The sequence below is a fragment of the Ramlibacter sp. PS3R-8 genome (assembly GCF_037572435.1).
Classification (GTDB): Bacteria; Pseudomonadota; Gammaproteobacteria; order Burkholderiales; family Burkholderiaceae_C; genus Ramlibacter.
The window spans coordinates 393,342-504,179 of record NZ_JBBHGT010000002.1 but is presented as its reverse complement, the minus strand read 5'-3'; the positions used below and the strand labels follow the sequence as shown (position 1 = coordinate 504,179).

The following is a 110,838-nucleotide window of genomic DNA, read 5'->3' as shown; positions in this document are numbered from 1 at the left end:
CCGCCTTCAGGCCGAGACGCGCATCGTCAGTACCGGCGTTGCGAAGCTGGACGAGATGTTGGGTGGCGGGCTCGCCTGCGGCACCAACACCCTGTTCAGCGGTCCGTCCGGCGTCGGCAAGACCACCAGCGCCGTCGCATGCGTGCTGGCGGCGCTCCAGCGTGGCGAGAAGGCCTCGTATTACCTGTTCGACGAAGGCTTGTCGACGCTCGTGATCCGGGCCAAGGCCCTGGGCCTCGACATCGAGCCGTACATCACGAGCGGCCAGTTGCGCGTCGTCCCGCTCGACCCCGCCGAAGTATCGGCAGGAGAGTTCGCCCACATGGTGCGTCACGCGGTCGAGGACGACGAATCGAGCGTCGTGGTGCTCGACAGCATCAATGCCTACCTGCAGGCCATGCCGGGCAGCAAATACCTGCTGCTTCAGATGCACGAGCTGCTCACCTATCTGAACCATCGCGGCGTGGTCACGATCCTCATCCTCGGACAGCACGGCGTGCTGGGGGACGTCCGCAGCGAAGTGGACATGAGCTATCTCTCGGATGCCATCCTGCTGTTCCGCTACTTCGAGGCCCGCGGCAAGCTGCTCAAGGCGGTGTCGGTGGTGAAAAGCCGCACCACCCACCACGAACAGACCATCCGCGAGTTCCGGCTGGGCAGGCGGGGGCTGGAGTACGGCCACGAACTGACCGATTTCGAGGGGGTGTTGACCGGAGTGGCCGCGTACCGCGGCAGCCTCCCGCTCCTGGGCGACAGCGACGCGGACGCGCGCGGGACACGCTGATGGAGCTTCGCGTCCTCATCCATGCGCCACGGGGTCGCGATGGCGCCGTGGTCCATGGTGTCCTCACGCACCAGGGCATCGAGTCGTTCGTTTGCGCCACGGAAGACGAGTTGATCCAGTGCCTGGAGGAGGGCGCCGCTGCATTGATCCTGACGGAGGAAGCGCTCCCCCAGCTGGTGGCCGACGCCCAGTTGCTCGATTGGTTGAAGAACCAGCCGCCCTGGTCGGATTTTCCCTTCGTCGTGCTGGCGACCAAGCGCGAGGGGCGGCGGCCGGACAAGGAATTCCGCTCGCTGCACAGCCTGGGCAACCTGGTGCTGCTGGAGCGGCCGCTGAATGCGGAGACGCTGACCAGCGCCGCCGAATCCGCGGTGCGGGCACGCCGCCGGCAATACGCGGCGCGCGAGCGCCTGGAGGAATTGAAGCGCACGCGCATCGAGCTCGAACGCCTGAACGGCGAGCTGGAGGACCGCATCCAGCGCCGCACCAAGGAGCTCGCCAGCGCCAACGACCGCCTGATGAAGGAGATCAACGAGCGCGAGCGTGCGCAGGCCGCGCTGACGCAGGTGCAGAAGATGGAGGCGATCGGCCGGCTGACCGGCGGCATCGCGCACGACTTCAACAACCTGCTGCACGTGGTGAACATGAACCTCGAGCTGGTCTCCCTCTATGCCAAGGAGGAGAAGGTCAAGCCCGTGGTGGATCGCGCCAAGAGCGCTGCGCGCCGCGGCGCCCGCCTCACCAACCAGCTGCTGTCCTTCGCGCGCAACCAGTCGCTGATGCCCAAGGTGACGCGGGTCAACCAGCTGATCGTGGGGATGAAGGACCTGCTGGAGATCTCCGTCGGCTCCGGCGTCGAGGTGGAGTTCGACCTGTGCGAGGAAGAGGCCACCGTGCTGCTGGACCCGAGCCAGCTCGAAATGGCGGTGCTGAACCTGGCCGTGAATTCCAAGGACGCCATGCCCGAAGGCAAGCTGAAGATCACGACCGGCACCCGCTACATCGACAACGACCCGGACGTTCCGGATGGCGACTACGTGCTCCTGTGCGTGAAGGACACGGGCCCCGGCATCCCCGCCAATGTGCTGCCCAAGGTGTTCGACCCGTTCTTCACCACCAAGCCGGTGGGCAGCGGCACCGGCCTGGGCCTGAGCCAGGTCTACGGTTTCGCCCGCCAGTCCGGCGGCATCGCCCGCATCCACAGCATCGAAGGCCAGGGCACCACGGTGGAAATGCTGTTCCCCCAGGCTGACGAAGAGGGCGAGGAAGAGGTCGTGGTGCGCGAATCCGCCGTGCCGGCGCGGGCCGGTGCCTGCCACATCCTGGTGGTGGAGGACGACCCTGACGTTCGCCGCGTGATCGTGGAATGCCTCAGCCTGATCGGCTACAAGGTGACCGAAGCCGCGAATGGCGCCGAGGCGCTGGTGCAGCTGCGCGCGATCAAGCCGGACCTGCTGGTGGTGGATTACGCGATGCCCGACATGACCGGCGCAGAGGTGATCTCCGAGGCCCGCAAGCTGATCGGCGACGTGCCGGTGATCCTGGCGACCGGCTATGCGGACATGGCGGCGGTGGAGCGCCTGGCCGGCAAGCCGCGCCTGCTGCGCAAGCCCTTCGACATCGCCCAGCTCGGCGATGCAGTCAGTGCGATGCTGGAGTCGGCGAAGGACAAGGCGGAGGCGTGAGCTCCGACGCCGGGGTCCGCTGCTCGCGGAACCCGGCCTGCGACGACGCCGGGGTCCGTTGCTCGCGGAACCCGGCCTGCGAATATGCGGGGCCTGTAGGCCGGGTTGCGGCGAAGCCGCACCCCGGCAACCTAACGCTTGCGCATCGCCATGCTGCCGATCATCAGCCCCACCGCAAAAAACGCGTAAACGTTCGCCATCTCGGGGCGGCCCAACCGATGCTCGAAGCCCGGCGTCAGCCGTTTCGGGGTGAGCTGGTAATCGACGAAGCAGGCCACGCCGCTGGCGGCAACCGCACCCAAGGCGGCGGGCAACGGCTTCTTGGCGCGTTCGCGCGCACCCCAGGCCTTGGCGTGGAGCACGCCCCACATCACCGCGGCGGCGTGGTGGGTCAGGTAACCGGTCAGCGTGTACATCACGCTCGGCTCGTCCTGGCGCAGCGCGCGATCGCCGAAGAACCAGTGGCTCACCGCGTTGACGGGCGCCGCGATGTCGCCGCGCCGCGAGCCGCTCCAGGCCAGGTAGGCCGCGGACAGGATGCTGGCCAGGCTGCCGGAGACTGCGCCTTCGCGCAAGGCTTCTTTCCAGGTGGTCATGGCCCCAGTCTAGGCATGCCCGCGGCGTTCGTGGGGCCGGGCTCTCAAAGGGTAACGACCCCGCGCGGGGCCAGTGCTGGCTAGACTGCAGAGAACGGACTCTCCATGCGAATCCTCCTTACCGGTGCCACCGGTTTCATCGGCCGCGCTGTCGCGGACGCGCTGGAGCAGCGCGGGCACTCCATCGTGCGCGTGCAGCGCGGCGCCGGGCGGCCGGGGCAAGAGGTGGTGCAGGCCGACTATGCGCAAGTGCCTTCGCGCGACTGGTGGCTGCCGCGCCTGGCGGGCGTCGACGCGGTGGTCAACGCCGTGGGCATCCTGCGCAACCAGCCTGGTCAGACCTTCCAGGCACTGCACTGCAATGCGCCGGCCGAACTGTTCCGCGCGTGCGCCGCGGCCGGCGTTGGCACGGTGGTGCAGGTCTCGGCATTGGGCGCGGAAGAAGGCGCGCGGTCCGGCTACCACCTCAGCAAGAAAGCGGCGGACGATGTGCTGCGGGGGCTGCCGCTGCGCGGCGCGATCGTCCAGCCCTCGCTTGTCTACGGGCCGGGCGGCAGCAGCGCCGCGCTGTTCAACAAACTGGCGGTGGCGCCGGTGCTGCCGTTCCCGCAGGGTGGCCGCATGCTGGTGCAGCCGGTGCACATCGACGAGGTGGTGCAGGGCATCGTGCGCCTGCTCGAGGCGCCGCAGCCGGGCATCGAAACCCTGGCCTTCGCCGGACCGCGGCCGATCGCGCTGTGCGACTACCTCGGCGAGCTGCGCCAGGCGCTCGGCGAGCGCGGCCGCCAGTGGATCGTGCCGGTGCCGGACGCGTTGTTCCGTGCAGGGGCTGCGGCGGCAGGGCACCTGCCGGGCAGCATGCTGGACGCGGAAACGGCGGACATGCTGCTGGCGGGCAACGCGACGGACGAAAACGGGCTGGCCGACCTCTTGCCGCAGCCACTGCGCGCGCCGCGCGAGTTCATCCGGCCCGAAGCGCGCGAGCCCGCGCGGCGGCAAGCCGTGCTCGATCTCTGGCTGCCGGTGCTGCGCGTCGCGCTGGCCCTGATGTGGATCTGGACGGCCATCGTCTCCTTCGGCCTCTACCCCGTGCAGGACAGCCACCAGCTTCTGGCCCGGGTGGGACTGCATGGCGTGCTGTCGACGCTGGCGCTGTATGGCGCCGGCGCGCTCGACCTGCTGCTCGGCGTGCTCACGCTCGCCGCGCCGTCGCGATGGCGCCGCGCGGTATGGCTCGCGCAACTGGCGCTGGTGGGCGGCTACACGGTGCTCATCACGTTCTTCCTGCCCGAATACTGGCTGCATCCCTACGGCCCGGTCTCGAAGAACCTGCCCATCCTTGCGGCCATCCTGTTGCTGTGGGCACTGGAGCCCCGGCGCGCCTGATGGACTACCTCGTCCTGAAATGGATCCACGTGCTGTCGTCGACCGTCCTGTTCGGCGCCGGTGTCGGATCGGCCTTCCACCTGTTCGCATCGACCTTGCGACGGCAGGTGGGCGGCATCGCGATGGCCACGCGCAACGTCGTGCTCGCCGACTGGCTGCTGACCACCCCCACCGCCATCCTGCAGCCGGTCAGCGGGCTGGCGCTGGTGCACATGCTCGAACTGCCGTATGCCACGCCGTGGGTCGCCTGCTCGCTGGCGCTCTACGCGATCGCCATCGCCCTGTGGCTGCCGGTGGTGGTGATCCAGATCCGCATGCGCAACGTCATGGCGCAGGCGCAGCGCACCGGCGGTCCGGTGCCCGCGGCGTACGACCGCATGTTCCACTGGTGGACGGGCCTGGGCTGCGCGGCCTTCGTCGTCTTCCTCCTCATCTTCTGGCTGATGGTGGCCAAGCAAGTGCCTTGGGCCGGGTAACGCGAACGCATGGAAAACGATGAATTGCTGGACTGCCTGGTGATCGGCGGCGGCGCGGCGGGACTCACGGCTGCCGTCTACTTCGGCCGCTACAAGCGCCGGGCCGTGGTGCTGGACGACGGCGGCAGCCGGCTGCAGCGCATCCCGCGCACGCGCAACGTGCCCGGCTTTCCCGATGGCATCGAAGGCCCCGACCTGCTGCGGCGCATGCGCGAGCACGCCGCCAGGTACGCCGTGCCCGCCGAGCAGACGCGCGTGCGGTCGCTGCGGCGCCTGGACGACGGGACCTTCCGCGCCGAGAGCGCCGAAGGATCGTGGCGCGCCCGCTTCGTGCTCTTGGCCACCGGCGCGCGCGACGTCGAGCCTGAGATCGATGGGATCGCAGAGGCCCTGAAGGTGGGCCAGGTGCGCTACTGCCCCATCTGCGACGGCTTCGAAACGCAGCGCCAGCGGGTGGCGGTGCTGGGGCGGGCGGGCCACGGGCTGCGCGAATCGCTTTTCATCGCCAACTGGGACAACCAGGTGACGTGGCTTTCGATGGCGACGCAGGAGGAAGTGGGCGCGCCGGATCTCGCGCGGCTGCGCGAGGCCGGCGTGCGCATCGCCGACAGCCCGCCGCACCGGATCGACTGCGGCGTGGACGGCGTCGGCGTGCGGGTGGAACTGCAGAACGGCCAGGTGCTGGAGTTCGACACGCTGTATCCCGCCCTCGGCCTGGTGACCGCCTGCGAACTCGCCACCGCGCTGGGCGCCCGGGCGCGCGACAATGGCCAGCTCGAAGTCGATGCGCACCAGCAGACCACGGTGGACGGCCTCTACGTGGCCGGCGACGTCGCGGTGGACCTGAACCAGATCAGCGTGGCCACCGGCCACGCCGCGATCGCCGCCACCGCGATCCACAACCGGCTGTAGTCGGGCGCCGAGATCGTTGAATACGGGAGCGGGTACCGGACGCAGAGGACGCAGAAGTACGCAGAGGACGCAAAAGGAAACCAGAGAAAGTTCTTTGGGTTTTGGTTCTTGTTCTGGATGTCTTTTGCGTCCTCTGCGTAACCTCTGCGCCTTCTGCGTCCGGTTGTTGGGTTTGGCCTTGGCGCCCAACCCACGTTGAATGCGGTTTAGCATGACGACAGAACGAACGGAGACACCATGAAGATCACGAAGGTCGAACCCTTCATCCTGCACGTGCCCGTCACCGGCTCGCAGATCGCCGACAGCACGCACAGCATCACGCATTGGGGCGTGGTCGGCGCGCGCGTCGACACCGACGCGGGCCTGTCCGGTTTCGGCTTCACCGGCACCCACGCCTACCTGCCCGGAGACCAGCTCATCACACGCTGCATCGAGACCTGCCACGCGCCCCTGCTGGTGGGCGAGGATCCGCGCGACGTGCAGCGGCTGTGGCTCAAGCTGGCGCGCAATCCCGCATTGCAGTGGATCGGCCGCGCCGGGATCACCACGCTGTCGCAGGCCGCCATCGACATCGCGCTGTGGGACCTGAAGGCCAAGGCCGACAACGTGCCGCTCTGGAAGCTGCTGGGCGGCCAGGTGCGCGACAAGGTCCGCGCGTACAACACCGACATCGGCTGGCTGTCGATCGGCGACGAGCAACTGGTGGCCGGTGCGCGCGGGGCGGTGGAGCAGGGCTTCAGCGGCATCAAGATCAAGGTGGGCTCCACCGTGGAGCGCGACCTGCGGCGCCTGGCCGCCGTGCGCAAGGCGATCGGACCCGACGTGACCCTGGCCATCGACGGCAACGGCAAGTGGGACCTCGCCACCTGCCTGCGGTTTTGCCACGGCGCGGAAGACTCCGACGTGTACTGGTTCGAGGAGCCGCTCTGGTACGACGACGTGAAGGGCCACGCGCAGCTGGCGCGCGCCACCCGCATCCCCGTGGCGCTGGGCGAACAGCTGTACACGCAGGACGCGTTCTCGGAGTTCTTCCACCAGCAGGCGATCCACTGGGTGCAGCCGGACGTCACGCGCATGGGCGGCCTGACCGAGGTGCTGCGTGTCTGCGAAACCGCCAACAGCCACCGGCTGCCGGTGGCGCCGCACGCGGGGGACATGAGCCAGGTGCACGTGCACCTGAGTTATGCGCATCCGGCCTGCCAGGTGCTGGAATACATCCCCTGGATCAAGGACTGCTTCACCGAGCCCGCCGACGTGGTGGACGGCTTCTTTCGCCTGCCCCAGGTCCCGGGCGCCGGCACCACGCCGACTCCGCGAGCGTGGGAGCGTTTCCGCCAACCGGCCGCCTGACGCGCATGGTCCCCGGCAACGAATCGGAACTCGGCAAGCCGACGGAGCCGTGGCGGCGGCGCATGCACGAGGTGATCTTCGAGTCGGAGACGCCGGCCGGCCGGGTGTTCGACAAGGTGATCGTCACGGCGATCCTGGTGAGCGTGGCCGTCGTGATCGCCGACAGCGTGCCGGCACTCAGCGCGCGCAACCGCGGCACCTTCAACGCGGTGGAGTGGTTCTTCACGCTGCTCTTCACCGTGGAGTACATCGCCCGCCTGGTGAGCGTGAAGCGGCAGTTGAAGTACGCGCTCAGTTTCTTCGGCATCGTCGACCTGCTGTCCGTCCTGCCCACCTACCTGGCGTTCTTCCTGCCGGAAACGCATGCGCTGATCGACGTGCGGATCCTGCGGCTGCTGCGCGTGTTCCGCATCTTCAAGCTCACCGACTACGTCGTCGAGTACCAGATGCTCGGCGCCGCGCTGGCCGCAAGCCGGCGCAAGATCATGGTGTTCCTGTCCGCGGTGCTGATGGTCGTGCTCGTGCTCGGCACGGTGCTGTACGTGGTGGAAGGGCCGAAGCACGGCTTCGTGGACATTCCGACGTCGGTGTACTGGGCGATCACCACGATCACGACGGTGGGTTTCGGCGACATCACCCCCAAGACCGACGTAGGCCGGGCGATCGCCTCGGTGATCATGCTGATCGGCTGGGGCACGCTGGCGGTCCCCACGGGGATCGTGACTGCCGAAATGACCGCGCTGCGGTACGCGCCGCCGCTGCCGCTGCTGCATGCCTGTCCGGGCTGCGGCGCCACCGGGCATTCGGCCGACGCGCGGTTTTGCCGCGCATGTGGGGTGCCGCTGGGGCATGCGGCGGGAGATGGGGTAAACGCGCAGGCGCCTCCTCCACCGCCGCGCTAAGGTTCGCGCTCCACCTCCGAGGAGCGTCCCATGCGCCAAGTCCTTGTCCTTGCAGCCGGCATCGCCCTAGCGGGCGCGGCCTGGGCCCACAACTGCCCGAACGAGATGAAGGCGATCGACGCCAAGCTGTCGACCAAGCCCACCCTGAGCAAGGCGAACGCCGACAAGGTGGCGGCCCTGCGCAAGAGCGGCGAAGAGCACCACAAGGCCGGCAAGCACGATGCGTCCATGAAGGACCTCGCCGAGGCCAAGAAGCTGCTCGGGATCTAGGCGATCTTCGCCCCGCGCTCCTGCAGCAGCTCGCGCAGGATCGAGCGGTGGCAGCGGTTCTCGTTCTCGCAATAGCAGCCGACCGCCAGGCTCGCCTGGTGCGACAGCGCGGCCAGCAGGTCCAGCAGGTGGCTGGCATCGGGCTTCTTCATCTCCGCGACGTACTTGCGCCGGAACGCCGCCCATTCCTTGGCGTCATCCGCGGCAAGCGCCTGGGCCACCAGCTCCGCGGTTGGCGCGAGGTTCGGCAGCCAGACATCGTAGAAGTCGCGGCTGGCGAATTCCTGCTTCGGCACGCCGCGCGGCGGTCGCCGCACGGTGCCCAGGCGCAGCCCCTCGCCGGGAGCGCGCGGCGTGCCGAGCCGGACGATGCGGATGGCCATGCGTCCCCGGCGTGATCAGCAGTCGTCCGGCAGCCCGAGCGCGGCGCTGACCAGGTCGCGCAGTTCCTGGGTGCTCGCGCTCTTGGACACCGTCGGGTAGTCGCCGAAGACGCCGTCGAGGTCCGCCACCTCTTCCGGCGTGACCAGCGCGGTCAGGTAGATCAGCGGAATGCGCGCCGTGCGCGGCTCCTGCGACAGCGCAAAGGCGACCTCGTCGCCCTGCAGGCCCGGCATGTGGATGTCGCACAGGATGACGCCCGGCTTTTCCTCGCACGCCCGCCGCACGGCGGCGGCGGGATCCGTCAGGCCGACGACGCGGAAATCCTGCCCGAGCCGCCCGGCGATGGCCCAGGCCACGGCCTCGTCGTCGTCGACGACCAGGACGCAAGGCTTGGCCTTCTGTGGATCGGGCAGGGTACGCATGGCTGCAGCGTCGATGATACTTTGGTGTATGGTGCCCGGCACCTGACCAGAAGGTGCACTACAGGAGACCGGCGGATGTTTTCGACGACGATTGCAGGCAGCCTGCCCAAGCCGGGCTGGCTGGCGGAGACGCAAAAGCTGTGGCCGCAGTGGCGTGCCCAGGGTGACGAGCTGCGCCAGGCCAAGGCCGACGCGACCCTGCTCTGGCTGAAGGCGCAGGAGGACGCGGGGCTGGACGTGGTGACCGACGGCGAGCAGTCGCGGCAGCATTTCGTGCACGGCTTCCTGGAGCGGGTCGATGGCATCGACTTCGAGCACAAGGTGGAGATGGGCATCCGGGCCGACCGCTACAAGGCGATGGTGCCCCAGGTGGTCGGGCCGCTGCGCCTGAAAGGGCGCGTCCACGCCGCCGAGGCGCGACTGGCGCGGGCGCACACGCGCAGGAAGCTCAAGTTCACGATGCCGGGCCCGATGACCATCGTCGACACCGTGGCGGACCGCTTCTACGGCGACCGCATGAAGCTGGCCTTCGCATTTGCCGAGCTGCTCAACGAGGAGGCGCTGGCGCTGGAGGCCGACGGCGTGGACATCGTCCAGTTCGACGAACCGGCCTTCAACGTGTACATGAAGGACGCGGCGGACTGGGGCGTGAAGGCGCTGGAGCGCGCGGCCCGGGGCCTCACCTGCACCACCGCCGTCCACATCTGCTACGGCTATGGCATCCAGGCCAACAACGACTGGAAAAAGACGCTGGGCGAGGAATGGCGGCAGTACGAACAGGTGTTCCCGGCCCTGGCCGCCAGCAGCATCGACCAGGTCAGCCTGGAGTGCTACCAGTCGCATGTGCCGCCCGACATGATGGCCTTGCTGAAGGGCAAGGACGTGATGGTCGGCGTGATCGACGTTGCCAGCGACGTCATCGAAACCCCCGAGCAGGTGGCCGACACGATCGGCCGCGCGCTGAAGTTCGTGCCTCGCGAGCGACTGATGCCGTGCACCAACTGCGGCATGGCGCCGATGGCGCGGGAGGTGGCGCTGCGCAAGCTGGAGGCCCTGGCCCAGGGCGCCGCGCTCGCCCGCGAGCGCTACGGCTCATAGGCCGGGTTGCGGCACGGCCGCACCCCGGCAAGCGACGCTCACCCCTGCGGCCGCGCCGGCAGGCTCCTCAAATACAAATGGAGCGCCCGCACATCGGTCTCGTTCATCTCGCGCAATGATTCGAACGGCATCACCTGGATCTTGCTGCCGTCCGGACGCAGTCCGGTCTTGAACATCCGCAGGAAGGCTTCCGGCTGCGCATACCGCGCCATCCCCGAGTCCGCCACCGGCCGAAGGTTGGCAGCCGCCGGCCAGTCCGGCGGGCTGCCGGGAATCCTGCCGCCGAGCAGCTGCTCGCCATGGCAGCCCAGGCACATGTTGGCGACGTAGGCACCGTGCTGCAGGTTCACGCCTTCGGCCACCGGGCGCGCCGGGGGCACGCTGTGGTCGATTTTCGCGGCGGCATCCTGGATCGCGCCGAAACCGTACAGCACGCGGGCGGGCAGCGGCAGCCGGACCTCCGCTGCCGTGCCCTGAGCCGGCGGCAGGGACTTCACGTACCCGACCAGCGCGGCGAGGTCGGCGTCGGTGAATCGGTTGTAGTCCTCGCTGGGCATGATCATCAGCGGACGTCCGCCGGGCGCGACGCCATGGCGGATGGCGCGCACCCAGTCCTCCGGCCGGTACGACGCAACCACACCGCCGCTGCCGGTCGTGATGTTGGGACCCTTGATGCGCAAGTCCCTGCCGTTGTCGACGAACACGCGGCCGGCGCCGGTGGCCCCATGGCAGTCGACGCAGCCGCGCGAGGCGAACAGGTACTTGCCGCGCACCAGCGCGTCAGCATCGCCGGGCAGCGCCACCGGCTGCACCTGCACGGCCACCTGCCGCGCCATCCGCCGGTCGGCCAGCTGCAGGCCCGCGAACACCGCGCCAGCGGCGAGGATGACGAGCACTGCCGCGGCGATGGCGCCGCGTTTCAACCATTTGCCCATGGAGAGTCTCCAGTCCGCGTTGTCGGGTTGAACGGAAGAAAGGCGATTCTATGCAGCCAGCTGAGCAGTGGGAAGTCCCTGCCCAGCCTGGCATCCGCACGGTCGACCGGGGCGCGCCGGGCTGCCGTGTCGGCGCTGTCCGACAGGCCGCAGGGAAAATCGCTCCCCCGCACTTCGCATGCGCCTACACGGCGCAGGGCAGGGGCTTGGGTAGAACACAGCCGTACCCAAGGGAGCTTGCTCATGAGCACAACGATCCGAACGGCCGCGCACCTGGTCCTCGCCCTTGCGGCGCTCGCCGCCGGCGCCCCCGCCCTAGCCCAGAAGGGCGCCGACTGGCGCAACCTCACGAGCGGCGCTCCCTTGCGTCCGGGCGTCTATGGCCGCATCGCCGTGCGCGACGCTGCGGCCCCGCCGCCCGTGATCTACCCCCAGCCGATGGTGGCCAGCGAGGACATCGGGGCGCCGCGCGAAAAGCCGGTGTACCTCTACGTTCCGCCCGGCCAGGTGCGCAAGTGGAAGCAGAACTGCGCCAAGTGGTCTGCCTGCGATGCGCCCGTGCTGTTCGTCCGCGTCGACGACAGCCCCAGCCGCTGGGGCCAGTGGAAGCAGTTGCGCGAAACCCAGGTGGCCTGGCAGGACCGCGACTGATACGCTCACCCGCATGTCCCTGAATCCATCGCCCGCGCGCGGCGCGCAGCGGGACGTCGAACGCACCGCGCTGGCCAGGCGCTTTGCCGAGGCCCGCGCGCACAGCCTGGGCCTGGCCGCGCCACTGTCGGCCGAGGACCAGTGCGTGCAGTCCATGCCGGACGCCAGCCCGACCAAGTGGCACCTGGCGCATACCACCTGGTTTTTCGAGGCGCTCGTGCTGGCGGCGCACAACCCGCACTACCGGCCGTTCGACAGCCGCTGGTTCCACCTCTTCAATTCCTATTACGAATCGCTCGGTCCGCGCCACCCGCGGCCGCAGCGCGGCCTGCTCACCCGCCCCGGCCTGGCGGAAGTCCACCGCTATCGGGAGCACGTCGACGCCCGCATCGAGGAGTTCATCGCCACGGCCGACGCGGACGCGTGGCGCGCCGCGGCGCCGATGCTGGAACTGGGCCTGCAGCACGAGCAGCAGCACCAGGAATTGATCCTCACCGACATCCTGCATGCGCTGTCGTGCAATCCCCTCCTGCCGGCATACCGCGCCACCGACGCCAAGGTGCTGCGCCTGGCTGCCGGCAGCCAGCTGCGCTGGCTCGCCGGGCCCGAGGGCGCCGTGGACATCGGCCACGACGGCGCCGGCTTTGCGTTCGACAACGAGACCCCGCGCCACCGCGTGTGGCTGCAGCCTTATCGCATCGCCGATCGGCTGGTGACTTGCGGCGAGTTCGCCGACTTCATCGACGACGGCGGCTATCGCACGGCGTCCCTGTGGCTGTCCGACGGGTGGGCGACGGTGCAGGCGCAAGGCTGGCAGGCGCCGGCCTACTGGATCGCTCCCGGGGACCCGCGGGCGCCGGCCAGCCATTGGCAGGTGTTCGGTCTCGACGGCCTGCGGCCGCTGGACCGCGCCGCTCCGGTCGCACACCTGAGCCTCTACGAAGCGGCCGCGTATGCCGAGTGGGCCGGCGCGCGCCTGCCGACCGAAGCGGAGTGGGAAGCTGCGGCGGACCTGCCGGCTGTGCGTGACATGCACGGGCAGGTCTGGCAGTGGACCCGCTCTTCCTACGACCCTTACCCCGGCTACCGGCCCTGGGCCGGCGCCATCGGGGAATACAACGGCAAGTTCATGGTGGGCCAGGTGGTCCTGCGCGGCAGCAGCGTCGCCACGCCACCGGGCCATGCGCGCTTCAGCTACCGCAACTTCTTTCCGCCGGCCGCGCGCTGGCAGTTCAGCGGGCTGCGCCTGGCCAGGGACGGGGCATGACGAACAACGCGTTCGCGCGGGACATGGCCACCGCGCTGGCCGGGCGTCCGCGCAGCATCTCCCCCAAGTACTTCTACGACGCCGAAGGCTCGCGCCTGTTCGACCGCATCTGCGAACTGCCCGAGTACTACCCGACGCGCACCGAGATCGGAATCCTCGAGCGCAGCGCGGGCGAGATGGCGGCGCTGGCCGGCGCGGGCGCGGAGATCGTCGAGTTCGGCGCCGGCTCCCTGCGCAAGGTGCGGCTGCTGCTGCAGGCCTTCGACCGGCCGGCGCGCTACCTGCCCATCGACATCTCGGGCGAGCACCTGCGCGACGCCGCGGCCATCCTGCGCGCGGAATTCCCCGGACTGGAAGTCCAGCCGCTGGTAGGCGACTACACGCAGTCGCTCGCGCTGCCGGCCCCGGTCGGCCATGGCAAACGCATCGGCTTCTTCCCGGGGTCCACGCTGGGCAACTTCACGCCCGACGAGGCGGTGGCCTTCCTGCAGCGCGCGGCGGCCGTCCTGCAAGGCGGCGCGCTGCTGCTCGGCGCGGACCTGGTGAAGGATCCGCACGTGCTGCACGCGGCGTACAACGATGGGCAGGGTGTCACGGCGGCCTTCAACCTGAACCTGCTGGCCCGCGCCAACCGCGAGCTGGGCACGAACTTCAACCTGGCGCGCTTTCATCACTATGCGTTCTACAACGCGGCGCTGCAACGCATCGAGATGCACCTGGTCAGCCGCGAGCGCCACAGCGTGACGCTGGCCGAAGAGCGCTACCTGGTGGAGGAGGGCGAGAGCCTGCACACCGAGAATTCGTACAAGTTCACCGTGGACGGGCTGCGTGCGATGGCCGTGCGCGCCGGCTTTCGCCCCGGGCCGGTGTGGACCGATCCGGAGCGGTTGTTCAGCGTCCATTGGCTGCACGCACCATGAGGAGAAGCGGATGAAAGCAGTGTGGAAGGGCGTCACCATTGCCGAAAGCGACGACATCGTCGTCGTGGAGGGCAACCAGTATTTCCCGGCGAGCGCGCTCAAGCGCGAGTACGTCACGTTCAGCAACCACCACACGTCCTGCGCCTGGAAGGGCCAGGCCAGCTACTACTCGCTGATGGTGAATGGCGAGCTGAATCCGGAGGCGGTCTGGTACTACCCCGACCCGAAGCCGGAGGCGGAGATGGTCAAGGACCGCGTGGCGTTCTGGAAGGGCGTGGAGATCAAGGAGTAGAAGTGCTCCGCAGTCCTCGCCTGCGCGGGGACCCAGCGAATCCCCGCGCAGGCGGGGATCCAGCTTGCATTTCGGTAAGCTCGGGACATGGTCCTGAGCCCCGCCTACACATCCGCCGACCAACTCGACGCCCAGCTTCGCCGGCACGGCTATGCGGTGCTGGCTCCCCAGGCCGTGTGCGAATGGGCGGGCTGCACGCTCGACGCGTTGATGGCGCTGCGCGCTTCGTGGAATGCATTGCCCCCCGACGGCTACCTGAAGGACGGCGGCCGCTACCGGCGGCGCCGCCACTCCTGCTTCGTCGCCGACGGTGAGCGGCTCTCGCAAGCACCGCATCGCGCGCACTGGCAGCCGGTGGAATACAACGCCTTGCATGGCGGCATGCAGCGCTGGTTCGAGCCGGTGGCGCCGGAGGTGGTGGTGCAGCCGGCGTGGTCCGCGCTGATGCGGGCGATGGCGCGCGTCAGCACGGCCTTGAAGGGGCCGCGTCCCTGGTATGTCGAGGCGCACCAGTTCCGCATCGACACCGCAGGCGGCATCGGCCGGCCGACGCCCGAGGGCGCGCACCGCGACGGCGTCGACGTGGTGGCGGTGTTCCTGGTGGACCGCCAGGGCGTCAAGGGCGGCGAGACCCGCGTCTTCGAAGCGGATGGCCCCGCCGGCCAGCGCTTCACGCTGACGGAGCCCTGGAGCCTGTTGCTGCTGGACGATGCAAGGGTGGTGCACGAGACCACGCCGATCCAGCCGGAGGCGGCAGCGGGCTACCGCGACACGTTGGTGGTGACGGCGCGCGCTGGCGGTTTCCAGGGCGATTGACGGCGGAAGGGACGCTCCGAGGATTTCAACGCAGAAGGAAAACCAAAGGAATTCAAAAGACGCAAAAGAAGAAAAGGTTTTTTTCGCGTCTTTTGTATTTCTTCTGCGTCTTCTGCGTTGAACTCCATCGCTTGTCCGGACGTCGTTTCCGTCACGCGTCACGCGTCACGCGTCACGCGTCACGCGTCACGTACATCCGCCACCGGATTGCTGCCGAAATCCGGCCGCTGCAGGAAGGCCAGCACGCGAGCAGCGGCATCGGACGGGGACGCGAGCATGCCCTTGTCCTTCATGCCGACGAAATTGCCCATGTCGGGAAAGCGCCGGGGGTCGGCGCTGCGCAACTGCACCTGCATGTCGGTGTCGATCACGCCCGGCGCCAGCGAACAGACGCGCGCGCCGTTCGGCAGCGCTTCCTGCTCCAGCGCGACGCAGCGCGTGAAGTGGTCCATGCCCGCCTTGGCGGCGCAATAGGCGGCCTGTGCCGCCATCGCACGGCGGCCGAGGCCGGACGAGATGTTCAACACCTTGCGCGGCACCTTCCAGCCGGCCGTGGCGCGCAGGAAGGCGCCGGCCAGCAGCATCGGCGCCTCCAGGTCCACCCGCATCGCCTCCACCAGCTGGTCGGCCGGGATGTCATCCACGGGAGCGATGCGCGGGATGAGACCCGCGTTGTTGATCAAGGTGACGGACGTCAGGCGGCCGGCATCCTGCGCCTGCAGCCAGGTCTGCAGGCGGGCCGCCGCGGTTTCGGCACGCGCCAGGTCCTGCGGCCACTGTTCGCACGCCCGGCCCGCGGAGATGGCCTGTGCCGCCAGGACTTCGCTCGTCTTGCGCGAAATGCACACCAGGTCGTGGCCCTGGGTCAGCAGCTGCTGCGCCATGGCAAGGCCCATGCCGCGCGATGCGCCGGTGAGGATGGTGAGATGTCGCAGGGTCATGCCCGATCCTATACCGCCACGGCGATGGGGAAGCTCGCCTGCAGCCCGTCGCTGCCGGCCCGGAAAGGCACGGTGACCAGTGCGCGGTCAGCGCCGAGGTTGCGCCAGAGGAAATCGCGCTCGTTGTTCGGGTCGCCTTCCACATACAGCTGCGTGGTGAGCAGCTCGCGCCGCGCAAGCCTGACCTTGACGTGGATGTGCGGCGTGCGTCCCGTGTACGGCACCGGCTTGATGGTGCGGAAGCGATAGCGCCCGTCGCTGCCCACCGTGACGCGGCCGAAGCCCTGGAACGACGCATCGGCGCGGCCGCCGTCGCCCGGATGGTGGTAGCGGCCGGTGTGGTCGCATTGCCAGATCTCCACTTGCGCACCGCCCACGGGCTTGCCGTCGAGGTCCGTCACCACGCCGTCCACCCAGGCGGGCTGTCCCTGCGCGTAACTGAGCCTGCCGTTGCGCAGCAGGTCCGCATCGGAGTCGGCAGGCAACGCCACCGGGTAGAACGGCCCTTCGGTCTGGGCCGGCGTCGGCCGCCGGTGTGGGGCGGGTTGCGCCTGCGCGCCTGTCCAGCAGAAGGGCAGGGCCACCAGCGCGGCCGTGACGCGGCGGCGGGGGAGCAGGGACATGGCGTTCTCCTAGAACGGTGCGGGACTCTCGAAGACCAGCGGCTCGCCCGCGTCCGGGTGCGCCAGCTGCAGCCGGGTGGCGTGCAGCAGCAGGCGCGGCGCGCGGGCCAGCACCTGCGGCGAAGCGTACAGCGCATCGCCGAGGATGGGGTGGCCGATGGCCTGCAGGTGCACCCGCAGCTGGTGGGTGCGCCCGGTGAGGGGCTCCAGCCGCAGCCGGGTGCTGTCCGCATCGCGCGCGGCCACCGCATAACGCGTCTCGCTGGGACGGCCGTGTTCGGCGTCCACCTTCTGCATCGGCCGGCGCGGCCAGTCGGCCGCGATCGGCAACGTGATCGCCCCCGCGTCGTCCCGGACCAGGCCGGCAACCACCGCCTCGTACTGCTTGTCGACCTTGCGTTCGGCGAACGCGCGGCCCAGTCGCCGCTGCATGGCGATGCCGCGCCCCATCACGAACAGGCCGGAGGTCGCCATGTCCAGGCGATGGACCACCAGCGCATCGGGCCAGAGGCGCTGCGCGCGCAGCGACAGGCAGTCCTGCTTGTCCTCGCCGCGCCCCGGCACGGCCAGCAACCCCGCCGGTTTGTCCAGCACCAGCAGGTGCTCGTCCACGTACACCAGTCCTTCCGATAATGCGTCCATGACCGCGACCTTCTCCTCGATTCCGTTTTCGCTGCAGACCATCCTGCTGCTGGTGGCCTCGAACCTGTTCATGACGATGGCCTGGTACGGCCACCTCAGGAACCTCGCCACCGCGCCCTGGTACCTGGCGGCCCTGGCGAGCTGGGGCATCGCGCTGGCGGAGTACCTGCTGCAGGTGCCCGCCAACCGCATCGGTTTCCAGCAAGCGGGATTCAGCATCGGCCAGCTCAAGATCATGCAGGAGGTGATCACGCTCGCGGTTTTCGTGCCCTTCGCGGTGTTCTACCTGAAGCAGCCGCTGAAGCTGGATTACCTCTGGGCGGCGCTGTGCATGGCGGGCGCCGTCTATTTCATCTTCCGCAGCCCCTGAGCGGACCGGCGGGTACACTCGGCGCCGGTCCGACACAACAACACGCGAGCCATGCTCTTCAAGAAACTGCTCCCGAAAGAAGGCAACTTCTTCGAAATGTTCAACCAGCATGCGGAACACATGGTCGAGGCCGCGCATGCCTTCGCCAAGCTGGTGGCGAACTACGGCGACGTGAACCAGCGCGAGCAGTACACCCGCGAGGTCGACCACGCGGAGCGCGCCGCCGACAAGGTGACCCACGAGGTCAACCGCCTGATCCACTCCACCTTCATCACGCCCATCGACCGCGAACAGATCCATACGCTGATCAATACGATGGACGATGTCGCCGACCTGATCCAGGATTCGGCCGAAACCATGTCGCTGTACGACGTGCGGCACATGACCGAGGAGATCTCGCGCCTGACGGACCTCAGCGTGCGCTGCTGCGAGCGCGTCAAGGAGGCCGTCGGTTTCCTGAGCAAGCTGTCGGACCATGACACCGCCGTCGCGGCGCTGAAGACCTGCGAGGAGATCGACAAGCTGGAGTCGGACGCCGACCGCGTGATGCGCTCGGCCATGAGCAAGCTGTTCCGCGAGGAGCCGGACGTGCGCGAGGTGATCAAGCTGAAGACGGTCTACGAGCTGCTGGAAACGATCACCGACAAGTGCGAGGACGTGGCCAACGTCGTCGAAGGCATCGTGCTCGAGAATTCCTGAGGCCGCCCGATGGAAGTCACGCAAGCGGCCCTCTGGGTCGTGGTCATGCTGGTGGTCGTCGCGCTGCTGTTCGACTTCATGAACGGCTTCCACGACGCGGCCAATTCGATCGCCACCGTCGTGTCCACCGGCGTCCTGAAGCCGGCGCAGGCGGTGCTGTTCGCCGCCTTCTTCAACTTCGTCGCCATCTTCATCTTCCACCTGAGCGTGGCGGCCACCGTGGGCAAGGGCATCGTGGAGCCGGGCGTGGTGAACACCCACGTGGTCTTCGGCGCGCTGGTCGGCGCGATCACCTGGAACGTGATCACCTGGTGGTACGGCATCCCCAGCAGCTCCTCGCATGCGCTGATCGGCGGCATCTGCGGCGCGGTCATTGCCAAGGCGGGCGCTGGGGCCCTGGTTGCCGCGGGCATCTGGAAGACGGTGATCTTCATCTTCATCTCGCCCGCGCTGGGCTTCATCCTGGGTTCGCTGATGATGGTGCTGGTGGCCAATCTGTTTCGCTCCAGCCGGCCGTCGAAGGTGGACAAGTGGTTTCGCCGGCTGCAGTTGTTGTCCGCGGGCGCATACAGCCTCGGTCACGGCGGCAACGATGCGCAAAAGACGATCGGCATCATCTGGATGCTGCTGATCGCCACCGGCTACGTGGCGGCCGGGCAGTCGGCGCCGCCGACCTGGGTGATCATCTGCTGTTATGTCGCCATTGCGGCAGGCACGATGTTCGGGGGCTGGCGCATCGTCAAGACCATGGGCCAGAAGATCACCAAGCTCAAGCCGGTGGGCGGCTTCTGCGCCGAGACCGGTGGCGCGCTGACGCTGTTCCTGGCCACCTCGCTGGGCATTCCCGTCTCGACCACCCACACCATCACCGGCGCGATCGTGGGCGTCGGCTCCACGCACCGCATGAGCGCCGTGCGCTGGGGCGTCGCCGGCAACATCGTGTGGGCGTGGATCTTCACGATCCCCGCGAGCGGCTTCGTGGCGGCGATCGCGTACTGGATCTCGCTGCAGATCTTCTGAAGCAAAGGCGGGGTCGCTGCGCGAACCCGCCCTACGCGAGACGGCCGGAATTCAATGGCGGGGTCGCTGCGCGAACCCGCCCTACGCGAGACTGCAGATCTTCTGAAGCAAAGGCGGGGTCGCTTCGCGAACCCGCCCTACGCGAGACGGCCGGAATTCAATGGCGGGGTCGCTTCGCGAACCCGCCCTACGCGACGGCCGGATTTGGTAGGGCGGGTTCGCGCAGCGACCCCGCCAACCTTCGCCCCTACTGGCTGATCGCCCGACCCTCTTCGACCTGGCTCTGGAAATACGCCTGGAAGCTGATGGCGATGCTGGTCATGAGCACGGCGGCGCCGAGCATCAGGGACAAGGCGACCGCCCAGATCGTCGGCCAGCCGGTCTGCCCCGCCGGCGCCTGCGCATCCGCTCCGGGATTGAAGCGCGCATTCCACTCTTCGGGTTTGCGAAGGCCATAGACGATGGCCGTGAGGCAGCAGCCCGCCACGGTAAACCCGAGCAGCGGCGTGAGCACCCAGCTCAGGGGATCGTCCTGGCCCAGGCTCCCCATCCGCAGCACGCCGTAGGCTCCCAGCAGCGTCGGCAGGGGCAGCAGCCACCCGAGCCAGTCGCCGGCGCCGTGCAGGTAGAACCGATGCAGCCCCAGCGGGCCGCCAAGGAAAGCCAGCCAGGTCGCGACGGTCTTGTTCTTCATGGAGATGGCGCTTCCGGCGCCGTGCGGCTGCCTTCGCCAAGCGCCTTCTCCATCATCACGATGTCCAGCCAGCGGCCGAACTTCCAGCCGCAGGACTGGATGGTGCCGACGTGGCGGAAGCCCACCGCGCGATGCACGCCGATCGAGCGTGCGTTGGCGGAATCCCCGATCACGGCGATGAGCTTGCGCAAGCCGATCGCCTCGGCTTCCCGGGTCAGCTCGGTCAGGAGCTTGTTGCCGATGCGCTGGCCGGCTGCGTCGGGGTGCAGGTAGATCGAGTCTTCCGCCGAGAAGCGGTAGGCGGGGCGGGGCTTGAACCACTGGCAGTAGGCGAAGCCGAGCACCTGCCCGTCGTTCTCCGCCACCAGGTAGGGCAGGCCCTTGGCAAGCACGTCGGCGCGCCGCGCCGCCATCTCCGTTTCGTCCGGCGGCGATGTCTCGAACGTGCCGGTACCGTGGGTCACATGGTGGGCGTAGATCGAGGTGATGGCAGCGATGTCCTGCTCGGTGCTCGTACGCAAAGTCAGCATAAGGTGGGAAGACGTTATAATCGTGGGCTTTTCGGCGTGTCGCTGGCCGGGTGGCCAGTCGCGTGTCTCAACGCCTGAAGAACATTTTGGATGCATGCCCGAGGGGCAGCAACCAACCACCCGAAGGATAAATCATGGTCGTCATTCGACTCTCCCGCGGCGGCGCGAAAGCCCGTCCGTTCTACAACATCGTCGTCGCCGACAAGCGCGTGCGCCGTGACGGCCGCTTCATCGAGCGGCTGGGTTTCTTCAACCCGCTGGCCAAGGACGGCGAGGAAAAGCTGCGCGTCGCGCAGGACCGCCTCACGTACTGGCGTGGCGTGGGCGCCCAGGCGTCCCCCACCGTGGAGCGCCTGCTCAAGCAGGGCACGCTCCCGGCGACCGCCGCTGCCGCTGCCGCCTGAGGTAGCTTCCGTGGCCGCGTCCGGCCGTCCGGTAGCAGCCTCGCTACCCGCGGAGATCGAACCGGCGGAACTTCCCGCCGATGCCATCGAGGTCGGGCGCATCGCCGATGCCTGGGGGGTCAAGGGCTGGTTTCGCGTCCTGGCCCACAGCGCCGATCCGCAGGCGCTTTTTTCCACCACGCGCTGGTACCTGCAGCCGTCCGAGAGGGGCGCCAAGACCTTTTCGGGCACGGTGTTGCTGCGCGTGCGCGAATCCAAGGAGCACTCCGACTCCGTGGTCGCGCGCGCCGACGGCGTGGAGGACCGCTCCGCCGCGGAATTGCTGCGCGGCGCCCGCGTGTTCGTGCCCCGTTCTTCCTTTCCCACTGCGGGCAAGGACGAGTTCTACTGGGTCGACCTGCTCGGGCTGGACGTGGTCAACCGCGAAGGCCTGGCCCTGGGCCGCGTCAAGGAAATGCTGTCCACCGGTCCGCAGACGGTGCTGGTGATCGAGTACGAGGCCGGGGGCCAGCCGCAGGAGCGGATGATCCCGTTCGTGTCAGCCTACGTGGACGGCGTCGACCTCCCGGCGCGCCGCATCACGGTCGACTGGCAGGCCGACTACTAGTCCGGCGCATCCCATGCGCTTCGACCTCATCACCCTGTTCCCCGAACTGTTCGCGCCGTTCCTGGCCGCGGGCGTGACCCGCCGCGCCTACGAGACGAAACTGGTCGACGTGCGCGTGTGGAACCTGCGCGATTTCGCCGAAGGCAACTACCGTCGGGTGGACGACCGCCCGTTCGGCGGCGGCCCCGGCATGGTGATGCTGGCCGAGCCGCTGGCGCGCTGCCTGGCCGCGGTGCGGGCCGAACGCGCCGAAGCCGCCCCCGTGGTGCTCTTTTCCCCCGTCGGCCAGCGGCTGGACCACGCCGGCGTGGAGAGCTGGTCCGCGAGCGCCGGCGCCGTCCTGGTCTGCGGCCGCTACGAAGGCATCGACCAGCGTTTCATCGACGCCCACGTGGACGTGCAGCTGAGCCTGGGCGATTTCGTGCTGTCCGGCGGCGAGGTGGCCGCCATGGCGCTGCTGGACGCCGTGGCCCGCCTGCAGCCGGGCGTGCTGAACGACGCCGGCAGCCACCAGGAGGACAGCTTCAACCCGGCGCTCGACGGCCTGCTGGACTGCCCGCACTACACCCGCCCCGAGGAGTGGGAGGGCCGCAAGGTGCCCGAGGAACTGCTGTCCGGCCACCACGCGCAGATCGCGGCTTGGCGGCGCCAGCAGCGCCTGGCCCTCACGGCCAGGCACCGGCCGGACCTGATCGAGGCGGCGCGCGGGCAGGGCCGGCTGACCCGCCTGGACGAGGCATTCCTCGCCAAGCTATAATCTCGGGCTTCCCGATCCTCTGTCCGGCCGTCCAAGCCGCAACGCCACCCGCTGCAGGGTGCGCAAGCTGCAGCAGCCTTCATGGCCGCTGCGTGCGAAGCAGGACCTTCCGTGTAGCGCGGACACGATCGACGTGAGACTCGCATGAACCTGATTGAGACCCTCGAACAAGAGGAAATCGCCCGCCTGGGCAAGAAGATCCCCGACTTCGCCCCCGGCGACACGGTGATCGTGTCGGTCAACGTCGTCGAAGGCAGCCGCAAGCGCGCGCAGGCCTACGAAGGCGTCGTCATCGCCAAGCGCAACCGCGGCCTGAACAGCGCCTTCACGGTGCGCAAGATCTCCAGCGGCGAAGGCGTCGAGCGCACGTTCCAGACCTACAGCCCGCTGATCGCCGGCATCGAAGTCAAGCGCCGCGGCGACGTCCGCCGTGCCAAGCTGTACTACCTGCGCGAGCGCAGCGGCAAGTCGGCCCGCATCAAGGAAAAGCTGGCCCAGAGGGGCGCGAAGACCGCGGTCGCCGCCGAATAAGCGACGTCCCGCTTCCCGCCAAGACCGCCGCCGGCCCCCGCTTGCGGCGGTTTTCGCATTCAGCGCCACCATGCCCATCGATCCGTCCCCCGCCATCCCGCCGGACACGCCGCTGTCCAAGCTGCCGAACTTCGACCCGCGTGAGGTCCCGGTGGTCGGCGTCGACGCGCACCTGCCTCCGGTGCCGCCCGCGCAGCTGCGGCCGGACGCGCTGCGCCTGCGCTTTGCCCGGCCGCCGGCATGGGAGCAGGAGCTGCGCTCGGAACCGCGCTTCACCGATCGCCAGCCCGCGCACGCGGCCGTGCTGGTGCCGATCGTCATGCGCGAGCGGCCGATGGTGCTGTTGACGGAGCGCGCCGTGCGCATGACCACCCATTCGGGGCAGGTCGCCTTTCCGGGTGGCAAGCGGGACGACACGGACCTCGGCCCGGCGGACACGGCGCTGCGCGAGGCGCACGAGGAGATCGGCCTCGATCGCGGCCTGGCGGAAGTGCTGGGCGACTTGCCCACCTACACCACCGGCACGATGTTCATCGTCACACCCGTCATCGCCCTGGTGCAGCCGGATTACCGCCTTGCGCTGAACGCCCTCGAGGTGGCCGATGCCTTCGAAGTGCCGCTCGACTTCCTGATGGATCCGGCCAACCACCGCCGGCACATCATCGAATTCAGCGGGACGCGGCGCGAATGGTTTTCCATGCCGTACGCGGAGGCTGGCAAGGAGCGGTTCATCTGGGGCGCAACGGCGGGCATGCTGCGCAACTTCTACCGTTTCCTGGCCGCCTGAGAAACACGAAGGCGCGGCTATCATCCGCGCATGTCCTTCTTCGCGATCCTGTTCGCCCTGCTGATCGAGCAGGTGCGGCCGCTGGGACCGCACAACCCCATCCACTCCGGCCTGCGGGTCTGGGCGCGTTGGGTCAGCCGGAATTTCGACGCCGGCGGCCCGCAGCATGGCTGGGTGACGTGGCTCCTGGCCGTCGCCGGGCCGGCCGTGCTGGCGCTGGCCATCCACTGGGCCTTGCTGCTGTGGGTGGGCTGGCCCGCCGCCGTGGTGTGGAGCGCGGTGGTCCTGTATGCGACGCTCGGCTTTCGCCAGTTCAGCCATCACTTCACCGCGATCCGCGATGCGCTGGAGGCCGGCGACGAGACCCGCGCGCGCACGCTGCTGGCGCAGTGGCAGCGGGTGGACGCCAGCGAGTTGCCGCGCAGCGAGATCGTGCGGCATGTGATCGAGTATTCGGTGCTGGCCGCGCACCGCCATGTGTTCGGTGTGCTGGCGTGGTTCTCGATCCTTGCCGCCCTCGGCTTCGGTCCGGCGGGCGCGGTGCTGTACCGGATGGCCGAATTCGTGGCGCGCTACTGGCGCCATCGCAGCCGCATGGAGGTTCAGCCGGCCAGCGAGGCCCTGCAGTCAGCGGCCGCGGGGGCATGGAAAGTGGTCGACTGGCTGCCGGCGCGGATGACGGCGATGGCGTTCGCCGTGGTGGGCAGCTTCGAGGAAGCAATCGACAGCTGGCGCCATTTCTCCGCGCGCTTTCCCGATGACAACGACGGCGTCGTCCTCGCGGCGACGTCGGGCGCGGTGAACGTGCGGCTGGGCGGCGAGGCGCTGCGGCCGGCCTTCGGGCCCAACACCACCGGCGGTTTCCAGGCGGCGGGCGATAGCGCCGCTGCGCCGCTCGACACCGACAGCACGCCCGGTCGCGAGGCCGAGATCGCGCACCTGCGCAGCGTGGTGGGGCTGGTGTGGCGCTCGGTGGTGCTGTGGATGGTGCTGCTGGCGCTTTTGACGCTGGCGCGGCTGATCGGGTGAACGCATGTCGGGGTGCGCTGCGCGCAACCCGACCTACGCCGGATCCGTAGGTCGGGTTCGCGAAGCGACCCCGACACCCCCGTAGGTCGGGTTCGCGAAGCGACCCCGACACCCCCGGCAGGTCGGGTTCGCGAAGCGACCCCGACACCCCGGTAGGTCGGGTTCGCGAAGCGACCCCCGACACGCCGCAGGTCGGGTTCGCGAAGCGACCCGACGCGCATCACGCCGCCGTCGACGCCCGGCTCATCTGCGACTGCGCCCACCGCACGATGTCGCCCGCGCCCATGGCGCCGGCCTGCCGCGCCACTTCCTTGCCGCCGACGAACAGCACCATCGTCGGAATGCTGCGGATGTTGAGCTGCGCGCCGACTCCTTGCGCCTCGTCGGTATTGACCTTCACCAGCTGGGCTCTCGGCTCCAGCTGCGCGGCGGCCTGCTCGAAGGCCGGTGCCATCGAGCGGCACGGCCCGCACCAGGGGGCCCAGAAGTCCACCAGCACCGGCAACTGGCTGCGCGTGATGTGGCGATCGAAGTCGGTGGCGCTGAGGTTCACCGGGTGGCCGGTGAAAAGCGCCTCGTGGCACTTGCCGCAGTCGGGTGCGCTCGCCAGGTCATCGGTGTGGACGCGATTGGTCGTGTGGCAGTGCGGGCAGACGACGTGCAGCAGATTCATCGGTGGTGGGCTCCTTCTCCCACCAAGATAGGGCTGCACCAGCGGCGTACAAGAGCCTGTTGCGCTTAGTAGCGCGTTTGCGAAAGCTCTTCGAACAGCGTGCGATAGATGCGATGACGGCTGGGCTCCACCTGGTCCTTGCGCGCGCCCGGCTTGTCGGCCAGGGCAGCCAGCACGCCGCAGCCCGGCTCGTGCAGGTGCGTGCAGTTGTAGAACTTGCAGTTGGCAACGTGCGGTTTCAGGTCGGGCATGAATCCGGCGAGCTGCATGCGGTCGATGTGGTGCAGCCCGAATTCCTGGAAGCCGGGCGAGTCGATGATGGCCGTGGTGCGCGCGTCGTCGGTCCAGTACCAGGTGGTCGCGGTCGTCGTGTGCTTGCCGGAGTTGAGCGCCTGCGAGATCTCGCCGGTGAGCGCCTGGGCCTGCGGCACCAGCAGGTTGATCAGCGTGCTCTTGCCCGCGCCCGAAGGCCCCAGCACCAGCGTCGTCTTGCCGCGAATGTGCTTGAGCAGGTGCTCGTGGTCGGTGTCCTTGGACAGGCGCAACGACAGCGGCAGCACACCGTAACCCATGTGCTGGTAGGGCAGCAGGCGGGTCCAGGCCCGCTCGAAGGGCTCGACCAGGTCGCTCTTGTTCAAGGCGATCAGCGGGGCGATGCGCTCGGCCTCCGCGGCAATGAGCGCCCGGGCGAGCTGCATCTCGGAGAACTCGGGCTCGGCGGCGATCAGCACCAGCACGAGGTCCAGGTTGGCCGCGAACGACTTGGTGCGGACCTCGTCCTGCCGGTAGAACAGGTTGCGGCGCGGCTCCACCCGGGCGATCACCCCCTCGTCTCCCGTGATGCGCCACTGCACGCGGTCGCCTACGACCGTTTCGTTCTTCTTGCCGCGGGCGTGGCACAGGCGGCGCACGCCATCGGCCGATTCCACGAGGCAATGGCGGCCGTGGGTGGCCACCACCAGGCCGGCGTGCGCATCGCCGGTATCAGCCAAGGCGGCGGTCCGTCATGCGAGGAGTCCGTCGGTGCGGGCAGCACACGCGAAGTCGGTGTCCGAGATTCCGTGCACGTCATGCGTGCGCCAGCGCACCTCGCAGCGGTTGTAGTGCACCGACAAGTCCGGATGGTGGTCCAGCGCATGGGCCACGAAGGCCAGCGCGTTCACGAAGGCCATCGTTTCGTAGTAGTTGGCGAAACCAAAGCTGCGCTCGATGGCGACGTCGTCGCCGTCGCCACTCAGGCGCCAGCCGGGCAAGTCGGCCAGCCGCCGGACGATTTCGGTGGGCGTCAGCGCGCGGCGCGGTTGCGCCGCGTCCCGCACCTGCAGCAAGGGGTCGGTCATGCCGGTGCTCCCAGGCGCGCCAGCCGCTCCGAGGCGGGCGGATGCGAGTAGTAGAACTGGACGAACACCGGGTCCGGCGTGAGCGTCGAGGCGTTGTCTTCGTACAGCTTCAGCAGCGCCGTGCCCAGGTCGGAACCGCTGGTCTGCTGCGCGGCGAAGGCATCGGCCTCGAACTCGTGCTTGCGCGACAGGCGCGCCATCACCGGCGAGATGAAATAGGTGAACACCGGAACCGCCAGCATGAACAGCAGCAACGCCAGCGCGTCGTTCGGGCCGTCCAGGTTGGGCCGCACGCCCAGGCCCGTGTAGAACCAGGCCCGTGACGCCAGCCACCCGAGCAGGGCGAATCCGGCCAGGCTGAGGGCGAACATGGCCACGATGCGCTTGACGATGTGCTTGTGCTTGAAATGCCCGAGCTCGTGGGCGAGCACCGCGTCCACCTCGCCGGGCGACAGCTTGTTCAGCAACGTGTCGTAGAAGACCACGCGCTTGGCCGCGCCGAAACCGGTGAAGTACGCGTTGGCATGGGCGCTGCGCTTGCTGCCGTCCATGACGAACAGGCCCTTGGCCGCGAAGCCGCAGCGCTGCATCAGCGCGGTGACGCGGGCCTTCAGCGTCTCGTCTTCCAGCGGCTGGAACTTGTTGAACAGCGGCGCGATGAAGGTGGGGTAGATCACCAGCAGCAGCAGGTTGAATCCCATCCACACCGCCCAGGCCCACAGCCACCACAGGTCTCCGGCCGCGCCCATCAGCCACAGGATCAGCGCTGCGATCGGCAGTCCCACCAGCGCACCGATCGCCGTGCCCTTCACCGCATCGGCCAGCCACAGTTTCCACGTCATCTTGTTGAAGCCGAATCGCTCTTCCACCACGAAGGTCTGGTACAGCGTGAAAGGCAGGTCGAGCAGGCCGCTGATGACCGCAAAGCATGCGAGCAAGGCGAGTTGCTGGGTCATCCCGGTGCCGAGCCAGGAGACCAGTGCGCGGTTCAATGCGTCGACGCCGCCCAGCAGCGTCCAGGCCAGGAGCACCGTGGCGCCGAAGGCCGTCTCGAGCAGGCCGACGCGCGACTTGGCGACCGTGTAGTCGGCCGCTTTCCGGTGGGAGGCCAGCGAGACGGTGCCGGTGAAAGCCGCCGGCACCGCGTCGCGATGACGCGCCACGTGGCGCACCTGGCGCGTCGAGAGCCAGAACTTCACGGCCAGGCCCGCCAGCAGGAAAGCGGCGAAGGCGAGGGTGAGCGAGGAGGAGGGATCCATGCCTGCAATGGTAGGCCATCGGCGACAATGCACCCATGGCAGACAGCAATGCACAGTCCCCCGACACCCTGGCGAAGAGCGACCAGAATCTCGTGTGGCTCGACTGTGAAATGACAGGGCTCGACCCGGAGCGCGATCGCATCATCGAGATCGCCGTCGTGGTGACCGGCCCGCACCTGGAGCCCCGCATCGAGGGTCCCGTGATCGCGGTCCACCAGAGCGATGCACAACTGGACCTGATGGATGCGTGGAACAAGGGCACCCATGGCAAGAGCGGCCTCATCGACAAGGTGCGCGCCTCGACGGTGACGGAGGCCCAGGCCGAGCAGCAGGTGCTGGAGTTCGTGATGCGCTACGTGCCCAGGCACGGGACGCCCATGTGCGGCAACACCATCGGCCAGGACCGGCGCTTCCTGGTGAAGTACATGCCCACGCTGGAGGCCTGGTTCCATTACCGCAACCTCGACGTCAGCACGCTCAAGGAGCTGGCGCGGCGCTGGCGGCCGGAGGTGCACACCTCGTTTCGCAAGCGGCAGCTCCACACCGCACTGGCCGACGTGCACGAGTCGATCGACGAGCTCGTGCACTACCGCGAGCACTTCCTGAAGCTCACCTGACGCGGTCCGGAACGCGGGGATGCGGGAAAACCCGAAACATGCCATAATCGTCGGCTTGCTGCTTTCAAGGCAGCTGATACGCGCATCCGCCTTCTCGCACTGGCCCGCTCTCACGAGCAGATAGGGCCGCAGGCCCCACAGCCTGTTTGTCGTTGGAATGGTTGATGTTCTCCAACCATTCTGATGACGGCGCGCCCGCCCTGGGCAGCGCCGCGGGAAAACACATGACCGACTTCATTCAAGACCCTTCCGTGGCCCAAGACGCCACTTTCGCACCCATGGACGCCGCTCCGGCAGCCATCGAGGCGACTCCCGCTCCCGTGGCCAATGGCTTCGTGACCCTGGGCCTCGCGCCCGAACTCATCGCGGCCGTGACCGACCTGGGCTTCACCCAGCCGACCACGGTGCAGAAGCAGTGCATCGGCCTCGCGATGGCGCGCGAGAAGGTGGACGGCCAGGCGTACAACGACCTGATGGTGTCCAGCCAGACCGGCAGCGGCAAGACCGCGGCCTTCCTGCTGCCCGTGCTGCACACGCTGCTGGCGCAACAGGCCGCCGCCGAGACCGCCGAGAAGAAGGCATACGACGACGCCATCGCCCGCGGCGAGACGCCGCCCAAGCGCGTTCGCAAGAACCCGATGAATCCGCGCACCTTCAAGGCCGCCGCTCCCGGCGCGCTGGTGCTGTGCCCGACGCGCGAACTGGCGCAGCAGGTCTGCGCCGATGCGATCGACCTGGTCAAGCATTGCAAGGGCCTGCGCATCGCCAACGTGGTGGGCGGCATGCCTTACCAGATGCAGATCGCACGCCTGCAGAACGCCGACCTGGTGGTGGCCACCCCTGGCCGCCTGCTGGACCTGCAGCGCTCTGGGCAGATCAAGCTGGACCAGGTGCAGTTCCTCGTCGTCGACGAAGCCGACCGCATGCTGGACCTGGGTTTTGCCGAGGACCTGGAAGCGGTGCACCAGATGACGGCCAACCGTCACCAGACCATGATGTTCAGCGCCACGATCGCGCCGCGCATCCAGCAGCTGGCCACGCGCGTCATGCGCAGCCCGCAGCGCCTGCAGGTGGACTCGCAGACCGAAGCGCATGCCAACATCAAGCAGGTGCTGTTCTGGGCCGACAGCCCGCAGCACAAGCGCGCGCTGCTGGACCACTGGCTGCGTGACGCCGGCATCGACCAGGCCATCGTGTTCGCCAGCACCCAGATCGAATGCGACAACCTCGCCGGCGACCTGCAGCAGGCCGGCTTCAGCGCCGTGGCGCTGCATGGCGCCCTGTCGCAAGGCATCCGCAACCGCCGGCTGATGGCGCTGCGCCAGGGCCAGGTGCAGATCCTGGTGGCGACCGACGTCGCCGCCCGCGGCATCGACGTGCCGACGATCACGCACGTGTTCAACTTCGGCCTGCCTATGAAGAGCGAAGACTACACGCACCGCATCGGCCGCACCGGCCGCGCCGGCCGTGACGGCCTGGCCGTCACGTTCGCCGAGTTCCGCGACCGTCGCAAGATCGGCGACATCGAGCATTACAGCAAGCAGCGCTTCAATGCCGAAGTGATCCCCGGCCTGGAGCCGAAGCAGCGCTTCCAGCCGACGTCGGCTCCGCGCGGCGGCTACGCCGGCAAGCCGGCCCGTGCCGGCGAGCGTCGTCCGGGTGGCGGGGACCGTGGCGGCTACGGCAAGCCGGCGCCTTCGTTCGGCGCCCGGTCGTTCGGCCCGCGTGAAGGCGGCTTCGGCGGCCGCGACCGTGGCGGCGACTTCGGCGGCCGCGGCCGTCCGGTGCGCTGACCGTCAGCTCTCATGAAAAGCGGCCTTCGGGCCGCTTTTTTTTGAAGCCGGACAACCGGACGCAGAAAGCGCAGAAGTTACGCAGAAGACGCAGAAAAAACAAAAAGGCTTTTGGATGTCCTTTTGCGACTTCTGCGTAACTTTTGCGTCTTCTGCGTCCGGCTGTCAGTCTGCTTTTCAGCCCGCCTCGAATGCTTCCCGCAAGCGCTGCCCCGCGAACGCCTGCGCCGCCTTGGCATCCTGCACCACCGCGGCCATGCCGAAGAATTCGTGGGTCACGCCTTCGTACACGCGGCGCTGCACGGGGACGCCGGCGCGCTGCAGGGCGGCTTCGAGCATCGCGCCGTCGCTCAGGAGCGGGTCGATCGCCGCATTGATGATCGTCACCGGGGGCAGTCCCTGCAACTGCGCGCGCACGAGGTCGAGGTGCGGATCCCGCAGGTCGGCCGGGAACCGCGCCGCCTGGTTCAGGAACCAGCGCATCATCGGCCGGTTCAGCGGCTTGGCATCCTGGAACTGCACGTACGAAGGGGTGTCCAGCTGGGTCTGCGCGATCGGGTACACCGAGAGCACATGCACCGGCATCTGCAGCCGCGCCTCGCGCGCCGCGATGGCAGTCGCGACGGCCAGGTTGCCGCCTGCGCTCTCGCCGGCCAGCGCCACCCGGCGCGGATCGCCGCCGATGGATGCGGCATTGCCCAGCGTCCAGCGGTACGCGGCGAGCGCGTCGTTCCATTGCACGGGCAGCTTGCTCTCGGGGGCGCGCCGGTAGTCGATGGAGACGACCACCGCATTGGCTTCCTTGGACAGGCCGCGCGCGCCGCCGTCATAGACCTCCTTGTCCGCGATGACGAAACCGCCGCCGTGGTAATAGACGACGACCGGGAAGGGGCCGCTGCCTGCGGGGGTGTACACCCGCGCCGGGATGGGTCCCGCCGCGCCGGCGATCATCCGGTCGACGTGCCGCACGCCGGGGACCAGCACGGCGGGATCGGCGGAGCGGCCCTGTTGCCGCAGCACCATCTTCACAGCGTCCGCCGGCGTCGGCTGTCGCCGCGCTTCCTCGGGCGTGAGGCTCGCAAGCGGTTTCGGGTTCAGCGCGGCATGCGCGTCCAGGACGGCTTGCATGTCGGCATCCATGCCCGATACCGACGATCGTGGCGCGGGTGCAGTGGGGGCAGCCGGCGAGGCCGGTACGGCACCTTGCAACGGCGGCGCGCCCAGGGTCGTGGTGGGCGGGGCTACTGCTGCACAGCCGGCAGCCAGCAGGATCGCACCCAGGAGCGTGAGCCGGATTGGAAGGGATGGGTTGGTCTTCACGGAGCTTTCATGTCATGCGACGAAGCTCCTTGATACGCCGTCCGGGGCCCGGCGCCGTCGGCGCCGCGTTGACACGCCTGTAGGCGTGCGCTGGCGCAATCACGCTCAGGTGATCGCCGCCCGCCCCGTCTCCGGCCAGCGCAGTTTCAGCAACAGCCACGCGAACAGGCCCACGCTCATCATCAGCAGGGACGTGATCGCCAGCTGGCGCGTCGAATGCATCACCAGCGGCGCGATCACGCCGGCCACGATGCCGTTCGACGTGGATCCGATGAAGGCCTGCAGCGACGACGCCATGCCGCGCCGGTCCGGGTGCAGGTCCAGCACCAGCAGCGTCACCACCGGCACCATCAGCGCCCAGCCGAACGAGAAGACGCCGATCGGGATGAGCGACCACGCCACGTGCGGCGTGAAGAGCAGGTTCGCCGTCACGTTGGCGATCGACACCAGCACCATCACGGTGAAGCCGTAGCGGATCTGCCGCTTGGGCTGGACGCGCCCGGCCAGGCGTCCGCTGGCGAACGATCCCACCATGATGCCGCCGATGGTGACCAGGAAGAACCAGAAGAACTGGGTCGGCGCCAGCTGCAGGTGGTCCCCCAGGAACGCCGGTGCGGCCAGCACGTACAGGAACATGCCGTTGAAGGGGATGCCGCTGGCCAGCGCCAGCAGCAGGAAACGCGGGCTCGATCCGAGCTGCCAGTAGCCGCGCATCAGGTTGCGCACGTTGAACGGCTGGCGCTGCGTGACGTGCAGCGTCTCCGGCAGCAGCTGGTAGTTGGCGATCCAGAGCGCGACGCCGACCGCGGTGAGAAACCAGAAGATGCTGTGCCAGCCCAGGTGCACGAACAGCCAGCCGCCGATGATGGGTGCGATCGCGGGCGCCACGCCGAAATAGATCGTCACCTGGCTCATGACCTTCTGCGCCTGCTCCGGCGGGAACATGTCGCGGATCACGGCGCGCGACACCACCCAGCCGGCGCCGGTGGACAGGCCCTGCAGCGCACGGAAGAACACCAGCTGGCCGATGGTCTGCGACAGCGCGCAGCCGACCGAGGCGAGCGTGAACACCGCGATGCCCCACAGCACCACGGGCCGCCGCCCGAAACTGTCCGACAGCGCGCCGTGGAACAGGTTCATGAAGGCGAAGCCGAAGAGATAGGCCGACAGCGTCTGCTGCATCTCCACCGGCGTCGCGCCCAGCGCCTTCGCCATGCCGGAGAAGGCGGGGATGTAGGTGTCGATGGAGAACGGGCCCAGCATGCCCAGCAGGGCAAGCAGCAGCGCGAGCGCCCAGCGCGGCGCGGTCCAGATCTGTTGTGCGTTCGGGTTCAGGCGAGCGAGTCTACATCGACAGCTTGTCGAGCATTTCCGTGGTCACCAACACGATCCCGCCGTCCGAGCGGTGGAAGCGCCGGGCGTCGGCTTCCGCGTCTTCGCCGATCACGGTGTTCTCGGGAATCCGGCAGCCGCGGTCGACGACCACCCTGGTCAGGCGGCTGCCGCGGCCGATCACGGTATCCGGCAGCACGACCGCCTCGGTGATCGTGCAGCAGGCGTCCACCCGCACGTTGGAGAACAGCACGGCACGGCGGATGTTGGAGCCGATGACGATGCATCCACCCGAGACCAGCACGTTCGACGTCTCCCCGTTCAGGCCGTGCTGGTCCGGGACGAACTTCGCCGGCGGCAACTGCTCCTGGTAGGTCCACACCGGCCAGTCGCGGTCGTAGAGGTTCAGCTCCGGCAGGTCGGAGGCCAGGTCCAGGTTCGCGGCCCAGAATGCGTCCACCGTGCCGACGTCGCGCCAGTACGGCCGGTTGCGCGTGCTCGATGGAATGCTGGACAGGTTCAGCGGGTGGGCGAGCGCGCCGCCCTCGGCCACCACGCGGGGGATCACGTCCTTGCCGAAGTCGTGGTCCGACTTGTCGTCGGCGAGGTCTTCCTCCAGCAGCTTGTACAGGTACTCGGCGCCGAAGACGTAGATGCCCATGCTGCCCAGCGCCTTGTCCGGTTTGCCGGGAATGGCGGGCGGGTCCGCGGGCTTTTCCAGGAAGGCGGTGATCCAGCGGTTCGCGTCCACGTGCATCACGCCCAGCGCCGTGGCCTCCATGCGCGGCACCTCGATGCAGCCGACCGTGCACTTGGCGTTGCTCTCCACGTGGTCCAGCAGCATCAGCGAGTAGTCCTGCTTGTAGATGTGGTCGCCGGCCAGCACCAGGATGTACTCCGGGCCGTAGGCGCGCAGGATGTCGATGTTCTGCGTGATGGCGTCGGCGGTGCCGCGGTACCAGTACGCCTCGTTCACGCGCTGCTGCGCCGGCAGCAGGTCGATGAACTCGTTGGCCTCGCCGCGCAGGAAGTTCCACCCGCGCTGCAGGTGCCGCAGCAGCGAGTGCGACTTGTACTGGGTCAGCACGCCGATGCGGCGGATGCCGGAATTGATGCAGTTGGACAGCGCGAAGTCGATGATGCGAAACTTGCCGCCGAAGTACACCGCGGGCTTGGCGCGGCGGTCCGTCAGGTCATGCAGGCGCGAGCCGCGCCCGCCAGCGAGCACCAGCGCAACGGTGCGGCGCGGCAATTCACGGGCCAGGACCTTTCGTTCCATGGCCGACTCGCCGCCGGCGCCGCCGACCGCATCCAGAATGCTCAAGTTCTCCTTCATGCCGTTCCCCGTTAGCGCGAGAGTGACTGTCGGTCACGGCCGTGACCGGCCATGTAGGACGCTGCCGCCTTCGGCCGGCCCGGCGATGGCCAGTGCCTCGCGCGAACCCCGATTGACGCTGGCCGGGCCGCCCCGTAGCCTTCCGCGACCCTTACCCAGGAGACACCATGCGTCCGATCCGGAGAATGTTGACCGTTGCCCTGCTGCTGTCGGGCTTCATCGCGCTGCCCGCTGTCGCCCAGTCCGACTACCCGAACAAGCCGATCCGCTGGATCGTGGCGTATCCGCCGGGAGGCACCACCGACTTGCTGGCGCGCCTGGTGGGCCAGCACCTGTCGCAGAAACTCGGCCAGTCCGTGGTGATCGAAAACCGCGCCGGCGGCGGCAACAACATCGGCACCGAGATGGCCATCAAGGCGCCCCCCGATGGCTACACGATCTTCCTGGTGAACCCGGCGAATGCGATCAACGCCACGCTTTACTCCAAGCTCAACTTCGTGTTCCTGGACGACCTGGTCCCGATCGCCGGCCTGGTGCGGGTGCCCAACGTGATGACGGTCACGAAGAACTTTCCGGCCAAAACGGTGGCCGAGTTCATCGACTATGCCAAGAAGAATCCGGACAAGGTGAACATGGCTTCGTCCGGTTCGGGCACCTCGGTGCACCTGTCAGGCGAAATGTTCAAGGCCATGGCGGGCATCGACATGAAGCACGTGCCCTACAAGGGCGCGGGCCCCGCGACGGTGGACCTCATCGGGGGCCAGGTCGACGTGATCTTCGACAACATGCCATCGATCATTTCCCACATCCGGGCCGGCACGGTGCGGGCGCTGGGCGTCACCACGGCGCAGCGTTCGCCGGCGCTGCCCGACGTGCCCGCCGTGGCGGAGACGGTGCCCGGCTACGAGGCCAGCGCCTGGTTCGGCGTCGCCGCGCCCAAGGGCACGCCGGCGGCCGTCATCGCGCGATTGAACCGGGAAGTGAACGCCGCCCTCGCCGACCCCGTGATGAAGGCAAAGCTGGCGGACCTGGGCGGCGTGCCGATCCCCGGGACGCCTGAGCAGTTCTGGGCCCTGCACCGCATGGAGACCGAAAAGTGGGCCAAGGCGGTCCAGTTCTCGGGCGCCAAGGCGGAATAATTCGCTGGTACCGACTGTTTCACGCTGTGTCGGCTCCGTCCTACGACGGCATCGGAAAACTACGTCGACACTTGCGGCCGGGCCCGATCTCCGGCGGAGGTCGGCCGTGTCTGCACCTTGTGTTTGCCCCCACGGCTGGTTTGTGCGCTGGATGCGCACGGCGCCCAGGCATTCGATGTAATACGGAGTCAACATGGACCAGGCCGTCACGCCTCCCGCCCTGAAGAAGAAGAGCCCGGCCAAACCCGCGGCGCGACCCGCGGCCAAGTCCGCCAAAGTCAGCATCCCCCGCATCCAGACACTGCCGGCAGACGGCTCGGATGCCCGTGCCATGCAGGTGCTTGCCGCAATGATCTCCTTCGCCAACGGCGAATTCGACGTGCGCTTGCCGGTGGCGTGGCCTGGCGTCGACGGCCGCATCGCCGAAGCGTTCAACCAGAGCATCGCGAACGCGGAGCGGATCACGACGGAGGCCGCGCGCCTTTCCACCAGCGTCGGCAAGGAAGGCCGCCTCACGCAGCGGATCTCCGCTCCCGGTGCGATCGGCAGCTGGTCTGGCCAGGTGGATTCCTTCAACACCCTGATCGACGACCTCGTGCGGCCCACGGCCGACATCGCCCGCACGATCGGCGCCGTGGCCAAGGGCGACCTGGGCCAGCCGATGGACCTGCAGGTGGACGGCCGGCCGCTGAAGGGCGAATTCCTGCGCTCGGCCAAGCTGGTGAACAGCATGATCGAACAGCTTTCCGTGTTCACGTCCGAAGTGACGCGGGTGGCGCGCGAAGTGGGTACCGAAGGCAAGCTGGGCGGCCAGGCCAAGGTGAGGGGTGTATCCGGCGTGTGGAAGGACCTCACCGATTCGGTGAACCAGATGGCCGGCAACCTGACCGCGCAGGTTCGAAACATCGCGGACGTGACGATCGCCGTGGCCAACGGCGATTTGTCCAAGAAGATCACGGTGGACGTGCGCGGCGAGATTCTCCAGCTCAAGGAAGCCACCAACACGATGGTGGACCAGCTGCGGTCCTTCGCTTCGGAAGTGACGCGCGTGGCGCGCGAGGTGGGCACCGACGGCCGCCTGGGCGGCCAGGCGGTGGTGCCGGGCGTGGCCGGTACGTGGAAGGACTTGACCGACTCGGTCAACTCCATGGCCAACAACCTCACCTCGCAGGTGCGCAACATCGCGACGGTGACGACGGCCGTGGCCCGGGGCGACCTCTCGCGCAAGATCACGGTGGACGTGAAGGGCGAGATCCTGGAGCTGAAGGAAACCATCAACACGATGGTGGACCAGCTGAACGGCTTCTCCTCCGAAGTGACGCGGGTGGCGCGCGAGGTCGGCACCGAAGGCAAATTGGGCGGCCAGGCTCAGGTGCCCGGCATCGCCGGCACCTGGAAGGACTTGACCGACTCGGTCAACTCGATGGCCTCGAACCTGACCGGTCAGGTGCGCAACATCGCGGGCGTGGCAACGGCCATCGCCAAGGGCGACCTGTCCTCCAAGATCACGGTGGAAGTGAAGGGCGAGATCCTGGCGCTGAAGGAAACCATCAACACGATGGTCGACCAGCTGAACTCCTTCGCCGGCGAAGTGTCGCGGGTGGCGCGGGAAGTGGGCACCGAAGGCAAGCTGGGCGGCCAGGCGCAGGTGCCGGGCGTGGCGGGTACCTGGAAGGACCTGACCGACAACGTGAACTTCATGGCGTCCAACCTCACCGGCCAGGTGCGGAACATCGCCGAGGTGACGACCGCCGTGGCCAACGGCGACTTGTCCAAGAAGATCACGGTGGACGTGAAGGGCGAGGTGCTGGAGCTGAAGAACACCATCAACACGATGGTGGACCAGTTGAACGGCTTCGCATCGGAAGTGACGCGGGTGGCGCGCGAGGTGGGCACCGAAGGCAAACTGGGTGGCCAGGCGCAGGTGCCAGGTGTGGCGGGCACCTGGAAGGACCTGACCGACAACGTGAACTTCATGGCGTCCAACCTCACCGACCAGGTGCGGAACATCGCCGAAGTGACCACCGCCGTGGCGCGCGGCGACTTGTCCAAGAAGATCACCGTCGACGTGCGCGGCGAAATCCTGGAACTGAAGAACACCATCAACACGATGGTCGACCAGCTGAACGGCTTCGCCGGCGAAGTGTCGCGGGTGGCGCGTGAAGTGGGTACCGAAGGCAAGCTCGGTGGCCAGGCGCAGGTGCCCGGCGTCGCCGGTACCTGGAAGGACCTGACCGACAACGTCAACTCCATGGCCAACAACCTGACCGCGCAGGTCCGCAACATCGCGGACGTGGCGACGGCGGTGGCCAACGGCGACCTCTCCAAGAAGATCACGGTGGACGTGAAGGGCGAGATCCTGGAGCTGAAGAACACCCTCAACACGATGGTGGACCAGCTGAACGGCTTCGCCTCGGAAGTGACGCGTGTCGCGCGCGAGGTGGGCACGGAAGGCAAATTGGGCGGACAGGCCGTGGTGCGGGGCGTCGCCGGCACCTGGAAGGACCTGACCGACAACGTGAACTCGATGGCCAACAACCTGACCGGTCAGGTGCGGAACATCGCGGAAGTGACGACGGCCGTGGCGCGGGGCGACCTCTCGCGCAAGATCACCGTGGAGGTGAAGGGCGAAATTCTCGAACTGAAGAACACCATCAACACGATGGTGGACCAGTTGAACGGCTTCGCATCGGAAGTGACGCGGGTGGCGCGCGAAGTCGGCACCGAAGGCAAATTGGGTGGCCAGGCCCAGGTGCCGGGCGTCGCGGGGACGTGGAAGGACCTGACGGACTCCGTGAACTTCATGGCGTCCAACCTGACGGCGCAGGTGCGCAACATCGCGGACGTGGCCACCGCCATCGCCCGCGGCGACCTGTCCAAGAAGATCACCGTGGACGTGCGCGGCGAAATCCTTCAGCTGAAGCAGACCATCAACACGATGGTGGACCAGCTGAACTCCTTCGCCGGCGAAGTGTCGCGGGTCGCGCGTGAAGTGGGCACCGAAGGCAAGCTGGGGGGCCAGGCCGCCGTGGAAGGCGTGGCCGGCACCTGGAAGGATTTGACCGACAACGTCAACTCGATGGCTTCGAACCTGACGAACCAGGTGCGCAACATCGCGGAAGTGACGATCGCCGTGGCCAACGGCGACCTCTCCAAGAAGATCACCGTGGACGTGCGCGGCGAAATCCTGGAGCTCAAGGAAACCATCAACACCATGGTGGACCAGCTCAACGCCTTCGCCGCCGAAGTGTCGCGGGTGGCGCGGGAAGTGGGTACCGAAGGCAAGCTGGGTGGACAGGCGCAGGTGCCGGGCGTGGCCGGCACCTGGAAGGACTTGACGGACAACGTCAACTCCATGGCCAACAACCTGACCGGCCAGGTGCGGAACATCGCGGACGTGGCGACGGCCATCGCGCGGGGCGACCTGGGCCGCAAGATCACGGTGGACGTGAAGGGCGAAATCCTGCAGCTGAAGGAAACCATCAACACGATGGTGGACCAGCTCTCGGCGTTCGCCTCCGAAGTGACGCGGGTGGCGCGCGAGGTCGGCTCCGAAGGGAAATTGGGTGGCCAGGCCGCCGTGCCCGGCGTCGCCGGCACCTGGAAGGACCTGACCGACAACGTGAACTCGATGGCGTCCAACCTGACCAACCAGGTGCGCAACATCGCGGAAGTGACGATCGCCGTGGCCAACGGCGACCTGTCCAAGAAGATCACTGTGGACGTGCGCGGCGAAATCCTGCAGCTGAAGGAAACCATCAACACGATGGTGGAGCAGTTGCGCTCCTTCGCCTCCGAGGTGACGCGGGTGGCGCGCGAGGTGGGCACCGAAGGGCGCCTCGGCGTGCAGGCCGTGGTGCCTGGGGTGGCCGGCACCTGGAAGGACCTGACCGACTCGGTGAACACCATGGGCGCCAACCTCACCTCGCAGGTGCGCAACATCGCCGAGGTGACGACGGCCGTGGCGCGGGGCGACCTGAACCGCAAGATCACGGTGGACGTGAAGGGCGAGATCCTGGAGCTGAAGAACACCATCAACACGATGGTCGACCAGCTGAACTCCTTCGCCGGCGAAGTGACGCGGGTGGCGCGGGAAGTGGGCACCGAAGGCAAGCTGGGCGGCCAAGCCGAAGTGTCCGGCGTGGGCGGCACCTGGAAGGACCTGACCGACAACGTGAACTTCATGGCGTCGAACCTCACGGAGCAGGTGCGCGGCATCGTGAAGGTGGTGACGGCGGTGGCCAACGGCAACCTGACGCAACGCCTGACGGTGCAGGCCAAGGGCGAAGTGGCGGCGCTGGCGGACACCATCAACGGCATGACCGACACGCTCGCGACGTTCGCCGACCAGGTGACCAACGTGGCGCGCGAAGTGGGCGTGGACGGGCGGCTGGGCGGCCAGGCCAACGTGCCCGGCGCCGCCGGCACCTGGAAGGACCTGACCGGCAACGTGAACCTGCTGGCGGCCAACCTGACCACCCAGGTGCGCGCGATCGCCGAGGTGGCGACGGCCGTGACCAAGGGCGACCTGACGCGTTCCATCCAGGTGGACGCCAAGGGCGAAGTGTCCGAGCTCAAGGACAACATCAACACGATGATCTCCAACCTGCGGGAGACCACCGAATCGAACCGCGAGCAGGACTGGCTGAAGACCAACCTGGCGCGCTTCACCGGCATGCTGCAGGGCCAGCGCGACCTGAACACCGTGGGCAAGATGCTGCTGTCGGAACTTGCGCCGCTGGTGAACGCGCACCAGGGCAGCATCTACCACAGCAGCATGCAGGAGACGGGCGAAGGCCAGCTGGTGCTGCTGGCGACCTATGCGCAATCGGGCAGCGTGGCGCTGTCGCAATCGATCCGTACCGGCGAGGGCCTGGTGGGCGAGTGCGCGCTGCAGAACCGCCGCATCCTGCTGGCCGACGTGCCGTCCGAGTACGTCAGGATCGGCTCCAGCCTCGGTGAAGCGAACAAGCTGAGCGTCGTGGTGCTGCCGGTGCTGTACGAGAACCAGACCAAGGCCGTGATCGAGCTGGCCTCGCTGCATCCGTTCACCGAGGTCAACCTGAACTTCCTCGACCAGCTTGCGCTGGGCATCGGCGCGGTGTTCAACACGATCGAAGCGACGATGCGGACCGAGGGCCTGCTCAAGCAGTCGCAGGAACTCACGGTGGAACTGCAGTCGCGCCAGATCGAGCTGCAGCAGACCAACGAGGAGCTGGGCACCAAGGCGCGCCTGCTGGCCGAGCAGAACGCGGAAGTCGAGCGCAAGAACTCCGAGGTGGAGCAGGCGCGCGGGGCGCTGGAAGAGAAAGCGTCCGAGCTCGCCCTCACTTCGAAATACAAGTCGGAGTTCCTGGCGAACATGTCGCACGAGCTGCGCACGCCGCTCAACTCCATCCTGATCCTGTCGCAGCAGCTCGCCGAGAACGCGCCCGGCAACCTGTCGACCAAGCAGGTGGAGTTCTCGCGCAACATCAACTCCTCGGGCAGCGACCTGCTGAACCTGATCAACGACATCCTCGACTTGTCCAAGATCGAGTCCGGCACCGTGACGGTGGACATCGAGGAAATCCCCTTCGGCGGCCTGCGCGACAGCATCGACCGCAACTTCCGGCACGTGGCCGAAGCCAAGAACCTGCCGCTGCACATCCGGTTCGACGACGACCTGCCGCGCTCCATGGAGAGCGACCCGAAGCGGCTGCAGCAGATTCTGAAGAACCTGCTGTCCAACGCGGTGAAGTTCACGTCGCAGGGCAAGGTGGAGGTCCGTGTCGGCCTGGCGACCAGTGGCTGGAGCGCCGACCACCGGGTCCTGAGCAAGACCCAGCGGGTGATCGCGTTCGCGGTGCAGGACACCGGCATCGGCGTGCCGCAGGACAAGCAGCGGCTGATCTTCGAGGCCTTCCAGCAGGCCGATGCCGGCACGTCGCGCAAGTACGGCGGCACGGGCCTGGGCCTGGCCATCAGCCGGGAGCTGGCCATGCTGCTGGGCGGCGAGATCAAGCTGCACAGCGTGCACGGCGAGGGCAGCACTTTCACGCTCTACCTGCCGCTGAACTATTCGGGCGCGGATGCGCCCACGCTGGAGCGCAACAACAAGCTGGCGGAAGGGCCGTCGGTCATCACCCTGCCGGCGGCGCGCGACGAATACATCGCCGATGACCGCGACGAGATCGTCCCCGGGGAGCCGGTGATGCTGGTGATCGAGGACGACCCGCACTACGCGCGGGTGCTGCTCGGACTGGCCCGCGACCACGGGTTCAAGGGGCTGGTCGCCACCAAGGGCGTCCTGGCGCTGTCGCTGGCGCGCAAGTTCAAGCCTTCGGCGATCTCGCTGGACATCTTCCTGCCAGACATGCTGGGATGGACGGTGCTGAACCAGCTGAAGCTGGATCCGGAACTGCGGCACATCCCGGTGCAGGTGATCTCGATGGAAGAGGAGCGGCAGCACGGTTTGTCGCACGGCGCGTTCGCGTACCTGGTGAAGGATTCGACGACCGCCGGGCTCGAGTCCGCCTTCGAGAAGCTCAAGGCGTTCACGGTCCCGCGCACCAAGCGGTTGCTGGTGGTGGAAGACAACGAGATCGAGCGCGACGCCGTGGTGGAGCTGCTGGCGCACGACGACATCGAGATCGTCACCGCCGGCCTCGGCGACGAAGCGCTGGGGCTGCTGCGGTCGGAGCAGTTCGACTGTGTCGTGCTCGACCTGCGGCTGCCCGACATGACGGGTTTCGAATTGCTGGAACAACTGCACCAGAACCCGGAGCTCGCGACCGTCCCCGTGGTGGTGTTCACCGGCAAGGACCTGAGCCAGAGGGAACAGGCGCGCCTGAACGCGATGGCCAAGAGCATCGTGCTGAAGGACGTGCGTTCGCCGGAGCGGCTGCTGGACGAAACGGCGCTGTTCCTGCACCGCGTGGTCACGGACCTGCCTGCCGGCATGCAGGCCATGCTCAAGCGCCTGCACAACTCGGCCGAAGTCCTGCACGGACGCAAGGTGCTGGTGGTCGACGACGACGCGCGCAACATCTTCGCGCTGACCTCGGTGCTGGAGAACCACGAGGTCGAAGTGCTCAGCGCCACCAACGGGCGTCACGCGATCGACATCATCAAGGAGACCCCGGACCTGTCGATGGTGCTGATGGATATCATGATGCCCGAGATGGATGGCTACGAAACCATGCGCGAGATCCGCAAGGACCCCGCGTTCCGCACCCTGCCGATCCTTGCGCTGACCGCCAAGGCGATGAAGGGCGACCGCGAGAAGTGCCTGGAAGCGGGCGCCAGCGACTACATTTCGAAGCCCGTCAACACGGACCAGCTGCTGTCGCTCATGCGCGTCTGGCTCTTCCGCTAATCCCATGTCCGAACCCGACACCGTCAACATCCTCATCGTCGACGACGAGCCGCGCAACCTGGCGGTCCTGGAATCCGTGCTGGACGATCCAGGTTACCGCCTGGTGCGCGCGAAGTCGGGGGACGAGGCGTTGCTGGCGCTGATGGCCGACGAGTTCGCCGTGCTGGTGCTGGACGTTCGCATGCCCGGCATGACCGGCTTCGAGCTGGCGCAGATGGTCAAGGAGCGCAAGAAGACCGCGCGCGTCCCCATCATCTTCCTCAGCGCCTATTACAACGAGGACCAGCACGTGCTGGAGGGCTACGGCTCCGGCGCGGTGGACTACCTGCACAAGCCGGTCAATCCGTCGGTCCTGCGCTCCAAGGTGTCGGTGTTCGCCGAACTGCACAAGAAAAGCCGCCAGCTCGAGGCCGCCAACCGCCAGCTCAGCGAGCTGAACGCGTCGCTCGACCAGCGGGTCACCGAACGCACGCGGGAACTGCAGGCCAGTGAAGCGCGCATGAGGGACGCGAACCGGCGCAAGGACGAGTTCCTCGCCACGCTCGCCCACGAGCTGCGCAATCCGCTTTCGCCGATGCGCAACGCCGTCCACTTCCTCAAGCTGCGCGGCCCGGGTACGCAGGACGTGCAATGGTCCGCCGACGTCATCGACCGGCAGGTGTCGGCCATGGGCCGCCTGATCGACGACCTGATGGACGTCAGCCGCATCAACCAGGGCCGCATCGAGTTGCGGCGCGCCGTCGTGTCGCTGGACGAAGTGCTGCAGGACGCGCTGGAAACCATCCAGCCGCAGATCGACGGTTCCGGACACAAGTTGACGGTCATCCAGCCGCCCGGCCAGCTCATGGTGGATGCCGATCGCGGCCGCCTCGCGCAGGTCTTCATGAACCTCTTGAGCAACGCGGCGAAATACACCGATCCGGGCGGGCAGATCGAGGTGCGGGTGATCAGGGAATCCGGTCACGCGGTGGTCTCGTTCCATGACAGCGGCATCGGCATCCAGGCACATCGACTCGATGCCGTGTTCGACATGTTCTCCCAGGAGGAACCGGCGATCTCGCGTTCGCGCGGCGGCCTCGGCATCGGCCTGTCGCTCACGCGCAAGCTGGTGCAGATGCATGGCGGCAACGTCACCGCGATGAGCGACGGTCCGGGCAAGGGCAGCGTGTTCGTGGTGCGGCTGCCGCTGGTGGCCGCGAGTCCGGCGCCCGAGACGCCCACCCATCATGCCTCTCCGGCGGCGGCCGCCGGCGGACTGCGCATCCTGGTGGCCGACGACAACCGCGACGCGGCCGAGACGATGTCCGTGCTGCTCGAGGTGATGGGGCACGAGGTGAGGCGCGCGCACGACGGCCAGGCCGCGGTGGAGACGGTGGCCGACTTCGACCCGCAACTGGTGTTGCTGGACATCGGCATGCCCAAGTTGAACGGCTACGATGCCTGCAAGGCGATCCGCCAACGGGACGCCGGCGCGGCTCGCACGCTGGTGGCGGTGACCGGCTGGGGCCAGCCGCAGGACCTGAAGAGTTCCAGCGACGCGGGCTTCGACCATCACCTGGTCAAGCCGGTCGACATCGAGACGCTGGCGCAGCTGATAGCCGACCGCGTGGCGGCGGGAGGCTGAAAGACGGGTCGGACAGCCGGACGCAGAAGGCGCAGAAACTACGCAGAAGTCGCAGAAGGACTTCCGGGATTCATTCAGGAATTTTCTGCGTCTTCTGCGTAACTTTCGCGTCTTCTGCGTCCGGTTGTTCTGTCTTCCGCAGCGCCAGAGAACCGCTCGCGCACCAGCGCCTGCGCCAGCGCCGCCGCGTGCATCCGCAACTCCGGCACCGCCGTGGCTTCCCACCATTGCGCCTTGAGCAGCGGCCCCACGTAGCGCACCCGCGCATGCAGGCTGCCGTCCGCCTTCTGCAGCCGGTAGCCAACGCCGACGGCCAGGCCCAGGCCCAGCGTGTCCACGCGCACCGCATGCTGGCTGCGCAGGCTGTCCATCAGCTCGTCCTGTACCCGCCGCAGGTCCATGGACGGCCCGGTGCAGTTGACGACACGGTCGAATTCGACATGCACCACATTCCTTGCCCCGCGCGGGCGCCAGGCCGCCTGGACGGTTGAATCGCTGGCGGTCAGGGCCCCGATCCGGCCGGCCACCACGCTGACCTGCGGCAATGCAAACAGCACGCGCAGGCCAGATGCCGTGGGAGGTCGGCGGTTGCGGCGGAAAGTTGCCGAAGGCCAGCACCACGTCGTCGGCGTCCAGGGTCGAGCCGTCGCGTCGGCCGCGTCGATGCCCGTGCGGCCGGCGGGCACGTTGAGCAGGTGGCTGGCCGAGCGCGTGCCGTACGCCATGTCGCGGGCAAAGCGGGCGTGGCGGTTGAGAAGGTGGATGGTGGCGGGTTCGCGCAGGGTCTTCAGGAGCTGCACGGCCACGGTCACGCCCGAGAAGCCCGCGCCCACGACGGCGATGGTGGTGGTCATGCGCAAATGCGGGGGAAACGGCTACTCTAACCGAGCATGCGGGGCCACCCGCCGTCCATCCATGGGAGGTGTTTCCATGTCCCGGTTTCCCTGGCGCGCCGCCGGCAACCTCATGCTGGCATGCCCGGTGATCGCATTCGCAGCCGCGGCCCATGCCCAGGCCGGTGATGCGGCGAGCTATCCCGGCCAGCCGGTGCGCATCGTCGTTCCCTTCGCCCCGGGCGGCGGCACCGACGCCACGGCGCGCCTGCTGGCCCAGAAGCTGGGCGACAAGTGGGGCAAGCAGGTCATCGTGGAAAACCGGCCGGGCGGCAACACGGTGATCGCCACGCAGGCCGTCGCGCGGGCGGCGGCCGATGGCCACACGCTGCTGTTCGCCAACTCCACCTTCGCGATCAACCCGATCCTCTCGGCCAACCTGCCGTACGACGCGTACCGGGACTTCGTGCCGATCACCAGCGTGGCGGGCGGCCCGTTCCTGATGGTGGTGCATCCCAGCGTACCCGCCGACAACCTCAAGGGCATGCTGCAGGTGCTGCGCGAGGGCAAGCCCGGCGAATGGAACTTCGCCACGGTCGGGGGCAGCGGCATCGGCCGCATCGCCGGCGAATTGTTCGCGCTGCAGTCGGGCGTGAAGCTGCAGCACATCTCCTACCGGGGCGCGGCCCAGGTCACCACCGACCTGCTCGCCGGAACCGTGAAGCTCACCATCGACCCGCCCAATACCTACATCGCGCATGTCCGCAGCGGCAAGCTGAAGGCGCTGGCGGTGACGGGCAAACGGCTGGCATCGCTGCCCGACGTCGCCACCTTCGCCGAGCAGGGCATGCCCGAGTTCGACGTGCGCTTCTGGTACGGCCTGCTGGCCCCGGCCGGCACGCCGAAGGCGGTGGTCGACCGGATCTCCGCGGCGGTGAACGAGATCCTCGAACAGCCGGACGTCAAGGAGCGGCTGGCCGCCCTGGAACTGGAGACCTTGCCGTCGGACCCGGGGCAGTTCCAGGCTTACTTGCGCACGGAGACGGAGAAGTTCACTCGGGTCGTCAAGGCAGCGAACATCAAGGCGGCGGAATGAACGCAGCCACGCGCACGCGTTCCGGCCGCACGCCGATCCCCACCATCCGCGCCGGCAGGCGCCGCAGCAGCGGCAGCCGCTGCAGCAGCCGTACCGCGATCGGCGGCTGCGCCGGCGCCTCGCTGCGCGCGAGCAGCGGCGACAGCACCTCGTTCTGCACGGCCACCTGCGCGCGCTGCGTCACGCGGGCCGGCCATTGCCTGCGCTTCTGCACGGCCCGCAGGTCCTCGGTGCGCAGCGTTCCCTGGCGCAGGCGGGCGGCCAGCAGGTTCGCCGTGGCGACGGCATCCTGGATGGCGAGGTTGATGCCGACGCCGCCCACCGGCGACATGGCGTGCGCGGCATCGCCGATGCACAGCAGGCCGTCGCGCCACCATTGCGGCATCTCGGCGATCTGCACGCTCAGCAACTTGACATCGTCCCAGCTTGCGAGTGCGGTCACTTCGGGCGTGAGGAAAGGCGCGGTGCGGGCGACGCGCCCGCGGAAGGCCTCGATGCCTTCCTGCTGCAGCGCCGCCAGCGAGCCCTTGGGGATGACGAAGGCGCACTGCCAGTAGGTGTCGCGGTTCAGCGTGACGAGCATCGCGCCCGGCTGGATGACGCCGCCGGTGCGCGACGGGTGCGTGGCGGCGTCCCGCGGCAACCGGAACCAGAGCACGTCGATCGGCGCCCCGAGGTCGACACTCGCCAGCCCGGCGCTGGCGCGCAGCGTGGTGTGGCGGCCGTCCGCGGCGACGACGAGGTCGGCGCGGATCGCGTACTCGCCGTCCTTGTCCTGCACCCGCACGCCGACCACCTTGCCGTCCTCCTCGATCACAGCAGTGGCCCGCGCGCCCATGCGCAGCGTGAAGCCGGGCAGCAAGTTCGCGTGGTCGGCCATGAAGTCCAGGAAGTCCCATTGCGGCACCAGCACCAGGAACGGACGGGCCGCAGGCAGGTGCCGGAAGTCCGCGATGGTGACGACCTGTCCGTAGACCTCGCCGGTCAGCTCCTCGATCTCCTGGTGCGGCAGTTCGAGGAATTGCTCCAGCAGCCCGAGATCGTCCAGCACCGTCAGCGTGGAGGGGTGGATGGTGTCGCCGCGGAAATCGCGCAGGAAATCGTCGTGCTTCTCCAGCACGGTGACCTGCACCCCGGATCGCGCGAGCAGGTAGCCCAGCATCATTCCCGCGGGGCCGCCCCCTGCAATGCAGCACTGCGTGCGGCGGTCGGTGGCGGGGTCCATGCGCGGCATGGTAGCCCAGCCGCCGGCGAGTCGGCGAGCTTCCTCAGGAATTCCGCAGGTGGTCCGCTTCCGCCCGCACCGCATCCCCATGCTGGTCCAGCGCGGGGGCGGAGAAGGGGGCGGGGCCGGGCGTGCGACCGAACACCCACGCGCGGGTGAATCCGCGATACCGGCCGACCACCGGATGGTCGAACGCGCCGATCATGCCCTGGGCGACGACCTGCGGAAAGTCGAACATGTCCTCCACGGTGCGCGCCGCGGCGCAGGGCACTTCCTCGCCGAACAGCGCCTCCCATTCCAGCGCCGTGTGCTGTGCCAGGGCCTCGTGCAGGCGCGGCACGATCTCCCCCTGGTACTGCGCGCGCTTGCGCACGCTGTCGTAGCGCTCCACCAGCAGGTCGGGCAGTCCCGTCCGCTCGCACAGCGCCTGCCAGAAATGCGGCGTGTTGGCCGAGATGTACAGGTAGCCGTTGCGGGTGGGGTGGATGCCGGTGACGCCGCCCGATCGCATGTCGCGACCCACCTCGCGCGGTTCGTTGTCCGCCCACACCAGCCGTGCCGACTGCATCGCCAGCGCGGAGCGCAGCAGCGAGACACCCACGTACTGGCCGTAGCCGCTCCTCTCGCGCTCGTACAGGGCCGACGCGATGCCGCCCGCCACCAGCGCGGCGGCGTAGTAGTCCACCACCGAGCCGTAGAGGATCTCCGGCGGGCCGTCCGCCGCACCCTGCTGCGCGCACATGCCCGTCATCGTCTGCAGCACCTGGTCGTAGCCCGCCTTGTCGCTGAGCGGGCCGTCCTCGCCATAGCCGGTGACGGCGCAATAGACCAGCCGCGGGTTGTGCGGGCGCAGTTGCTCGTAGGCGATGCCCAGCCGCGGCGGCACGCTCGGGCGGAAGTTGTGGACCAGCACATCGGCGCTGCGCACCAGCGCGATCAGCCGCTCGTGGTCGCCGGCGTCCTTCAGGTCCAGCACGACACCGATCTTGCTGCGGTTCACGCCGAGGAAGGCGCGGCTTTCGTCTTCCAGGGTCGAGGGGTACTTGCGCAAGTTGTCGCCGGCGGGCGGCTCGATCTTGATCACGTCCGCGCCCTGGTCGGCCAGCAACGCGCAGCCGTAGGGCCCGGCGATGTAGGCGCTGAGGTCGAGGACGCGGATGCCGCTGAGGGGGCCCGCGGTGGCGGTGACCATGGCGTGGCTCACGGATTGGAGAGCAGGCCGAGGCGGCGGGCCGTGGCCACGATCGCCTGGGCGCGCTGGAGGAACGGGCGATCGATCATGCGGCCGTCCACCACGTAGGCGCCGGCGCCGCGCGCGTCGGCGTCCGTCGCCGCCGCGGTGACTTTGACCGCATGGGCGATCTCGGCGTCCGTCGGGCGGAACGCTTCGTTGGCCAGCGCCACCTGGCTGGGGTGGATGCAGGTCTTGCCGGTGAAGCCGAGACGCCGCGCCAGCTGCGCTTCGGCCAGGAAGCCGTCGGAATCCTGGATGTCCGCGAAGGCCCCGTCGTAGGCGCCCACGCCGGATTCACCAGCCGCCAGGCGGACCGCGATCAGCACGTGCTGCACGGCCGCGATTTCGCGCCGGTCGATGCCCAGCGGCTCGAACAGGTCGCCCAGTCCCACCTGCAGGCCCATGACCCGCGCATCGGACTTCGCCAGTTCGGCCGCCCTGCGCAGCGCGCGCGGCGTCTCCACGTTCAGCAGCAGCCCCACCGGCTGCGTCACGCCGTTGGCGCGCTCGGCCCGCCGCACGACCTCCAGCGCGGAGCGCACGTCGTCGCGGCTTTCCGGCTTGGGCAGGTTCAGCACGTCGAGGCCGGGGCGCACCACGGCGGCAACGTCAGCCTCGAAGTGCGGCGTGTCCATGGCGTTGACGCGCACGATCACCAGCTTGCCGCGCGCATCCTCGTGCTCGCGCAGCCAGGCGGCCACGAGTTCGCGGGCCTGCGCCTTGCGGGCTTCGGCCACCGCGTCTTCCAGGTCGATGGAGATCGCATCCGCTTCGCCGTGCAGGGCCTTGGCGAAGAGCTCCGGGCGTGAGCCGGGGACGAAAAGCTTGCTCCTCATGTCTTGCCTTGTCCTGGTTGGGGCACCAAGGATAGCTTCGTTCTCACAGGCGGACCACGCGCCCTTCGCGCACCTGCTCCAGCCGCGTGATGCCCAGCAGTGCCATGTTGCGGTGGATCTCCTCCTGCAACAGCCCGATGGCGTGCCGCACGCCGGCTTCCCCGGCGACGGCCGCGGCGTAGAGGAACGGCCGGCCGACGAACACGAAGCTGGCGCCCAGCGCGACGGCCTTGAGCACGTCGTTGCCGCGGCGCACGCCGCTGTCCATCATCACCGGCAGCTCCGGCACAGCCGCCACGATGCCTGGCAGCACCTGCAGCGGGGACAGCGCGCCATCGAGCTGGCGGCCCCCGTGGTTGGAGACGATGATGCCGTCGGCGCCGCAGTCGCGCGCCTGCCGCGCATCGTCGGCGCTCAGCAGGCCTTTCACGACCAGCCGGCCTTTCCACTGCGCGCGGATCAGTCGCAGGTGCTCCCACCCCAGGTGGTCGCGCGCGCCGAAGTCGCGCACCACGTTGCGCGCCAGGATCGGCGCACCGCGCACGGCCTGTGAGTTCTCGAAGTGCGGCATGCCGTGATGCAGCAGCGTCCGCAGCGCGGTGCCGACCAGCCAGCGCGGATGCGTCAGCCCTTGCCAGGCCAGCGCGGCGCTGGGGCGCAGCGGGCTGGAGAAGCCCACCCGCACGTGGTTTTCGCGGTTGCCGGAGACGGCGGTGTCGGCCGTGACCACCAGCGTGCCGTAGCCGGCGCGCGCCACGCGGTCCACCAGCGCCTCGATGCGCGCCGGCTCTCCCGGCACGTAGGCCTGGAACCAGGCCTCGGGGTTGGCGGCTCGGACGTCCTCCAGCGCGATGAGTCCGGTGCCGCTGCACAGCATCGGGATGTTGGCGGCGCCCGCCGCCCGCGCCAGGGCGATGTCGCCGCGGTAGGCGCTGAGCGCGCACATGCCCATGGGCGCGATGCCGAACGGCGCGGACCAGGTGCGTCCGAACAGCGTGGTTGCCTGCGTCCGATGGGCCACGCCCTGCAGCACGCGAGTGACGAAGCCGTAGCGGTCGAATGCGCTGCGGTTGCCGCGCAAGGAAGCATCGGTCTCGCAGCCGCCGGACACGTAGCCGAAGATCGGCTTGGGCAGCGCGCGCCGCGCCTGCGGTTCGAAATCCTCCAGGCACAGGATGCCGCGCAGCCGCCGCGGCGTGCCGGCAGCGACGGTGCGCGTGCCGCCGGCGGCCGGCGTGAAGTGGGTCGCAGTCATCCCGCGCACGGTGCCTTATTCGGGCTTGATGTCGGCGGCCTTGGCCACCTGCTTCCAGCGCTCGATCTCGGCGGCGATGAAGGCCTCGAACTCCGCCGGCTTCATGGCCGCCGGCTCGGCGCCTTCCTTCAGGAAAAACTCCTTCATGTCGGCCGACAGCACGATCTTGTTGATCTCTGTGTTCAGGCGGTCCACCACCGGTTGCGGCGTGCCGGCCGGTGCGAGCACGCCCCACCACAGCTCGCTGGCGCTGCCCTTGTAGCCGGATTGCTCCAGCGAAGGCAGGTCCGGGGCGACGGGCGAGCGCGTGGCGGTCGTCACCGCCAGGGCGCGCACGCGGCCCCCCTTCACCTGCCCCAGGATCGACGGCGCGCTGGCCACCAGCACCTGGATCTGGCCGCCCAGCAGGTCGTTGGTGGCGGGTCCCATTCCCTTGTACGGGACGTGCGTCATCTTGATGCCGGCCGCATCGATGAACAGTTCGGTGGCGAAGTGGTTGATGCTGCCGGCGCCGGACGTGCCGTAGTTCAGCTTGCCCGGGTTCGCCTTGGCCGCGGCCACCAGGTCCCCGATCGTCTTGTACGGAGAGTCGTTGGCCACGGTCACCAGCAGCGGGCCCTTGCCGAGCATCGCCACCGGCTTGAAGCTCTTGATGGCGTCGTATTGCAGGTTGGTGCGGATCGCGGCGCCGGTGGTGAAGGTCGACGACAGCACGACCAGGTTGTAGCCGTCCGGCGCGGCCTTGGCGACGAAGCCGTTGGCCAGGATGCCGCCGCCGGCGGGCTTGTTGTCCACGACGACGGGTTGCCCCAGCGCATCGGACAGCTTCTTGCCGATGGCGCGGGCGAAGGTGTCGTTGGAGCCCCCGGGGGCGCTGCCCACCACCAGCGTGATGGGCTTGGTCGGCCAGGCCGGTGCCTGCGCCAGCGCGGCGAAGGGCAGGGCGCAGGCCAGCGCCAGGGTGGTGCGGATCGCGAAAATCTTCATGGGTCTGGTCTCCTGTGGTGTCGTGGGGATCGCGCTCACTCGATGCGGATGTTGGCTTCGCGGATCAGCGTGCTCCACTTCGCGTGCTCGGAGCGGATGTGCGCGGCGAACTGCTGCGGCGTCCCGGGCGTCGGCTCGCTGCCTTCCTGCACCAGCTTGTCCTTCACCTCCGGGCGGGCCAGGATCTTCACCGTTTCGGCGTTGATCTTCGCCACGATGTCGGCCGGCATTCCCGCCGGCCCCACCAGGCCGAGCCAGGTGGTGGCGTCGAAACCGGCATAGCCCTGTTCTGCCACGGTGGGCACGTTGGGCAGCGCGCTCACGCGTCGCGCGGAGCTGACGGCCAGCGCGCGGATCTTGCCGCCGGCGAGCTGGCTCATGACGGAGACGGTGTTGCCGAAGTAGGTTTCCACCTGGCCGCCCAGCAGTTCGTTCATGGCCGGGCCGGCGCCCTTGTACGGCACCTGCAGCACCTTGATGCCCGCGCGGCGCTCCAGCAGCTCGCCGGCGAGATGGCCCACGGTGCCGTTGCCGGCCTGCGCAACGCCCACCTGGCCGGGGCGCGCCTTGGCCGCCTGCACGAAGTCGGCCAGCGTCTTGAACGGCGAATCCTGTCGCACCACCAGCACCACCGGCTGCTCGGCCACCGAGACGATCGGGGTCAGGTCCTTGAGCGGATCGAACGGCATCTTCGCGTACAGCGAAGGATTGATGGCCAGGTTGGAAGCCTGGCCCATGGCGATCGTGTAGCCGTCCGGCGCGGACTTGGCGACGAAGTCGATGCCGATGTTGCCGCCCGCGCCCGGTTTGTTGTCGATGACCACGGTCCACCCCAGCAGCGTGGTGAAGCGCTCGGCCAGCAGGCGCGAAGTGGCGTCGGTGCCGCCGCCCGGCGGGAAGGGCACCACGAAGCGGACCGGCCGGCCCGGCCATGCGGAAGGCGCCTGCGCGAAGGAAGGCGATGCCGCTGCGGCGAGCGCGGCGGCGAGAAGGTGGCGTCTTTGCATTGTTGTCTCCTGGGAACGTTTATACGTGAAGCCTCAGACCGGGCAGCCCTTCTGGCGCAGCAGGGCGGTGAATCGCTCGTCCGGCGCTCCGGCGCGATTGCCGGCGCGGATCTTCTCCTCGCGCGCGGCATGGGCGCGGACTTGCGGCAGGAGCGCGGCGACTTGCGCGGCTGGCACGCAGACCACGCCGTCGGCGTCGCCGAGCACCAGGCCGCCCGGCGCCACGCTCATGCCGGCACAGGCGATGGGCACGTTCACTTCGCCCGGGCCGTCCTTGCTGGGGCCCCGGTGCGTGTGGCCGCGCGCGTACACGGCGATGCCGCCTTCGGCCCATTCGGACAGGTCGCGCACCGCGCCGTCGACGACGAAGCCGGCAATGCCGCGCGCCACCGCGGTCGTGCGCATCAAGCCGCCGATCAGGGCCTGGGCGAGGTCGGCCGCACCGTCGATGACGATCACGTCGCCAGGATGCGCCATCTGCATGGCGACGTGGATCATCAGGTTGTCGCCGGGCCGCACGCGCACGGTGATGGCGGGCCCGCAGAGCGCGAGCTTGAGGTCCCGGTGGTAGGCGGTGAGGCCGAGCGCGCCGACGCCACGGCCGAGGCAGTCGCTGGCGTGGGCGGCGGGCACGTTGCGAAAGGCGGCGACGAGTTCGGGGTCGAGCGAGTTCACGCGCGGATTCAACGCGTAGCCGGCGGGCCAGGTGGCTTGGGTCATGTCAGGTCAGGGCGGTGGTTCGGAGGACTTGGGGGTTGACGCAGCTGCGCGCGTCCGGCGGCCGGCCTTGCAGGAACCCCAGCACGTTGCGGGCGGCGCCTTCGGCCATGGCGTCCAGCGCGGCGGGGGTGGAGCCCCCGACGTGGGGCGTGAGGACCACGTTGGGAAGTTCGGTGAGCGCATGGCCGGCGGGCAGCGGCTCGACGCTCATGGTGTCGAGGCCGGCGCCCGCGAGGCGGCCGTCGCGCAGCCGGGCGATGAGCTCGGCTTCATCGACCACCTCGCCACGCGCCGTGTTGACCAGCAGCGCGCCCGGCGGGAGCAGGTCGAAGGCCGTCGCGTCGATGAGGCCGCGCGTTTGGCCGGTCAGCGGCACGTGCAGGCTCAGCACGTCGCTGTGCGCCAGCAGCGCCTGCAGCGTGCGATGCAGTTCAACCCCGGGCACGGGCGAGCTGGCGGCCAGCATCGGATCGTAGGCATGCACTTCCATGCCAACGGCCTGGGCAATGCGCGCGACGCGCTGGCCCACCTGGCCGAAACCGACCAGGCCCAGCCTGCGTCCGCCGAGCTGCATTCCGTCCTGGGCCCGGGTCCAGCGTCCCGCGCGCAACTCGGCGTCGAGCCGATGGATGCGGCGTGCCGCGGCAAGCATGAGGCCGAAGGTGAGCTCCGCCACCGACTGCGCATTGGCACCCGGCGTGACGTACACCGGGATGCCACGCTGCGTCGCCGCGTCGACCGCGATGTTGCTGACGCCCACGCCGTGCTTGGAGATCACCTTCAAGGTCGGGCAGCACGCGATGGCCGCCGCGGTCAGGTCCACGGTGCGCGAGATCACCGCATCGAAAGGCGTCGCCGTCATCTCCCGCTCCACCTCGGCGGTACTGTTGGCGTCGCGCAGGAAGGCGATCGTGCAGCCGTGGCGCTCCAGCCATTGCAGCCCGGAGGGGGCGAGCCGGGGCGCCGTCACGAAAACCTTGAACGTCATGGCGGCCGATTCTGGCGGCGGCCATTCATTCCGTCCATTCGATAATGATGATCGATTCATCACCAAAGGCGATCGATGGACCTGCACCTGCGCGACCTGCGCTTCTTCGAAACGGTGGCGGAGCTGGGGCACATGGGCCGCGCCGCCAAGGAGGTCGGCCGCTCGCAGCCGGCGCTGACCAAATGCATCCAGCGGCTGGAGGAGGTGATGGGCAGTCCGCTGTTCGAGCGCGCGGGCCGCGGCATCCGGCTCACGCCGGTCGGCGAGGTGCTGCACGCCCGCTGCCGGCTGCTGCGCGCCGCCAGCGACGAGGTGGTGCGCGAGGTGCGCGACTTCGCGCAGGGTTCCGCCGGCCACGTCACGCTGGGCAGCGGGCCGATCGCGGCCGAGCACCTGATCCCCGAACTCTGTCGCGCGATCCTGGCCCACGCACCGCGGGTGAAGGTGGACGTGGTCGTCGGGCCGAGCTGGGAACTGCGTTCTCAACTGCGCCAGGGCAAGCTCGACCTGCTCGTGGGGCTGGCCGTGGACAGCGACCCCGAACTGGTGTCGCACGCCCTGGTGGAGGACGTGGTGGTGGTGGCCGCCAGCGCAAAGCATCCCGTCTTCCGCCGCCGCAACGTGGACATGGCGACGTTGCTCGAATACGGCTGGGCGCTGCCGAGCGCCCACATCCCCAGCCGCCAGTGGCTGGACCTGGCGTTCAGCGCCCGCGGCCTGCCGGAGCCCGACGTCAAGCTGGAAAGCGGATCCATCGCGCTGCTGCCCCGCATGGTGGAGCGCACCGACCTGCTGACCTTCGTCTCGCGCCACACGCTGGCGCTGGAGCGCAGCGCGGCGCTGCGCGAGGTGAAGCTGCCGGCCACGACGCTGCGGCGCAACCTGGGCGTGACGCACCGCCGCACCGGCTACCTGTCGCCGGCGGCGGAAGGGGTGCTGAAGTTGCTGCGCAAGCAGGGCAAGGCGTTCTTCTCGCGCACGGCCCCTTGACGCTGGTGGCCGTCCCCGCGACAGTTGTCACCGGCCGAGAACAAAACCCTTGGAGACAAAGCGATGCAGTCGCACCGGACCAGGCTCTTCTTCGTGGCACTTGCCATCGCACTGGCCGGGCACGCCGCCCAGGCCCGCGTCACGCGCATCGTGATCGACGAGACCCGGCCCCTGCCCGCCGCGGATTCCGGCGGCGTCGCGTTCGAGCAGGTCGCGGGCCGCGCCTTCGGCGAACTCGATCCCAACCTGCCCGGCAACGCGCTCATCAACGACATCCAACTCGCGCGCGAGCCGGACGGCAAGGTGCGCTACGTCGCCACGTTCGTGCTGACCAAGCCCGTGGACCTGGCCCGCTCCAGCGGCCTGATGTGGCACGAAGTCCCGAACCGCGGCGTGCGCCGGCCCAACGTGGCGGCCGAGCGCGCCAATGGCGACATCGACCTCACCAGCGCCTGGCAAGGTGACAACGCCGGGGCGACGGCAGTGCGGCCGAACGCGGCGGTGGCATCGCCGCACTGGCTGCAGCTGCCGATCGCGCGCAACACCGATGGCTCCGCCATCACCGGCGAGGTGTTCGGCCGCATCGTCAACCGCAGCGGACCTGGCTCGCAGCCGCTGATCGTCCAGACCAACCCGGTGCCGTACAAGCCTGCGAGCCTCGACACGCGCCAGGCCCGGCTGGTGTCGCGCGCGGCCGAATCGACCCGTGGCGAAGTGATCGGCGAGACCGTGATCCCGTCCACCGAGTGGGCCTGGGCGAAGTGCGACGCGGCCAACCCCTTCCCCGGCACGCCCGACCCGACGCAGGTCTGCCTGAAGAACGGATTCGATGCCGCCAGGCTGTACCAGGTGGTGTACCGCTCGGCCGAGCCCTACGTGCTGGGCATCGGCTTCGCGGCATGGCGTGACGTCGGCATGTTCTTCAAGACCGCCCGCGCGGACGACGGCGGCACCCCGAACCCGGTGGCCGGCGCGGTGACGCACACGATAGGCCGCGGCGTCTCGCAGTCCGGCAACTTCCTGCGCGGCTGGCTGCACCTGGGCTTCAACCAGGACGAAGCGGGACGCCAGGTGCACGACGGCCTGTGGCCGATCATCGCGGGCCGCCGCATCGCGCTGAACTTCCGCTGGGCCCAACCCGACGGCGTGCTGGAGCTGTACCAGGCGGGCAGCGAAGGCCCGCAATGGTGGCTGCGCCATCCGGACCCGGTGCGCGGCGGCGCGGCCGCCGGCTTGCTGGACCGCTGCCTGGCCAGCCGCACCTGCCCCCGGATCATCGAGCACTTCGGCTCGGCCGAAGTGTGGGCGCTCAAGCTCACGCCGGAATGGATCGGCACCGATGGGAAGGCGGACCTGCCGCTGCCGCCCAACGTGCGCCGCTACTACATCGCCAGCAGCAACCACGGCGGCGGCGCCGGTGGTTTCGACACCAGCCTGCCCGGCGTGGCGCTTCCGACGACGGGCGCCGCCTGCCCGGGGAACAACTACGGCACCGGCATCCTGCCGGCCAATCCGGTGCCGCACACCGAGACGGTGAATGCGCTGCGCGTGCATTTCCGCAACTGGGTGATGCGTGGCGTGGAGCCGCCGCCGAGCCGCTGGCCGACGCTGGCAGCGGGCACGCTGGCGCCGGCGAACAAGCTGGCGCTGGGCTTTCCCAGCTTGCCGCAGTTGCGGCCGACGGTGCCGGAGCCGGACTTCATCATGCCGGTGCTGGATTACGACTGGGGGCCGGGCTTCCGCCCGGTCGACGGTTCGGGTGTGGCAAGCAACGCGCCGCCGCCGATTCGCCAGGTGTTGCCGATGTACGCACCGAAGGTCGACGCCGACGGCAATGAACTGGGCGGCGTGCCGGTGGTGCTGCTCGATGCGCCGCTGGGCACCTATCTCGGATGGAACATCACGGCCGGCGGAGCCCGGCCCTTCCACCAGGGGCAGATCTGCAACTACGTCGGCGGCATGGTGCCGTTCGCGCGGACCCGCGCGGAGCGCGAAGCGGCCGGCGACCCGCGGCTGTCACTGGAGGAGCGCTACGCCAGCCACGACGGATACGTCACGGCCGTGCGGACGGCCGCCGGGCGGGCCGTGGCGGCCGGCTTTCTGTTGCGGGAGGATGCGGAGCGGCTGGTGCAGCAGGCGCAGGCGAGCGCGGTGCTGCGCTGACCGCGGGCGCGCGACTCAGAAGCCGACCTGGTCCGCGCCCTTGAGTTGCAGCATCTCGCGCGCCTCGTCCGGCGTGGCGATCTCCAGGCCCAGGCCCTCGATGATCTTGCGCGCCTGCCGGACTTGTTGCGCGTTCGATTCGGCCAGCCGCCCCTTGCCGGCCCACAGCGAATCCTCCAGCCCGACGCGCACGTTGCCGCCCATGGCCGCGGCCATCGCGGCCACCGGCATCTGGTTGCGGCCCGCGCCCAGCACCGACCAGCGATAGCTGTCGCCGAACAGGCGGTCCGCGGTGCGCTTCATGTGCGCCACGTCTTCGGGATGCGCGCCGATGCCGCCCAGCAGGCCGAACACCGTCTGGATGAACAGCGGCGCCTTCACCAGCCCCTCCTGCCAGAAGTAGTGCAGGTTGTAGAGGTGGCTGGTGTCGTAGCACTCGAACTCGTAGCGCGCCTGGGTTTCGTTCAGCGTGTTCAGCGCGTAGGCGATGTCCTTGAACGAGTTGCGAAAGACCAGGTCTCGCGAATTCTCCAGGAACTGCGGTTCCCAGTCGTGCTTGAATTCCTCGAAGCGCCGCAGCATCGGGAACAGGCCGAAGTTCATGGAGCCCATGTTCAGGCTGGCCACCTCCGGCTTCCAGACGGCCGCGGGGCGCACGCGCTCCTCCACCGTCATGTAGGGCGCGCCGCCGGTGGTGAGGTTCACCACCACGTCGGAGCGCTTCTTGATGTCGCGCAGGATGGGCTCGAACGCCTCCGGGCTCTGGTCCGGCCGGCCATCGATCGGGTTGCGCGCATGCAGGTGCACGATGGCGGCGCCGGCCTCGGCCGCGCCCACCGCCGCATCGGCGATCTCCCGCGCCGTCACCGGCAGCGCCGGCGACATCGACGGCGTGTGGATCGAACCGGTGACCGCGCAGGTGATGATCACCTTGCTCGTCATGATCACTCCACCTTCACGTTGGCGTTCTTCACCAGGTCCACCCAGAACTTGCCGTCGTCCACGAGGAAGCTCCTGAAATGGTCCGGGGACGTGGAGATCGACACTTCCGTGCCCTCGCGCGCCAGCGCGGCCTTCACCGACGGCTGCTGCATCGCGGCGACGGTCGCCTCGTAGACCTTCTTCACGATGGCGGGGGGCGTGGAGGCGGGCAGGAACATGCCGTACCAGAACTCGATGTTGTATTCCGGCAAGCCGGCTTCCTTCATGCCCGGCAGGTCGGGCACGAGCGGCGAGCGCTCGCGCGTGCTGACCGCGATCGCGCGCAGGCGGCCGCTGCCCGCATGCGGCAGCACCGAAGGCGAAGTGCCGAAGGTCAGCTGCGTGTCGCCTGCCATCACCGACTGGATCGCAGGCCCGCCGCCCCGATACGGCACCAGCGTCATCTGGGTGCCGGTGAGCATGGTGAACAGCGCGGCGCCGAGATGCGGCGCGGAGCCGTTGCCGGCGGTGGCGCAATTGAGCTTGCCGGGATCCTTCTTCGCCGCCGCGATCAGCTCCCCCACCGTGCGGAAGCCGGTGTTCGGGTTGACCGCCAGCACCAGCGGCGAGGTCGTGATCTTGGTCACGGGAAGAAGGTCCGACGGCATGTAAGGCAGCTTGGGAATCAGCGCCGGATTCACCGAGATGCTGCTGGGGCTGGCGATCAGCAGCGTGTAGCCGTCGGCTGGCGACTTGGCCACGATGTCCGCCGCGATGCTGGAGCCGTTGCCCGGCCGGTTTTCCACCACCACCGGCTGGCCCATCGCCTTGCTGAGCGATTCGCTCATGGAACGCGCCACGTAGTCGGCCGCGCCGCCGGGCGTGAAGCCGATCACCAGGCGAATGGGCTTGGACGGGTAGGCGGCGGGCTGCGCCCACGAGAGGGGAGCGGAGGCGCCGAACGCCATGGCTGCCACAACATTCCTGCGCTTCATTGCGGGTCTCCTGTGAGGGTCGGTTTGCCGGAGGGAATGCGCAGCACGATCTTGCCGATGTGCGCGCCGTCTTCCATGCGGGCTTTCGCGGCCGGCAGCTGCGCGAAGTCCACCACCTGGTCGATCTGCGGCTGGATGCGGCCCGCGCCGATATGCGGCAGCACTTCGGACACGAAGCGCGGCACGGGGGCGGCGCGCTGCTCCTTGGTGCGCAGCTTGTTGGACACACCGAAGAGCGTCAGGCGCTTCGCATGCAGCGCTTCGAGGTCGATGTCGGCGTGCACCACCCCATCGACGTAACCCACGGTGGCCAGCCGGCCCTCGAAGGCCAGGCAGCGGATGTCTTCGGCGAACACGGTGCCGCCCACGGTGTTGACGACGAGGTCGACGCCCTTCTGCGCGGTGGCCTCCATGACGGCCGGCGCGAAGTCGGGCGCGCGCGTGCACAACCCCAGCTCCAGCCCCAGGGGCTTGAGCTTCTCCAGTTTCTGCGCCGAGCCCGAGGTGCCGATGACACGCGCGCCGAGCACCCGGCCCAGCTGGAGCGCGGCGACGCCGACGCCCGACGAGACGCCGTTGATCAACAGCCACTGGCCGGTCTTCATCCGGCCTTGCAGCACCAGCATGTCGAAGGCGACGAGGAACACCAGCGGGATGCCGGCGGCCTGCTCCCACGACAGCGTGGCCGGGATCACCATGGCTTCGGCGGCCTCGATCAGCGCGTATTCGGAGAAGGCCCCGGTGCAACGCCCCATCACGCGGTCGCCGGACCGGAAGCCCGTGACCTCGGCGCCGACGGATGCGATCTCGCCCGCGCCCTCGCCGCCGATGGCCTTCCAGGTGCCCGCCTTGCCGTGCAGCCCATGCCCGAGCAGGAACTCCCCGCGGTTCAGGCTCGCGGCACGCATGCGCACCAGCACCTGGCGCGGCCCGGGCGTGGGCACGGGACTGTCACGCAGCTCGAGCTGCGTGTCCGTGTCGGTCATCTGCATCCACCAGGATTGCATGTCTTTTTTCCTTGGCCTAGCGGCCGGTGAACACGGGCTTGCGCTTTTGCATGAAGGCGGTGCGGCCTTCGGTGTAGTCGGCGCTTTCGAAGCAGCCGCGAATGAGCGAGGTGCACAGGTCCATGTCGAGATCCGGCGAGGGCTTGAGGATCTCGCGCATGATCGCCTTGCCCGCCATCACCGTGAGCGGGGCGTTCTCCGCGAACGCAGTGCTGTATTCGGCGAGCAGCGCGTCCAGCGCCTCGCCTGCGGCGGTGCGCGAGACCAGGCCGATCGACCTGGCTTCCGCGGCGTCGATGCGGCGCCCGGTGAAGAACAGGTCCTTGGCGGCGCCGGGGCCCACCAGGTCCACCAGGTTCTTCATGGCCGAATAGCGGTAGCCCAGGCCCAGGCGCGCCGCGGGAATGGAGAATACGGAGTCCGTGGCGGCGATCCGGATGTCGCAGCTGATCGCGACGTTGACGCCGCCGCCGATGCAGTAGCCGCGGATGCAGGCCAGGGTGGGCTTGGGAAAATCGTAGATGCCCATCAGCGTCTTCTCGGCCATCTTCTCGTAGTAGGTGACCGCCTCCCGCGCGGCCCGCATGTCCTCGAACTGCGAGATGTCGGCGCCCGAGACGAAAGCCTTTTCGCCGGCGCCGGAGAACACGATCAGGCGCACGCGGTCGTCGTCGCGCGCCAGTTCGAGCAACGGCGGCACGGCTTCCCACATGTCCACGGACAGGGCGTTGTGCTTGGCCGGGTTGTTGAAGCGGATGTGCAAGGCGCGCCCCTCCAGCCAGGACTGGACGCGCTCGGTGCTCGAGGTGTAGACGGGTTCGGCCATCAAAAGACTCCGTTGGTTTTCATGCGGGTGAGATCTTCGCGGGTCAGCCCGAGCTCGAGCAGGATTTCTTCCGAGTGCTCGCCCCGCCTCGGGGCGGCTCGCGCGATGGTACTGGGCGTGCGATCCAGCTGGACCGGCTGGCCCACCAGCCGCTGCGGGCCGTGCCATTTGGACACGACGTCCTTCACCATGCCCAGGTGCCGGATCTGCGGCTCGTCGAACACCTGGCGCATGTCGTTGATCACGCCGCAGGCGACGCCGCCTTCGTTGAATTGCTGGATCCAGTAGGCGCGGTCCTGGTGCGCGAGGCGGCGATTGATCTCGGCATTGAGCGTGTCGCGGTTCACCGAGCGCGAGGACTTGTCGTGGTAGCGCCCGTCCGTGATCCACTCCGGCGCACCCAGGATGTTGCAGAAGCGCTCCCAGATCTTGGAGCCGAAGACGGCGATGTTCATGTAGCCGTCGCGCGCCTTGTACACGCCGGTGGGGATGCTGGTCGGGTGGAAGTTGCCGGCCTGCGCGGCCACTTCGCCCTCGATCAGGTAGCGCGAGGTCTGGAAGTCCATCATGTAGACCATCGATTCCAGCAGCGAGGTGTGCAGCCACTGGCCCTTGCCGGAGGTCTCGCGCTCCAGCAGCGCGACCAGGATGCCTTGCGCGGCGAAGATGCCCGCGCAAAGGTCGGCGATCGGGATCCCCACCCGCATCGGCGCTTCGCCGGGAATGCCGGTTACCGACATCAGGCCGCCCATGCCTTGGGCGATCTGGTCGAAGCCCGGGCGCTGGGCCAGCGGCCCGTCCTGGCCGAATCCCGAGATGCTGGCGTAGACCAGCCGCGGGTTGTCCACCGCCAGCGATTCGTAGTCGATGCCGAGCCGGAATTTCACGTCCGGCCGGAAGTTCTCGACCACCACGTCGGCGCCGGCGATCAGCCGTTTCAGCGTGGCGATGCCCTCGTCCTGCTTGAGGTCCAGGGTGATGGAGCGCTTGTTGCGGTGCGTGTACTGGTAGTCGGAGCCGTCCTGGCCGCCCAGCGTGTCGTCGCCGCGCATGTGCTCGGGCATCTGCACCTGGATCACGTCGGCGCCCCAGTCGGCCAGTTGCCGGCAAGCCGTGGGCCCGGCGCGCACCTGCGTCAGGTCGATGACGCGAAAGCGCTGCAGCGCGGAGGAGGCTGGCTGGTGCGGCATGGGAAAGGCGTTCCTGCTATTTCAGATTGCGAACCACGGCCTGCGTGAAGCTGGCCGTGGTGCCCTTGCCGCGGATGTCGCCGGTGCGCGCCTGCGCATCCGCCAGCGCCGCCGTCGTGGCCTGGGACATCGAATGCGCCATGCGCACGGCGCCGGGGTTGCTGCGGCTGTGGCCGAGCCACTCGAACATCATGCGGGTCGACTCGATCATGGCATAGGGGTTGGAGATGCCGCGGCCGGCGATGTCGGGCGCCGAGCCGTGGGTGGCCTGGGCCATCACCACGTCGCCGTCGCCGATGCACAGTCCCGGCGCCATCCCGAGGCCGCCGACCAGGCCGGCAGCCTCGTCGGAGAGGATGTCACCGAACATGTTCGTGGTGACCACCACGTCGAAGCTCTGCGGGTCGCGCACCAGGCGCATGGCCATGGTGTCCACGATCACGTCGTCCACCAGCACGTCCGGGTACTCGGGAGCCAGCTTCCGGCACTCCTCGACGAACATGCCGCAGCCGAGCTTGAACACGGTGTCCTTGTGCACGTAGGTCAGGTGCTTGCGGCGCTGGCGTGCCAGTTCGAAAGCGGCGCGGGCCACGCGACGGCTGCCCGTGCGGGTGATGACGCGCATCGACAGCGTCACCTCGTCGTTCGGCCGGAATTCGGCGTTGCCCACCAGCATGTTGCGGTCCGGCTGGAAGCCCTCGTTGTTCTCGCGCACGATCACCAGGTCCACGCCGTCGTGCAGGCAGCCGATGCCGGGATACGAGCGGGTCGGGCGCACGTTGGCGAACAGATTGAATTGCTTGCGCAGGATCGGGTGCGGATTGATCGCGTTCGGCAGCTTCGGGTAGGCGCGGTGCCCGATGGGGCCGAGGATCCAGCCGTCCAGCGTCTTCAGCGTGTCCATCGTTTCGGGCGGCAGCGTGTGCCCGTGCGTCTGCAGCGCGCGGGCGCCGATCGGCAGCGGCTTCCAGTCGATGGCGACGCCGTGCAGTTCGGCGGCGGCGCGCGCAATTTCGACGGAGGCCGGCACGATCTCGTGCCCGATGTCGTCGCCGTCCAGGACGCCGATGCGCAGGGAGGTGGGGGAAGTCATGGCGGGCCATCTTCGGCGTGGCGGCTCTTGCTGTAAATTGCAAGTTTTGGAGGGTTTGTTGCATGCCTTGCATGAATCGATGCCCATGCTGAAGCCGTCGCTGGCCGACCTGCGCGCCTTCGTCACCGTCGCCGAGCTGCGCAGCTTCGCCGCGGCCGCGAAGGCGCTCCACCTCTCGCAGCCCGCGCTGTCGCGGCGCATCTCGCACCTGGAAGAGCTGCTCGGCGTCCGCCTGTTCGACCGCACGACCCGCAGCGTGGAGGCGACGTCGCTGGGACTGCGCTTCCTCGAGCAGGTGCGCGGGCTCGTCGGCGACCTCGACCGCTCCGTGCTGAGCCTGCGCGACGCCGCCGAACTGGAGACGGGGGACGTGACGATCGGCTGCGTGTTCTCCGCCGTGCACCATTTCCTGCCGCCGGTGGTTCGCGCTTTCCGCGCGCGCCATCCGCGCGTGCTGGTGCGCATCGTCGAGGCCGGCGCCGACGAGGTGCTGGCCAGCGTCAAGCATGGGGAGGCCGACTTCGCCATCAACTACATCGGCATGCAGGACCCGGACATCGAGTTCACGCCCTTGCTGAAGGAGCCCTACGTGCTGGCCTGTCCGGCCGGCCACCCGCTGGCGAAGCGGCGCTCGGTGAAGTGGGCGGAACTGGCGGACTATCCGCACGCGCGCGTGTCGCACGCATCGCGCAACCGGCTCCTCATCGACCAGGCCCTGGCCGAGCTGCCGCCGCTGCCGCGCCCCATCGTCGAGGTGCGGCACGTGTCGACCTTGCTGGGCATCGTGGAGATGGGCATGGGCGTGGCCGTCGTGCCGCAGCTCACGCTGCCGCGCGCGCCCGCGCCGGTGGTCGGCGTGAAACTGGTGGACCCCGCCATCAGCCGCACGGTGGCGATCGTTCGCCGCAGCGGCCGCAGCCTGTCGCCGGCGGCGGCCGCGTTTGCCGCGCTGTTGACGCAGGCCGGGCGCGGCGCGCTGAAGGCGCCGCAGCGCAAGCGCCCCGCGAACTGAAGGCTCAGGGTTTCTCCGCGCAGCGCGGGCGGTCGCCGGCGCATACCTTTGCGGCCATGCTCCGCCGTCACCTCCTTGCCGCCGCCCCGCTGCTTTGCGCTCCGGCGTTCACGCTGGCGCAGCGCGGCTATCCGGACCACGCCATCAAGGCGATCGTGCCCAACGCCCCCGGCAGTTCCGTCGACACCATCGGCCGCGTCGTGTGTGCCGAGATGGCGCGCGTGCTGGGCCAGCCCTTCGTCGTGGACAACCGCGCCGGTGCGGCCGGCGCCATCGGCGTGGAAGTCGCGCGCGCCGCGGCTCCCGATGGCTACACCGTGCTGGTGGGCTCGAGCAGCGCCATCTCGGTGGCGCCTTTCCTGCAGAAAGCCGTGAGCTACCAGCCGCTGCGGGACTTCGACCTGGTGACGCTGCTGGCGCTGTTGCCCAACGTCCTGGTGTGCAACACCGCCTTGCCGGTGCAAAGCGTGGCGCAATTGGTGGCGTGGGCCAAGGCCAGGGGCGGCACCAGCAACATGGCATCGGCCGGCGTGGGTTCGGTGAGCCATCTCGCCGGCGTCGCCTTCCAGTCGGCCGGCAACTTCAAGTCGCTTCATGTCCCGTACAAGGGTGGGGCCCAGGGCGTCGCTTCGGTGGTGTCGGGCGAAACGGACTGGGTCCTCACGCCGGCTCCGGCGGCGATGTCGCTGGTGGCCGCCGGGCGCCTGCGCCTGCTCGGGCACAGCATGGCCGCTTCGGCGCAGCCGCTGGGGGCCGCCGTCCCCGCGATCGGGTCGGAGCTGAACGGATTCGAGTTCGCCAGCTGGATCGGCCTGATGGCGCCCAAGGGGCTGCCTCCCGCCACCAGCGAAGTGCTCGCCCGGGCCGCGGCGACTGCGCTGCAGCGCCCCGAGGTGCTCAAGGCCTTCGAGACCAACGGCGCCTCGCCGCACGCTTCCACCGTCGAGGAATTCCGCGCCCACCTCACCCGCGACATGGAGGCCAACCGGCGGGCCATTGCCGCTGCGGGAATCCAGCCCGAGTGATATTCTTTCGCGATGCGCATGCTGGGGTTCCTGAAGTCGTCCAAGGGTGATGGCGCAGCCGCGTCCGACACCGGTTTCGACCCGAGCACCACCAAGCACTTCCAGGTGAAGATGCGCCGCGCCCCGCAGTGGTTCTGCTCCTTCCTCGCCGGCAACAAGCGGGAGAGCCTGCGCTTTCGCGACGAGCTGGCAATGATGCGGGGCGCATGGCCGCTGCTCATGAAGCAGCGCCGCGGCGGCAAGTGGACGCCGGAGGACAAGCAGCAGCTCAAGGCGATGGTCCGCTCGGCTTCTTCGGTGAGTCCCTACCTGTTCATCTGGGCGTTGCCGGGCTCGATGCTGCTGCTGCCTTTCCTGGCCTGGTTCCTCGATACGCGGCGCAAGCAGCGGCGCTAGGACGCGCCCGATCGCTGGCGCGGCGGATGGATCAGCGTTCCGCGATGTAGTGCTGCGTGGTGACCGGCTCACCCTCGCGCAGGAACTCCTTCACCCGCGCCTCCACGTCCTGGTCGGCCAGCGTCGCGCGCGAGCGCTGGTGCAGGTACTCCGACCAGGACGCGACGATGAAGCGCTCCACGTAACGCGACGGATCGCCGAGGTCGCGGTAGACGCGCCAGAGAGAGGCGCCGTCGCGCCGGCGCGAGGCCCGCAACTGGCTCACCGCATGCAGGAATTCCTGCGCCTCCCCCGGGCGGATGCGATAGCTCACCTCCACCGAAATCGGCCCGTCGTCGGGCATCGGCTGGTCCTGGATGAACGTGTCTTCCCACGACGCGACCGGCGTCACCTCGTGGGCATCGCCCATGCGCAACGGGAAGGGCCGGGCCAGCGCAATCCCCGCGACCATCGCAAGGGCGGCCAGCCCGAGGGCAACGCCCAGGCCGGCCAGGCCCGACACCGCGCCCCAGAAAGCCGAACCGATCGCGAACGAACCCAGCGCGCTGACCGTGTGCAGCGCAACGGCGCGGGAGCGCACCCAGGGCGGCGCGCTCGATTGGGTCGCGGTGTTGAAGGTGGCCATCACGCACATCCAGGCGGCGCCGCCGATGGCCAGCGCCACGAACACCGCGGCCGGCACGCGCACGAACGCGGACACCAGCATCACGCCGGCGAAGATGCAGCAGCCCATCGCGACCAGCCGCTCCAGCCCGAGGCGGGCCCGCAGCTTGCCCAGCACCAGGCCCGCGGCGACGGCGCCGGTCCCCAGGCAGCCCATGAGGAAGCCGAAGCCCGCGGCGCCGAGCTGCAACTGCTGCGACGCGATGGCGGGCAGCAGCGCCCAGAGCGCAGAGCCGGCGCCGCTGTAGGCAACGGTGCGAACCAGTTGCGCAAGGATCATGGGAGAGTGGCGTGCGTAGCGCAGCCCTGCCACCGTACCGCTCCACAACCGCTCGGCCGGCAAGGGCGACTTGGCGTGTTCCGCCGGCGGCCAGCGGCGCACCGCCTGCATCATCACCAGTGCGGTCAGCAAGGCCACCCCGAACACCCAGCCGGCGCCGAGCCACGCGAAGATGAAGCCCGCAATGGAAGGCCCGAGCGCCCGCGCGCTGTTCCAGGCGATCGACATCGCGGTGATCGCCTGCGCCATGTCCTCGCGCGGCACGGTGTCGGCCACGCTGGTGTTCCACGCCGGCGAGAGCAGCGCGGTGCAGCAGCCCGCGGCGAAAGTGAACAGCAGCAGCGTGGCCGGCCCCGCCCAACCCAGCAAGGCCAGCACCGACAGCAGCATCACCACGCCCACCTGCACGCCCAGCGAGCGCAGGATCAGCTTGCGCCGATCGGTCGTGTCCGCCAGCACCCCCGCGGGCAGCGCCAGCAGGAACATCGGCAGGAACACAGCGGTCTGCACGAGCGCGGCCAGGAACGACGAACCCGTCAGCTCCACCATCAGCCACGAGGCGGCCATGACCTGCATGGCGTTGCCCGTGAAGTAGATGGCGCTGCCGGCCCACAGGCCGCGGAACGCCGGCAGCCGAAGGGGGGAGAAGAGGGAGTTGGGGCCGGTGGACATCGATGGGCAGTCCACCCGATTATGGGAGCCGCGGCCGGGAGTCCGGCACGGGCAGTGCTATCGCGTGCTGTTGCCGATGTCGCGCAGCCACGCCGCCAGCGCGGACGTTTCCGTCTTGTCGAACACCGCGTCGGCGCCGAGGGCGATGCAGTGCTGGCGGATCCCCTCGCTGGCGTAGCCGCTGAAGACGGCGATCTTTCCGGCGCGGGGCTGGGCGCGGGCGCGGGCGATCACGTTCATGCCGCTGCCCTGGTCCAGCACCAGGTCCAGGATCAGGGCGTCCCATGCACCCGGGTGCTCCTGCAGCCAGTGGTTGGCCTCGGCTTCCGTGCGAGCGGTTTCCAGCACCTTGAAGTCGCCCATGGTCGAAAGGTAGTCGGTGAGCGCGCCCTCGACCTGCCGCAGATCCTCGACCAGGAAGATGGAAAGCGTCATGGCCGCGCCTCGTCCCCGGCCCGCGGGCGAACGCCCCGCGGGACCGCGCCTCGCGATCGGTCCTTCTTCATTACGCGCATTGTCACGAGATGTGTGTTACCGGGGGTAGGACGCGGTCTGGAAAGGGAATCGGCCGACGTGCGGTCAGCCGTTTCGCTGCCCATCAGGTGCCGCAGAAAGTCTGGTAGCCAGCCGTGACGGCGGCCGGCGCGGGCTCCGCATAGGCGGCGCGTCCAGGATGTTCATCGAAGGGCTGGCGCACTGCGTCCAGCAGGCTGTCGAAAGGCGCCATGTCGCCGTCCTGCGAAGCGGCCCGCAACGCCGCTTCCACGTGATGGTTGCGCGGGATGACCCAGGGGCTGGCGCGCCGGACGCGCTCGGCGCGCAGCTGGGGCGTGACGTCGGCCTCGCTTGCGCAGCGCCGTTGCCAGCGGCCGATCCATTCGCGCGCCGCCGCGGGTTCCGCGAACAGGCCCAACAGCGCGGCTTCGTCGCCCGCCGCCGCGTCGGCGAGGCGCCTCCAGCCGAGAGTGAAGTCGACCTGTTGCGTCTCCAGCAGGCGCAGCCAGTCGTCCGCCAGCCCGGCGTCTTCGTCCGCCGCGGCCTCCAGCCCGAGCTTGGCGCGCTGGCCGCGCAGCAGCGCCGCCTGGTACAGCGCCTCGAAGGATTTGAGGACTTCGGTGGCGCGGTCCACGGCGTCCTGCGCTGCAGCCTCGCCCCCGTCCGCCACCACCAGCGGCAACAAGGCCTCGGCCAGCCGCGCCAGGTTCCACTGCGCAATGAGCGGCTGGTTGGCGTAGGCGTAGCGGCCGTTGCGGTCGATCGAGCTGAACACCGCCTTGGGGTCGTACGCCTCCATGAAGGCGCAGGGGCCGTAGTCGATGGTCTCGCCGGAGATCGTCATGTTGTCGGTGTTCATCACGCCGTGGATGAAGCCCACGTTCATCCATTGCGCGATCAGCACGGCCTGGCGTTCGACGACCCGGCGCAGCAGCGCCAGGTAGCGATCGGACGAGCCCGCCAGGTCGGGGTCATGGCGGGCGATGGCGTATTCGGCCAGCCGGCGCAGCTTGTCGATGTCATTGCGCGCGGCGAAGAACTGGAAGGTGCCCACGCGCAGGTGGCTGGAGGCCACGCGGGTCAGCACTGCGCCGGGCAGCAATTGCTCGCGCACCACTTCCTCGCCGGTGCCCGCAACCGCGAGGGCGCGCGTGGTCGGAATCCCGAGCGCATGCATGCCCTCGCCGATGAGGACTTCGCGCAGCATAGGGCCGACGGCGGCCCTGCCGTCGCCGCCACGCGAGAACGGCGTGCGCCCTGATCCCTTGAAGGCGATGTCGCGCCGCTGTCCGTGCCGGTCCACGACTTCTCCCAGCAGGAGCGCGCGGCCGTCCCCCAGCTGCGGGGAAAAGCCGCCGAACTGGTGCCCCGCATAGGCCTGCGCCAGCGGCAGCGCGCCTTCGGGCACGCTGTTGCCGGCGAACACGGCGGCGCCCTCGGGCGTGCCCAGGGCATCGGCGTCCAGCCAAAGTTCCGCAGCCAGCGGGCGGTTCAGGAACAGCAGTTTCGGCGTGCGCACCTGCGCCGGCTGCCAGGCCGTGTACAGGCCGTCGAGGTCGCGGGCGAACGTGTTGTCGAAACTGAAGAGGGAAAGCGGGGGCTGCATCGTCCCCACTGTAGCGAGGATTCACGCAAGCCGGGTTCGGCGCTGGCCCGACCCCGGCGCGCGCCCAGTCAATCCGCCCCGACCTGCAGCCTGTTCGGTTGCCGGCGTTCCACCTGGTACTTCAGCAGCGCCGCCACGCGATACACCGCGTGCGCGAACTTGCCGTAGGGCAGGGTGAGGAACAGCGCCATCACCGTGCCCAGGTGCACCGCCAGCAGCAAAGCCATGGCGCCGGTGTCGCGCAGTGCCAGCAGGGCCAGGCCGGTCAGGCTGGTGGCGAACAGCAGCACGATGAACGCGCGGTCCATCGGCCGTTGCGCCGGGTCGCCGTGCAACGGATGCCGGCGCAGGTTCAGCCACAGCAGGCCGGCCGGCCCGATCAGCAGGCCGATGCCGCCGACCGTGCCCAGCACGACCGGCAAGCTGGTCGCCGGATACGGCGCGGGCTGCCGCAGCACGTAGTGGTAGAGCGTCGCGACACAGGTCGCCGCGAAGCACAGCATGAAGCCGTAGAAGGTGAAGTGATGGAAGCGCCGGCGCCACAAGGTGAAGGCGTCGTCGGACTCGTTGCAGCCGTCCCCATGGCCTCCGTCGAGATAGGTCAATGCCAGCGCGTTGCGGGCCGCGGCCGTTGCGGCAGGCGCGCTGACCGGGCCCGGCGACTGGCTGCGCCAGAAACGCGCCGCGCCGATGCCCAGCGCGAGCACGGCGAAGGCGAAAGCCGCGCCGAACATCCACGCCATCGTGTTGTGCGGGAAGACCGCGTAGAAGTTGCCGGCGAGCGGCTCGTGCCAGAGGCTGCCGCGCATGGCCAGCAGCAGCACCAGGAACAGCGCCAGCGCACCGGCCGTGGCGAGCGCGAAAGTCAGCCCGTTGCGGCGGTACAGCGCACCGAACGCACGAGGCCAGGCATAGCCCGAGTAGGTTTCCTGCCGCACCTGCGCCATCGCCCGCGGCACATTGACCGCGAAGTCGTGCGGCGGCGCGTACTGGCAGGCGTGCAGGCAGGCGCCGCAGTTGTGGCACAGGTTCGCCAGGTAATGGACGTCGCCGGCGCCGAAGGCCAGCCGTCGCGTCATCGCGGGAAACACCGCGCAGAACGTTTCGCAATAGCGGCAGGCATTGCAGATCTGCATCTGGCGCGCCACTTCGTCCGCCGCGGCGCTGCCGCCCCCGGGCTTGAACTCGTTGTTGGCGAGCGCTACGGCCTCGCGCGCCAGGGCGTCAAGCGACTGCATGGGCGGGCTCCTTCAGCGCTGCGCGCGCGGCCTCGCTCCCGGCGATGCGGCCGAAGGCCGTGCCGATGCTCATGCCGACGCCGGCCGTGTAGCCCTTGCCCAGCACGTTGCCGGCCATCATCTCGCCGGCCACGAACAGGTTGTCGCTCGGCGCGCCGCCGAAGGACACACGCGCCTGCGCGTCGGTCTTCAACCCGAGGTAGGTGAAGGTGATGCCGGGCCGCAAGGCATAGCCGTAGAACGGCGCCTGGTCGATGGGGCGCGCCCAATGCGTCTTGGGGGGAATCAGGCCTTCGGTGTGGCAGTCGTCCAGCATGGTGTGGTCGAAGTTGCCGACCCGGCAGGCGGCGTTGTAGTCGTCCAGGGTGCGCATGAAAACCTGTTCGGGAAGCCCGAGCGCGCGGGCGAGCTCGGGCAGGGTGCCGGCCTGCACGCCGGGAAACACCGGCGGCATGAAGCGGCCGATGGCCTTGCTGTCGATGATGCAGTAGCCGATCTGGTCCGGCTGCATCGCCACCAGCCGGCCCCAGATGGCGTAGCGCTTGGGCCAGAAGTCCTCGCCCTCGTCGTAGAAGCGGACACCGTCCCGATTGAGCATGACGCCGAGCGACACCGCGTCGACCCGCGTCACGATGCCGCCGTCGTACAGCGGCGCGCGCGCATCGATGGCCACGCAATGCGCCTGCGTCGGGTCGCCGATGATGTCCGCGCCCTGCGCCGTCATGTGCTTGAGCAGCACGCCCTGGTTGAACCGGGTGCCGCGGATCAGGAAGTTGTCGGCCGGCCATTCGCCGCGCTCGTTCTGGCCCCAGGCGTCACGCAGCCATTCGCGATTGGACTCGAAGCCGCCCGAGGCCAGTACGCAAGCCTTCGCCTCGAAGCGTTCGCCATTCGCGTAGGCTGCCAGGAAGCGGCCGTCGCGCAGCTCCAGCCGGTCCACGGGGGTGTCGTAACGGATGTCCACCCCCAGGTTGCCGGCGCTGCGGTAATAGGCGTTGACCAGGGCCTTGCCGCCGCCCATGAAGAAAGCGTTGGTGCGCGACAGGTGCAGCGTCCCCACGAGGGACGGCTGGAAGCGCACGCCGTGCTTGCGCATCCAGGGCCTGCAGGTCGATGAAGCGCGGATCACCAGGCGTGCTAGCTGCTCGTCGGTGTTGCCGCCGGTGACCTTCAGCAGGTCCTGCCAGAACTCCTCTTCCGGATAGGCATCGAGCAGCACGTCCTGCGGCGCGTCATGCATGCAGCGCAGGTTGCGGGTGTGCTGCGAGTTGCCGCCCCGCCATTCGCGCGGCGACGATTCGAGCAGCAGGACGCTGGCGCCGGCTTCGCGGGCCATGAGCGCTGCGCAGAGGGCGGCGTTGCCGCCGCCGATGACCAGGACATCGTGCATGGGGGGCGAGGGTACACCGTGCGCAAATCCTGGATCCGCGGGCTCGACAGCAGCGACAATCCGCGCATGGCCCAAGGCAAGCGCATTTCCGCCGGCATCCCACGCGATGCCCTCCAGGTGATCCAGGACATGGGCACGGCGGCGCGGCTGGCCCGCGCCGCCGCCGGCGAAGGGCAAGCCACCGCTGCCACGCGGCTGGGCGTCCACGTCCAGACGATCGGCCGCATCGAAGCGGGTGAACCGGGCGTCGCGATCGGCCACGTGCTGGGCCTGCTGGCCGTGTACGGCATCACCGTGAAGCTGCCGGAATGACTCCCATCGCCGTGATCGACTTCGAAACCACCGGCTTGTCGCCCACCAGCGGCGACCGTGCAACCGAGATCGCCATCGTGCTGCTGGAGGGAACGAAGGTGGTGGCCCGGTTCCAGTCGCTCATGAACGCAGGCGTGCGCATTCCGGCGTTCATCGAAAGCTACACCGGCATCAGCAACGACATGATCCGCACGGCGCCACCGGCCGCGCAAGTCATGGGCGACGCGGCGCGCTTCGTGCGCGGCGCGCGCCTGGTCGCGCACAACGCGTCGTTCGACCGTCGTTTCTGGTCGGCGGAGCTGTCCCGGCTGGGCGACGGGCACGAAGACCACCCGTTCGCCTGCACCATGCTGCTGTCGCGCCGGTTGTACCCGCAGGCTGGCAGCTATCGCCTCGGCTCCCTGGCTGCGTTCCACGCCATCCCGTCCGCCGGGCGTGCCCACCGGGCGATGGCGGACGCGGAGGTGGCCGCCGCACTGCTTTCGCGCATCCGCGGCGACATCCAGCGCGATTACGAAGTGCCGGAGGTTTCGCACGACCTCCTGGTGAAAGTGCAGCGCTCCCCGCGCAAGGATGTTCCCAAGGCGATCCAGGGGTATTTCGAAGAACTGCGGAAGATTGAAGCGAGTACAAGCAATGAACCATCCCGATGACGAAACCTGGCGTGCCCGCGTCCACCTGGCCGCGGCGAACCGCCTCGCGGTGTACGACGACCTGGAAGAGGGCATCGACAACCACTTCACGATGCGCGTGCCCGGCCAGCAGGATCGCTACCTGGTGCTGCCGTTCGGCCTGCACTGGTCCGAGGCGCGGGCCAGCGACCTGATCGTGTTCAACGAGGCGGGCGAGGTGCTGGAAGGCAGCGGCAGCCTGGAGCTGAGCGCCCTGAGCATCCACGCCCCGCTGCACAGGATCACCGGCGCGAACGTCATTCTCCATACCCACCAGACCTGGGCGCTGGCGTTGAACATGCTGGAGGACAACCGCCTGCTGCCCGGAAGCCAGACGGCCGCATTCCTGACGCGCAACATTGCCTACGACGACGGCTACACCGGGCTGGCCGATTCGCTGAGCGAAGGGGCGCGCCTGGCGTCCGCGCTGGGCGACAAGCACATCCTGTTCATGAAGAACCACGGCGTCCTTGCGGTGGGCGACAACGTCGCGCAGGCCTACCGGCGCCTGTACAAGCTGGAGCGCGTCTGCCGTGCGCAGATCCTGGCCATGTCCGCCGGCCGGCCGCTCGCGCTGCTGGAAGAGGCGATGGTGGAGCGGGTGGAGGCGCCGAACCCGCGCAACAGCCACTCGCAGGCCGAGCGCGAAGCCCTGTACTTCGCGGCCATGATGCGGGTGCTGGATCGGGAGATGCCGGGGTACGCCGACTAGGCGTTCCATGGGATGTCACGCAGCGGGCGAAGCGCCAGCGCGCAGGAACTCGCTCAGGCGTGACGCCGCCTCGCCCATCCCGCCCTGCGGCTGCAGTATGCCGATCGGCTGCATCGCCACTCTCTTGCCGACTTGCAGTTCGATGAGTTCGCCGCCATCGAGCAACGGCCGCGCCAGGGTGAGCGGCAGGTACGCGAGCAAGTCGCGATTGCGAAGCAGCCAGGCCATCATGGGCTGCGAACGCGTGACGACGGAATACACCGGCGGGGGTTTCGGAAATTTCTGGACCAGTTCGTCGAACCGGGCCCGGGCAGCGAATCCCGCCGGCAGCAGCAGCCAGGCGTGCGCGGCCAGGTCCGCCAGGGAATGCTTCCCGCGCCGGGCGAGTGGATGCTGCACGCGGCAGACGATGGCCAGCCGGTCCTCGCGCACGGGATGGAACTCCCAGCCCTCGGGGATCACCGGCGGCTTCCGGCAAGCGACGAGGTCGACTTCGCCGCGCGCGATGGCGAGCAGCTGGTCATCGCTTTCCGATTCGCGCAATTGCACCTGGACGCCGGGGAAGCGGTCGCTGAAACCGGCCAGCGCACCGACCAGGAGGCCATTGATCGACGCGGCCGAGCCGATGAGGCGGACGGTTCCATGGCCCTGCATCTGCCGCGCGACCACGATGTCCGCGCTTTCCCAGATCCCCATCATCAGCTGCCGTGCGACCGGCAGGAGGTCCTTGCAGGACGGAGTGGGCCGGACGCCGCGCGCATGCCGCTCGAACAGCGGCACTTCGAGCAGGTTCTCCAGGTAGGCCAGCGCCTGGGTGACGGAGGACTGCGTCATCCCGATCGCATCCGCGGTGCGCTGGACGCTGCCCAGCTCGGCCAGTTGCAGGAGGATCTGCACGTGGCGGAACTTGCCGCGTGCCAGCAGGCGGTTCAGGAGGGCCGAGGCTGAATCGGGCAAGGTATCGGCAAGTCTAATGCCTGCCTCGGCGAATTAATTGGCACCCGCGAGGGGCGCGCAGCAAGATGTGCGATCACCAACCGGGCCCGCCCGCGGCAAGAGCGCGGGACCGGCGGCCCCATCGAAGGAGACAAAGTGAAATCCCTGGTTCGATCCCTCGCCGCGGGCGCCCTGGCCTGCCTCGCCGCCGCTTGCGCGGTCGCACAGCCGGCGGACTGGCCGGCCCGGCCCATCCGCATCATCGTGCCCGCACCGGCGGCCGGTCCCTTCGACCGGGTGATCCGCCCGATCGCCCAGCACATGACGCAGACGCTCAAGCAATCCGTGGTCGTCGACAACCGGCCCAGCGCCGGCAACATCGTCGGCACGCAGGCCGGCGCGACGGCCGCGCCCGACGGCTACACGCTCACCATGACGGGCATGCTCAACACCATCGCGCAAAGCATGTACGACAACGTGCCCTTCGACATCGTCAAGGACTTCGAACACGTCGGCGCCATCGGCGGCGGCGCGCAGTGGCTGGTGGTGCGCAGCGACGCCGGCATCAGCAGCCTGCAGGACCTCGTGCAGCAGGCCAGGCGCGAACCGGGCAAGATCAACTACGCAAGCTCGGGCGCGGGCAGCACGGGGCACCTGGTGATGGAGCTGCTGCAGCGCGCCGCGGGCATCCAGCTCACGCACGTTCCCTACAAGGGCGGCGCGCCCGCGCTGCAGGACGTGCTGGCCGGCGTGGTGCCGGTGATCGTCATTCCCTCGAACGCGGCGCTCAGCAGCGTGCAGGCCGGCAAGCTGAAGGTGCTGGCCGTCTCCTCCGAAACGCGCAGTCCGCTGGTGCCCAACGTGCCGACCTTCGCCGAGCTGGGCTACAAGCAACTGTCCCTGACCTCCTGGGTCGGGCTGTCGGCGCCAAAGGGCACGCCGGCCGCGGTGGTCCGCCGGATCCACGCTGCCCTGGCCGCCGCACTGCAGGACCCCGCGCTGTCGAAGCAGCTGGAGTCGGAAGGCATGATCCCCTTCAGCACCACGTCCGAGCAATATGCGCAGCTGGTGCGCGAGGACACGCAGCGCTGGGGCCAGCTGGTTCGCAGCCTCGGCATCAAGGCGAACTGAGGAAGCCTTCATGCCTTTCGTGGAATCCGGCGGCCGCCGAATCTATTACGAACGCCACGGCGACGGCGGCCCGGCCGTCCTGTTCTGCCATGGCGCGGGATCGAACGCCGCCACGTGGTGGCAGCAGCTGCCTGCCTTCACTGCGCATCACGCCTGCATCACGATGGACATCCGGTGCTTCGGGCGCTCGGTGGCACCGGTGCAGGAGTTCACGTTGGAGAATTTCGTCGCCGACGTGGTCGCCATCCTCGACCACGAGCGCGTCGATCGGGTCACGTTGGTGGGACAGTCCCTGGGCGGGATGATCGGGCTGAAGCTGGCCTTGACGCACCCGGCGCGGCTGGCAGCCTTCGTCGGCTGCGACACCTCGCTGGCCATCGACCATCCGGTCCTGCTGGAGACCATCGCCAGGCGCCAGATCACGCACCGCGCCGTGACGATCGAACAGCGCTCGCTGGGCGCGTGGTTCCTCGAGAACCACCCCGACAAGGCAGCCTTGTACGCGCAGATCAACCACTTCAATCCCAGCGCTTATGGGATGTCCGCTGCGGAGTGGGGCGGCGCGCTGGCGGCGCTCATGGGGCCGGAGCGGCGCATTCCGTTGGCCGCCCTGCGCGACGTGCGCTGCCCCACGCTGCTGCTCGTCGGCAGCGAGGACCCCATCGTGCCGGTGGCGGTGATGCACGAGGTCTCCGGGCTGATTGCCGAAAGCGAGGTGGCCGTGATCGACGATGCCGGCCATTCCGCCTATTTCGAAAAGCCGGCCGAATTCAATCGGCAGGTGCTGGAATTCATCCGGCGGCGGGCCGGCTACTGAGGAGCCATTGTCGGCACAGCGACGTGTCGCTCGGGAAGTGGGCAGAATCGGCCAAACACTGATTCGACCCATCGAAAGGATTCCCAAGTGAAAACGCGCGCCGCCGTCGCCTGGCAGGCCGGCCAGCCCCTCACCATCGAAGAACTCGACCTCGACGGCCCGCGCGCGGGCGAGGTTCTGGTGGAAGTGAAGGCCACTGGCATCTGCCACACCGATTACTACACGCTCTCCGGGGCCGACCCGGAGGGCCTGTTCCCCGCCGTGCTGGGCCACGAAGGCGCCGGCGTCGTGCTGGAAGTCGGCGCCGCCGTCACGTCGCTGAAGCCGGGCGACCACGTGATCCCGCTGTACACGCCGGAATGCCGGCAGTGCAAGTTCTGCCTCTCGCGCAAGACCAACCTGTGCCAGCTCATTCGCGGCACGCAGGGCAAGGGCCTGATGCCGGACGGCACCTCGCGCTTTTCGCTCGACGGCAAGCCCATCCTGCACTACATGGGCACCTCCACCTTCAGCAACCACATCGTCGCGCCGGAGATCGCGCTGGCGAAGATCCGCCCCGATGCGCCGTTCGACAAGGTCTGCTACATCGGCTGCGGCGTCACCACCGGCGTCGGCGCCGTGATCTGGACCGCGAAGGTGGAGGCGGGCGCCAACGTGGTCGTGTTCGGCCTCGGTGGCATCGGCCTCAACGTGATCCAGGGCGCGAAGATGGTCGGCGCCGACAAGATCATCGGTGTCGACCTGAACCCGGCGCGCGAAGCGATGGCCCGCAAGTTCGGCATGACGCATTTCCTCAACCCGAAGGATCACGCCAACATTGTCGATGCCATCGTGCAGCTCACCGACGGCGGGGCCGACTACAGCTTCGAATGCATCGGCAACACGAAGACGATGCGGCAGGCGCTGGAGTGCTGCCACAAGGGCTGGGGCCAGAGCATCATCATCGGCGTGGCCGAAGCGGGCGCGGAGATCAGCACGCGGCCGTTCCAGCTGGTGACCGGGCGGCAGTGGAAGGGCTCGGCCTTCGGCGGTGCGCGCGGCCGCACCGACGTGCCGAAGATCGTCGACTGGTACATGGAGGGCAAGCTGAACATCGACGACCTGATCACGCACAAGCTGAAGCTGGAGGACATCAACAAGGGCTTCGAGTTGATGAAGTCCGGCGAATCGATCCGCTCGGTGGTGGTGTTCTGATGGCGCCAGTCACCACGCTGGAGGAGCACCGCTGCTTCGGCGGTGTCCAGGGCTTCCACGAGCACGCGTCCACGGCGATCGGCCTGCCGATGCGCTTCGGCGTCTACCTGCCGCCGCAGGCCGTCGAAGGGCCGTGCGCCGTGCTGTATTGCCTGGCTGGCCTCACCTGCAACGAGCAGACCTTCGCCATCAAGGCCGGCGCGCAGCAGCATGCGGCGCGGCACGGGCTGGTGCTGGTCACGCCCGACACGAGCCCGCGCAACACCGGCATCGCGCAAGCGGATGCCGACTGGGACTTCGGCACGGCGGCCGGCTTCTACCTGGACGCCACGCGCGAGCCGTATGCGCGCCACTGGCGGATGGAAAGCTGGTTGATGGAGGAGCTGCCGGCCGTGCTTGCGGCGCGCTTTGCCGTCGACATCGCACGCTGTGGCGTCCTGGGCCACTCGATGGGCGGCCATGGCGCATTGACGCTGGCCTTGCGCCATCCGGGCCGGTTTCGCAGCGTGTCCGCCTTCGCGCCCATCTGCGCGCCGAGCGAAGTGCCCTGGGGGCAGAAGGCCTTGCGCGGCTACCTTGGCGACGACCAAGCCGCCTGGTTGCGGCACGACGCGGTGCGCCTGGTCGAAAACGGCGCCCGCGCGCCGCACCTGCTGGTCGACCAGGGTTCGGAAGACCCTTACCTGGCCACGCAATTGCGGCCCGAGCGGCTGGAGCAGGCCTGCACGCAGGCGGGGCAGCCGCTCACGCTGCGCCGGCATGCAGGCTACGACCATGGCTACTTCTTCATCCAGGGCCTGGTCGGGGAACACCTTGCGCACCATGCGCAGGGCCTGGGCCTGCGCGGATGACCGCGCCCTGGCTGGCGCTGGCCGTCACGACGGCGATCCAGTCGCTCGTCTCGATGGCCGTGCTCACGTTGCCCGTGATGGCGCCCGCCGTCGCGCAGGCATTGGGCACCTCCGCCACCTACACCGGCCTCTATGTCGCACTGGTGTATGTGGGGGCGATCGCGGCCAGCCTGGCAGCCGGCAATGCCGTGGCCCGCTTCGGCGCCATCCGCGTCAGCCAGGGCGGCCTGGTGCTGTGCGCCGCGGGACTGGCGCTGAGCGCGCTTCCAGCGCTGCCGGCCATTGCCGTCGGCGCGGTGCTGATCGGCCTGGGTTACGGTCCCATCACGCCGGCCAGTTCGCACCTGCTGGTGCGCACGACGCCGGCCCGCCGGATGTCCGTGGTGTTCTCCATCAAGCAGACGGGCGTGCCCCTCGGCGGCGTGCTGGCGGGCGCCATCGTGCCGGGCGTCATGCTGTGGGTGGGCTGGCAGGCGGCATTGCTGGCCGTCGCCGCGGCGAACCTGGTGTGTGCAGCACTGGCGCAGCCGTTGCGCGCGGACCTCGATGCCGACCGCGACCCGGGCCGGCGCCTCGCACTGGGCAACCTCGCGGGGCCGCTGCGGCTGGTGCTGTCCTATCCGGCGCTGCGCATGCTGGCGGCGTGTTCCTTCGCCTTCTCGATCACGCAGCTCTCGTTCACGGCCTACCTGGTGACTTATCTCGACGCAACCCTGGCCTATGGGCTGGTCACCGCCGGCCTGGCGCTGTCCTTTGCGCAGTTCGGCGGCGTCGGCGGCCGCGTCTTCTGGGGCTATGTCTCCGATCGCTGGCTCGGGGCTCGCTGGATGCTGGCGATCCTGGCCTTGCTGATGACGGCGGCGGCGCTTGCCACGGCGCTCCTGCGTCCGGGGCTGCCGCTGGCCCTGGTGCTGGCCGTGCTGGTCGTCTTCGGCGCTTCCGCCATCGGCTGGAACGGCATCTACCTGGCGGAGGTGGCGCGCCGCGCGCCCGCGGGCCAGGCGGGCATGGCCACGGGAGGCACGCTGGCTGTCACTTTCTTCGGGGTCGTGCTGGGCCCGCCGCTCTTCGGCGCGCTGTCCGGCCTGTTCGGCACGTACCGGGCCGGCTTCCTGGCGCTGGCAGTGATCACCGGCGTCTGCGCGATCGTGCTGGCGTGCGGCCGCCGGTTGTTGCCGTCCCAGGCACCCGCAGGACCAGGCGACGCACGATAAGCTCAGCAGTTCGCCGCCGCCACGCGCCTTTGCCCGACGGGAAGGCCGTCTGGTAACAGGCTTCACGACTGTTGCAGGCGCCGAAGCGTGGCATTGGTTCCTTCGACCTAGCACGGAGCGCACGGCCGAGTAGCGAGTCGCTCAAAATAGGCCCTGCGCTCCTGCTATCCAGCCGCGGGGGCATCATTACGGAGACCCATGGACCTCGAGTACCAAGCGCAATGGCCTGAAACCGCCGACTGGCGGCGGAATGCTTTGCATGAGCTCGAGGGCGACTGGAGGCTCAAGGCCAAGTTCCTGGCGTTGTCGTACCTGCGGGCCAGGGCCCTCTCGCCGATCCATCGCGCGACGCCTGGCAGTTCGCTGCATCGCTACGTCGAGGAACGGCCGGACACGGCGGGCTTCATCGTTTGGCCGTACCAGTGCGCGAGCTGGCGGCCCGCGGAGCGGATCCGGCGCGTGACGCAGCACTTCGCCATCCTCGACGAGATCGGCGCGCCTTTCCCATTTTCCGTGCGCGACAAGCTGCTGCTGTGGGACCTGGACGCCTACAGCCCCGGAGTCCGGATCCTGCTGGAGCAGCCCAAGTGGCTGTTCCGCGAAGGCTTGCTGACGCTCAGCCTGTTCAGCGGCGACCACAGGGCCTATTCGCTGGCCTTCTCCCTGTTCAGGGACGGCGATCGCGTCGGCATCTTCATCGGCGGCCTGCAGGGGCGCAGCACGGAAGGCGCGCTGCAGCGGTACAAGGACATGACCAAGAGCTTCCACGGGCTGCGGCCGCGAGACCTGCTCCTCGATTGCCTGCGCATGCTGGCGCCGGCGCTGAAGGCGCAACGCATCCTGGCCGTCTCGGACGATCATCGCTACACACGGCACCCTTACTTCGGCGGCCGCAGCCGGTCGGACCACGCGGACTATGACGAAGCCTGGACAGACCGGGGGGGAACGCGCGTGGATGCGAGTCACTTCGAGCTGCCGATGGCGTCAACCACGCGGGCGCTGGAAGACGTTCCCAGCCGCAAGCGGGCCTTGTACAGGCGCCGCAGCGAGATGCTGGAAAGCCTGCAGAAGGGAAGAGCAGTGCTCTCGGAGGCGCAGGTCCTTCGTTTCGAAGCCACTTGACGCCCATGGCGTTGCGCGTCCGATCCACATTGGCGGCAGCCTGCCTGGCCGCGGGATTGGGTGGCGCCGCGATCGCGCAGAACGCGCCCCGCGGGGTGGACATCGGCGTCAACATCGAAGGCATCGAGGACTGGGCGCGCCTCTCGCCTTTCGTGGACCTCATGAAGGGTTCGCGCGCCTGGGGCCTGCCCGAAGAGCCGTGGAAGGAGGGCGTGCGCACCGATGCGCAGGGCTGGCCCTTGCAGGATGCCGGCGTCGTGGTGAAAGTCCTCCACCCGGATGCCGGCGACCCGAAGGCAGCGGCAAGGACGCTCGAAAATGGCGTCCACCAGTTGTCCTTCCAGGGCCGCGCCAAGGTGGCTCCCGTCGCATCGGAGGGCGTGACCGTGCGGAAGGTCGCGTACGACGCCAGGACCCGCCAATCGACCGCCGAAGTGGTCATCGGCCCCCAGGCCACCCAGCTGATGCTCTCGTTCACAGGTACCGACGGTGGCGTGCGCGACGTGCGGCTGGTTCCCTCCGGCACGCCCGCGAGCCAGACGTTCAACCCGGCGTTTCGCGCGGCCATCGAACCGTTCGGCACGCTGCGGCTGATGGACTTCCTGAAAACCAACGGGAACCCGTCTCGCAACTGGGCCGAGCGCACGACGCCCGCGGCCGCCACCCAGTCGGGCGAGCGCGGCGCCGCGTACGAGTACGCCGTGCAGATGGCCAATGAACTGGGCAAGGACATCTGGATCAACGTTCCCGCGCTTGCCGACGACGCCTACGTGCGTGCCCTGGCGGAGTTGCTGCACCGGACGCTGGCTCCCGGGCGCGTCGTGTACGTGGAGTACAGCAACGAGCTGTGGAACTCGCAGTTCCCGCAAACCGCGGCGAACCGCGATGCCGCGGTGGCGGAGGCGGCGGCCGGCGACACCACGCTGACGAAAGGGCGAAAATGCACGGCGCAGCAGCTGAAGTCAGCCGCCGGCGATTGCAACCCCGATTGGGCGGGCTATTTCCGCGTGGGCAAGCGAACCGTGCGCATCGCCCAGATCTTTTCCGAGGTGTTCGGTGCGGGCGCGCTGAACAACCGGGTGCGGGTGGTGTATGCCACGCAGTTCTCCCACCGCAACCTCGCCGAGCAGGTCCTCAAGAACATCGCCACTTATCGCGGCAAGCCTGCATCCTTCCTGTACGGGGTGGCCGGTGCGCCGTACTTCTATCTCGACGAGGCACTTGCCCGGTCTCCGCGGCTGGATGCGGCAACGATCCACGCGTCGATGAACCAGTCGCTCGAGCGCGACGTGCTGCCCTTCCTGGCATCCGGGATCGCGAAGGGCGGGACGTTCACCAAGGGGGTCCCCTACCGGGGCGAAGACTGGAGCCAGCCCTCGCTGAAGGCGCTGGCCGACTACTACGGCATCAAGAGCATGGCCTACGAGGCGGGGCCGGACTTTCGCCAGGTCGAGGCGAGCCTGCCCGCGAAGTTCGCCGCGAATGCGGACGCGCGGATGGGCGCGAGCATCGACCGGCTGCTGCGGCAATGGTTCGGCTGCGGCAACGGGCTGTTCATGCACTTCACCCTCACCAGCGGGTATGGCCGCCACGGTTATTGGGGGCTGACCAATGACCCGCGCGACCTGAAGACCGCCAAGTACGAAGCCGTGGCGAGCGCTGCACGGCGCCCGGCCACGGACTATCGAAGCTGCAATTAGCTCAGCGGCAGCTGGTCAGCGTCGCGCGGTCCCGCAGTGCGATCTCGCGCGCCGCGGCGTACTTGGGACCGGCGGGTTCCAGCGGGTCGTTCGTCAGGCCCCAGTAGCCGTACCGGTCCCAGGAGGAGGTCAGGCTGAAGTGCATGAAGAGGTCGTTGCCGCACCCGAACCACTGTGCCAGCTCGTTGCGCACCAGCGCGCCCATCTTCACGTCCCGGTTGGCGGCGATCTTGGTCGTCGCGTTGGCCGGGTTCTGGCGCAGGTCCGGCCCGCCTTCGTAGGCGATGCTCTTGAGCCCGTAGAAGTCCGCCAGCGCCTTGTGTGACGCGCCGCTGTTGAGGCCACCGCGGTACGCCTTGCGCACGAACGCGCCGTTCTCCAAAGCGCCTGCGGCGAAGTAGGGCTCGTTCTCGGAGTTCAGCGAAGACTGCAGGCTCTGCAGGATCTGCTCCTGGCTCGCCCACTCCGAGCTGGCCAGTTGCTCGGACAGATAGAAGTAGGGGGCGGTCGCGACCGCATAGAACTTCGACGACGGCTGGCCGCGGTAGGTGGCGATGTTCTTGAGGACCTGCTCGGCAATGCCGGGGCTGGCGAACTGGGTTGCGTAGACCACCCGCACCCGATTGTTCATCGCCGCCGCGCCGAACACGTCCGCGAAGATGTCGCTGATCTGGACCACGCGCTTGCCGATGCGGTTGTAGCCCGCGTGGTACTTGTTGCATTCGCCGACGTTGGCATTGAACAGCTCCCGGGTGCACAACCGGCCGTTGGTCAGCGTGCGGTCGCCTTCGACCGCTTCGCGCACGGCGGCTTCCAGGTTCTCCGTGGCCTGGGGGAAGATGAAGTTCCACAGCTCGTTGCTGTACTCCACGTAGACGACGCGGCCAGGGGCGAGGTCGCGCCGCAGCAGCAGGGCCAGCTGGCGAACATAGGTGTCATTCGCTCCCGAGGGGATGTTGATCCAGATGTCCTTGTCGAATTCGTTGGCGATCTGGATGGCGTACTCGATGGCCCCGCCCTTGCGCGATGCCTGGGTGGCGGAGGCCGGCGTGGTGCGCTCGCCCCAGCCGCGCACCGGATTGTCGTTGGTGCGCAGGAAGTCCATCAGGCGCAGCACGCCGAAGGGCTGCATGGCTTCCCGGAACTCGTTGGTGAACGTCTCCGTCGCCCCGTAACCGGGACGGCGCAGCGAAACGTTCTTCACGCCGCCGCGCGTGTTGCGGAAGGTCAGCATGATCGCGTCCGCACCCGCGCCGACGACGACGTCCGCCGTGGATCGGTTGGCGGCCGCGTCATAGCGGTAGCCCCTGACCGTGACGTTGACCGAGGTCGTGGCGACCGTGGCGCGCCCCTTGAACTTGAGCTTGTAGACACCGCGGGTCAGGTAGCGATAGGCCTTGCGCTCGTCGCCCGGCTCGAAGGTCCGGACGTTGACGATCACGCCGGCGTCCCCGGTGGGCCAGCCCAGCGCGTCCACCTCTGCGCGTTCCTCCCACGGGGCGTCCACGGTGCCCCAGGGCCGCGCCGTCTTCATCAGGTCCACGAAGGGCTGCAGGCGGGCCCAGTCATACAGGCCTTCCAGGTTCACCCCGACCGGCGCCCGGCCCGATGCGGCAGCCAACGTCGGCGCACGCAGCAGGGCGGCGCGTTGGGCCCGCTCCTGTTCTTCGGCGGGCTCCAGGTCTTCCTCCGCTGCGGCCGCTGCCGGGTCGGCAGCTGCACCGTCCACCGCGTCCGGGGCTTGCTGTGCAGCCATCGCTGCCTTGGGCGCGTTCGCTGCCTTGGCGGCATCAGCGGCCTGCGCGACTTCGGTTTCGCCCCCACCGCCGCATCCGGCCAGCAGTCCGAGCAGGAGAGCCGATGCGAACGCTGCCTTGCGTGCCCAGTCGAGCTGATTGCGGGAAAAACTTAGCCCGACGTTTCGATTCAGTTCCATGTAGCAGTGGAGCCGTCCTGTAGGACGCGGCCTTCTGTTGAAGTAGGGGCGCATCATACGAAGCGATACGGACGAGGCAACCCTTCTGCAACCTCGCGCTACACAACTCACAAGGTCGAGCCTGGATCCGATGCTCGATCGAAGAAAAATTCACGGGATGTGGTGGCGATCCGTCAACCACAAGGGGCCGTCGGGCGGCGGACTACATGGCCACGGGCAGTTGTCCGACGCGTTTTGGGCGCGCCGGGCCAAAATCTTCGGGTTCTCCCTGTCCTCGAGGGCCGTCGAAGGCCCCGGAGACCTGTTTGCGCGTTTGCCTCTACCTTGGCGCCGCGTCGGCCGGTGGGACCGGTATTGCGGGACGGCGCTCAGTGACTTGACCGTCCGCGTCGAGGTGCGGACCGTCCCACTGGTGCGCGAAGCCGAACAGGCCGAAGGCCCCGGCGAACAGCACGAGCGACAGCAGTTCGCCGCGCACGGACAGCAAGCCCAGGCGCGGCTGGAACAGCAGGAGTCCGGCGAAGCTTCCTGCCAGCTGGCCCAGCGCGACGCCCCACATGGCGCCGGTGGTGCCGTAGAGCCGGTAGCCGATGACGATGGCCACCAGGATGCCGAACAGCCGGATGGCTTGTTCGGCGGCCATGAGGTTCGGGCGACCGAGCAGCAGGTACATGTAGGGGACGACGGAGTAGCGGGCTCCCACCAGCGTGATCGCAAGGATGCGCAGGAACTCGCCCGCCTGCAGGTAGCGGTCGTCGTAGAGGATGCGGACGACGTCCGGCCCGAACCAGAAGAGGAAGGCCGCCACCAGCAGGCAGAACGCGTCGGTGGGGATGCGTGAGCGGTGATAGGTGCGTGCCAGGCCGCCACTGTCACGCTCATAGGCGCGCGTGATGGCGGGAAACGTGACGCGGCTGGAAATCCGCGAGACGACGTCCGATACGGCGCCGGCGAGGAGGGCGGCGATCGCGAACTGCCCCATGGTGTGCGAGCCCAGCAGCCACGCCAGGATGAGCTTGTCGAGGTTGGCGGCCAGGAAGGTCAGCGCCGACGACACGATGATCCAGTTGCTGATGCTGACGACCTCGCGCGCCACCGGCATCGAGATGAACAGCCGGTTGTGGATGCCGCGTGGCAGCAGGTGGCTGGCCGCCACCTTGACGGCGCCGGCGACGATGGCGCCCACCAGCAGGACGTAGACGGTCGGATGCACGAACGCGATGGCCGCCATCGCAACGACGCCGGCGACCTGGCTTCCCAGTTCGATCAGGACCACCGGGCGCAGCAGCATCTCCTTTTCCGCGGTCGCCAGCTTGGTGGATTCGAGCCCCCAGAGCACGCCGCTGAGCGACAGGCCGGCGATCAGGTAGGGAAGCACGGGGCTTCCGTAGGTGCTGCCGACTCGCGTGTAGCCCGCGCTTTGCGCCAGGCCGAGGCCGAGTGCGATGAGCACCATGAGTCCGGCCACCAGCAAGCCCTGCAGCACCTGCATGGTCCAGACCGTGTTGATGAACTCCGGATCCGCGGCCCGGTTGCTGCGCACGATCACTTGCCGCAAGCCGAGATCGGAGAACATCACGACGCCGATCGACACCACCGTCGCCACTGCCATGACGCCGAACGATTCCGGCGCCAGCAGGCGGGTGAGCACCAGGTTGCCCAGCAGCCGCAGCACCTGACTGGAACCATGGCCGACGAGGGTCCACAGACCCGCGTTCATGGCTGCTTTCAGGATGCTTGGCTGTTGCATAACCTGCTATTCTGTTGCATACCTCGCTATTCTCAACGCCGCGCTTGGCCCAGCCTCTCGTCGTTGATAGTCCTTTCGCCCTAGCCCGGCCTCTCCGCGTTCGTGTCAGAAACCCACCGCGCCGTCATCGTCCTCCTGATCCTCGGCCTGGTGGCCTGGCGCCTCGCGCGCCCCCTCGGATCGGAACAGCTCCCCGGCGCCCATGGGTTGCGGCGGGGATTGTGGTTCGCACTCACGATCATCGCATTCGCCCTGGGTGACTTCTGGGTGTTTTCAATGCTGGCGCTCGGCCTGCTCATCTGGGCGAGGTCGCGCGACGTCAACCTGCCGGCATTGTTCCTGGCTCTTCTGTTCGTCGTGCCGCCGTCCCGGCTGGACATCCCGGGTTTCGGCCTCATCAACTTCTTCTTCAGCCTGAGCTTCCCGCGCCTGCTGTCGCTGGTGCTGTTGCTGCCGCTGTTCCTGCGGCTGGTGCGCCAGCAGCGCGCGCCGCAGCGGGGCCTGCCGCGCCTGGCGGACCTGTTGTTCATGGGATACCTCGCTGTCGAACTGGTGCTGCTGGCTCGCGAGGACTCGGTAACCTCCGCGGCCCGGGGCGCCTTCTACGTCTTCATCGACCTGTTCCTGCCGTATTACGTCTTCAGCCGGGCGTTCGACAACCTGGCAAAGATCCGGGACGCCATGGCTTCGCTGGTCATCGCGGGTGTGGTGTTGTCATTGGTCGGCCTGTTCGAAGCCGCCCGCTACTGGCTGCTGTATGCCAGCCTGGTGCAAAGCTGGGGGTCGCCCGAACAGTTGCTGTACCTCGACCGCAGCGGCTTGCTGCGGGGGATGGGCAGCACCGGGCATGCGATCGCGCTCGGCTACCTGCTGGCGGTCTGCCTGCTGCTCTACCTGCCGCTGCGCGAACGGATGCGGCCCGGCTGGCAGGCGAACGCCTTGCTGCTGTTGCTGTGCGGCGGTCTTTTTTCGGCGCTGTCGCGCGGGCCCTGGGTCGCCACCGCGATCGGCTTGCTGTTCTACGTGGCCCTGGGGCCGCGCCCGGTGCGCAACGTCTCGCTGTTCGCCGGCGGCGGGGCGGCGGCAGCCGTGGTCGCGTCGCTGCTGCCGGGCGGTGGCTTCATCATCAACCTGCTGCCCTTCGTCGGAACCGTCGAGACGTCGAACATCGACTACCGGCAAAAGCTGGTCGAAAACTCCTGGAAGCTGATCTGGGAGAACCCGGTGTTCGGGTCGACCGACTACATCGAGCGGCTCGCGGCGATGGGCATGGTCCAGGGGCAGGGCATCGTCGACATCGTCAATACCTATTTGCAGATCGCACTGCAAAGCGGCTTCGTGGGGCTGACCTTCTTTGCCGGCGTGCTGCTGGCGGCCCTGCTGTCCGCACTGGCCGCGCGCAAGCAGGCCGTGCGGGCCAAGCAGGAGGACGCGGTGGCCCTGGGGCGTTCGCTGGCCGCTGCGCAGGTGACGGTGATGATCACCATCTTCAGCGTCAGCAGCATCGTGGTGATCCCGTGGGTCTTCTGGTGCCTCGCGGGGATGCTGGTGGGCTACGCGCGCGTCGTCCAGGCGTCAACGCGCGCCGAGCGCACCGCGCAACCGGCTTTGCGGTTCGCCTGAGCCGGCCGCGGCCGGCGCTGACTAGCCCGCGTGGGTGGTGGGGCCGCGCCGCCGCGTCGCGAACTCGCGCGCCACCAGCACGAAGAAATACAGGTCGCGCGTGTAGCGCCCGATGAGCCGGCGCGGCTCCTGCGACAGCCGATAGGCCCATTCCAGGCCCGTGCGGCGCATCCATTGGGGAGCGCGCTGGACGGTGCCGGCGCAGAAGTCGATCGCCGCCCCGACACCCAGGAACACGCCCTTGTCGAACTGGGACAGGTGCTTGTCGATCCAGACTTCCTGCTTCGGCGATCCCAGACAGACGAAGATCAGGTCCGCGTCGCTGGCCCGGATGGCCTGCACGATCTCGGCGTTCTGCTGGGGGTCATGCTCGAAACCGAGCGGAGGGCAGAGCGTGCCGGTGATCCGCAGGCCGGGATAGGCCTTGACCAGGTTGGCCGCCGCCCGCTGAGCTACACCCGGCATGCCACCGAGCAGGAACACCTTCAGGCGCCGCTGGGCCGCGATGCCGCACAGCACGGGCATCAGGTCGGAGCCGGTGACCCGTTCCTTCAGCGGCGTCCCCAGAAGGCGCGAGGCCCAGACGACCGGCATGCCGTCCGGCACCACCAGGTCGGCGCGGGAATAGGCCGCCCTCAGCGCGGCATCTTCTTCCAGGTTCACGACCTGGTCCGCGTTCGGGGTGACGACGAAAGAGGGGGTGGGACGGACGGACAGCCGCACCACCTCTTGAACCGCTTCCTCGAAACCGTGGCGGTGGATCAGCGCGTGACCCAGCGCAAATCGACCGGATGCCGCCATGGACCATCTCCCTGTGATTGAACTTGAGTCATGGTATGGCTGACAACGAAATGTCGATTGGTCCCATTGGGCCATCCGCGTGTAGGCCGACGCCTCGATTCGCGTGAAGGGCGGCCGATCCCCCCGTGAAACGGGTCCTTGGGCGCTATCCTTCGTTGTGGCTCATGCAGTCATACCCAGCCGTGCCCGTCCTCCCTGCGCCTGAGCTTGGAGACCCGGCACGCCACAGGAGATTCAACGGTGTTGCGAAGCGAGGATGAAAGCCAAGTCATGATCGAAGCCCTGCCCACCCGGCCGGCGAGCGCGGGGATGCGCGTCGTCGACGTGCTTCTCGTGAGCTTCAATTCGGCTCATTTGATCGACGATCTGCGCAAGACGCTCGAACAGGCCGAACGCGAAGGCTTCACCATGCGCGTGCTGGCCGTGGACAACGCGTCCTCGGACGGCTCCGGGGACAAGCTGCGCAGCGCCCTGCGCTGCGAGGTGTTCATCCAGAACACGCAGAACGTCGGCTTCGGGCGCGCCAACAACCAGCTGCTGGAGCACGTGCGATCTGATTACGTGCTGCTGCTGAACACCGACGCATTCATGTCGCCCGGCACCATCGGCAAGTCCCTGGCCTATATGGACGCGCATCCGCGCTGCGGCATCCTCGGCGTGCGCCTGACAGACGCGGACGGCAGCTTGCAGCCGTCGCGCCGGTCCTTCCCGACGCCGCTGACCACCTTCCTGCGGCGCACCGGACTGCAGCGGGTGCTGCCGGTGCGCGGCGCGCGGCTCGACAGCGAGGAAGACCATGCGCAGGAGGCCGAATGCGACTGGATCACCGGTTGCTATTACCTGGTGCGGCGCGCGGTGCTGGACGAGATCGGGCTGTTCGACCCGCGCTTCTTCCTGTATTGCGAAGAGGTGGACCATTGCCGGCGCGCGCGCGACGCCGGCTGGAGCGTCGCGTACCTGCCTTCGGCCAGCGTCGTCCACCTGGGCGGCGAGAGCGCCAAGTCGGTCTCGGCGCTGTCGCGCGAGCGGCAGATCTCCGCGATCCAGACCGAGAGCGAGTTGCTGTACACGCGCAAGCATTTCGGCCTGGCCGGCGTCTGGGCGCACCTGGCGCTGACATTGCTCGGCGACACCATCCTGGCGCTCAAGGACTTGTTGAAGGGCGCCGCGGCGTCCGCGTGGCAGCAGTTCCGCTGCAGCCGCGTCACTTTCCAGCTGGCGCGGAGCACCAGGCTCGGCAGCCGGCCCACCCGGTAGGCCGCCATGAATCCGCGTATCGGCGTAGTCGTCATCGGGCGCAACGAGGGAGAGCGCCTGCGCGTCTGCCTCGCCGCCATTCCATTCGAAGCCTGCCAGGTCGTCTATGTCGATTCCGGTTCGACCGACGGGTCGGTGGAGCTGGCGAGGCGGTTCGGCGCCCACTGCGTCGCGCTGGACATGGCGCAGCCGTTCACGGCCGCCCGGGCCCGCAACGCCGGCGTGCGCGCGCTGCTCGAGCTGCTCCCGGCGGTGGAGTTCGTGCAGTTCCTCGATGGCGACTGCGAACTGCAGCCGCAGTGGCTGGCCGAAGGGATCGCTTTCCTCCTGCAGAACCCGCAAGTCGCCGTCACCTGCGGCCGCCTGCGGGAGCGCGACCCCGAGCGCTCGGTGTTCAACCGCCTTTGCGACTGGGAGTGGGAGGCGCCGCCGGGGGATTCGAAGGCCTGCGGCGGTAACGCGCTGATGCGCCTGTCCGCCTTCCAGCAGGCCCATGGCTTTCGCGAGCAACTGATCGCCGGCGAGGAGCCCGAGCTGTGCGTGCGCCTGCGCCGCGCCGGCTGGCGGGTGCACCGCCTGGCCGCGGAGATGGCGCTGCACGATGCGGCCATGACGCGCTTTACCCAATGGTGGCGGCGCACCATGCGGGGCGGCTTCGCGTTCGCCGAGGGCGCGTGGCTGCACGGCATGGAAAGCGAGCGCCACTGGGTGCCCGAGACATTGCGCGCGGTGTTCTACGGCGGGGTGCTGCCGCTCGCCATCGCGCTGCTGTCCGTCCTGGCCAGCCCGTGGTTCCTGCTGCTGCTGCTGGTGTACCCGGCCCAGGTGCTGCGCCTGGCCCGCCAGCGCGGCGGATACACGCGCGCCTTCTACCTGGTCCTGGCCCGGTTTCCCGAGTTCGTGGGAGTGCTCAAGTTCGTCCGCACGCTGCTGGGGTCGGGTCCGGCGCGACTGATCGAACACAGATGATGCGCGTCGCCTACCTCATCAACCAGTACCCGAAGGTCAGCCACAGCTTCATCCGCCGGGAGATCCTCGCGCTGGAGGCCTTGGGCACCAGCGTGCTGCGCGTCGCTTCGCGCGGCTGGAACGATGCCGTGGTGGACCCCGCCGACGAGGCCGAACGCGGGAAGACGAAGTACCTGCTGCAACATGGCGGCCCGCTGCTGGCCGCGTCGCTGCGCGTGTTCCTCGATTCACCGCGGCTGTTCCTGCAGGCGGCCCGCTGCGCCATCGGCATGGCGCGGATGTCGCCGCGGCCCTGGCCGGTGCACCTGGCCTACCTGTTGCAGGCATGCCTGCTGCGCGAACTCGCACGCCGCGAAGGCGTGGCGCACGTGCATGCGCACTTCGGCACCAATGGCGCGGAAGTGGCGATGCTCTGCGCCCGGCTCGGAGGTCCGCCTTTTTCCTTCACCGTCCACGGACCCGAGGAATTCGACATGCCCGGCGGCCTGCACCTGGGCGAGAAGGTCCAGGCGGCGGCATTCGTGGCGGCGATCAGCTCGTTCGGGCGCAGCCAGCTTTATCGCTGGATTCCGCACGCGCAGTGGCCCAAGGTGCAGGTCGTGCGCTGCGGGGTGGATGAAGCGTTCACACAGGCCCCGCACTCGACCGCCCCCAACTCGCGCATGGTGGTGTGCGTCGGCCGGCTGTGCGAGCAGAAGGGGCAGATGCTGCTGCTGTCCGCCGCGCGCGAGATGGCCCAGCGCGGCGAGGACTTCGAGCTGGTGCTGGCCGGCGACGGTGAAATGCGCCCGGAGCTGGAGCGGCTGATCGACGCCTACGAATTGCGCGGCCGGGTCCGCATCACCGGATGGGTGAGTGGCGAGCAGGTGCGCTCGCTGCTGCTGCAGGCGCGGGCCCTGGTCCTGCCCAGTTTTGCCGAAGGGTTGCCCGTCGTGATCATGGAGGCGATGGCGCTGGGGCGTCCGGTCGTCACCACCAGCATCGCCGGCATCCCGGAACTGGTTCGCGATGGCAAGGAGGGGTGGCTGGTGCCGGCCGGGGACTGTGGCGCGCTGGTGCATGCGTGGACGGAGCTGATGCGCGCCGACGCTTCGCAGCTGGAGGCGATGGGCAGCAGCGCGCGCGAGCGCGTGACCAGGCGGCACTCGGCGGCCGGCGGAGCCCGCAAGTTGTTGCAGCTGTTCGAGGGGACCGCATGAGTGCCATCTTCTTGGCCGTCGGCGGCGCGTGGATCCTGTTGGTCAGCCTGCTGGTGATCGCGCTGCTGGTGCAGGTGCTGGCGGGCTGGCGCTACCGGCCGCCGGCGCCGGTGCGGCGTGACGCCGCGCTTCCCTCCTATGCCGTCCTGATGCCCGCACACAATGAAGAGGGCACCATCGGGGCGCCCATCGCCGCCGTCCTGGCGCAACTCGCTCCCGGTGGCCGGCTGCTCGTGGTGGCGGACAACTGCTCCGACGCCACCGCCGACGAGGCGCGGGCCGCCGGCGCCGAAGTCGTGGAGCGGCAGGACCCGGTGCGCGGCAAAGGCCATGCACTGGCCTTCGGCGTCGCCCACCTGGCGGCGAACCCGCCGCAGGTCGTGCTGGTCATCGACGCCGACACCACCCCCGCTGCCGGAGCGCTGAACGTGCTCGCCTCGACGGCGTTCGAGACGCAGCGGCCGGTGCAGGCGCTCAACCTGATGCTGGCGCCCGAGGGCAGTTCGCTGCGCATCCGCATGGCGGCCTTCGCCTGGGCGATGCACAACCAGGTGCGGCCGTTCGGCATGCACCGGCTGGGGTTGCCCTGCCAGCTGATGGGAACGGGCATGGGGTTCCCTTGGTCCTGCGTCGCCGGCAATGCGTTTGCAAGCGGCCACCTGGCGGAGGACCAGCAGCTCGGATTGAAGCTGGCCGCCGCCGGACAGCCCCCGCTGCTGTGCCCCGGCGCACTGGTCGAAAGCTGGTTTCCGCAGGAGAATTCGGCGCTGGACAGCCAGAAGAAGCGCTGGGAACACGGACACCTGTCGCTGGTGACGGCCGTTCCGCCCTTGCTGTGGCGGGCATTGCGCACGCGCAACGGGGCGGCCTTCGCGCTGGCGGTGGACCTGTGCATCCCGCCGCTCGCGCTGCTCGCCCTCCTGGTGTTGGTCGCATGCGGCTTCGGCGCCTGGTTGGCCGGCGCCGGCTGGCAGGGCAACCTCGCCGCGGCGCTGTCGGCGCTGGCGTTCCTGGCCTTCGCGGTGTCCGTGCTGCTCGCGTGGTACAGCGTCGGGCGGCGCTGGGTGCGCCTGTCGGAGCTGGCGACGGCGCCAATGTATGTGCTGAAGAAGATCCCCCTGTACGCCGGTTTCGTGTTCAAGCGCCAGAAGGAGTGGGTGCGCACGAGCCGGCAGCGGTAAGCCATCCCCTCGAACAGAAGAAGAATGCAAGAGAAGATCCTCAAGCCGGCGGTCATCCAGCGGCGCAGCAGCATCACGGACCTCCAGGCCATGCTCGATGGCATGGTCGTCATCGGCCTTTGCTACCTGCTGATCACGTACCACATCGGCGCGCTGACGGCGCACTACACGGTGTTCGTCTTCCTGCTGCTGTGCGCGCTGGGCCTCGTCTACAACGCGTTCGGCATCTACCGCAAGAACATGACGTTCACGCGCAAGGCCCTGGACCTGTTCCAGGCCTGGACACTGACCTTCTGCATCCTGATCGCGCTGGGGTTCCTGACCAAGCAGACCGAGACCTTTTCGCGCTTGCTGCTCGGGGAGTTGTTCGTGGCGGGCTACGCCTGCCAGGCCGCGCTGCACTTCCTGGTGCGCATCTCCTTCAAGGAAATGCTGCGTCATTCGGCGGAGCTGGACCGGGTGATCGTCGTCGGCACCGGCCGCGTCGCGGCGTACCTGGACCAGCGCATCCAGCGCAGCGACTGGCTCGGGCAGACGGTGGTCGGGCTGGTGAGCCTGCCGCCAGCGGAGGGCGGACCCGAACCGGACCGCGAGACTTTCGGCCCGGGGTCGCCCATCCTCGGCCGGCTCGACCAACTGGTGGAGCTGATCGACCGGCACCAGGTGCGCACCGTCTATTTCGCCATCCCGCTGAATGCCTCGAATGTCATCGAGAGCCTCTACTTCCAGCTGCTGGACAAGCACGTCGCGGTCCACTGGGTGCCGGACATCTTCTCGCTGCCGCTGGTGAACCACTCGGTCAGCTCGATCGCGGGCGTCCCGGTGCTGACGCTCTCGGAAACCCCGCTGATCGGCATCCGGCGCCTGTTGAAGACCGCCGAGGACATCGTCCTGTCCATGGTGCTGCTGGTCCTGCTGGCCCCGATCCTGCTGACCATCGCCATCGCGGTGAAGCTCGACAGTCCCGGCCCCGTGTTCTTCCGCCAGGCCCGGCTCGGCTGGGGCGGCAAGCGCTTCTACATCTGGAAGTTCCGCAGCATGTACGTGCACGACGACCATGGTGTCGTGGTGCAGGCCTCCAAGAACGACCCGCGCGTGACCAGGGTAGGCGCTTTCCTGCGCCGCACCAGCCTGGATGAGCTACCGCAGATCTTCAACGTGATCCGGGGGGAAATGTCCCTCGTGGGGCCGCGGCCGCACGCCGTGCAGCATGACCTGGAATATGCGCAGCAGATCGCGCATTACTTCGCGCGCCACAAGATCAAGCCCGGCATTACCGGGCTGGCGCAGGTGCGCGGTTACCGGGGCGAGACGCGCGACCTCGGCATGATGATGCTGCGGGTGGAGAGCGACATCGAATACATCAACAACTGGTCGCTGTGGAGCGACCTGGCGATCCTGGTGCGGACCACGCGGGCTTTGTCGGGCAAGAACGCATACTAGGGTGCGGCGGCTGACGACACCTGATAGCACCATCGGCCCATTGTGGCGAACCGTGATGAGCCTTACTCTGCATCCTATACAAGAGTATTGGGAGTCCCACAATGAATACCGCACGCCTCGCTGTCATGGGTGCTGCCGCGATGCTGGCCTGCGCCGGCTTCGCCCATGCAGCCACCGGCCCCGTCTCCCTGGTGGCAGCGCAGCCGTCCGGCGCGTCGATCCAGGTCGTCGGCCCGCGCAACGCGCACATCGTCGCCGTGTCCGACATCGCCGGCCCGTCCGCACGCTCCACCTGGAGCGACGCCCCCAGCCAGCGCGAATCCATCTACAGTACGGTGCTCAACTCCGGCCGGCAGACGGACGCGGCCGAGAAGACGCCCGAGGCGCCTCTCCCCGGCGCGCTCTGGTTGTTCGCATCTGCGTTGCTCGCGTTCCTCGGGATCTCGGCGCGGCGCAGGTTTTAAAACCGGCCGCGGCGCTTCGGCCCGCGGCACTGCATTGATGGATTCCATGATCTCTCGCTGCGCCTCTTTCCTGTTCCTCTTCCTCGTCGCCTGCACCACGTGGGCGCAATCCGCTACCCAGACTTATGCCTTGCGGCACGGCGACCGCATGCAGATCTCCGTGTGGAAGGAAGAAGCCCTCAACCGCGAAGTGCGCGTGCTGCCGGACGGCAGCATCAGCTTTCCCCTGGTGGGACGCATCCAGGTGGCCGGCAGCTCTGCAGTGGAAGTCGAGCAACGCATCCGGGACGGCCTGAAGCGATACATCCCGGAGGCCGTCGTCACGGTCGTCGTGCTCGCCACCGAGGGCAACAGCGTGTACGTGCTCGGCAAGGTGCTCAAGCCCGGGCCGGTGCCGCTGACCAGCGGGGACACCACGGTGCTGCAGGTGCTGAGCCAGGCCGGCGGCCTGGACCGGTTCGCGGACTCCGATTCGATCGTGGTGCTGCGCAAGTCCGGATCGGACGGGCGCGAGGAAACCCTGCGCGTACGCTACCGCGACTTGCTCAAGGGCAAGGCGCTCGACTCCAACGTGGTGATGCGCCCCGGCGACACGGTGATGGTGCCTTGAGCGTGCCGAGCCGAGCAGCCCCGGTCGCGCGTTGCGTTGCCCGCGGGCTCCTGCTCGCGGCGGGCGCGGTGGGAATGACGGGCGCCGGCGCACAGACGAGGTGGATCGCCTCGTTGACCGCCCCGGCGGAGATCGAGTACGACTCCAATCCTTCGATGTCCACTGGGCCGGCCGCCGGAACGACCTTTTTCCGCCTGACCCCGGTTCTCACCGCACGGCACGTGCGGGATGCCGATGAATTCGGTGTGGACACCCAGCTGACGCTGGAGAAGAGCAGCAACCAGGACGTCGCGGAAGACCGCGTCGATCCGCGGCTGCGCGCCTTCTGGAAGCATGCCGACCCGCTGAACACGACCGAAGTTGCCCTGGTGTACGACGTCAGCGCCGTGCGCGACCTCGGCCTGACGCAGCAGGTTCCGGTGGGCAGCGACGGATCGCGCACATTGCTGGGCCTGGCCGCCAGCTGGTCGCGCGACCTCGATCCGCGCACCACCATGCTGGCGGAGTTCGCCCAGGACTTCGAGAATTTCACCGATGCACAGACGGCCGATTTCAGCCGCACCAGCGCGGCGCTGCGGTTCACGCGCGCCCTCAGCGAGCGGCAAAGCTGGTATGCGGTCCTGAACGGCCAGGCTTACCGCTCCGAAGCCAGTACGGGTGCGGTTCCCGATCCCACGGCCGGCCTGCGCTCCACGGTGGTCGGCGCACTGTTCGGCGTCGACCATGCATTCAGCCCGGAGTTCCGCGTGGACGCGAGCGCCGGACCCGCGCGTTACATCGAACCGGTCAACCGGAACGGCTGGCAAGCCAACTTCAAGGCGGAATACACGGCGGAACGCTGGTTTGCCGGACTGGAACTGCTGCGTGCCCCGGTCGTGAACGCCCAGTTCGGCGGACTCGTCATGTCCGACACAATGCGGGTGCGAGTGCGCTACGATCTCGGGCCCCAGCAGAGGTTGGAGCTGGAAGCCGGCCATGTCAGGGAAACCGCGTCACGCAGCAAGCGCAGCCTGGCCACTGTCGCCTGGGTGCGTCAATGGAACGAGTCGTGGCAAGTGTCCCTGAAGGCTTCCACCCAGCGGCAGGAAGGGCCCGAAGGCACGGCGCTGAGCAACCGGATCGGGGTGGTGTTCCTCTACACAGCGCCGGACCTCTGAAATCGACATGAACGACTATCAACTGACGCTGTCCGACTACCTGGCGATCGCCCAGCGCCGCGCGTGGATGATCGCGGGCACGTTCGCGGCTGCCCTGGCCGTGGGCGTCGCGGTGTCGCTGCTCATCCCCCCTGTCTATCGCTCCGCCGGCTCGATCCTGATCGAGTCGCAGCAGATCCCGTCGGACCTCGTCCCGGCCGCCATCACCACCTACGCCGACGAGCGCATCGAAGTCATCAAGCAAAGAGTGATGACGCGCGAGAACCTGCTGCGCGTCATCGGCCGGCACGGCCTCTTCGCGGATGCCGGGCCGGGCTTCACGCCGTCCGAGCAGGTCGATGTCATGCGCAAGACCATCGCGGTCGAACTGGTGCAGGCCAACCTGGACCCGAACCGTTCGGGGCCCGCCACGATCTCCTTCAGCATCGCGTTCGAGCACCGCCGCCCGGAGGTGGCCCAGGCCGTCGCCATGGACCTCGTCAACCTGTTCATCGACGAGAACGTCAAGGTGCGCACGCAGCGCGCGGCGCAGGCCACCGAGTTCCTGACGCAGGAGACGGACAAGCTGAAGAAGGAGGTCGACGCCATCGAGGCGCAGATCGCCAAGTACAAGCAGCAGCACGCCGGCGCGTTGCCGGAGAACGTCGCCCTCGGGATGGCGACGATGCAGCGGCTCGAAGCAGACTTGCGCCAGGTGGAGCGCGACCATGCAGGCGCCGAGGAAGCGCTGCGCACCCTCGAGGGGGAACGGGCCGCGGCATTGGCCGAGCCGCCGCCGGTCAACGCCACGCCGGCGGACCCGAACCAGGCCGAACTGCGCGCGGCGCGGCTGGAACTCGCCCGGCTCGCCGGAACTTACACCGACAGCCACCCGGACCTGCGGGCCGCCCGCCGCAAGGTCGAGGCGCTCGAACGCGCGGCCGCCGCGGACGCGGCCGCTTCGCCTGCGGCGCCCAGGCGCTCGAACGCGGCCGTCGCTGCCGCACGCTTCGACGGCCGTGCCAACGCGCTGCGCGAGCGGGCGCGGGTGCTGGCCAGCCAGAAGGCGGCCCTGCGCCAGCGCTTGTCCGAAATGGACGCATCGCTGGTGCGGTCCCCGCAGATCGAGCGCGAGTTGTCCGCGCTGACGCGCGACGCCCAGACTGCGCAAAAGAAGTACGAGGAAATGCTCGGCAAGAGGATGACGGCGCAAGTCGCCGAGAACCTCGAGGGCGGCCAGAAGGCGGAGCGCTTCACGGTGCTCGACGCGCCGACGCTGCCGGACAACCCGATCAGGCCGAACCGCAAGAAGCTGCTGGCCATGAGCTTCATCCTCGCCGTTGCTGCCGCCGCCGCGGCCGTGGCGCTGCTGGAGGCCATGCGGGGAACCGTCCGTGGGATCGGCCAGATCCGGGCCATCTGGGGCCAGGAACCCCTGGTTGCCGTTCCGGTCATCCCCGTCCCCGGCGAGGCGGCCAACCACAGGAAGCGCATGCTGGTGCTGTCCAGCAGCGCCGTCTTGGTGGCGTGCCTGATCCTGGGGCTCGTGCACTTCCTCTTCGTGCCGCTCGACCTGCTGGTCATGAAGGCCATCACGCGGATGGGTTGATAACATGGAACGCATCAAACTCGCCATCGAACGCGCGCGTGCACAGGCAGGCACCGCGCAACCGCAACCCTCGCCAGCGTGGGAGCCACGCACCATCGACCTGCCGCCGCTGCCGCGGCGAACCGTCGATGCCGTGCCCATCAACCTGTTGCCGCTGGATCCGTTCCACCTCGAGCAGCACCGGATCGTCGGCCTCGACCAGAACAATCCGCTGCGCCAGTCGTTCGACCTGTTGCGCACGCAAGTCCTGCAGAAGATGCAGGAACATGGCTGGCGCACCGTCGCCATCACCTCACCGTCCATGGCGTCGGGAAAGACGGTGGTGTCGATCAACCTTGCCATGAGCATCGCGCACCATCCGTCGAAGACGGCGCTGCTCGTGGACTTCGACTTGCGCCGTCCGAGCGTGGCGACGTACCTGGGCTTGCCGGCCGGGAATTCGCTCAACGAAGTGCTCACCGGCGAGGCCCCGCTGGACAGCGCGATCCTGCACGTCGGCATTCCCGGCTTCCAGGTCCTGGCCACGCAACGCAGGGTGATGGGCGCGGCCGATGTCCTGGCCTCGGACCGCGTCAGCCACTTGATCAACGGACTGCGCGACGAGTCCCCGGATCGCATCGTCGTGATCGACCTGCCGCCGGTCACCGCGGTGGACGACGTGATAGCGGTGCTGCCGCGGGTGGACTGCGTGCTCGTGGTCATAGGCAGCGGCAGCAGCACCACCCGCGAGATCGAGGAAGCCAAGCGCCATCTTTCGCGCTTCAACGTGCTGGGCGTGGCGGTGAACATGGCGCCGCTGTCGCAGGCGCACATCGGCTACTACTGATCGTCCCGGCGGCGCGCAGGCCGCCGTGCCGCATCAGGCCTGCTCGCCCCGCAGGATGCCGAACTCCCTGCGGTCACGCAGCACTTCTTCGACCAGGTCCGGCCCGATGACCTGGGCTTCGGCGGAAAATCCGTAGACCAGCACCAGGTCGCACAGGATGTTGATGCTGCGCGGCACGCCCTTGGCCGCCTGCGCGATCAGCGCGATCGCCTCGGGGGTCAACAGCTCCTGCTCGCGGCCGGCCACCTTGAGGCGGTGGCGGATGTACTGCGCCACTTCGGCGGCGTCGAGCGGCGGAATGTAGAAATCCACCCCGACGCGCTGCGCGAATTGCTGGAGATCGGGGCGATTGAGCAATGTCTGCAACTGGGGTTGGCCGACCAGCACCACCTGCAGGAGCTGGTCCTTGTCGGCATTGATGTTCGACAGCATGCGCAGCGACTCGAGCGCGGCGGGCTGCAGGTTCTGCGCCTCGTCGACCACCAGCACGACGCGCCGGCCCGACGCGTATTCGGCCAGCAGGAATTGCTGGAAGCGGTCGTAGCGCTCCACCTGGCTGGCCGCCTGGTAGGGCTGCCCGAAGGCCAGCATGATCCATTCCAGCAGGTCGGCGATGTCCTCGTGCGTGTTGTAGACCAGGCCGACGGTGACCGACTGGTCCATCGAGGCCAGCAGCTTGCGCACCAGCGTGGTCTTGCCGCACCCGATGTCGCCGCAGATCACCGAGAAGCCCACGCGATTCTGGATGCCGTATTCCAATAGCGTGAAGGCAAGCCGGTGCCGCTTGCTCATGAAGAGGAAGTCCGGGTCCGGCTGAATGGAGAAAGGCTTCTCCCTCAGGCCATAGTAGGCTTCGTACATTCAGCGCTAGAGGGCGTGCGGCGTCCTGCGGGCATCGTCGGTCCTGATGAAGGACGCCATCTTCGGCCGTTCCATCGATCGGCCGCGCGGGTGCTCCTGGCGCGCCGGGCCAGCGGTGGGGCGGTCGGCGGCGCGGGTTTGCGCGGGGCGCTGCAGCTTGTCGAGGCTGCCGACGGCCTGCGCCCGGTTGAGCACATCCAGCTTCTTGTAGATGCGGCGCATGTGGTTTTTCACCGTGAAAGTGCTGAGGTTCAGGATCATAGCGATCTCTGAATTGGTCTTGCCCATGCGCACCCACTGCATCACTTCGAGTTCGCGCCCGCTCAGGGGCGTGACGTGCTCGCCCGGAACGTAGTCGTCCCAGGAGTCATCGACCTCCGGCACGTCGACCGTGGCGATTTCCTGGGGCGGGCGCCGCACGAACGGAACGTCGGAGAAGCAGCTGGCGATTCCGGCTGGTGGAATCTCGGCCGCCGGCAGTTGCTGGCCGCGGTCCGCGAGCTGCCGGAAGCCGGTGTCGATGAAGGGCAGGGCCATCCGGCACAGTTGCGAGCAGGTGGGGGTGGCGAGCTGTTCGGAGCCGATGAAGACATAGATGCAGTCGTAGCGGCTGCGGTGGTCCTGTACGCCGTGGACCAGCGCGTAAGGCGACTTGGCGAACAGGCCGCTGCCCACGCTGCGCAGCATGCGGGTGTCGATGGCCAGGGGCTCCTGGCCGCCGGCGAGCCAGTGATCGAATACCGTTTCCATCAGGGGCTCGATGATGTCCCTGGGCAGCGCGTGTTCGAGCAGTGCGGGGGTTTGCGTGATCACGTCGTAACCGACCACGCCGGACTTGAAGTCACCCCAGGCAGCGATCAGGATGTCGTGCGGCAGGAATTCCTGGATATCGACTTGCAGCCAGCGCGACCAGTCGGCCTGGCTGCGCGCAGACAGCGCCGCCTGGAGGAGCGCCATCAGCGAATCGGCTCGCTGGAAGCTCCATTGTTCCGCCGTCGAATTACTGCCCATTTCTGCAACCTCGATCATTTGATCCATCGTCATGCCGCTCCGGGATCGGAGTACGGATGAATCATATTTCACGGGGTGTCTGTAAAGGCCTCCGAACCGCTGCGTCACGCCCCGCGCCGACGCCTGCACGAGCCTCAGTCCGACGGGTTGCACGAATTTGCGTCGAAGGATGTGCCTGCCGATGACCCCCGGATGCATAACACACGTCGATGAAGCGCCCACTTCACATCGGTGACGCCGCGCAATGTTGCGTGTAATCGGCGGTGAACGCGTGAACAAATCCGGGCTCCGCGCCCACGTTTTGCACACCGCGAACGGTGACCGGTCGCACAGGTCGTCCGTCAGCGGCGTAGGACTTGAACTACGAGAGAGATATCCACTGCCGCGTCGCATGCAGCCCACGATCGGCCCCGGGCAGGGCGTCGATTGCGCTTCACGCGGCCCATGTCAAGCGCCCAAATGCGAAATGCCCGCCGAAGCGGGCATTCAGGCAAGCGCCGGAAGCCTTACTTCTTGGCTTCTTCCTTCTTGGCGTCGGCCTTGACTTCGGCCTTCTGCTGCTTGGCATCGGCTGCCACGACGGCCTTGGTCTTCGTCGCGTTGGCGGCGTTGACCTTGCTGTCGGCCTTGGCGGTGGCCGCGGCCTTTTCTGCGTCCTTCTGGGTGGTGGCGGCCTTCTTGGCAGCCTTGGCATCGGTCGCGGCCTTGGTCTTTTCCGCAGTCGCGGTGGTCTTGGCTGCCTTGGACTCTGCCTTGGCTTCCGTCTTCATTTCGGTCTTGGCAGCAGCCGAAGCGCCGGCCATGGGCGCGCCCGCGTGAGACGCGGCAAACGACGATGCGGCGAAGAAGGTGGCGGCCAGGAAGGCAAGAAGCTTGGTCATGATGTGATCTCTCGTTGTGAATCGAAATGAGTAGCCGGACAGCCGTCTCCCTGCCCCAACGCGGCAGGTAGCTCATCCGTTGACGGCGGCCACCTCGGCCCGCGGGAGTGTCAGGGTTGCGTCAGGCTGGAGCGGGGACCCGTTGCGCAGTCACGCCGGCAGCACGGCTGGATCGAAGAAGCGAAGCTTGCCTGCGCGCGGCAGCGCCTTGAGCTTCAGTTCCGCCCGCAGTGCGTCCCCTCTCGTGGGGTACTGGCGGGCTGCCAGCACCCGCACCGGCGGCCGCGCGCGCGTGAACCTGGCGCCCCGGCCGAAGACATGCAGGAAGAACCGCTGTTCCACGTCGAGTGCGATCCCGGCGTAGTACACACCGCCTTCGCACTCGAGGAGGTAAAGCCAATAGGGTTCCGGTGGCGCCGATCTCACGGGCCTGGAGCGGCACGGAGCCACTTTTCCAGCTTGGTTCCGTCCACGCCATCGCTGTACCGTCCCCGCGTGACCGCGACCTCGTGGTAACCCAGTTCGTTATAGAACGTCCGCGCGGCCACATTGTCCCGCCTCGCTTCGACGCGGATGCGCGTGCATCCCGCGACCTGCGCCGATCCTTCCAGCCAGCGCAGCAGCGATCGGCCGATGCCTGTCCGTTGCCTCGTTTCGCGGACGGCAAGCAGCGCCAGGTAGGCGTCTGCTTCGAGATACTCCATGATGCCGAAGGCGACGAGCGCTCCGTCCATCCGGACGACCGCGACGTTGGTGTCGGGATCGCGAATGGCGTTTCGTACCCTGGCGGGCCGCCAGCTCCAGGGCAGGCCGTGTTCGATGAGTTCGCGCGACATCGCCGCGATGTCGTCGGCATCGTCAGGCACGGCCAGGCGGACGGGTGGATCGGAGGTCAAGGCGGAAACGACCGTACCGGCCTCCAAGGTCTCGGCTGCAGTACGGTCCGTCGGCCCCTACTTGGCAAAGGTGGAAACGAGCGGCTTGTGCTGCGGTGCCACCGGCACGGCCTGAGGCGCAGAGGGTGTCGCGGCGCTCCTTTGGGGTTGCCCATCTCCCGGAAGGTGCGTGAAGCGGTAGATGCCCGCAGCCGCGAGGACTGCAAAGACGATCATGTACCGCTTCTCGGTCTTCTGGTTGCCGGCGAACAGCGCCAGAAGCGCGCAGCCCACGATTCCCGCAACCAGCAACTTCAGGTCCAGCGTGAGTGAATTGAAGAAATCCATGTTGGCCAGATAGAGCGAAAGACTTCACTTTAGGCGAAGCCCCCCGCCTGCGGCCAGCCGGTATCAATTGTTGCCCCAGAGCGTTGCTGGATGGCAGCATTTGTGGATCCTCGCCCCGGTCAGCCGCCCACCCCCTCGACAGCGGCAGCGGTCCTACACTGGCCCCCTGCACTCCACGCAAGGATTGGTCATGACTCGCTTGCTGCGCCGTCACTTGCTTGGCTCCTCCCTGGCCGCAATGCTCGCGGCCTGCGCGGCTCCGCCTCCACCGCAGGCGACCGTGCAGGTCTTTGCCGCCGTGGCGCAGCTGCCGCCAGAAGCCACGTACCGCCACGAGCGCTTGCCGTCGCAGGCCGGCCGGCCCGACCAGTCGGCGACGGAAGCTGCCGCGGACACGGCGCTCGCCCGCGCGGGACTGCGGCGCGACGACGCCAATCCGCGCCTGGCCGTCGAGGTGGCGGTGAGCCAGCATGCGGTGGGGTATGGGCCCGCGTGGGGCATCCCGTCCTGGGTGAACGTGGGCGTAGGCGGCGGCAGCTGGGGCGGTGGCGGCGTCGGGATCGGGCTCAGCTTTCCCGTCGGCGGCACCCCTGCCTATCCGTCGCAGCGCGTCGACGTGCTGCTGCGCGACCTGGCCAGCGGGCAGGTCCTGTTCCAGTCGCAGGCCACCAGCAACTCGGGTGCGAGCGCCGCGAGCCTGGTGGAGGCATCGCTGCGCAACTTCCCGAACGCGCAGCCCGGCACGTGGGTGGTGCCGCTGTAGCTGTCGACCTGGCAGCGCGGAGGCCCGTGGCGCTCAGGGGGCCGGCAGGCCCTTCAACAACTTGTCGAGGGTGATCGGGTAGTCGCGCACGCGCACGCCGGTCGCGTTGTAGATCGCATTGGCGACGGCCGCTGCAGCTTGCCCCATTCCTGCGTCAGGCCGACGCCGGAGAGGACCACCAGGCGCTGGCCTGCGGGGTGCGTATGCCAGGCCGAACGCGCGCCCGGCTCGAAGGTGACCCAGGCGCCGGAGGTCCTGCGCGACGGCGGCGCCGGCAGCGGCGATGACGACGGAAGCGCACGCGGTCGTCATGGAGCGGAGATGGGTCATGAGCGGGATCCTTGAATCGCTTGCAGCGGTGCTCGGATGTTCGGGCCTGCGAGGCCTCGGATCAAGGCGTGCCGGTCGATGGGGCCTATGGCACTGGCGGAGTTAGCTGCGGCTCGAATGACCGAGACGGGCACGAAAGGGCTTTCCACAAAGGTCGGCAGGGTGACGGAAGCGGCTCACGATTTCCGAGGATTTCGAAAATTCACACTGAGGAGAGAGGTGGCTCATTGCTGTGCTGACCTTCTTGAACATCCGACCTAAGAATTTGGCTTAAGACGTTTCCCCTAGCTCGCTGGAGCAGCGCATGCCGTCAATTCAGGGTGACGATGTAATTCGACCTTAGTAGGTGCATGATCTGCCCGCTCAGAGAATGAGATGGGACGGCAATGGCGACGGCGGCACAGATCCACCGCACATGCCGACTTCAAGGGGTTGGCATGGAACACGCCGAGCATGCACTTGAACGGATCACGGTTTTGCTGGCGATTGCGGTCCGTCTCTACCGCGAGGGATTGACTGCGGCGCTCAATGCGCAACATGGCATGCAGGTGCATGCGACAAGTGGTCCACCGGACAATGTACTTGCTGCCGCGTGCGCCCTGCAGGCGCATGTGGTGGTCGTTGATGTCTCCGTTGCGGGTGCTCTCGATCTGATGCGGGAGCTGCGGACGTCGAGGCCGGAAGGACGGATCCTTGCCTTCGCCGTCGGCGAAGAGGTCGACACACTGCTGGCGTACGCCGATGCCGGCGCCGACGGTTTCTTCGACTCGAACGGATCGCTGCGCGAGCTTGTCGACGCTATCGTGCAAGCGGCCGGGGGCGGACTGCCATGCCCGCCGCGCGTGGCAGCGCAACTGCTCCGCCACGCGGTGCACCGCGCCGCGCACCCCGTGCAGCACAGGTCCGCCGGCATTCTCACCAGCCGTGAGCAACAGGTGTTCGATCTGGTCAGGCAGGGCCGCTCCAACAAGGAGATCGCCTCCGCGCTGCACATCGCCGAAGCGACCGTCAAGAACCACGTGCACCACGTGCTGGCAAAGATGCACGTGACCACGCGCGGCAAGGCTGCGGCAGTGCCCGAGTCGCGCGCGCGGGACTGAATCCTTCGATCCGGATCCCTCGGCGGACCCGGCCCGGGCCGCATATGAATCCTTTTTGAACATTCGGGCGGATTCCGTCCGCACCGGCGCAAGGGAAGAATCGCCGCGAGGTGATCGCCCGTGCACGTACTGCTCCTGGAACTCCCCCGTCTGCTTCGAGGCATCCTCGAACACGCGATCAGCACGGACGCCGATTGCGAGTTGGTGCGGGAGCCGCAGGACACGCCGGACGTGGTCATCCTCGGCCTGACCGATGCGAATGACTCGACTCTGCTGCCCGCGTTGTTCGCGCGCTGGCCCGGCGCGCAGGTCATGACGCTCCAGGCGGCCGGCGACGATGCGGACCTCTACGAGCTGCGGCTCGACCGCCGCACGCTCGCGGGCGTGTCCCCGACCGAGATCCTGCAGGTGCTGCGCGAAGGCGGCGGGCCCAGGCCTGCCCCACCGGCCGAATAGAGGAAGCCCTCCATGCCTGCCATCGCCGCGACGGAACGGGATTAGCCATGCACACGCGGATACTTGACACCAGCCAGTCCCTTGCCGGTTTCCTGCGGCGCCGCTTTGCCGCCGACCCGGCGGATATCGGCGACTTCTTCGGCGGCGGCGGGGCCGCCGGTGACGTGTACCTGAGCACGCCGCAGGAGCTGACCGGCAAGTCCGGCCTGTCGCTGTGGCTCTATCGGGTGTCGCGCGACGACACCCGGCTGAACGATCCGCCCCGCCGGCGCTCGTTGCCCTCGGGGCAGATCGAGCTGGTGCCGCCGCCCTTGCCGCTGCGGCTGCACTACCTGATGACGCCGCTGGCCAAGGACCAGCCCGAACTGGAGCAGCGCATCCTGGGTTCGGTGCTGCAGGCCTTCTATTCGAAGCCGATCCTGAGCGACAGCGACCTGGTGGACGCCTTTGCCGGCACGCGCGCGCAGATCTTCGTGCGGCTGGAGGCGCTGTCGCTGGACGAGACCGCGCGCGTCTGGGAGGCACTGACCTCGTCGTTCCAGCTTTGCGTGTCGTACGAGGTGACGCTTGCCAACATCGAGCCGGACGTGTTGCCGCAGCGCGAGTCGCTCGTCGAATCGGTGCATCCCCGCGTTGCGCAACTGGTGGGGGAGGCGAACTGAATGGCCCGGCTGCGAGTCGATGTCGATGGCCAGCCGCGCACGGTCGCACTCGACGACCCGCGCGCGCCGCAAATCGAGACCTGGGCGCTGCTGCGAACCCGCGTGGTCGACGAGATCAGCGGCGAGCCGCCTCGGCGCCTGCGCATCGTCACCCGCACGCCGCGCGTTCAACCCCACGTCGGCGAAGACGGCGTGTGCGGACTGATCGGTCGCCCGTACGCGGCGGCCGGGGCCCTGCTCGGCAACGGCGCACTCACGGCGGAGGTGACTGCGCCGGGGTACTTGCCGCGCGTGCTCGACGCCGCGATCGATGCCGCGCGCCGCCGCCTCACCGTCGCAGTGGCACAGGGGGCCGATGTGCTGGACGTGGCGCCGCCTGACCCGGTGCCGCCGCGCCGCCAGTTCCGTCCGGGGCGCGGCGTCCTGGTCGAACGGGCTGCCAACGCAGACGACGCGGAGTTCCTTGCCGTGCGCGGCACGGTCGCGGCGCCGCCGGCGGCGCAAGTGGCGGTCACGCCGCCGCTGGCGGCGGCCCGCCCGCTGCGGGTGCCGCCTTGGCGCCTGACCGGCGTGCCGATCGAGCTTCCCGAGCAGCGCCTGCATCGCGCCGGTGTCATCGCAGTGCTCGGCCTGGCGTTGCGCCAGACGGCTGCCGGCGCGCTGCCGACACCGGTGGTGCCGGCGCAGTTCGAGCTCGGCGTGGCCGGCCTGTGGTGGACCGACGCCGAGGTGCGCGCTGCCAGCAATCCCCCGCATGCGCCAGACTTGCTGGCGCTGCAAGCGGCGCTCAGCTTCGATCACGCGGCTGGCACTCCGTTGCGGGCCTGCACGCTGGCCGCGGCCGGCCCGCAGCGCGGCCTGCGTGCCGCGGCGCCCGCCGGCGCGCGCGAGTTGCTGCTGCACCCCTGGACTGGGCTGACCGCTGGCGGCGGCGACGTGCTGCAGCTCGAGCTCGCCGGCGTGCAGCGCGAGCTCGTGACCACCGCCGCCTTCATTGCGCCGGCCGACGCACAACTGCCGGCGCCCGTGCCGATCACCACGCCGCTGGCCTTCGCCCATCCGCCGCTGGCGGCGGTGCAAGCGATGACCGAGACCGCCAGCGCCGCGCTGCCTCCGCTCGAGCGCGAGGCGCAACGCGGTGACCGTGTGCTGTTTGCCGCCGGCTCGCTGGCGGCCGCGCCCACCGCGCTGGCGCTGCGCATCGGCGCCGGCACCACGAGCGAGCTCGCCCTGGCGCGCTGCCTGCCCAGCCATGACGACGTCGCCGACACCTTCGCCCACGGGCTGCAGGCTGCCACCGACGGCCGGTTCGCGCTGCCGCCACTGGCACGCGTGGCGCGCCTGCGCGTGGTGGCCGCCCATCCGGGGCAGGCAGCGCTGCCCGCGATCGACCTTGCCCTGGACCCCGCGGCGGACAACGTGCTGCCGATCCTGTTCACGCCCTGAGGAGAACGTCAAATGCCCGAATATCTCGCGCCTGCGGTGTATGTCGAGGAAGTCGACACCGGTACCAAGCCCATCGAAGGCGTGAGCACGAGCACGGCCGGCGTGGTCGGCGTCGCCGAGCGCGGCCCGGTCAACGTGCCGATGCTGGTGACGAGTGCCGGCGAATACCGGCGGGTGTTCGGCGAGGGGCTCAGCCGCGACCTGTACGGCGAGCATCGCTTCCTGCCGAACGCCGTTGAAGGCTTCTTCACCAATGGCGGCAAGCGCGTCTTCGTCACGCGCGTGCTGGCCGCCGACAAGGCGGAGGCGGCCTCCGGCTTCATCTTCGACAGCAGCGCACCGGCGCCCGCTTCCACGGCGCTGCTGCGCCCGCTCACCAGCGCCGCACCGACGGCCGCTTACCTGGCCGACCTGGCGGGACTGGCGGTCACGACGCCGCGCACCTGGTTGCAGCTGGGCAGCGGCGGCGAGGTGGAGTTCGCCCGCCTGGATGCGCTGCCCGGCGCCGAAAACCACGTGGTGCTGGACCGCCCCCTCGCGCTGGCCCATGGCGGCGGACCGGCCACCGCCGTGGAGCGGCTGGGCGCCACCTTCGACTCGGCCACCACGCTGGCCGCCGGCGCCGCGGCCGGCACGGACAATATCAATGTCGTGGCCGTGGGTTCGATCGTCCCCACCTCGGTGATCGAGCTTTCCAGTGGAGCGGCGGCCGGATCCGAGCTGGCGGTGGTGAGCACCGTCGCCGGCACCAGGCTCACGCTGACCGCACGGCTGCAGTTTTCGCACCCCAACGCTGCGCCGGTGCGCCGGGTGAGCGGCGCGGCGGCCAACCCCACGACGCTGGAAAACGGCATGGACGCCGCGGCCGGCGAGTCGGTGATCCACCTGCCGGCGGCGGCACTGGCCAGCTACGGCACCGCCGACGACATCGTCGCGATCGGCGCCGGCGCCAGCCGCGAGGCCCGCCGTATCAGCGCTCTGGCGGGGGTGGCGCTGTCGGCGCCCCTGGTGCGCGACTTCGCGCAGGGCACGCCGGTCGAGGCCGTCACCGAGACCGCCGGTGCAGCCACCTCGCTGACAGCCAAGTCCTTGGCCGGCAGCACCGCGATGCGCGTGGCGGACCGCAGCGGCCTGGCGCCCGGCGCCTGGCTGCGCATCGGCATCCTGGCCGACGCGCTGATGGAGTACGTGCAGGTGGCGAGCGTGCCCAACCCGGGGCCGGCTGCGCCCGACCCCGGCCTGCTGGTGCTCGCCACGCCGCTGGCCAACGACCAGGACAGCGGCAAGCAGGCCACGCTGGTCACCGGCTTCGCGCGCGCCGCCGTCGGCATGCAGGGGCTTGCGCTGTCGGCCGGCCGCGGCGCCACGGGGCTGGCGCTCGCCGGCCCCGTCGCCGGCATGGCCGCCAACACGCTGCTGCGGCTGTCGCCGCGCGGCGGCAGCTCCGCGGTCGTGCGCATCACGGGTCCGGCCACCGCCCTGACGCCACGCCGCGTGACGATCGCACCCGCCGCGGCGCGGCCGCACGGGGCGGGCGCGGCGGTGGCGTCCACCGTGCCGCTGTTCGAAGTGCGGGCGCTCGACGCCGGCATGTGGGGCGACCGGCTGCGCATCGCCGTGCGCGAGCCGCTGCGCGCGGCGGTGGCGAGCTTCGTGCGCAGCCCCGCCGGTGTCGGCGCGCCCGATGCGACGCACCTTCGGCTGGAGTCCGCCAACGGGGTCGAGGTGGGGACCGTGCTGCAGCGCTGGGACCCGGTCGCGCAGACCTACACCGGCAACGCGTTCAAGGTGGTGGGCATCGACCGCAGCAACGGCTTCCTGCTCACGCTCGGCGCTGGCGTCGTGCTGTCGCCGGGCGACGAACTGCACTCGCGCGAGTTCGACCTGGAGGTCTACCTGCTGCGCCAGCCGGATCGCGCCAACCCCTC

107 protein-coding genes and 1 pseudogene (2 of these 108 running past the window's edge) are annotated in these 110,838 nt (G+C 68.6%); 61 read left to right on the top strand and 47 right to left on the bottom strand.

What is annotated here, in order from left to right; translation table 11 throughout:
• A protein-coding gene (locus WG902_RS10285) for an ATPase domain-containing protein (RefSeq protein ID WP_340059950.1) crosses the window boundary here: on the top strand, positions 1 to 784 show its 3' portion. Its footprint begins 740 nt before the window's first position; 784 of the gene's 1,524 nt are visible here — the last part of the coding sequence; the start codon falls outside the window, past its left edge; its stop codon occupies positions 782 to 784.
• Positions 784 to 2,469 (top strand): response regulator, encoded by a 1,686-nt coding sequence (locus WG902_RS10280; protein WP_340059949.1) that lies wholly within the window; start codon positions 784 to 786, stop codon positions 2,467 to 2,469. Before WG902_RS10285 ends, WG902_RS10280 begins: the two co-directional genes overlap by 1 nt.
• Positions 2,470 to 2,600: 131 nt before the next feature.
• Here WG902_RS10280 and WG902_RS10275 read toward each other — a convergent pair whose 3' ends face one another.
• Positions 2,601 to 3,065 (bottom strand): hypothetical protein, encoded by a 465-nt coding sequence (locus WG902_RS10275; protein WP_340059948.1) that lies wholly within the window; start codon positions 3,063 to 3,065, stop codon positions 2,601 to 2,603.
• 105 nt (positions 3,066 to 3,170) lie between these two features.
• Between WG902_RS10275 and WG902_RS10270 the strand changes: the two genes are divergently transcribed.
• The 6 genes from WG902_RS10270 (at position 3,171) to WG902_RS10245 (ending at position 8,361) form a co-directional block, all read left to right on the top strand.
• Positions 3,171 to 4,451, top strand: a complete 1,281-nt coding sequence (locus WG902_RS10270) for an SDR family oxidoreductase (protein WP_340059947.1) — start codon at positions 3,171 to 3,173, stop codon at positions 4,449 to 4,451.
• Positions 4,451 to 4,927, top strand: coding sequence for a DUF2269 family protein (locus WG902_RS10265; protein ID WP_340059946.1), 477 nt, complete (start codon positions 4,451 to 4,453; stop codon positions 4,925 to 4,927). The genes WG902_RS10270 and WG902_RS10265 overlap by 1 nt, the downstream gene beginning before the upstream one ends.
• A gap of 9 nt (positions 4,928 to 4,936) precedes the next feature.
• The gene (locus tag WG902_RS10260; protein WP_340059945.1) at positions 4,937 to 5,839 is read left to right on the top strand and encodes an NAD(P)/FAD-dependent oxidoreductase; all 903 of its coding nucleotides are present in this window, start codon (positions 4,937 to 4,939) and stop codon (positions 5,837 to 5,839) included.
• Between the two features lie 237 nt (positions 5,840 to 6,076).
• Complete coding sequence (locus WG902_RS10255; RefSeq protein ID WP_340059944.1) at positions 6,077 to 7,189, top strand: mandelate racemase/muconate lactonizing enzyme family protein; 1,113 nt, start codon at positions 6,077 to 6,079, stop codon at positions 7,187 to 7,189.
• A 5-nt stretch (positions 7,190 to 7,194) separates the two neighbouring features.
• Entirely contained in the window at positions 7,195 to 8,091 is an 897-nt protein-coding gene (locus WG902_RS10250) for an ion transporter (RefSeq protein ID WP_340059943.1), read from the top strand.
• Between the two features lie 30 nt (positions 8,092 to 8,121).
• On the top strand, positions 8,122 to 8,361 hold the full coding sequence (locus WG902_RS10245; protein ID WP_340059942.1) for a hypothetical protein: 240 nt from the start codon (positions 8,122 to 8,124) through the stop codon (positions 8,359 to 8,361).
• Here WG902_RS10245 and WG902_RS10240 read toward each other — a convergent pair.
• Both WG902_RS10240 and WG902_RS10235 read right to left on the bottom strand, forming a co-directional pair.
• Positions 8,358 to 8,744: a DUF488 domain-containing protein gene (locus tag WG902_RS10240; protein WP_340059941.1), complete on the bottom strand. Its 387-nt coding sequence runs from the start codon at positions 8,742 to 8,744 to the stop codon at positions 8,358 to 8,360. The genes WG902_RS10245 and WG902_RS10240 overlap by 4 nt on opposite strands.
• Before the next feature lie 15 nt (positions 8,745 to 8,759).
• Positions 8,760 to 9,167, bottom strand: a complete 408-nt coding sequence (locus WG902_RS10235; protein WP_340059940.1) for a response regulator — start codon at positions 9,165 to 9,167, stop codon at positions 8,760 to 8,762.
• Positions 9,168 to 9,242: 75 nt separating this feature from the next.
• On the opposite strand from WG902_RS10235, the gene WG902_RS10230 reads away from it, so the two are divergent.
• Positions 9,243 to 10,265, top strand: coding sequence for a methionine synthase (locus WG902_RS10230; RefSeq protein ID WP_340059938.1), 1,023 nt, complete (start codon positions 9,243 to 9,245; stop codon positions 10,263 to 10,265).
• A gap of 38 nt (positions 10,266 to 10,303) precedes the next feature.
• Here the strand turns inward: WG902_RS10230 and WG902_RS10225 are convergent, their stop codons facing one another.
• The gene (locus tag WG902_RS10225) at positions 10,304 to 11,200 is read right to left on the bottom strand and encodes a cytochrome c (protein ID WP_340059937.1); all 897 of its coding nucleotides are present in this window, start codon (positions 11,198 to 11,200) and stop codon (positions 10,304 to 10,306) included.
• Positions 11,201 to 11,443: 243 nt separating this feature from the next.
• Here WG902_RS10225 and WG902_RS10220 point away from each other — a divergent pair, with 243 nt between their 5' ends.
• The 5 genes from WG902_RS10220 to WG902_RS10200 all read left to right on the top strand — a co-directional run bounded on the left by WG902_RS10220 (position 11,444) and on the right by WG902_RS10200 (position 15,146).
• Complete coding sequence (locus WG902_RS10220; RefSeq protein ID WP_340059936.1) at positions 11,444 to 11,851, top strand: hypothetical protein; 408 nt, start codon at positions 11,444 to 11,446, stop codon at positions 11,849 to 11,851.
• 13 nt (positions 11,852 to 11,864) lie between these two features.
• Complete coding sequence (egtB, locus tag WG902_RS10215) at positions 11,865 to 13,118, top strand: ergothioneine biosynthesis protein EgtB (protein ID WP_340059935.1); 1,254 nt, start codon at positions 11,865 to 11,867, stop codon at positions 13,116 to 13,118.
• The gene (egtD, locus tag WG902_RS10210) at positions 13,115 to 14,038 is read left to right on the top strand and encodes an L-histidine N(alpha)-methyltransferase (protein ID WP_340059934.1); all 924 of its coding nucleotides are present in this window, start codon (positions 13,115 to 13,117) and stop codon (positions 14,036 to 14,038) included. The genes egtB and egtD overlap by 4 nt, the downstream gene beginning before the upstream one ends.
• Before the next feature lie 10 nt (positions 14,039 to 14,048).
• A complete protein-coding gene (locus WG902_RS10205; protein WP_340059933.1) occupies positions 14,049 to 14,330 on the top strand; it encodes a DUF427 domain-containing protein in 282 nt (93 codons plus the stop codon).
• A gap of 87 nt (positions 14,331 to 14,417) precedes the next feature.
• Complete coding sequence (locus WG902_RS10200) at positions 14,418 to 15,146, top strand: 2OG-Fe dioxygenase family protein (protein WP_340059932.1); 729 nt, start codon at positions 14,418 to 14,420, stop codon at positions 15,144 to 15,146.
• Between the two features lie 179 nt (positions 15,147 to 15,325).
• On the opposite strand, the gene WG902_RS10195 is transcribed toward WG902_RS10200, so the two are convergent.
• From WG902_RS10195 to WG902_RS10185, 3 genes are read right to left on the bottom strand one after another with little or no spacing between them, the layout of a single operon-like run.
• Positions 15,326 to 16,087 carry an SDR family NAD(P)-dependent oxidoreductase gene (locus tag WG902_RS10195; protein ID WP_340059931.1) on the bottom strand — a complete coding sequence of 254 codons (762 nt, stop codon included), beginning with the start codon at positions 16,085 to 16,087 and terminating at the stop codon, positions 15,326 to 15,328.
• An 8-nt stretch (positions 16,088 to 16,095) separates the two neighbouring features.
• Entirely contained in the window at positions 16,096 to 16,710 is a 615-nt protein-coding gene (locus tag WG902_RS10190; RefSeq protein WP_340059930.1) for a protocatechuate 3,4-dioxygenase, read from the bottom strand.
• A 9-nt stretch (positions 16,711 to 16,719) separates the two neighbouring features.
• On the bottom strand, positions 16,720 to 17,352 hold the full coding sequence (locus WG902_RS10185; protein ID WP_340059929.1) for a pseudouridine synthase: 633 nt from the start codon (positions 17,350 to 17,352) through the stop codon (positions 16,720 to 16,722).
• Between WG902_RS10185 and WG902_RS10180 the strand changes: the two genes are divergently transcribed.
• From WG902_RS10180 to WG902_RS10170, 3 genes are read left to right on the top strand one after another with little or no spacing between them, the layout of a single operon-like run.
• Positions 17,351 to 17,722: a DMT family protein gene (locus WG902_RS10180; protein WP_340059928.1), complete on the top strand. Its 372-nt coding sequence runs from the start codon at positions 17,351 to 17,353 to the stop codon at positions 17,720 to 17,722. The genes WG902_RS10185 and WG902_RS10180 overlap by 2 nt on opposite strands.
• A gap of 51 nt (positions 17,723 to 17,773) precedes the next feature.
• Positions 17,774 to 18,421, top strand: coding sequence for a DUF47 domain-containing protein (locus WG902_RS10175; protein WP_340059927.1), 648 nt, complete (start codon positions 17,774 to 17,776; stop codon positions 18,419 to 18,421).
• A gap of 9 nt (positions 18,422 to 18,430) precedes the next feature.
• Positions 18,431 to 19,441: an inorganic phosphate transporter gene (locus tag WG902_RS10170; protein ID WP_340059925.1), complete on the top strand. Its 1,011-nt coding sequence runs from the start codon at positions 18,431 to 18,433 to the stop codon at positions 19,439 to 19,441.
• 247 nt (positions 19,442 to 19,688) lie between these two features.
• On the opposite strand, the gene WG902_RS10165 is transcribed toward WG902_RS10170, so the two are convergent.
• Complete coding sequence (locus WG902_RS10165) at positions 19,689 to 20,135, bottom strand: NINE protein (RefSeq protein ID WP_340059924.1); 447 nt, start codon at positions 20,133 to 20,135, stop codon at positions 19,689 to 19,691.
• A complete protein-coding gene (locus tag WG902_RS10160; RefSeq protein WP_340059923.1) occupies positions 20,132 to 20,665 on the bottom strand; it encodes a GNAT family N-acetyltransferase in 534 nt (177 codons plus the stop codon). Before WG902_RS10160 ends, WG902_RS10165 begins: the two co-directional genes overlap by 4 nt.
• 134 nt (positions 20,666 to 20,799) lie before the next feature.
• Between WG902_RS10160 and rpsP the strand changes: the two genes are divergently transcribed.
• The 6 genes from rpsP to WG902_RS10130 all read left to right on the top strand — a co-directional run bounded on the left by rpsP (position 20,800) and on the right by WG902_RS10130 (position 24,780).
• A complete protein-coding gene (rpsP, locus tag WG902_RS10155) occupies positions 20,800 to 21,069 on the top strand; it encodes a 30S ribosomal protein S16 (RefSeq protein WP_340059922.1) in 270 nt (89 codons plus the stop codon).
• A 10-nt stretch (positions 21,070 to 21,079) separates the two neighbouring features.
• Positions 21,080 to 21,676, top strand: coding sequence for a ribosome maturation factor RimM (gene rimM, locus WG902_RS10150; RefSeq protein ID WP_340059921.1), 597 nt, complete (start codon positions 21,080 to 21,082; stop codon positions 21,674 to 21,676).
• Positions 21,677 to 21,689: 13 nt separating this feature from the next.
• On the top strand, positions 21,690 to 22,433 hold the full coding sequence (gene trmD, locus WG902_RS10145; protein ID WP_340059920.1) for a tRNA (guanosine(37)-N1)-methyltransferase TrmD: 744 nt from the start codon (positions 21,690 to 21,692) through the stop codon (positions 22,431 to 22,433).
• A 144-nt stretch (positions 22,434 to 22,577) separates the two neighbouring features.
• Positions 22,578 to 22,964 (top strand): 50S ribosomal protein L19, encoded by a 387-nt coding sequence (rplS, locus tag WG902_RS10140; RefSeq protein WP_340059919.1) that lies wholly within the window; start codon positions 22,578 to 22,580, stop codon positions 22,962 to 22,964.
• Between the two features lie 70 nt (positions 22,965 to 23,034).
• Complete coding sequence (locus tag WG902_RS10135; protein ID WP_340059917.1) at positions 23,035 to 23,751, top strand: CoA pyrophosphatase; 717 nt, start codon at positions 23,035 to 23,037, stop codon at positions 23,749 to 23,751.
• 30 nt (positions 23,752 to 23,781) lie between these two features.
• The gene (locus WG902_RS10130) at positions 23,782 to 24,780 is read left to right on the top strand and encodes a CobD/CbiB family protein (RefSeq protein WP_340059916.1); all 999 of its coding nucleotides are present in this window, start codon (positions 23,782 to 23,784) and stop codon (positions 24,778 to 24,780) included.
• Between the two features lie 220 nt (positions 24,781 to 25,000).
• Here WG902_RS10130 and trxC read toward each other — a convergent pair whose 3' ends face one another.
• The 4 genes from trxC to WG902_RS10110 form a co-directional block, all read right to left on the bottom strand.
• Positions 25,001 to 25,453 (bottom strand): thioredoxin TrxC, encoded by a 453-nt coding sequence (gene trxC, locus WG902_RS10125; RefSeq protein ID WP_340059915.1) that lies wholly within the window; start codon positions 25,451 to 25,453, stop codon positions 25,001 to 25,003.
• Positions 25,454 to 25,518: 65 nt separating this feature from the next.
• The gene (rsgA, locus tag WG902_RS10120) at positions 25,519 to 26,445 is read right to left on the bottom strand and encodes a ribosome small subunit-dependent GTPase A (protein ID WP_340059914.1); all 927 of its coding nucleotides are present in this window, start codon (positions 26,443 to 26,445) and stop codon (positions 25,519 to 25,521) included.
• A 12-nt stretch (positions 26,446 to 26,457) separates the two neighbouring features.
• Positions 26,458 to 26,793, bottom strand: coding sequence for a 4a-hydroxytetrahydrobiopterin dehydratase (locus tag WG902_RS10115; protein ID WP_340059912.1), 336 nt, complete (start codon positions 26,791 to 26,793; stop codon positions 26,458 to 26,460).
• Entirely contained in the window at positions 26,790 to 28,052 is a 1,263-nt protein-coding gene (locus WG902_RS10110; RefSeq protein ID WP_340059911.1) for a M48 family metallopeptidase, read from the bottom strand. Before WG902_RS10110 ends, WG902_RS10115 begins: the two co-directional genes overlap by 4 nt.
• 35 nt (positions 28,053 to 28,087) lie before the next feature.
• Between WG902_RS10110 and orn the strand changes: the two genes are divergently transcribed.
• Entirely contained in the window at positions 28,088 to 28,669 is a 582-nt protein-coding gene (orn, locus tag WG902_RS10105; RefSeq protein WP_340059910.1) for an oligoribonuclease, read from the top strand.
• Between the two features lie 224 nt (positions 28,670 to 28,893).
• Positions 28,894 to 30,462, top strand: coding sequence for a DEAD/DEAH box helicase (locus WG902_RS10100; RefSeq protein ID WP_340059909.1), 1,569 nt, complete (start codon positions 28,894 to 28,896; stop codon positions 30,460 to 30,462).
• A 177-nt stretch (positions 30,463 to 30,639) separates the two neighbouring features.
• On the opposite strand, the gene WG902_RS10095 is transcribed toward WG902_RS10100, so the two are convergent.
• The 3 genes from WG902_RS10095 to glgC form a co-directional block, all read right to left on the bottom strand.
• The gene (locus tag WG902_RS10095) at positions 30,640 to 31,590 is read right to left on the bottom strand and encodes an alpha/beta hydrolase (protein ID WP_340059908.1); all 951 of its coding nucleotides are present in this window, start codon (positions 31,588 to 31,590) and stop codon (positions 30,640 to 30,642) included.
• A gap of 297 nt (positions 31,591 to 31,887) precedes the next feature.
• Complete coding sequence (locus WG902_RS10090; RefSeq protein ID WP_340060186.1) at positions 31,888 to 33,117, bottom strand: multidrug effflux MFS transporter; 1,230 nt, start codon at positions 33,115 to 33,117, stop codon at positions 31,888 to 31,890.
• Between the two features lie 10 nt (positions 33,118 to 33,127).
• Positions 33,128 to 34,393, bottom strand: a complete 1,266-nt coding sequence (gene glgC / locus WG902_RS10085; protein WP_340060185.1) for a glucose-1-phosphate adenylyltransferase — start codon at positions 34,391 to 34,393, stop codon at positions 33,128 to 33,130.
• A gap of 242 nt (positions 34,394 to 34,635) precedes the next feature.
• Here glgC and WG902_RS10080 point away from each other — a divergent pair, with 242 nt between their 5' ends.
• From WG902_RS10080 to WG902_RS10070, 3 genes are all read left to right on the top strand, one after another.
• Positions 34,636 to 35,589 carry a Bug family tripartite tricarboxylate transporter substrate binding protein gene (locus WG902_RS10080; protein ID WP_340059907.1) on the top strand — a complete coding sequence of 318 codons (954 nt, stop codon included), beginning with the start codon at positions 34,636 to 34,638 and terminating at the stop codon, positions 35,587 to 35,589.
• 193 nt (positions 35,590 to 35,782) lie between these two features.
• Entirely contained in the window at positions 35,783 to 42,946 is a 7,164-nt protein-coding gene (locus WG902_RS10075) for a HAMP domain-containing protein (protein WP_340059906.1), read from the top strand.
• 4 nt (positions 42,947 to 42,950) lie between these two features.
• Positions 42,951 to 44,570, top strand: a complete 1,620-nt coding sequence (locus WG902_RS10070) for a response regulator (RefSeq protein ID WP_340059905.1) — start codon at positions 42,951 to 42,953, stop codon at positions 44,568 to 44,570.
• A gap of 74 nt (positions 44,571 to 44,644) precedes the next feature.
• Here the strand turns inward: WG902_RS10070 and WG902_RS10065 are convergent, their stop codons facing one another.
• The gene (locus tag WG902_RS10065; protein ID WP_340059904.1) at positions 44,645 to 45,424 is read right to left on the bottom strand and encodes an FAD/NAD(P)-binding protein; all 780 of its coding nucleotides are present in this window, start codon (positions 45,422 to 45,424) and stop codon (positions 44,645 to 44,647) included.
• Positions 45,425 to 45,500: 76 nt separating this feature from the next.
• Between WG902_RS10065 and WG902_RS10060 the strand changes: the two genes are divergently transcribed.
• A complete protein-coding gene (locus tag WG902_RS10060; protein WP_340059903.1) occupies positions 45,501 to 46,499 on the top strand; it encodes a tripartite tricarboxylate transporter substrate binding protein in 999 nt (332 codons plus the stop codon).
• Here the strand turns inward: WG902_RS10060 and WG902_RS10055 are convergent.
• Genes WG902_RS10055 through WG902_RS10020 form a run of 8 tightly spaced genes read right to left on the bottom strand, consistent with a single transcriptional unit; the run spans position 46,483 to position 54,751 of the window.
• Complete coding sequence (locus WG902_RS10055; RefSeq protein ID WP_340059901.1) at positions 46,483 to 47,724, bottom strand: FAD-dependent oxidoreductase; 1,242 nt, start codon at positions 47,722 to 47,724, stop codon at positions 46,483 to 46,485. The two genes, WG902_RS10060 and WG902_RS10055, sit on opposite strands and share 17 nt — an antisense overlap.
• 43 nt (positions 47,725 to 47,767) lie before the next feature.
• Positions 47,768 to 48,916: a CaiB/BaiF CoA transferase family protein gene (locus WG902_RS10050; protein WP_340059900.1), complete on the bottom strand. Its 1,149-nt coding sequence runs from the start codon at positions 48,914 to 48,916 to the stop codon at positions 47,768 to 47,770.
• Positions 48,917 to 48,924: 8 nt separating this feature from the next.
• Positions 48,925 to 49,794, bottom strand: a complete 870-nt coding sequence (locus tag WG902_RS10045) for an HpcH/HpaI aldolase/citrate lyase family protein (protein WP_340059899.1) — start codon at positions 49,792 to 49,794, stop codon at positions 48,925 to 48,927.
• A 43-nt stretch (positions 49,795 to 49,837) separates the two neighbouring features.
• Entirely contained in the window at positions 49,838 to 51,049 is a 1,212-nt protein-coding gene (locus WG902_RS10040; protein WP_340059898.1) for an alpha-hydroxy acid oxidase, read from the bottom strand.
• Between the two features lie 15 nt (positions 51,050 to 51,064).
• Entirely contained in the window at positions 51,065 to 52,036 is a 972-nt protein-coding gene (locus WG902_RS10035) for a Bug family tripartite tricarboxylate transporter substrate binding protein (RefSeq protein ID WP_340059897.1), read from the bottom strand.
• A 35-nt stretch (positions 52,037 to 52,071) separates the two neighbouring features.
• Complete coding sequence (locus WG902_RS10030; RefSeq protein ID WP_340059896.1) at positions 52,072 to 53,043, bottom strand: Bug family tripartite tricarboxylate transporter substrate binding protein; 972 nt, start codon at positions 53,041 to 53,043, stop codon at positions 52,072 to 52,074.
• 33 nt (positions 53,044 to 53,076) lie between these two features.
• Positions 53,077 to 53,763 (bottom strand): RraA family protein, encoded by a 687-nt coding sequence (locus WG902_RS10025; protein WP_340059895.1) that lies wholly within the window; start codon positions 53,761 to 53,763, stop codon positions 53,077 to 53,079.
• A gap of 1 nt (position 53,764) precedes the next feature.
• Entirely contained in the window at positions 53,765 to 54,751 is a 987-nt protein-coding gene (locus WG902_RS10020; RefSeq protein ID WP_340059894.1) for a hydroxyacid dehydrogenase, read from the bottom strand.
• 75 nt (positions 54,752 to 54,826) lie between these two features.
• On the opposite strand from WG902_RS10020, the gene WG902_RS10015 reads away from it, so the two are divergent.
• Together WG902_RS10015 and WG902_RS10010 are read left to right on the top strand one after the other, a co-directional pair.
• Positions 54,827 to 55,741, top strand: a complete 915-nt coding sequence (locus WG902_RS10015) for a LysR family transcriptional regulator (RefSeq protein ID WP_340059893.1) — start codon at positions 54,827 to 54,829, stop codon at positions 55,739 to 55,741.
• A 63-nt stretch (positions 55,742 to 55,804) separates the two neighbouring features.
• Positions 55,805 to 57,904 (top strand): alpha/beta hydrolase domain-containing protein, encoded by a 2,100-nt coding sequence (locus WG902_RS10010; RefSeq protein ID WP_340059892.1) that lies wholly within the window; start codon positions 55,805 to 55,807, stop codon positions 57,902 to 57,904.
• Between the two features lie 15 nt (positions 57,905 to 57,919).
• Here WG902_RS10010 and WG902_RS10005 read toward each other — a convergent pair whose 3' ends face one another.
• From WG902_RS10005 to WG902_RS09980, 6 genes are read right to left on the bottom strand one after another with little or no spacing between them, the layout of a single operon-like run.
• Positions 57,920 to 58,846, bottom strand: coding sequence for a 3-keto-5-aminohexanoate cleavage protein (locus tag WG902_RS10005; protein ID WP_340059891.1), 927 nt, complete (start codon positions 58,844 to 58,846; stop codon positions 57,920 to 57,922).
• Between the two features lie 2 nt (positions 58,847 to 58,848).
• Positions 58,849 to 59,820, bottom strand: a complete 972-nt coding sequence (locus WG902_RS10000; protein WP_340059890.1) for a Bug family tripartite tricarboxylate transporter substrate binding protein — start codon at positions 59,818 to 59,820, stop codon at positions 58,849 to 58,851.
• A complete protein-coding gene (locus tag WG902_RS09995) occupies positions 59,817 to 60,827 on the bottom strand; it encodes a quinone oxidoreductase family protein (RefSeq protein ID WP_340059889.1) in 1,011 nt (336 codons plus the stop codon). Before WG902_RS09995 ends, WG902_RS10000 begins: the two co-directional genes overlap by 4 nt.
• Positions 60,828 to 60,843: 16 nt before the next feature.
• Positions 60,844 to 61,653 carry an enoyl-CoA hydratase gene (locus WG902_RS09990; protein ID WP_340059888.1) on the bottom strand — a complete coding sequence of 270 codons (810 nt, stop codon included), beginning with the start codon at positions 61,651 to 61,653 and terminating at the stop codon, positions 60,844 to 60,846.
• Complete coding sequence (locus WG902_RS09985; RefSeq protein ID WP_340059887.1) at positions 61,653 to 62,843, bottom strand: CaiB/BaiF CoA transferase family protein; 1,191 nt, start codon at positions 62,841 to 62,843, stop codon at positions 61,653 to 61,655. Before WG902_RS09985 ends, WG902_RS09990 begins: the two co-directional genes overlap by 1 nt.
• Positions 62,844 to 62,859: 16 nt before the next feature.
• Positions 62,860 to 63,936 carry an isocitrate/isopropylmalate dehydrogenase family protein gene (locus WG902_RS09980; RefSeq protein ID WP_340059886.1) on the bottom strand — a complete coding sequence of 359 codons (1,077 nt, stop codon included), beginning with the start codon at positions 63,934 to 63,936 and terminating at the stop codon, positions 62,860 to 62,862.
• 79 nt (positions 63,937 to 64,015) lie between these two features.
• On the opposite strand from WG902_RS09980, the gene WG902_RS09975 reads away from it, so the two are divergent.
• From WG902_RS09975 to WG902_RS09965, 3 genes are read left to right on the top strand one after another with little or no spacing between them, the layout of a single operon-like run.
• Positions 64,016 to 64,948 carry a LysR family transcriptional regulator gene (locus WG902_RS09975; RefSeq protein WP_340059885.1) on the top strand — a complete coding sequence of 311 codons (933 nt, stop codon included), beginning with the start codon at positions 64,016 to 64,018 and terminating at the stop codon, positions 64,946 to 64,948.
• A 56-nt stretch (positions 64,949 to 65,004) separates the two neighbouring features.
• Complete coding sequence (locus tag WG902_RS09970; RefSeq protein WP_340059884.1) at positions 65,005 to 65,973, top strand: Bug family tripartite tricarboxylate transporter substrate binding protein; 969 nt, start codon at positions 65,005 to 65,007, stop codon at positions 65,971 to 65,973.
• A gap of 18 nt (positions 65,974 to 65,991) precedes the next feature.
• Positions 65,992 to 66,369: a hypothetical protein gene (locus WG902_RS09965; protein WP_340059883.1), complete on the top strand. Its 378-nt coding sequence runs from the start codon at positions 65,992 to 65,994 to the stop codon at positions 66,367 to 66,369.
• A gap of 31 nt (positions 66,370 to 66,400) precedes the next feature.
• On the opposite strand, the gene WG902_RS09960 is transcribed toward WG902_RS09965, so the two are convergent.
• From WG902_RS09960 to tcuA, 5 genes are all read right to left on the bottom strand, one after another.
• On the bottom strand, positions 66,401 to 67,984 hold the full coding sequence (locus WG902_RS09960; protein WP_340059882.1) for an MFS transporter: 1,584 nt from the start codon (positions 67,982 to 67,984) through the stop codon (positions 66,401 to 66,403).
• 57 nt (positions 67,985 to 68,041) lie between these two features.
• Positions 68,042 to 68,419, bottom strand: a complete 378-nt coding sequence (locus WG902_RS09955) for a response regulator (RefSeq protein WP_340059881.1) — start codon at positions 68,417 to 68,419, stop codon at positions 68,042 to 68,044.
• Between the two features lie 163 nt (positions 68,420 to 68,582).
• Positions 68,583 to 70,085 carry a protein adenylyltransferase SelO gene (locus tag WG902_RS09950; RefSeq protein ID WP_340059880.1) on the bottom strand — a complete coding sequence of 501 codons (1,503 nt, stop codon included), beginning with the start codon at positions 70,083 to 70,085 and terminating at the stop codon, positions 68,583 to 68,585.
• Between the two features lie 68 nt (positions 70,086 to 70,153).
• Positions 70,154 to 71,323 (bottom strand): tricarballylate utilization 4Fe-4S protein TcuB, encoded by a 1,170-nt coding sequence (gene tcuB, locus WG902_RS09945; RefSeq protein ID WP_340059879.1) that lies wholly within the window; start codon positions 71,321 to 71,323, stop codon positions 70,154 to 70,156.
• Entirely contained in the window at positions 71,310 to 72,713 is a 1,404-nt protein-coding gene (tcuA, locus tag WG902_RS09940) for an FAD-dependent tricarballylate dehydrogenase TcuA (RefSeq protein ID WP_340059878.1), read from the bottom strand. The genes tcuB and tcuA overlap by 14 nt, the downstream gene beginning before the upstream one ends.
• 66 nt (positions 72,714 to 72,779) lie before the next feature.
• Here tcuA and WG902_RS09935 point away from each other — a divergent pair, with 66 nt between their 5' ends.
• From WG902_RS09935 to WG902_RS09925, 3 genes are read left to right on the top strand one after another with little or no spacing between them, the layout of a single operon-like run.
• Positions 72,780 to 73,025, top strand: coding sequence for a helix-turn-helix domain-containing protein (locus WG902_RS09935; protein ID WP_340059876.1), 246 nt, complete (start codon positions 72,780 to 72,782; stop codon positions 73,023 to 73,025).
• Positions 73,022 to 73,678, top strand: a complete 657-nt coding sequence (locus WG902_RS09930) for a 3'-5' exonuclease (protein ID WP_340059875.1) — start codon at positions 73,022 to 73,024, stop codon at positions 73,676 to 73,678. Before WG902_RS09935 ends, WG902_RS09930 begins: the two co-directional genes overlap by 4 nt.
• Complete coding sequence (locus tag WG902_RS09925) at positions 73,662 to 74,408, top strand: class II aldolase/adducin family protein (protein ID WP_340059874.1); 747 nt, start codon at positions 73,662 to 73,664, stop codon at positions 74,406 to 74,408. The genes WG902_RS09930 and WG902_RS09925 overlap by 17 nt, the downstream gene beginning before the upstream one ends.
• Positions 74,409 to 74,423: 15 nt before the next feature.
• Here WG902_RS09925 and WG902_RS09920 read toward each other — a convergent pair whose 3' ends face one another.
• Positions 74,424 to 75,365 carry a LysR family transcriptional regulator gene (locus WG902_RS09920; protein WP_340059873.1) on the bottom strand — a complete coding sequence of 314 codons (942 nt, stop codon included), beginning with the start codon at positions 75,363 to 75,365 and terminating at the stop codon, positions 74,424 to 74,426.
• Positions 75,366 to 75,500: 135 nt separating this feature from the next.
• Between WG902_RS09920 and WG902_RS09915 the strand changes: the two genes are divergently transcribed.
• The 7 genes from WG902_RS09915 to WG902_RS09885 all read left to right on the top strand — a co-directional run bounded on the left by WG902_RS09915 (position 75,501) and on the right by WG902_RS09885 (position 83,373).
• Entirely contained in the window at positions 75,501 to 76,475 is a 975-nt protein-coding gene (locus WG902_RS09915) for a Bug family tripartite tricarboxylate transporter substrate binding protein (protein ID WP_340059872.1), read from the top strand.
• A gap of 10 nt (positions 76,476 to 76,485) precedes the next feature.
• Positions 76,486 to 77,292: an alpha/beta fold hydrolase gene (locus WG902_RS09910; protein WP_340059871.1), complete on the top strand. Its 807-nt coding sequence runs from the start codon at positions 76,486 to 76,488 to the stop codon at positions 77,290 to 77,292.
• A gap of 87 nt (positions 77,293 to 77,379) precedes the next feature.
• Positions 77,380 to 78,486 (top strand): S-(hydroxymethyl)glutathione dehydrogenase/class III alcohol dehydrogenase, encoded by a 1,107-nt coding sequence (locus WG902_RS09905; protein ID WP_340059869.1) that lies wholly within the window; start codon positions 77,380 to 77,382, stop codon positions 78,484 to 78,486.
• Positions 78,486 to 79,337, top strand: coding sequence for an S-formylglutathione hydrolase (gene fghA / locus WG902_RS09900; RefSeq protein WP_340059868.1), 852 nt, complete (start codon positions 78,486 to 78,488; stop codon positions 79,335 to 79,337). The genes WG902_RS09905 and fghA overlap by 1 nt, the downstream gene beginning before the upstream one ends.
• Entirely contained in the window at positions 79,334 to 80,551 is a 1,218-nt protein-coding gene (locus WG902_RS09895) for an MFS transporter (RefSeq protein WP_340059867.1), read from the top strand. Before fghA ends, WG902_RS09895 begins: the two co-directional genes overlap by 4 nt.
• A gap of 198 nt (positions 80,552 to 80,749) precedes the next feature.
• Complete coding sequence (locus WG902_RS09890; RefSeq protein WP_340059865.1) at positions 80,750 to 81,673, top strand: VirK/YbjX family protein; 924 nt, start codon at positions 80,750 to 80,752, stop codon at positions 81,671 to 81,673.
• 5 nt (positions 81,674 to 81,678) lie between these two features.
• Positions 81,679 to 83,373: a hypothetical protein gene (locus WG902_RS09885; protein WP_340059864.1), complete on the top strand. Its 1,695-nt coding sequence runs from the start codon at positions 81,679 to 81,681 to the stop codon at positions 83,371 to 83,373.
• Position 83,374: 1 nt separating this feature from the next.
• On the opposite strand, the gene WG902_RS09880 is transcribed toward WG902_RS09885, so the two are convergent.
• Both WG902_RS09880 and WG902_RS09875 read right to left on the bottom strand, forming a co-directional pair.
• Entirely contained in the window at positions 83,375 to 85,309 is a 1,935-nt protein-coding gene (locus WG902_RS09880) for a hypothetical protein (RefSeq protein ID WP_340059863.1), read from the bottom strand.
• 319 nt (positions 85,310 to 85,628) lie between these two features.
• Entirely contained in the window at positions 85,629 to 87,059 is a 1,431-nt protein-coding gene (locus tag WG902_RS09875) for an oligosaccharide flippase family protein (RefSeq protein ID WP_340059862.1), read from the bottom strand.
• A 102-nt stretch (positions 87,060 to 87,161) separates the two neighbouring features.
• On the opposite strand from WG902_RS09875, the gene WG902_RS09870 reads away from it, so the two are divergent.
• Positions 87,162 to 88,682, top strand: coding sequence for an O-antigen ligase family protein (locus WG902_RS09870; RefSeq protein ID WP_340059861.1), 1,521 nt, complete (start codon positions 87,162 to 87,164; stop codon positions 88,680 to 88,682).
• 21 nt (positions 88,683 to 88,703) lie between these two features.
• Here the strand turns inward: WG902_RS09870 and WG902_RS09865 are convergent, their stop codons facing one another.
• Complete coding sequence (locus tag WG902_RS09865; protein ID WP_340059860.1) at positions 88,704 to 89,483, bottom strand: WecB/TagA/CpsF family glycosyltransferase; 780 nt, start codon at positions 89,481 to 89,483, stop codon at positions 88,704 to 88,706.
• 270 nt (positions 89,484 to 89,753) lie between these two features.
• On the opposite strand from WG902_RS09865, the gene WG902_RS09860 reads away from it, so the two are divergent.
• From WG902_RS09860 to WG902_RS09815, 10 genes are all read left to right on the top strand, one after another.
• Positions 89,754 to 90,740 carry a glycosyltransferase family 2 protein gene (locus WG902_RS09860; protein WP_340059859.1) on the top strand — a complete coding sequence of 329 codons (987 nt, stop codon included), beginning with the start codon at positions 89,754 to 89,756 and terminating at the stop codon, positions 90,738 to 90,740.
• Positions 90,741 to 90,746: 6 nt separating this feature from the next.
• Positions 90,747 to 91,709: a glycosyltransferase gene (locus tag WG902_RS09855; protein ID WP_340059858.1), complete on the top strand. Its 963-nt coding sequence runs from the start codon at positions 90,747 to 90,749 to the stop codon at positions 91,707 to 91,709.
• Entirely contained in the window at positions 91,709 to 92,908 is a 1,200-nt protein-coding gene (locus WG902_RS09850; RefSeq protein ID WP_445263679.1) for a glycosyltransferase family 4 protein, read from the top strand. The genes WG902_RS09855 and WG902_RS09850 overlap by 1 nt, the downstream gene beginning before the upstream one ends.
• On the top strand, positions 92,905 to 94,089 hold the full coding sequence (locus tag WG902_RS09845; protein WP_340059855.1) for a glycosyltransferase family 2 protein: 1,185 nt from the start codon (positions 92,905 to 92,907) through the stop codon (positions 94,087 to 94,089). Before WG902_RS09850 ends, WG902_RS09845 begins: the two co-directional genes overlap by 4 nt.
• 24 nt (positions 94,090 to 94,113) lie before the next feature.
• Positions 94,114 to 95,532 (top strand): undecaprenyl-phosphate glucose phosphotransferase, encoded by a 1,419-nt coding sequence (locus WG902_RS09840; RefSeq protein WP_340059854.1) that lies wholly within the window; start codon positions 94,114 to 94,116, stop codon positions 95,530 to 95,532.
• Positions 95,533 to 95,633: 101 nt separating this feature from the next.
• Positions 95,634 to 95,996 (top strand): hypothetical protein, encoded by a 363-nt coding sequence (locus WG902_RS09835; RefSeq protein ID WP_340059853.1) that lies wholly within the window; start codon positions 95,634 to 95,636, stop codon positions 95,994 to 95,996.
• Between the two features lie 37 nt (positions 95,997 to 96,033).
• Positions 96,034 to 96,606: a polysaccharide biosynthesis/export family protein gene (locus WG902_RS09830; RefSeq protein WP_340059852.1), complete on the top strand. Its 573-nt coding sequence runs from the start codon at positions 96,034 to 96,036 to the stop codon at positions 96,604 to 96,606.
• 155 nt (positions 96,607 to 96,761) lie between these two features.
• Complete coding sequence (locus tag WG902_RS09825; protein WP_340059851.1) at positions 96,762 to 97,763, top strand: hypothetical protein; 1,002 nt, start codon at positions 96,762 to 96,764, stop codon at positions 97,761 to 97,763.
• Positions 97,764 to 97,770: 7 nt separating this feature from the next.
• Entirely contained in the window at positions 97,771 to 99,351 is a 1,581-nt protein-coding gene (locus WG902_RS09820; protein ID WP_340059849.1) for a GumC family protein, read from the top strand.
• Between the two features lie 4 nt (positions 99,352 to 99,355).
• Positions 99,356 to 100,177 carry a CpsD/CapB family tyrosine-protein kinase gene (locus tag WG902_RS09815; protein WP_340059848.1) on the top strand — a complete coding sequence of 274 codons (822 nt, stop codon included), beginning with the start codon at positions 99,356 to 99,358 and terminating at the stop codon, positions 100,175 to 100,177.
• A 33-nt stretch (positions 100,178 to 100,210) separates the two neighbouring features.
• On the opposite strand, the gene WG902_RS09810 is transcribed toward WG902_RS09815, so the two are convergent.
• The 6 genes from WG902_RS09810 to WG902_RS09785 form a co-directional block, all read right to left on the bottom strand.
• Positions 100,211 to 101,038: an ExeA family protein gene (locus WG902_RS09810; protein WP_340059847.1), complete on the bottom strand. Its 828-nt coding sequence runs from the start codon at positions 101,036 to 101,038 to the stop codon at positions 100,211 to 100,213.
• A gap of 6 nt (positions 101,039 to 101,044) precedes the next feature.
• On the bottom strand, positions 101,045 to 102,082 hold the full coding sequence (locus WG902_RS09805; RefSeq protein ID WP_340059846.1) for a LuxR C-terminal-related transcriptional regulator: 1,038 nt from the start codon (positions 102,080 to 102,082) through the stop codon (positions 101,045 to 101,047).
• Positions 102,083 to 102,555: 473 nt separating this feature from the next.
• On the bottom strand, positions 102,556 to 102,930 hold the full coding sequence (locus WG902_RS09800) for a cell envelope biogenesis protein TolA (RefSeq protein ID WP_340059845.1): 375 nt from the start codon (positions 102,928 to 102,930) through the stop codon (positions 102,556 to 102,558).
• Between the two features lie 150 nt (positions 102,931 to 103,080).
• Positions 103,081 to 103,356, bottom strand: coding sequence for a GIY-YIG nuclease family protein (locus tag WG902_RS09795; protein WP_340059844.1), 276 nt, complete (start codon positions 103,354 to 103,356; stop codon positions 103,081 to 103,083).
• The gene (locus WG902_RS09790; protein ID WP_340059843.1) at positions 103,353 to 103,826 is read right to left on the bottom strand and encodes a GNAT family N-acetyltransferase; all 474 of its coding nucleotides are present in this window, start codon (positions 103,824 to 103,826) and stop codon (positions 103,353 to 103,355) included. Before WG902_RS09790 ends, WG902_RS09795 begins: the two co-directional genes overlap by 4 nt.
• Before the next feature lie 57 nt (positions 103,827 to 103,883).
• Positions 103,884 to 104,153, bottom strand: coding sequence for a hypothetical protein (locus WG902_RS09785; protein ID WP_340059842.1), 270 nt, complete (start codon positions 104,151 to 104,153; stop codon positions 103,884 to 103,886).
• Between the two features lie 190 nt (positions 104,154 to 104,343).
• Here WG902_RS09785 and WG902_RS09780 point away from each other — a divergent pair, with 190 nt between their 5' ends.
• Positions 104,344 to 104,916, top strand: a complete 573-nt coding sequence (locus WG902_RS09780) for a DUF4136 domain-containing protein (protein ID WP_340059841.1) — start codon at positions 104,344 to 104,346, stop codon at positions 104,914 to 104,916.
• Between the two features lie 137 nt (positions 104,917 to 105,053).
• Here the strand turns inward: WG902_RS09780 and WG902_RS09775 are convergent.
• Positions 105,054 to 105,167 (bottom strand): annotated as a pseudogene (locus WG902_RS09775) ((R)-mandelonitrile lyase); the annotation flags it as partial.
• 516 nt (positions 105,168 to 105,683) lie between these two features.
• Here WG902_RS09775 and WG902_RS09770 point away from each other — a divergent pair.
• From WG902_RS09770 to WG902_RS09750, 5 genes are all read left to right on the top strand, one after another.
• Positions 105,684 to 106,346 (top strand): response regulator transcription factor, encoded by a 663-nt coding sequence (locus tag WG902_RS09770; protein WP_340059840.1) that lies wholly within the window; start codon positions 105,684 to 105,686, stop codon positions 106,344 to 106,346.
• 120 nt (positions 106,347 to 106,466) lie between these two features.
• The gene (locus WG902_RS09765) at positions 106,467 to 106,802 is read left to right on the top strand and encodes a hypothetical protein (RefSeq protein ID WP_340059838.1); all 336 of its coding nucleotides are present in this window, start codon (positions 106,467 to 106,469) and stop codon (positions 106,800 to 106,802) included.
• A gap of 47 nt (positions 106,803 to 106,849) precedes the next feature.
• A complete protein-coding gene (locus tag WG902_RS09760; RefSeq protein ID WP_340059837.1) occupies positions 106,850 to 107,464 on the top strand; it encodes a DUF4255 domain-containing protein in 615 nt (204 codons plus the stop codon).
• Positions 107,465 to 108,910 carry a hypothetical protein gene (locus WG902_RS09755; protein ID WP_340059836.1) on the top strand — a complete coding sequence of 482 codons (1,446 nt, stop codon included), beginning with the start codon at positions 107,465 to 107,467 and terminating at the stop codon, positions 108,908 to 108,910.
• Positions 108,911 to 108,922: 12 nt separating this feature from the next.
• Positions 108,923 to 110,838 carry the 5' portion of a phage tail sheath C-terminal domain-containing protein gene (locus WG902_RS09750; RefSeq protein ID WP_340059835.1) on the top strand. 1,246 nt of this gene lie beyond the right edge of the window, so only the first 1,916 of its 3,162 coding nucleotides appear in the window; the start codon lies at positions 108,923 to 108,925; its stop codon lies beyond the right edge, outside the window.

Excerpts from the sequence above, each read along its gene's own strand:
- WG902_RS09955 (WP_340059881.1), bottom strand. The coding sequence starts at position 68,419 with ATGACGCTTTCCATCTTCCTGGTCGAGGATCTGCGGCAGGTCGAGGGC.
- WG902_RS10195 (WP_340059931.1), bottom strand. The coding sequence starts at position 16,087 with ATGACCCTGCGACATCTCACCATCCTCACCGGCGCATCGCGCGGCATG.
- WG902_RS10060 (WP_340059903.1), top strand. The coding sequence starts at position 45,501 with ATGTCCCGGTTTCCCTGGCGCGCCGCCGGCAACCTCATGCTGGCATGC.
- WG902_RS10265 (WP_340059946.1), top strand. The coding sequence starts at position 4,451 with ATGGACTACCTCGTCCTGAAATGGATCCACGTGCTGTCGTCGACCGTC.
- WG902_RS10240 (WP_340059941.1), bottom strand. The coding sequence starts at position 8,744 with ATGGCCATCCGCATCGTCCGGCTCGGCACGCCGCGCGCTCCCGGCGAG.
- WG902_RS10255 (WP_340059944.1), top strand. The coding sequence starts at position 6,077 with ATGAAGATCACGAAGGTCGAACCCTTCATCCTGCACGTGCCCGTCACC.
- WG902_RS09970 (WP_340059884.1), top strand. The coding sequence starts at position 65,005 with ATGCTCCGCCGTCACCTCCTTGCCGCCGCCCCGCTGCTTTGCGCTCCG.
- WG902_RS09815 (WP_340059848.1), top strand. The coding sequence starts at position 99,356 with ATGGAACGCATCAAACTCGCCATCGAACGCGCGCGTGCACAGGCAGGC.
- WG902_RS10250 (WP_340059943.1), top strand. The coding sequence starts at position 7,195 with ATGGTCCCCGGCAACGAATCGGAACTCGGCAAGCCGACGGAGCCGTGG.
- WG902_RS10190 (WP_340059930.1), bottom strand. The coding sequence starts at position 16,710 with ATGTCCCTGCTCCCCCGCCGCCGCGTCACGGCCGCGCTGGTGGCCCTG.
- WG902_RS10100 (WP_340059909.1), top strand. The coding sequence starts at position 28,894 with ATGACCGACTTCATTCAAGACCCTTCCGTGGCCCAAGACGCCACTTTC.
- WG902_RS09785 (WP_340059842.1), bottom strand. The coding sequence starts at position 104,153 with ATGGATTTCTTCAATTCACTCACGCTGGACCTGAAGTTGCTGGTTGCG.
- WG902_RS10135 (WP_340059917.1), top strand. The coding sequence starts at position 23,035 with ATGCCCATCGATCCGTCCCCCGCCATCCCGCCGGACACGCCGCTGTCC.
- WG902_RS10130 (WP_340059916.1), top strand. The coding sequence starts at position 23,782 with ATGTCCTTCTTCGCGATCCTGTTCGCCCTGCTGATCGAGCAGGTGCGG.
- tcuB (WP_340059879.1), bottom strand. The coding sequence starts at position 71,323 with ATGCAGTCGCTTGACGCCCTGGCGCGCGAGGCCGTAGCGCTCGCCAAC.
- WG902_RS10260 (WP_340059945.1), top strand. The coding sequence starts at position 4,937 with ATGGAAAACGATGAATTGCTGGACTGCCTGGTGATCGGCGGCGGCGCG.
- WG902_RS10115 (WP_340059912.1), bottom strand. The coding sequence starts at position 26,793 with ATGACCGACCCCTTGCTGCAGGTGCGGGACGCGGCGCAACCGCGCCGC.
- WG902_RS09860 (WP_340059859.1), top strand. The coding sequence starts at position 89,754 with ATGATCGAAGCCCTGCCCACCCGGCCGGCGAGCGCGGGGATGCGCGTC.
- WG902_RS10065 (WP_340059904.1), bottom strand. The coding sequence starts at position 45,424 with ATGACCACCACCATCGCCGTCGTGGGCGCGGGCTTCTCGGGCGTGACC.
- WG902_RS10200 (WP_340059932.1), top strand. The coding sequence starts at position 14,418 with ATGGTCCTGAGCCCCGCCTACACATCCGCCGACCAACTCGACGCCCAG.
- WG902_RS10280 (WP_340059949.1), top strand. The coding sequence starts at position 784 with ATGGAGCTTCGCGTCCTCATCCATGCGCCACGGGGTCGCGATGGCGCC.
- WG902_RS10165 (WP_340059924.1), bottom strand. The coding sequence starts at position 20,135 with ATGAAGAACAAGACCGTCGCGACCTGGCTGGCTTTCCTTGGCGGCCCG.
- WG902_RS09965 (WP_340059883.1), top strand. The coding sequence starts at position 65,992 with ATGCTGGGGTTCCTGAAGTCGTCCAAGGGTGATGGCGCAGCCGCGTCC.
- WG902_RS10030 (WP_340059896.1), bottom strand. The coding sequence starts at position 53,043 with ATGCAAAGACGCCACCTTCTCGCCGCCGCGCTCGCCGCAGCGGCATCG.
- WG902_RS09985 (WP_340059887.1), bottom strand. The coding sequence starts at position 62,843 with ATGCCGCACCAGCCAGCCTCCTCCGCGCTGCAGCGCTTTCGCGTCATC.
- trmD (WP_340059920.1), top strand. The coding sequence starts at position 21,690 with ATGCGCTTCGACCTCATCACCCTGTTCCCCGAACTGTTCGCGCCGTTC.
- WG902_RS09830 (WP_340059852.1), top strand. The coding sequence starts at position 96,034 with ATGGATTCCATGATCTCTCGCTGCGCCTCTTTCCTGTTCCTCTTCCTC.
- trxC (WP_340059915.1), bottom strand. The coding sequence starts at position 25,453 with ATGAATCTGCTGCACGTCGTCTGCCCGCACTGCCACACGACCAATCGC.
- rpsP (WP_340059922.1), top strand. The coding sequence starts at position 20,800 with ATGGTCGTCATTCGACTCTCCCGCGGCGGCGCGAAAGCCCGTCCGTTC.
- WG902_RS10235 (WP_340059940.1), bottom strand. The coding sequence starts at position 9,167 with ATGCGTACCCTGCCCGATCCACAGAAGGCCAAGCCTTGCGTCCTGGTC.
- glgC (WP_340060185.1), bottom strand. The coding sequence starts at position 34,393 with ATGGAACGAAAGGTCCTGGCCCGTGAATTGCCGCGCCGCACCGTTGCG.
- WG902_RS09975 (WP_340059885.1), top strand. The coding sequence starts at position 64,016 with ATGCCCATGCTGAAGCCGTCGCTGGCCGACCTGCGCGCCTTCGTCACC.
- WG902_RS09845 (WP_340059855.1), top strand. The coding sequence starts at position 92,905 with ATGAGTGCCATCTTCTTGGCCGTCGGCGGCGCGTGGATCCTGTTGGTC.
- WG902_RS10040 (WP_340059898.1), bottom strand. The coding sequence starts at position 51,049 with ATGACTGCGACCCACTTCACGCCGGCCGCCGGCGGCACGCGCACCGTC.
- tcuA (WP_340059878.1), bottom strand. The coding sequence starts at position 72,713 with ATGCACGATGTCCTGGTCATCGGCGGCGGCAACGCCGCCCTCTGCGCA.
- WG902_RS09910 (WP_340059871.1), top strand. The coding sequence starts at position 76,486 with ATGCCTTTCGTGGAATCCGGCGGCCGCCGAATCTATTACGAACGCCAC.
- WG902_RS09995 (WP_340059889.1), bottom strand. The coding sequence starts at position 60,827 with ATGCAATCCTGGTGGATGCAGATGACCGACACGGACACGCAGCTCGAG.
- WG902_RS09925 (WP_340059874.1), top strand. The coding sequence starts at position 73,662 with ATGAACCATCCCGATGACGAAACCTGGCGTGCCCGCGTCCACCTGGCC.
- WG902_RS09840 (WP_340059854.1), top strand. The coding sequence starts at position 94,114 with ATGCAAGAGAAGATCCTCAAGCCGGCGGTCATCCAGCGGCGCAGCAGC.
- WG902_RS09820 (WP_340059849.1), top strand. The coding sequence starts at position 97,771 with ATGAACGACTATCAACTGACGCTGTCCGACTACCTGGCGATCGCCCAG.
- WG902_RS10020 (WP_340059894.1), bottom strand. The coding sequence starts at position 54,751 with ATGACGTTCAAGGTTTTCGTGACGGCGCCCCGGCTCGCCCCCTCCGGG.
- WG902_RS09890 (WP_340059865.1), top strand. The coding sequence starts at position 80,750 with ATGGACCTCGAGTACCAAGCGCAATGGCCTGAAACCGCCGACTGGCGG.
- WG902_RS10185 (WP_340059929.1), bottom strand. The coding sequence starts at position 17,352 with ATGGACGCATTATCGGAAGGACTGGTGTACGTGGACGAGCACCTGCTG.
- WG902_RS10270 (WP_340059947.1), top strand. The coding sequence starts at position 3,171 with ATGCGAATCCTCCTTACCGGTGCCACCGGTTTCATCGGCCGCGCTGTC.
- WG902_RS10025 (WP_340059895.1), bottom strand. The coding sequence starts at position 53,763 with ATGACCCAAGCCACCTGGCCCGCCGGCTACGCGTTGAATCCGCGCGTG.
- WG902_RS10275 (WP_340059948.1), bottom strand. The coding sequence starts at position 3,065 with ATGACCACCTGGAAAGAAGCCTTGCGCGAAGGCGCAGTCTCCGGCAGC.
- WG902_RS09960 (WP_340059882.1), bottom strand. The coding sequence starts at position 67,984 with ATGTCCACCGGCCCCAACTCCCTCTTCTCCCCCCTTCGGCTGCCGGCG.
- WG902_RS10225 (WP_340059937.1), bottom strand. The coding sequence starts at position 11,200 with ATGGGCAAATGGTTGAAACGCGGCGCCATCGCCGCGGCAGTGCTCGTC.
- WG902_RS10000 (WP_340059890.1), bottom strand. The coding sequence starts at position 59,820 with ATGAAGCGCAGGAATGTTGTGGCAGCCATGGCGTTCGGCGCCTCCGCT.
- WG902_RS10160 (WP_340059923.1), bottom strand. The coding sequence starts at position 20,665 with ATGCTGACTTTGCGTACGAGCACCGAGCAGGACATCGCTGCCATCACC.
- WG902_RS10230 (WP_340059938.1), top strand. The coding sequence starts at position 9,243 with ATGTTTTCGACGACGATTGCAGGCAGCCTGCCCAAGCCGGGCTGGCTG.
- WG902_RS09835 (WP_340059853.1), top strand. The coding sequence starts at position 95,634 with ATGAATACCGCACGCCTCGCTGTCATGGGTGCTGCCGCGATGCTGGCC.
- WG902_RS09855 (WP_340059858.1), top strand. The coding sequence starts at position 90,747 with ATGAATCCGCGTATCGGCGTAGTCGTCATCGGGCGCAACGAGGGAGAG.
- WG902_RS09895 (WP_340059867.1), top strand. The coding sequence starts at position 79,334 with ATGACCGCGCCCTGGCTGGCGCTGGCCGTCACGACGGCGATCCAGTCG.
- WG902_RS09810 (WP_340059847.1), bottom strand. The coding sequence starts at position 101,038 with ATGTACGAAGCCTACTATGGCCTGAGGGAGAAGCCTTTCTCCATTCAG.
- WG902_RS09865 (WP_340059860.1), bottom strand. The coding sequence starts at position 89,483 with ATGGCGGCATCCGGTCGATTTGCGCTGGGTCACGCGCTGATCCACCGC.
- WG902_RS10015 (WP_340059893.1), top strand. The coding sequence starts at position 54,827 with ATGGACCTGCACCTGCGCGACCTGCGCTTCTTCGAAACGGTGGCGGAG.
- WG902_RS09935 (WP_340059876.1), top strand. The coding sequence starts at position 72,780 with ATGGCCCAAGGCAAGCGCATTTCCGCCGGCATCCCACGCGATGCCCTC.
- WG902_RS09825 (WP_340059851.1), top strand. The coding sequence starts at position 96,762 with ATGTCCACTGGGCCGGCCGCCGGAACGACCTTTTTCCGCCTGACCCCG.
- WG902_RS10245 (WP_340059942.1), top strand. The coding sequence starts at position 8,122 with ATGCGCCAAGTCCTTGTCCTTGCAGCCGGCATCGCCCTAGCGGGCGCG.
- WG902_RS09875 (WP_340059862.1), bottom strand. The coding sequence starts at position 87,059 with ATGCAACAGCCAAGCATCCTGAAAGCAGCCATGAACGCGGGTCTGTGG.
- WG902_RS09850 (WP_445263679.1), top strand. The coding sequence starts at position 91,709 with ATGCGCGTCGCCTACCTCATCAACCAGTACCCGAAGGTCAGCCACAGC.
- WG902_RS09930 (WP_340059875.1), top strand. The coding sequence starts at position 73,022 with ATGACTCCCATCGCCGTGATCGACTTCGAAACCACCGGCTTGTCGCCC.
- WG902_RS10110 (WP_340059911.1), bottom strand. The coding sequence starts at position 28,052 with ATGGATCCCTCCTCCTCGCTCACCCTCGCCTTCGCCGCTTTCCTGCTG.
- WG902_RS10205 (WP_340059933.1), top strand. The coding sequence starts at position 14,049 with ATGAAAGCAGTGTGGAAGGGCGTCACCATTGCCGAAAGCGACGACATC.
- WG902_RS09755 (WP_340059836.1), top strand. The coding sequence starts at position 107,465 with ATGGCCCGGCTGCGAGTCGATGTCGATGGCCAGCCGCGCACGGTCGCA.
- WG902_RS10075 (WP_340059906.1), top strand. The coding sequence starts at position 35,783 with ATGGACCAGGCCGTCACGCCTCCCGCCCTGAAGAAGAAGAGCCCGGCC.
- WG902_RS10095 (WP_340059908.1), bottom strand. The coding sequence starts at position 31,590 with ATGCAAGCCGTCCTGGACGCGCATGCCGCGCTGAACCCGAAACCGCTT.
- WG902_RS10010 (WP_340059892.1), top strand. The coding sequence starts at position 55,805 with ATGCAGTCGCACCGGACCAGGCTCTTCTTCGTGGCACTTGCCATCGCA.
- orn (WP_340059910.1), top strand. The coding sequence starts at position 28,088 with ATGGCAGACAGCAATGCACAGTCCCCCGACACCCTGGCGAAGAGCGAC.
- WG902_RS09770 (WP_340059840.1), top strand. The coding sequence starts at position 105,684 with ATGGAACACGCCGAGCATGCACTTGAACGGATCACGGTTTTGCTGGCG.
- rplS (WP_340059919.1), top strand. The coding sequence starts at position 22,578 with ATGAACCTGATTGAGACCCTCGAACAAGAGGAAATCGCCCGCCTGGGC.
- WG902_RS09880 (WP_340059863.1), bottom strand. The coding sequence starts at position 85,309 with ATGGAACTGAATCGAAACGTCGGGCTAAGTTTTTCCCGCAATCAGCTC.
- egtD (WP_340059934.1), top strand. The coding sequence starts at position 13,115 with ATGACGAACAACGCGTTCGCGCGGGACATGGCCACCGCGCTGGCCGGG.
- WG902_RS09760 (WP_340059837.1), top strand. The coding sequence starts at position 106,850 with ATGCACACGCGGATACTTGACACCAGCCAGTCCCTTGCCGGTTTCCTG.
- WG902_RS10035 (WP_340059897.1), bottom strand. The coding sequence starts at position 52,036 with ATGAAGATTTTCGCGATCCGCACCACCCTGGCGCTGGCCTGCGCCCTG.
- WG902_RS09780 (WP_340059841.1), top strand. The coding sequence starts at position 104,344 with ATGACTCGCTTGCTGCGCCGTCACTTGCTTGGCTCCTCCCTGGCCGCA.
- WG902_RS10045 (WP_340059899.1), bottom strand. The coding sequence starts at position 49,794 with ATGAGGAGCAAGCTTTTCGTCCCCGGCTCACGCCCGGAGCTCTTCGCC.
- WG902_RS10070 (WP_340059905.1), top strand. The coding sequence starts at position 42,951 with ATGTCCGAACCCGACACCGTCAACATCCTCATCGTCGACGACGAGCCG.
- egtB (WP_340059935.1), top strand. The coding sequence starts at position 11,865 with ATGTCCCTGAATCCATCGCCCGCGCGCGGCGCGCAGCGGGACGTCGAA.
- WG902_RS10050 (WP_340059900.1), bottom strand. The coding sequence starts at position 48,916 with ATGGTCACCGCCACCGCGGGCCCCCTCAGCGGCATCCGCGTCCTCGAC.
- WG902_RS10180 (WP_340059928.1), top strand. The coding sequence starts at position 17,351 with ATGACCGCGACCTTCTCCTCGATTCCGTTTTCGCTGCAGACCATCCTG.
- WG902_RS10055 (WP_340059901.1), bottom strand. The coding sequence starts at position 47,724 with ATGGACCCCGCCACCGACCGCCGCACGCAGTGCTGCATTGCAGGGGGC.
- WG902_RS09885 (WP_340059864.1), top strand. The coding sequence starts at position 81,679 with ATGGCGTTGCGCGTCCGATCCACATTGGCGGCAGCCTGCCTGGCCGCG.
- WG902_RS10005 (WP_340059891.1), bottom strand. The coding sequence starts at position 58,846 with ATGACGAGCAAGGTGATCATCACCTGCGCGGTCACCGGTTCGATCCAC.
- WG902_RS10170 (WP_340059925.1), top strand. The coding sequence starts at position 18,431 with ATGGAAGTCACGCAAGCGGCCCTCTGGGTCGTGGTCATGCTGGTGGTC.
- fghA (WP_340059868.1), top strand. The coding sequence starts at position 78,486 with ATGGCGCCAGTCACCACGCTGGAGGAGCACCGCTGCTTCGGCGGTGTC.
- WG902_RS09980 (WP_340059886.1), bottom strand. The coding sequence starts at position 63,936 with ATGACTTCCCCCACCTCCCTGCGCATCGGCGTCCTGGACGGCGACGAC.
- WG902_RS09950 (WP_340059880.1), bottom strand. The coding sequence starts at position 70,085 with ATGCAGCCCCCGCTTTCCCTCTTCAGTTTCGACAACACGTTCGCCCGC.
- WG902_RS10080 (WP_340059907.1), top strand. The coding sequence starts at position 34,636 with ATGTTGACCGTTGCCCTGCTGCTGTCGGGCTTCATCGCGCTGCCCGCT.
- WG902_RS10175 (WP_340059927.1), top strand. The coding sequence starts at position 17,774 with ATGCTCTTCAAGAAACTGCTCCCGAAAGAAGGCAACTTCTTCGAAATG.
- WG902_RS09800 (WP_340059845.1), bottom strand. The coding sequence starts at position 102,930 with ATGACCAAGCTTCTTGCCTTCCTGGCCGCCACCTTCTTCGCCGCATCG.
- WG902_RS10220 (WP_340059936.1), top strand. The coding sequence starts at position 11,444 with ATGAGCACAACGATCCGAACGGCCGCGCACCTGGTCCTCGCCCTTGCG.
- WG902_RS09805 (WP_340059846.1), bottom strand. The coding sequence starts at position 102,082 with ATGACGATGGATCAAATGATCGAGGTTGCAGAAATGGGCAGTAATTCG.
- WG902_RS09990 (WP_340059888.1), bottom strand. The coding sequence starts at position 61,653 with ATGGCCGAACCCGTCTACACCTCGAGCACCGAGCGCGTCCAGTCCTGG.